This window comes from Salinactinospora qingdaonensis (assembly GCF_039539445.1).
Lineage (GTDB): Bacteria > Actinomycetota > Actinomycetes > Streptosporangiales > Streptosporangiaceae > Salinactinospora > Salinactinospora qingdaonensis.
In genome coordinates this window covers 1-100,570 of record NZ_BAABDD010000018.1, presented here as the reverse complement: position 1 = coordinate 100,570, position 100,570 = coordinate 1, and the positions used below count along the sequence as shown (strand labels likewise).

The following is a 100,570-nucleotide window of genomic DNA, read 5'->3' as shown; positions in this document are numbered from 1 at the left end:
GGGGGGCGGATTCCTGTGGGGACGTGGCGCTAGGGCACCCGCCCTAGGCGCAGCTTGCCCTTAGCAGGGGGGCGGATTCCTGTGGGGACGTGGCGCTAGGGCACCCGCCCTAGGCGCAGCTTGCCCTCAGCAGGGGGGCGGATTCCTGTGGGGACGTGGCGCTAGGGCACCCGCCCTAGGCGCAGCTTGCCCTCAGCAGGGGGGCGGATTCCTGTGGGGACGTGGCGCTAGGGCACCCGCCCTAGGCGCAGCTTGCCCTTAGCAGCCGGGCGGATTCCTATGGAGACGTGGCGCTAGGGCACCCGCCCCAAGCACACCCCACCCTTAGCAGCCGGGCGGATTCCTATGGAGACGTGGCGCTAGGGCACCCGCCCCAAGCACACCCCACCCTCAGCAGCCGGGCGGATTCCTATGGAGACGTGGCGCTAGGACACCCACCCTAGGCGCAGCTTGCCCTTAGCAGCCGGGCGGATTCCTGTGGGGCCGCGGCGCTAGGACACCCACCCCAAGCACAGCCCACCCCTGGCTGCTGAGATCGCGAAGCGATCGAGGCACGAGCGACGGGAAACACCATACGTCTCCCCCAACCCAAACCCACACAGCGCCGAAGACCCCACTGGAGTAAGGCTGCTCCCCACTGTCACACCAACGCGGCCAGCTCGCCGAAACGCTCCCCCGCCCGCAGGGATGGCCCCACCACACCCCACGTGGTGGGACCGACCGAATGATGCTCCCCGCGCGTGCGGGGATATTCCGGCTCCTGTCCCGATAACGGGGTCACCGGAGGCGCCCACGGGAGGTGTCCCCGCGGCCCAAGCCGGTCAGGTTGAGCAGCGCGGCAGCCAGCGCCCACTCGGATTTCTTGAATTGATTGTTGTTCACGTGTCGCCCCTCCCGATAATGCCAGGGGACTGGTGAATCCACGTTGCCACAAAGAGCACTGAAATAGGGGCAGGTATGAGCTAAGTTCGATTTCATAAAAGGCTGTCAAGGTTTCGGTTGCCTCGTTCGAGGTGCAAATAGCGCAAGAAATGTGTTATAGAATGACGTTCAGTTGTCGATGAGGGTTTTCCTTTGTTGTTGCACGTCAAGGCTGTATTTGGCGGAGAAGGGTGGGGTCGTCATGACGCTGGAATTCCCCGTCGCCATCGGGTGCGGCCCGATACTCCTTGCCGGATGCGGTCAGCGAAAAGTTGGCATCTCCACGAGCGGCGCTTTTCCCGCGCTGAGGATGTGGTGTGACATAGTCCGCGCGCGACCCGTAGGGGAGTTCAGGATCGAGGGGCGGGCCATCCGGCGGGGCTGGCGGCCGGCATGATCTGGCCAGTGACCGCGCCGAAGCCGATGCGGGAGCCCGCGGGACCGGGAGCGGTTGCGGTGATGGTGACCTCGTCGCCGTCGGCGAGGAAACCGCGCGTGGTGCCATCGGGCAGTTCGACGGGTTCGGCGCCGTTCCAGCTCAGTTCGGCCAGCGAACCGCGCTGGTCGCGATCGGGTCCGCTGACGGCGCCCGAAGCGTACAGGTCACCGGTGCCAATCGAGGCGCCGTTGCCGGTCAGGTGCGCCAGCAGTTGCGATGGTGTCCAGTACATAGCAGCGAACGGTGGCCGCGAGAGCACGTGCCCGTTGAGCCGTATCTCCAACTCCAGGTCCAGGCCCCATTCCTCGGTATCGCGCAGGTAGTCCAGGGGGTGCGGGTCGCGTGGTGGCGCGGCCACCCGGGCCTGCTCCAGCGCCTCCAAGGGGACGACCCACGGCGACACCGACGTGGCGAACGACGTGCCCAAGAATGGCCCGAGCGGCACGCGCTCCCACTCCTGGATGTCTCGCGCCGCCCAGTCGTTGACTAGACACACGCCGAATACGTGCTCGCGGAAATCCTCGATCGGCACCCGGCGACCCGGGTGGGAGCCGGTTCCCACCACGAAGCCCACTTCGGCCTCGAAGTCGAGCCGGCGCGACGGCCCGAAACTGGGCTCGGTCTCGTCGGGCGCCTTGCGCTGCCCCTGCGGTCGGGTCACCGGCGTCCCAGAGACCACCACGGTGCCGGAGCGGCTGTAGTAGCCCATGGGCAGATGCCGCCAGTTCGCCGGTAGCGGCTCGGCGTCGGGAAGCAGCATGCGCCCCATGGTGCGGGCGTGGTGTTCGCTGGCGTCGAAGTTGACGTAGTCGGCCACCGTGAACGGCAGGCGCAGGCGCACCCGCGACAGCTCGAACAGTGCCGGCTCTACCGTGGCGCGGTGCCGCTCGTCGGTGAGGAGGTCGCTCAGCCGCGCTCGTACCTCCCGCCACCGGGTCGGTCCCTGCGCCATGAACACGTTCAACGACGGCTGGGCGAAGACGGGATCATCCAGCGTGGCGGCCAGGTCCAGGACCGCGTCCCCGATGCGCACCCCCGCGCGGGGATTGTTCCCGTCGACCGAGAACACCCCGTAGGGCAGGTTCGCGACCCCGAATGGCGAGTCGGGCGGCAGGTTTAGCCAGGTCATTGGGGTCTCCCTCCCGCGGCGGTACCGAGTGGCCCCAGCGCTGTCAGGCCGGCTACCGGGCCAGTGTTACCGCAGGTAGCTAGCGACGGGAACGAGGCGCGCAGCGCTTTTACCTGTTGTGTGCCCATCTCGCCGGTTCCGGCCACAGCGGAGCGCCCGGCCGGTAGCGGGGAGTTTCGTGTCGACGCTGTGCGTTGAAGCTATTGCTGGTAACGGGAGCGGCGCGGGCAGCGGAGCTCTCGGCGGGGCCGGCGTCCGGTTTGGTCGGCATGATCGAGGCGAGGGGTATCCGCGCGGCGATTCTCGTCGCGATCAAAACACCCCGAGCTGTCCCCAGCCACCACCGGCCCTTGCCGACCCTGGCCTGCCGCCGTCGTGTCCGCCCGGCAAGGGCGCGGTGGTCAGGCCGCGGACGGTCGGTCGCGAGGGCGGCGCCGCGCCGGCGGGAGGGGGACCGGGTCGGCGCCTTCGACGATCGTGTTGGAGATCGTGCCGATACCCTCCACGGTCATGGTCACGGTGTCGCCAGGGCGCAGCGGGGGCGGGTCCTGCCGGCCGCGCACGCCCCACAGCTCGGCCAGGCAACCGCCGTTGCCGCACGTGCCAGACCCCAGTACGTCGCCGGGGCGCACCTGGGTGCCGCGGGAGGCGTAGGCCACCAGCTCCTCGAAGGGCCAGCCCATGTTGGACAGCAGGTCGCGGCCGATCTCCTCGCCGTTGACGGCCACGGTCATGCCCAGGCGTAGGAACCCGTCGCCGTCGCGGTAGGGCTCCAGTTCGTCGGCGGTGACCAGCCAGGGGCCCAGCGTGGTGGCGAAGTCCTTGCCCTTGGCCGGCCCGAGGCTGACCTTCATCTCGGCGCTTTGCAGGTCGCGGGCAGACCAGTCGTTGAGGATGGTGTAGCCCACGATGTGCGTGCGGGCCTGCTCGGGCGTGAGGTCACCGCCGGTGGCGCCGATGACGGCGGCCACCTCCAGTTCGAAGTCCAGCACGTGGCAGCCGGGCGGGACCGCGATGTCGGCGCCGGGGCCGGTGACGGCGTAGGGGTTGGTGAAGTAGAAGGCCGGCGCGGCGTACCAGGCGTCGGGGACCCCGGAGGTGCCGTCGACGCTCTTGCGCACGCCTTCGACGTGCTCCTCGAAGGCGACGAAGTCGCGCACGGTGGGCGGTTGCAGCGGGGCGAGCAGCTCCACCTCGGCCAGAGACGGCCCGGCCGGGCCGTCCAGGGAGTTCCAGCCGTCGGTGTACAGTTCACCCGCACGCAGCAGAGTGAGCGGGTCGGCCGACAGCGGGTGCAGGGCGTCGCCGGAGACGACCCCGCTGTGGCGCTCACCGTCGTGCCGGAAAGTCGCGAAGCGCATGCGTCGGTCCTGATCGTTGGGGTGGGAACAGAAGGAGGGCCGGCCGCCGCCCGTCGACGGCGGCCGGGCGGGGCCGATCAGACCGGCGGCGCGACGAAGACACCGCGGTCGGGGTCGTTGAAGGACTCCTTGGCGACGAACTCGTCCATCGGGTTGGCGGTGCCCCACTGGTCGGTGACCTCGGGCTGGGAGAAGTCGTAGACGTGGGGGTGCCAGGAGTCCTCGTCGAGCAGCTCCAGCTCGGTGGTGTACTCCATGGTGTTGCCGTGGGGGTCGAGGAAGTAGGAGAAGGTGTTGTCACCGGCCAGGTGGCGCCCCGGCCCCCAGATCTTGCGTACCCCCGAACGCAGCAGCCGCCCGGTGCCGCGCATGTACTCGTCGATGCCGCGCATCTCGAAGGAGATGTGGTGCAGCGACGGGTGGGGCGCCTTGGCGATGGCCAGGCTGTGGTGCTGCGGGTTGCAGCGCATGAAGTGCATGACCTCGCCCATGTGCGGCGAGCTGAGCGTGTCCGACAGCGCGAAGTCCAGGTGCTGCTCGTACCACTGTTGAGTGCGGGTGATGTCGGTGGAGTTGAGCACCACGTGCGACAACCGCACCGGCACGGCTTCGCGCTCCTCCAGCTTGCGGTGTTGGCGCACGGCCACGTCGCTGGAGACCTCCACGGTGCGCCCGTCGATGTCGAAGAAGCGGAAGCCGTAGCCGCCGCCGGGGGTGTCGATCGGGCCGGGCTCCCTGACGATCTCCACGCCCGCGCCGATCAGCCGCGCGGCCAGCGCGTCCACGTCGGCCGGGGTCTCGGCGCCGAACGAGACCAGGTCGATGCGCTTCTCATCGGAGCGGCGCAGCCGCACGATGTACTGTTCCGGCGAGCCTTCGGCGGCCAGGAACGAGATGCCGCTGTCGTTGGCGACCTCGGTCAGCCCCCACGTGCTGGTGAAGAACTGGTGTTGCTTGTCGTAGTCGGGTACCGCCAGCGCCACGTGGCGCAGGTGGGTGATCAGACGCTCAGGCATGGTGATCCTCCGTGTCGTCCGTCGGGTTGAGAGCGAACAGCGTCGCGGCGTTGTCGCCCCGAATGGCGCGGGTCGCGGGTTCGGGGAGCTCGGCCAGTTCCAGGTGCGCCACGGGAGAGTCCACTCCCATGTCGAAGGGGTGGTCCGAGCCCAGCACCACACGGTCGGCGCCCACCGCCGCCACCAGCGCGCGCAGCGCTTCGGGCGTGTGCACCAGCGAGTCGAACCACAGGCGGCGCAGGTAGGAGCTGGGCGGGGCGGCGCAGCCGTGGACGTCGGGGCGCACCCGCCAGCCGTGGTCGGAGCGGCCCAGGTAGGTCGGTAGGTAGCCGCCGCCGTGGGCGGCCACCAGCCGCAGGCCGGGGTGGCGGTCCAGTACGCCCGAGAAGATCAGGTGCGACAGCGCCACCGCGTTCTCCACCGGCTGGCCCACGATGTTGCTCAGGTACCACCGGTCCAGCCGCTCGTCCAGGCTGCACCCGAACGGGTGGAGGAAGACGACCGCCTCCAGTTCGGTGGCGCGTTTCCACAGCGGGTCCAGCCGCCGGTCGGACAGCTCGACGGTGCCCTGTCCCCGCGCTGCCGGGGCGTGGGAGGAGAGTTCCACGCCGGCCAGCCCGCACTCCAGCACGGCGTGTTCGAGCGCGGCCACCGCCAGCTCGGGGTGGTGCAGCGGCACCAACCCCAGCCCGCGGAGCTGATCGGGGGCCTTCGCGCAGTGCTCGGCCACCCCCTCGTTGGCGGTGCGGTAGACCTGTCGTGCCAGCTCCGGCGGGGTCCAGTAGTGGTAGTGCGACGGCGAGGGGCTGACGATCTGGATGTCCACCCCGGTGGCGGCCATGTCGGCCAGCCGGCTGTCCACCCGGGTCAGCCGCTCCCACCGGGAGCTGATCATCTCCCCACTGACCCGCAGCGCCGCCTCGCCATTGCGGCGCGCCTCCAGCTCCCGGTGGGCCGCCAACCCCGGCTCGTCCGCCACCAGCTCCTCCACCTGCGGCAGTAGCACGTGGGCGTGGACGTCGATCGTCGGTGCCTGCTGTCTCATACGTCTCCTCATCAGGCGGGCTCGGCCAGCATCGCCAGGGTCCGCCCCATCAGCCCGGGCGGGTCGGCGTCGGGGCTGGGGCGCAGCAGCCACTCGCCGAGCTGCACGGAGGCTTCGACAACAGTGCGGGCACGCTCGTAGCGGCGGTCCATGAAGGCGCCGAACAGCTCGTCGTCGACGGTGTCGCGCGCCAGCAACAGTTCGGCGAGCACGGCGGCGTCCTCGAAGCCCATCGCCGCGCCCTGGGCCAGAGTGGGAGGGCAGGCGTGGGCGGCGTCGCCGATCAGCACCACGCGCCCCCGGTTCCAGGGGCGATCCACCAGCAGCGACTCGAACCAGGTGTAGTTGACGGCCTCGTCCGCGCCGATGTGGTCACGGATCTCGCGCCACACCCCGCCGTAGTTGCCGGCCAACTCCCGCATGGTCGCGCGACGCTGGTCGGCTGACAGCCCCGACCGGTCGGTGGCGTCCTCGACGAGGTAGGCGTACATGGTGTCGGGGCCGGTGGGGCAGTAGCCGGCGATGTAGCAGGCACCGCCGTAGATCAGGTCGGTGCGCTCGACGCTCTCGGGGCGGCGGGTGTGGACCCGCCAGATCCCCATGCCGGTCGGCGTGGGCTGGTCGCTCACCCCGATCATCGAGCGCACTGTCGAGCGCACGCCGTCGGCACCCACCACCAGGTCGTACTCGCCCGCGGTGCCGTCGTTGAAGCTCACCCCGACCTGCTCGTCGCCGGGCCGCAGAGCGGTGACGGTCGTGCCGGTGCGCAGCCGCGCCCCCGCGCCGGTGGCGGCCCCGGTGAGGATCTCCCGCAGCCGGGGCCGGCTCATACCGAGTGTGGCGGGCAGGTCGGGCCCGCCGGTGCGCACATCCTCCAGCTCCACGATCAGCTCGCCCTCGGGCGTGCGCATGCCGAGTGTGTCGAAGGCGAAACCGGAGGCGCGTACCTCGTCCCACACGCCGACCTCGCGCAGCACCCGCAGCGCGTTGCCCTGCACGGTGATGCCCGAGCCGCGGGCGGAGGCGACGTCTTCGATCTCCACGACGTCCACGCCGACGCCGGCGCGGGCCAGCAGCGTGGCCAGCGAGCAGCCCACCGGGCCGCCGCCCACGACCAGAACAGAGTCAACAGATGGCATTTCCGTGCTCCTTCACACGACGGCGATGGGGTTGACCGGTGAGCCGACAGCTCCGGTGATCGGCAGTGGTGCGGCCACGAGTTGGAAGTCGTAGCGGCCGTGGCGGGCGCAGTCGGCGGCGAGGGCGTCGAGATCCCACATCTCGCCGATGAACAGGCCCATGTTGGGGATGGCGACCTGGTGCAACGGTTGGAAGGCGCCGTCGAACTCGTTGGGGCGCACCTCGAATCCCCAGGTGTCGGTGGCGATCGCGGCGATCTCGGCCGCGTGTAGCCAGCCGGCCGTGGTGAACGACAACCCCGGTGCCGCTCCGCCGGCGTAGTCGCCCCAGCCGTCGCGGCGCACCCGGGTGAGCTGGCCGGTGCGCACACACACGATGTCACCACGCTCCACGTCGACCCCGTGCGCTTGGGCGGTGGCGCTCAGATGCTCGGTGGTGATGGCGAACCCGTCGGGCAGTTCGCCGTCCCGGCCGATCGCGCGGCCCACATCGAGCAGTACGCCTCGGCTCACGATGGCCGCCGCCGCGGTCTCGATACCGGTGATCAGGTCGCCCTCGCTGGTGACCACCGTCTGAGCGGCGCGGCCGTTCCACGCCTTGCCGTGGTCGAAGATGTGGCCCAGCCCGTCCCACTGCGTGGAGCACTGCAACGGCATGGCGATGACGTCGTCGGCGCCGCCGATGCCGTGGGGGAAGCCTTGGTTGCCCAGGGCGGCGTCCACACCGGTGTCGAGCATGGTGTGGACCGGGTTGGTGCGGCGCCGCCACCCTTTCTGCGGGCCGTTGGCATCGAAGCGCTGCGACAGCGAGAACGTGGCGCCGCGGCGCACCAAAGCGGCGGCTTCGACACGTTTGGCGGCGTCGATGAAGTTGAGGGTGCCCAGCGTGTCGTGCTCGCCCCAGCGGCCCCAGTTGGAGTACTTCGCCGCGGCTTCGGCGATGGCCGCCTCGGGGGCGGTGGGGTCGAGTTCGCTCACCGCTGCTCCTCGGCGACGCAGCGGTTGGTCTGGGTGCCCAGGCCCGTGATGGTGCTCGCCATGACGTCGCCGGGGTGCAGCAGCCGTCCCCAGGCCATGCCGTTGCCGGCGGGGCTGCCGGTCAGCACCAGATCGCCCGGTTGTAGGGGGACGGTCTGCGAGGCCGCCGAGACCAGGCGGGCCACGTCGAAGATCATGTCCTTGGTGGACTCGTCCTGCATGACCTGGCCGTTGAGGGTGAGGCGCACACGCAGGTCCATGGGGTCGGTCACGCATGCCGCCGGCACCAGGTAAGGGCCCAGCGGCAGGAACGTCGGCGCGTTCTTCGAGCGCAGCCAGTCGGTGCCGATCTCGGGCATGTCGCGGCGGAACACCAGGTCGCGAGTGGTGATGTCGTTGGCGATGGTGTAGCCGGCCACGTGGTCGAGCGCCCGGTCCCGGGAGACGCGGAAAGCCGGGCGGCCGATGACCGCGGCCAGCTCCAGTTCCCAGTCGTGCTTGTCGCTGTAGCCGGGGAGCACGACGTCGTCGTAGGGGCCGCATACCGCCGAGGGCAGGCCGGCGAACAGGTAGGGTTCGCCTTCGGCGGCGCGGCGGTCCATCATCGCCGCCGCTTCGGTGCGCACCTCCTCTTCGCTGCGCTCGTCGCCGGGCTCGCGGTGGGCCGCGACCAGGTCGATGACGTGGGTGCGGTAGTTCGCGCCCGACTGCACCACCTGCCCCGGCCGTAGCGGCGCCAGGGTCGTGAGCTCGGAGCGGTCGCGCCAGTCCAGGTCAGCGCGGCGCGCCAGGTCCGCCAGGAGGGGAAGCACCTCGTCCCAGCGTTGCAGCAGCTTCGCCACGTCGCCGGCGCGTTCTCCCAGCAGAGCCGGGGACAGCTCCACCACCTGGTCGCCGCTGACCAGTCCAGTGAAGGTGTCGGCGCCGGCGGCAAAGGTCCCCAGCGCGAACCACTGGGGACAGGGCGCGGATGGACTCGCCACGGATCGCCTCCGAGTGATGCGGAATCAATGGATGCCCTCCACTCTGTAGGGTGCGTCACAATAAGGGAAATAGATATGTAACATGAGAGAAATTTGCCCGGTAAATAGGGGTGGCTTATGAACCTCGCGAACCTCGACCTCAACCTGCTGGTCGCGCTGCACGCTCTGCTGCAAGAACACAACGTGACCCGCGCCGCCGAGCGGGTCGGCCTGAGCCAACCCGCGATGAGCGCCGCCCTGGCGCGGCTGCGGCGCCACTTCGACGACGACCTGCTCGTCAGGTCCGGCAACCGGTTCGAGTTGAGCACCCTGGGGCGGGAGCTGAGTACGCAGACCGATATGGCCTGTCACGTGGTCGAGCGGGTGTTCTCCGCCCAAGCCGGGTTCGACCCGGCCACCTCCCAGCGCGAGTTCACCATCATGACCTCCGACTACCCCATGGCGGTGCTCAGCCGGCCGCTCACCACGGCCCTGCGTGAGCAGGCCCCGGGCGTGCGGCTGCGGTTCCCCCGGATCAACACCCTGGCCGTACACGACATCGACACCACGCTGCGCTCCATCGACGGGGTGCTGCTGCCCCACGGCTTCATCACCGACCAGCCCGCCGTGGACCTCTACACCGACCGTTGGGTCTGCGTGGCCGCCGAGGATCACCCCTCGATCGGGGAGCGCCTGACCATGGACGATGTGCGCCGGCTGCCGTGGGTGGTCACCTACCAGCGCCCCACCTCCTACGCTCCGGCCGCCGAGCAGTTGGACATACTCGACATCGAGCCCCACATCGAGTTCACGGTCGAGGGCTTCCTCGCGGTCCCGCTGCTCGTGGCCGGGACCGACCGCATCGCCCTCCTCCAGGAACGGCTGGCCCGCCGGCTGCTGCCGTTGGGAGGATTCCGCATCCTGGAGTGCCCCTTCCAGCCCACTCCACTCGTTGAAGCCATGTGGTGGCACCCCACCCACCGCCACGACCCCGGCCACACCTGGCTACGCGGCTTTTTGGCCGAGGTCGGCAAGCAGGCCGACGGTGAGGCCCCGCTAACCGACGCGCATTAACACCGCACCCGCATCCGGCGAGCCCTCCGTGCCAAGCGTCCGTTTCCCCACGGCCAGTGGGAGCTGCCACATTGACGGTGGAGGGGCCTCCGGCGCGGAAGGCGCGAACCGCGCCCCCGCGCGGCTTCGGCAGCGGCCCCGGATCGAGTTGCGCCAGCGCGACAGGCAGCGGGAGGAACGGGTGACGCTACGCATCGAAGTCGACGTCGACCGCTGCGAGGCCCACGCCGACTGTGAACAGGTCGCGCCCGAGCTGTACCAGCTCGACGACGCCGGAGAGCTGCACCTGCAACTCGAGGACGAAGTGCCCCCGGAACTGGCCGGTCCAGCCGAGGCCGGTGCCCGCGCGTGCCCCGTCGCGGCCCTGAGAGTGGTCGGCTCGGAGCAGGCTGTCGAACGGTCGGAGTGAAGGCTGCCGGGGCCGCGAGGTTTTCGTACAGCAGGGTGGAAAGGTGGCGCCGTTCGCTCGTGCCTCGATCGCTGCGCGATCTCGGCAGCCTGAGGGGCACGGGGGTGGGGGTGGGGTGAGGCGTTGCAGGCGGCTATCGGGGGAGGGGACACGGCTATGGCCCGGGACCCGACAGCGGGTCCCCCTCCCGAACCCAGCGCCAGACCGCAACACCCCCGCCGTACATAGTTTGCTTCTAGTACTGCAACGACAGGTCACCGATAGCAGCTCTGTGACCTGCGGTCTCGTAGTGGTAGGAAAGCTGGCCGCAGAGGCTTCGCATTGCATTGACCTGCGGTTCCGTGAAAGTCGCTCCTGAACTTGTCGTTGCAGTGTTGGTGGGGAGGGGGTGGTGGTGTTGCGGTGTGGGGCCTCTGCCGTGCGTGGTTTGTTCTTGGTGGAAAGGGGCGGGTTCCTGGGGGGCATGTCTCCCGTACACAACCCGCCCCCTGGTTGCCGAGATCGCGAAGCGATCGAGGCACGAGCGGTGGGAAACACTACGTGGCCCCTCAACCCCGCTCCGCACCGCGCCGCAACCCCCGAAGATGGCCGCTAATCCAGCAGCAGCACACTCAGGGGAGCACGCAGCGCCGGCGGCTCACCGGAGATGGTGTGGACCTCCCCGTCGGCGATGATCCGGTAGATCGGCAGGTCGGCGCCGACCTCGCCACCCGTCTCGGCGACCGTTGCGATATCGGCCACCGCCTCCCGCACCCGTGTCGCCTCGTCCACGGTCAGGTCGGCCGTGTCGTAGTCGGCCACCGTGGTCACCTCGCCAGTGATACCGCCGCCCCGTTCGATGCGCACCCGCACGTCTGCCTCCCATCTGTCGCGCGCAAGCACCGTCGCTGGCCATGGTGGGCCGGTGTGACGGCCCACCGCCTGTGGTCACTGGGTGAAAGAACGGCTGATCCGCCTGCGCTCCTCAGCGAGGATGTCGGCGTCCTCCAGCGAGCCGTTCGCCGCTAACTGTTGCCCACCAAGCATCTGGAACTCCGGTAGTTGCATCGTGCCGCAGCACGCGGAGCGGTCCTGGGCGGCCTGTAGGCTCGGCGAGTTCTCGTCGGAGACGGCGACCTCGGTGACATCGGGTGTCGCACTGTCGCCGGTGTAGTCGGGGTCGTGCAGCCGCGCGCGGATTCGGCCCGACAGCAGGTCGTCCATCGGTGTCGGAGAGGTCACGACCTCCCGGACAGCGAAGCGGTTACGGATGAAGGTGCGGTAGATCGGCGGATCGCCCCGCTCCTGCGAGAGGCGCAGCATCTCGTTGACGACGTCGGTGTAGTCGGCGTTGAACTCCGGTGCCCGTTTCAGGGCCCCCAACAGCAGCGAGCACAGTTGGCTCGCCACCTCCATGAGAACCAGTGTCGGCCCCGTGCGCTCCTGGCGCCGCTTGTACTCGAAGGTGAACACGTCGGCGAGCACGTCATAGACCGCCCCCGTGAACACTTGCGAGATCGCGTGGACCTCGTTTCCGACCTCGCTGAGCCGTAGGTCGTTGTCGGCGTTGCGCAGCCCGAACTGCTTTCCCAGAGCCGTGCCGAACTCCTCGCCCACCCACGACAGGAACGAGGTCGCGTGCAGATCGCACTTCGTGCGCGCCACCAGCGCCTCCACCTGGTCAGCTTGGGAGAGCACGAGGAAGACAGCGCACAGGTCACCGAAGGATTCGTGGAGCCCACCGGTCTGCGGCGGGCTCTCGGCCGCCAGCCACCCGGGCTTCAGACCGTCAAGGAGGGCGTGCCCCGCCTCGTGGGCGACGATGTCCAGCGAGCGGCAGGCCATGACCTCCGAGGTCGCCTCCTCCGGTGTGAAGTGCAGGAACTTCAACGCTCGGGCGGTACGGGAGTAGTAGGCGTTGGCACCTTCCCCGGCCCGCGGGAAGACCGTGATGGGGTCGGGGTTGCCGTTGGTGTTCCACGCGAAGGGCACCGGCTCGCCGTTGAGCCGTTCCAGCATGGTCAGCGTCTCGCGGACCACGCCGAAGGTGTGCGCGCAGTCGAACCTGGCCGTGTTGGGTGGGAAGAGGAAGTCGCCGTTGGAGTCGCGGGTCACCGGCGTCACCCCGTCCAACCGGGTGGTGACACGCACGTCAGTCGGGCCGTTCAGCACCACCGACGGGACGAAGATCGAGCGGATGCCCAACTCCCGGACCAGGGGGTCCTGCTTGTAGATCAACATCCGCGGCCCTACGGGCAGCGAGCTCGGCTGGGGCAGCGGCCGGGTCGGTTCCTGCGCGCGGGCCTGCTGCGGGATCAGTTGCGCCAGCCGGTGCACGGTCGGGGCGGGGACCTCGGTCGCCGCGGCCTCCCGCGTCTCGGGAATGATCGCCGTGGTGTGGTGGGTAGTCATGGCACACCCTGCCTTTCCGCGCTCCCAGAGCCCGCCGGCGACCGGGTCAGTGGCCGTTACCTCCGTGGTCGGCGCGTCGCACGTCGCTCGGGAGCGCTGCCGTCCCCACCATTCCGCGGGGGAGGGTCGGTGAGGGGCGGCTCGTAACCGTTTGTCGCAGTAGTCGCACCTACCCTGCCCGCCCCTGCCGACGCGCCGCTTCGCCGTCGGAAAAGGATTTTTAACCGTGGTATCCGCGGGGACGCGGTCGGGGTCAGCCCCTCTCGCGCCCGGCGCGTCGGGCGCCGGCCGCGCCCCGTCGACCGCGAGTCGCATACGTTGGGTCTCTCCCATTCCAGCGGCCCCGGGCCCCACTCCAGTCCACGGTCAGCCGTGGCCCCGGTCTGACGTGAGGCCGGCACCGAACCGGCGAGCGGGAAAAACTTCCGGTCGGCGTCGGTGACCGAGGTCTCCTCGGCGCTTCTATGTATGTCCGTCCGGCGGGCGGAGGCCATGAGGGAGGGGTGGGAGCCAACGGTCATCCGATGTTTCGGCGCCATTTTTCCCCGCGCCACCAGGTCTGTTGGGCACCGACAGCGCACACTTGCGCGCCATGTGGACTCTTGCCCGCTGGCACGCGGCCGGCGGGCCGTCATAAGCACGGGGCAGACCTTGGCGACGTTGGCGGATGTCGCGGCTGGACTTCCCGTGGCCCCGCCGTGGCCGCGTGCCGGCGAAAGCGCGGCGGGAAGTCGCGCGTTATTTACGATTCTCGCTCGTCCTTTGACCGTCCCCTTCGCTTTGCCCGATTCTGCCCAACCGAGGAGGTATTGAGATCCTTCTGACTAGGAGCGCTGTTCCCCGGAGCCCTGAGGAATCACTCCTTTTGAGATGATACGGACGATCTCTCGAAGCTCCGCTTGGAGTGGAAACCTTTCCGCTGGGTTTCGTGACCATCGGTAGAGGGTTCCCAGATAGGCGTCACGTAGCAGGTTTCCCACGCGCTCGGGGTCCACATCTGAGGTGATCTCCCCTTTCTGCTGACCCGTCTTGAATATCTCTGCGAATATCTCGCCGGCATAGGGCTCCTCTAGTATCGGGCGTCCCGCCTTCACCCACGCCTTACCCAGCTTGAGCCAGTAGATTCTACGGCTGGAGCGGGTCGTGGGGGCCGCACTGTTCGTCCGCACCACGCGCGGTGTCCGACTGACCGAAGCGGGGCGTACCTTTCTCAACGGCATCGAGAACATCCCCAGCCAGCTCCGTTCAGCCGTCTCGCCACAGCGACACCGCCTTCCGCCACCTGGGAAGTGGGCGTGTGCTACGACGCGCCAACTGAAGCGTTGACCTGGGGCGAGACGGGCGTGCGGGCCCATTGGTCGCACGGCCGGCGTGAGCAGGCGCCTCCCCGGCTGCAACTGTGCCCAACGCCCTCACGGAGACAGTTGGAGTTGCTTCGCCACGGAGAGCTCAACCTTGCCGTCGTCAGGCTCCCGGCGGAGCAGGGTGCCATGGTTGCCGCCACCGTGTGGGACGAGCCTCTGGGAATCTTGCTGCGCAGCCAGCACACTCTCGCCGGCCTGGAGACGCTGACGTGGGAGGACCTTGTCGAACAGCCTCTGCTCTGGTGCGAGGCCAGGCAGGCGCCGGCCACCGCTTCGTCCCGCATCCTTGCTATCCCCGACGCGATCGCCGGTTCCCCTCCGCTGGGGCAACAGTCCCGGGGAACCGGTCGCTGTGCGCCGACCACGTTCCCCTCGAGGCCGCTGCTCTCCCGCCATCCGGCGTATGACCGGGAAACGCGCTACCCAACCTGGCGACCAGATCGGATAGCGTCCCTTCCTTCTCGCAAGGGTCTCGGCGGTCACCTTCACCCCGTTCGCCGCACCTGGCTCGTTTCCGCGATAGGTTCGGGGCCTCAGCCGTGTTCGGAGATCCGCCGGTAGCCGGCGAGCACGAACGCTCCACCCAGGAGGGCGAGTAGCAACATGACCGTCCCGAAGATGGTGGTGCCCGTCGCCAAGCCGACCGCGTCGCTGAGGTAGCCCGCGGCCACGGGCAGCGTCCCAGCCATGACATAGCCCCCGACGTTGAGGCCGGCGTTGGCCTCGGCCCGCCGCCGGGCGGGAACGTTGGCGCTCAACAGCGACAGTCCCCCGAGTTGGCCCATGCCTTGGCCGGAGCCGGCCAGCAGCGCGGCGAGGACGAGCAGTGGCACCGACGTGGTGTGCATCGCCAGCATGAGCGTGACCATGCTGGCGACCGTACTCATGGCACCGCCGAGCAGGATGCTACGCACCCCTAGCCGCTGCACCGCGAACTGCATTCCTGTAGCCGCCGCGAACATCACGAAGGCCGTCGCGCCCGCGACGATTCGGCTGTCGCTACCGAGTTGCCCGGCCAGAACCGAAGGGCCAAGCGAGAGCACGAATGAGGTCGCGGTGATTCCCGGTGCGAAGACCACGATGCCGAGCATGAGATGGATTCGGTTAGCGGGCGGCACCGAGGGCACGCGCACCCACGAGCCCGCGCCGCGGGTGGCCTCGGCGCTGCCGCGCCGCGCCGGCAGCCACATGACCACGAGGAAGGCCGCCGCCAACAGGACGATCTCGACCATGAAGATCGTGACCTTCGGCCCGGGAAGCGTCTCTGAAAGCACGCCCGCCAGCAAGGGCCCCAGTCCCGCTCCCAGCACCATCGCCGTTGAGGCCAACAGCGAGGCCAGCCGGGTGCGCGAAGCGCCTCCCACATCGGTCACCGCGGCCATACCGGCCGAAACGATAGCGCCGACGGCGACGCCGCTCAGGAAACGCGCTACCACCAACGCGAGGACCGATGAGGCCGTGGCGAAGATCAGACATGCTATGAGCGCCAGCGTCAGCGCCGGTAACAGCACAGGCTTGCGCCCGAGTCGGTCCGAGGCCACCCCCGCCGCGAGCAGCGCCGCGAGCAGGCCGGCGATGTAACTGGTGAAGATCACCGTGAGGGTTCCGTCGGAGAACCCGATCTCCCGCTGCCAGAGTACGTACAACGGGGTGGCGGTGTTGGAGAGGATGAACACCGCTGTCACCGGCCATGCCGCTAACCACACCTTCCATCGCGGCGGGGCGGTGTCCTCCGCGGCGGCCGTCGGTGCCTGCGTCTCGTTTCTCGACAGTGATCGCGTCTGTGCCATTGCGAGTCCTCTCGACAACCCTGTACGAGTAAATTCGAACTGCTACATAGTACGATGATAGTCGTACTGTGTGGATGTCAAGCGAGGAGTGACACCGATGCAACAGCGCGTTGCGGCATCCCCCTCGGCTCCCCAGCAGGAGTCGGCGGAGGATCTCCCCGAGCCACTGCCCGAGCCGGCACCAGAGGAGATGCGGCTGGAGGTGGTCATGGCCGCGCTGAGTGATCCGCTGCGGCTGGAGATCGTGCGGAGGCTCTTGCTGGAGTCAGAAGCTTTCGATCACACCTGTGGCTGGTTCGGATTCGATCGACCGAAGTCTTCCCTCACCCATCACTTCCGTGCACTGCGCGAGGCCGGCCTGATCCGGCAGCGCCAATACGGGCTCGAACGACGTAGCCAGGTCCGGGTTCACGACCTCAACGCCCGTTTTCCCGGCCTGCTCGACCTTGTCGCTGCCTCGCCTTCCCAGGACCTATGAGGCGGCAACGATTCTCTACAGGCAAAGCAAGCCCTGGCTTCGGGCGGGTGTGGCCGCGACGACCGCGCCCGCCTCGCGCCCTTGGCTGACGTACCGTTTGACTTGTTCCTCGTCGCCGAAAGACAGGGCGATTACCGGCGGAGCGTAGCCGAGAACCTGCTCCCACAGGCCAGGGCGCTGGTCGAAGGTGAACATGACACACCCCGCGCCCCACACACCGCCACCGGCCGCCGCCTTCGCTACGTGCTCGTCGATGAAACGCTCGTCGCCGTAACTGACGCCGACCAGCCCCAACCCGCCCGCGGCGGTCACGGCTGAGGTGAGCTCGCTGCCCGACACCGAGCCCATCGGAGCGCAGACCACGGGATGGTCGATTCCTAGCAGTTCGGTCAGCCTCGTATTGATCACGTGTTTCCCCACTATTCGATCCGTTGGATGTGAAGAAAGAATCTCGATGGCGCTTTTCGGGGGTCTCTGGCTGAGCCCCTGTAGTGGCTATAGAATTCTTCGTCTCACCCGATTTGCTCGTTCGGCGTCGTCGCCGTCGAATCCAGATCCTAGGAAAGTGGGGGTGGGTCGTCTAAGACTAAAAAGACGTAGCTGTTATCGGATGCTGCCTATGGCCGGTTCTTTCGCCGCGAGGGAAGTCACAAGAACGGTTTTCGACTATGGGCCGCGCCCCGGCGGTGTCGAGGATGGGAGATGGCGCTGCCGTCGCGGAGTGCAGATAGCGGCTGCCCTGCTCGGCGAGAGCCCGCGCCGCCTTACCGTGGCCGGTTTGAGGGGGTGGGGGCTCACCGCTGCCCCGAACAGCCGGGCGGCCGGCCGGGGCAAGCCCCGGCCGGCCTTTCCCGGCTCCCACCGACCGTCCACGGGCGGCCCCGGGGCCAGTCCCGGGAACCGCCCACCGGTGGGCTCTCCCCCAACCGGGGAAGTTCTCGCTACACCCGTCATCTGGGCGCGGTCGCCGCGCTTGTTCCTTGCCGTCCTCTGGGACACCCGGGCCGCGCCCCGCCGGGGCCTCAGTCGGACGGGGAAGGGCCGCCACCGTCGGTGGCGGCGGGGGGCTCGCCGTCCGCCGCGGGCGGCGCATCCTCGGCGGGGGGAGCGGCGGGCGCGACTGAGGGCGCCGGTTCTGTCGCCGTCGACACGCCGGGGACCCCGTAGCGCTCGCGCAGCCGTTGGGCCAGCTCCGGCTGCCGGCCCTTCTCCAGCAGGCGAGCGAGCCGGTCAACAGCCATCTCCCGCTCGCTGCCGTCGTCTCCGGCCACCGCGTCGATGAAGGCGGGCAAGTGCAGCAGTGGCTCCGCTTCCTCTGCTTCCTCTGCCGTGTCGGCCCGTTGGGCCACCCCCTCGGGTGCGACACCGTTGCCGCTATGGCCGTTCACCGAGAGGGCACCGGCACGAGCGAGCCTCCCCTCGCCGTCGCTCACGTCGGGCACGACCGCCTCGGACCACCGTTCGTGGCGGTGTCCGAGCTCGCCGGCCAGTTCACGGTAGAGCCATGGCACCTCGGTGCCGTTGGCCGCGGCCGACAATCGCGACAATGTGGCGATGTGCCCGAGGGTCTCTTCGATGCGCTCCGGGTCCCGCGCGAGCCACCACACCACCGCCCGCCCCGGGCTGGCGAGCACGTCGTTTTTCAGGTAGGCGCGCCGGTTGCGTTCGATCTCGCGCTGCTGGTTGCGGATCTCCTCGTCTTTGCGCATGTCACGGAGTTGGCGCAACCGTTGAGTGTCCTCGTCGTCCAGCTCCAGGCAGATCTCCTCGGCCCAGACCTCCAGGGCGCCCTCCTCGTGCCACATCACCTGCCCCACCTCGGCGGCGATCTGGTGGCGCGCGATTTCGTAGTCTTCGGGCAACTCCGAGAGCGCCAGCGTTCCCGCCCGCTCCAGGACCAAGCTGGTGGCCATCCCCTCGGCGCCGGTCTCCATGGAGCCGCGCGGGCGCCAGTACACCATCGCCGAGAACAGGAAGTCGTAGTCTTCATGGGCGCTGGGGAGCGCGACCCGGGAGAGCTGCCTGCCCTGGCGCGGCAGTGACACGGGTGGCTGTGCAGCCTCCTCGTCGGGGACCTCCGGCGTCACGACTCTTCTCTCCACGGGGTTCGCTGGGGGCGCGCTCACCCCGCCCAGCCGTACCAGGTGGAAGATCAGCCCTGCGAGCACCACCAGGGCCGGCCCCCATAGCAGCGTCCACCACCCGATCAGCAGTGCCATAGCCGCGAGCGCCAGCGCGGCGGTCACCGCTATCCCCGTCCACGCGAGCCTTTCCTTCGTCATTGCGCGGCCTCTTCCGCCGTGTCCGTCCGATGCGTCGTGTCGAAGGTGAATCCTTGACTGTGGTCGACCCGGTCGGTGAGCAGCTCCGCGGCCCGGCGCCGAGGGAACTGTTCCCGCGGGTTGGGGGCCTCCAGGGCCCAGCGGCGTGCCGCGGTGTAGAGCCGAGCGCAGCACCCGGCCTCAGCGGCGGCTTGCACCATCGGGTCGAGCATGGCGGCCGACCACCGGGGGTTCGCGGCGGAGGATTCCAGCCAGCGCCGGGCGTAGCGGCCGGCCTGTGCTGGGTCGGCCGCCATCACCGCAACCATGGCCGAGGTCAGGAGGTGGTGCGCCGGCTGTGTGGAGGACACCCGGTCCCCCACGCCGGCTATCGGCAGCCCGGGATCGGTGACCCGCCATAGCAGCTCGGTGTCGGCGTCGTGGATGCGCCGTGCCTGCCGGTGCCGCCGTGCCAGCCGGTAGGCCAGGATGCGCAGCAGTACCCCGCGCAACTCCGCGTCGCCACCCGCCAGTTCCATGATCACCCGCTTGGCCTCGTTCGCGATCGATGCGCGCGGGTGGCGCGCCAGGTGGCGCAGCCGGACGAACGCCTGGTCCGGGTAGGTCTCGGCGAGGAACTCGCGGCAGACGACGATCAGTACCTCGGCCAGAGGCGTCGACAGTCCCGGCTCCAGCGCCCACTCCCGAATCCTGGCGCGGGTGGGGTGGTCGGCGTACTCGTCGTCGAGTAGGCGCCCCAGGAGCTGGAGCGCCTGCCGCGGGGCGAAGGGGGCCTCTCCCATCTGCCCGCCTTGGCGGGTCCAGCGCTCCACCATCGCGAACAGCTCCTCGGTGGAGCCGCACCGTAGGTGCTGGTCGGCGAGGCGGTCGGTAATCAGCCCTCGCTCTGCCTCGGAAAGCTCGTGGTGGCGCAGGCAAGCGTCGATCCATTCCTCGAAGCGGCCCCGCAGCCCGGGAAAGTCGTCCCAGAAGCGGTTGCGCATCGCCGCGCCGTAGTTCAGCTTCCGAAACCTCGTCCGCCGTCCCTCCAACGGCACATCCAGTTCCTGGAGCTGGCAGGAGAACCGCTGCCGTTCCAGCTCAGGGAGGTCGTCCTCAGGGGTGGCGACCCGAGGTAGCAGTTCCTCGGCGGCGTAAAACACCCGGTCGGCGGAGCAGCCCTCGAACATGGCCGCTGCGAGCAGCACGGCGCGCTGCCGGCTGGTGCCACACCGGTCGATCTGCCCGGCCACTGATTCGTCCCAGTCTTGCAGCGCGGATCGGGCTTCCTGTAGCCAGTCATGGAACTCTCCTCTCCCCCCATCCCGCTCTCGGGCGTGGTTGATGAGACTGGCCAGGTGGGCGGCTTCCCGCACGTCGGCCGAGCACAGCCACTGCTGCGTCTCCTGTTCTGCCATGACCGTGTCGGCGGGGGTGATCCCCAGGTCAGCCAGGTGCCGCCACAGCACCTCCCTGCCCTCCGGCCGCTGGATATGGGCGACGAGCGAGTCGAATCTGCCCTGTAACGCCCTTTCTTCATCGGGGGAGACCAGCACGACGAGATAGGCGCCGCGGGCGGCTACGCTCGCCCGGTAGGAGCTCAGCTCCCCCTGCAACTCCCGCAGCGGGTAGCCACCGTCGGTCGCTGCGTCCAGCAGCAGCAACTCGGCCGGGTGAATTCTGGTCTCGTCGAGGTAGGGGGCCTCTTCCTGATCGGGCAGCTCGCGGATCTCGCGGCCGACACCTGTGGGGTCGCCCACCACTCCCAGCAGTTGGGTCGCGGTGCCGCGCCGGCCACTGCCCGGCTCGCCGCACAGGAACAGGATTCCGGTCTTCGCCAGCTTCTGGCGCGCCCCGTCGTAGCCCCCCGGGCGTGCGAAGCGGCGCCTGATCTGCGCCACCTCGTCTGCCGGTATCCGCCCGTTACCGTGCCGGGCGCCCACCTGAGTCCGCAACCGCCCATCCAGGTAGCTGCGTAGCTCCTCGAAGTCGAACGTGGCGTTGATCTGCGTGCCGGGGCCCGTGTTCATTGGCCCTCCAGGGGCCGTGGCGACCGTCCCGGCACCGCCCGTCACGGAACCCACCCCTGTCCCGCGCCGTTGGGTGTCGGTCTCGTGAGTCATCACGGCTGCTACTCGCTCTCCTCGGAGGCAGGCTCGGCGCCACTGGTCGTGGTGGCGCTGCCGCCGTTGGCCTGAGTGGCGTCGCCGCTGTTGTTGAACTGTGTGCCGCTGCCGCTGTTCACCGGTGCCTTGGGATCGGTGATCACCGTGCCGACGTCGCCCTCCAGCTTGCCGATACCGGTGTACTCGGTGGACTCCACGTTGTCGCCGATGTGCACGCCATCGGTGATCGTGCCCCCTTGGACCACCCCCTTTGCATTGTGACCGACCCTGTTGACCACACTCGGCGGGTCCGTGGTGTTGGAGGACGGTGCCACCGGGGCCTTGTCCCCGGAGACCGGGGAGTGGGCGACGGGCTCCCCGACGGATTTGCCGGGGACGGCCGTCTCCTGGCCGCCGTTCCCGCTTTCCACGCCGGTAGGGGTGCTGTTAGCCGACGGTTGCGGGATGTAGATGTAGGCTTCGGCCGCGTACTCCTTCTCCGGTATTTGCACGTCGACGGGGGAGAAGCGGCGCTCGTTGAGCCCGACGAACCCGCCGAGGATGGCGTCCTCGTAGACCCGCCGGGAGATGATCGCGGCCAGCAGGGTGATGTCGGGGTCGGAGTGGCTCAGCCCGGCGCGCACCGGTTTGGAGTCCAACAGGCGGTGGGTGTCGTTCATCGCTCGACCGATGCCGTCGCTGGTGGCCTCGCCTCCGCTGTCGGGCAACGGCCCCAGTTCGATACTTGCTCGCAACCGCAGTCGCAACTGCCGATCCTGGGAAGCCAGCGCCGGCTGAGCCTCCTCCAGCACTTCCTGTAGGTACCCCAGCAGCGGATGGACCAGGAAAGGCAGGTACTCCGGAGCCACCCCGATCACATAGCCGTCGCCGGTGCTCTGCGGAAAGCTCGCGTCGTGCCACAGCTCCGCCAGGTCACTACGCCGAAACGCCTCTTCCAATACGGTGAGCATCGTTCCGCTGAGGAGTTGCTGGTGGAGTGAGGACGTTCGGGTGTACTTCTCGGTGTCCACCGCCATAACAGCCCGGTACGGCGGCATGAGGGAGCTAGTGCGTAGTGGGCGAAATACGTCGGTCATACTGTGATCTCTCCTGATAGGGGACAGGGGTAGTTCGAGCGCGTACCCCCGACTCTCACAGGGGCCTTCGGTCCGCTGTGGCCGAAAGTGAACACAACGGGGCAGTTTTGCCGAGATCCCCTTCATTCCGTGCCCGCGGCCAGTTGCCTGAGCCGGTCCACGTCGAGGATGGAGATGTACTGCCTGCCGGTTCGGACGACGTTGAGCGACCGCAGCTTGGTGAACCCCGTGGCCATCGCCGTGCGTGACAGGCCCACCGACTTTCCCAGCTCTTCTTGGGACAGCCCGAGCCTGAGCATGGCCCCTCGCCTGCCGTTCTCCCCGCTGGGGAAGGTCGCGGAATCGATATCGCCGCCCACGAGATCGACGAGCCGCAGCAGGGTCGCGGCGAGCCGCTGCCCGGAGGGCAACGCCATCATCTCCGCGCGCAGCGAATCGCTCTCGCTCTGCCGCGACACCACGTGCTGCCACAGCACGCCCTCCAGGCCCATGCTCCGTGCCAGCAGCCGAAACTGTTCGCTGGTGAGCACGCGGGTCAGGCACGGACCCCCCAAAGCGGTCACCGTCGCTGTCCGCGACAGCCCTGACAGGGCCGCCAACTCTCCGAGCGACTCCCCGGGGCCGCGCACCGCCAGCAGCACCTCAGCGCCGTCGGGGTGCACCATGGAAACTTTGACGGTGCCCTCCACGAGGAGGAATACCGTCCTGTCACGGTCGCCTTGGTGGATGATCATTTCACCGTCGCTGTACTTTCGTGTGCTCCCGCTTTTGAGGAACTGCGACCACTGCTCATCCGACAGCAGGCCGCCGAAACCCTGTCTGCCCAACACATGCCTCCAACGTTTCGGTCACCGAAGGAAAGTTCCGTAACCACGTGGACAAGTCGACACCACGGGATACGTCACTAGGACCCGCCAACTGGGTGCGGATTGTGCTTTTTTGCCAGGATGCGGTACCGGTTCCGGTTACTTTGGCTGTCACCGGGACTTATCAGACGACCGTGGGCAAAGTGGTGGTTCCATCGGTGACCCGGCGGGGTGTGGTCTCATGGCGATGTCCGCTGCGGCATACGTGAATTCAGTGGATCTTGTTTCTTGTCCGGGGGGTTGGTGGTCCTGTTGATTATTGTTTCTTTTGTCCTTTTTGTGGGGTCTTATGTGTGTTGAACGTGCCCATGGCAGGCCAATGGTTGACAAGTTGGCACGCTGGCACGGGCGTGGCTAAGGTCGCTGCTCTCGCATGAATCCGCGCACTATGACGGCCAGCGGGGCGGGAGGGTTCCAGTGTTACTGGGAACCAATCAGTTGTTCGGCCGTAAAGAGGCGGCCGGCTTTGCCGAAGAATCCATGCGACGGACCTGGGAAGATGGTGAGCGATTCCCGACCCTGATCTTTCAGGGCAGGCGGGGAAGCGGGAAGACGATGCTCCTCGACGCCCTGGCCGAAGATTTCAAGCAAGGCACCCCTTACGCCCACATCGACCTCCTGGACCACGAAAGAAACCATGGGGCGTACGTGACGGGCGTGCTTTCTGAGATTTCTTTTCAGTTCAGGAAGGCGCGTTACAACTTCCTCGGGATGCTGAAGTTTTCCCGGTTGGCCACCGGCCGCGCGGTGCAGCAGGTCCACCTCGGCGAAGTTGAACCCGACCACGCGGAAAGGGTGATCAGGGAACAGTTGAAGCTCCAGGCCAAAGGTCAGCAGATCCAGTAGATCCTGCGCTCCACGGTCGCCTACGCGCTGCCCGGGCCGCTCAACAGCATCACCAGGCCAATGTCCACCAACGTTTGCGAGCTGCTGACCCGCATGGGGCCTGAGATCAGCCCCGACCGCGCCACGCGGGCCGGACCGCTCCACGAGAGCACCGGCGGACACCCCCAGCCGACCCGCATCAGGGGCGCGGCCCTCGTTGGAACCTCCTCAAGCATGCACGCCCTCACCCCCGAGCAGCAGTAGGGTGCGGGCGGGCCGGCTCCGCGGCGGCAGCGGTCGCTCCGTCCGGTCACCGGTGGGGTGAGGGGCCCTCGGTGGCGGCCGGCGGGCCAGTCGACTCGCGGATGACGAGCCGGCCCGGTTGGCGGATGACGCCGTGGAGCTGGTCGCCGTTTAACACGCCGAAGAGGTGCTCCACCGCCGTGGCGCCGAGCTGCTGGAGGTTCAAATCCACCGTCGTCAGCGGCGGCCGGCACTCGGCGGCGAAGACCTCCCAGTTGTCGTAGCCCACGATCGCCACATCCTCGGGCACCCGCCGCCCCAGATCACGCAGGCCCTCGACGACACCGGTCGCGATCTGGTCGCTGCCGCAAAAGATCGCGTCGACATCGGGGGCGCGGCCGAGCAGGATACTGGCCGCCTGGCGCCCCCAGCGCTGTGACCAGTCGCCGTAAAGCGGGGCGCCGCCGGCCAGGGGCAACCCCTGCTCCTCCAGGATGGCCTGTAGGCCCGAGGCCCGGTCGCGTGCGGCTCGGTAGGTCTGCTCCCCGGTGATGTGGCCGACGCGGCGCCGGCCCAGTGAGACGAGGTGCTCGCCCGCCAGACGGGCGCCGCCTTCGTCGTCGGCCAGGAACGACAGGTCGTCGGGGGCGTCGGACTCGCCGTAGACGTAGGCCACCGGTACCGGGATCTCGCTGGTCAGGGAGGGGCGGATGTCGTTTCTGTCGCCGAGGATGATGAGCCCGTCGACCTGCCGGGCCACGAGGGTGCTGATGTAGTGGCGGCGCCGGATCGCGTCGCCCCGAGCGTCGCACAGCAGCACCGACATCTGCTCGTTCCCCAGCGCGTTCTCCACTCCCAGCAGGATCGGGATGGCAAACCGCCCCCCGAGCTCGTCGGTGATCAACCCGATCATCCGGGTGCGCCCCGAGGTGAGCCCGCGGGCGAGCGCATTGGGCTGGAACGCCAACTCCTCGGCGGCCTTCAGGACGCGCCTGCGGGTGGCGGGGGCGACCTCGCCGCGCGAGTTGAGCGCTTTCGAGGCGGTCGCCGATGACACACCGGCGAGCTGGGCGACGTCACCGAGGGTGGCCGAAGAGGAACGCTTTCTATTCACCGAAAACCTTTCGAGTCTTTTCCGGCTCCTCAGATGGCCCAAGGGTTCCAGGGTGAGCTGGACGAGCCGCCCCAAGGGTGGTCTCTCGACCTTAACCGATTTCGGTTTTTCATTGACATGAGGGAAAGCTACTGCTTGGCTTTACGAAAGCGGTTTCGTTATGTGGGGCGAATCACAACCGTGGCCCCAAGGCAAACGAGTCCACGAGGGGAGCGGGAGCGATGGCGCGCAGGGGCAGAAGCACGCGAACACGGTGGTCCGCAGCCACGGCGGCTCTCCCCGCTGTGCCCCCGGCCTCGACGGCGGGGCTGCCACCTTCCCCCGCATGATCTGCTTCCTGCTGCCGCAACGGCACTACGTCGGTGGCGTCACCTCCGGTGCCCGCAAGGGATGACCACCGTAGCCGCGACCAGCGCCGCACATCCACCGCCGAATGCGAAGGATTCTATGACCGAGTCCATTGCGCAGGCCGAGGCCACCTCCTCGCCGCTGCCCGACCCCACCGGCGGTCGGCCGGTTACCCCCACCCGCCGGACTCTGCGCCCCCTCGGATTGGGGGAAGTGCGCGTCACTGGTGGCTTCTGGGGGCGACGCCAGCGGGTCAACGGCGACGCGACACTCCAGCACTGCCGCCACTGGATGGACCACCTCGGCTGGACCACCAACTTCACCGACCCCGCCGGGCCGGGTTCCGCGCAACGACGCGGCCGGGAGTTCTCCGACTCCGAGGTCTACAAGATGCTTGAAGCGATGGCCTGGGAAACCGGCCGCTCCACCGAGTTCGCGCAGCGGTGGAACAGCCACATCGACGAACTGACCGCCGCCATCGCGAACGCGCAGGCCCCCGACGGCTACGTCAACACCGCCTTCGGCGGCCATGGCCGGCGCCCCCGCTACACCGACCTCAACTTCGGCCATGAGCTGTACTGCACCGGCCACCTGATCCAGGCCGCCGTCGCCCGCGCCCGTACCTATGGCCCCGACCCGCTGCTCGACGTCGCCCGCCGCGCCGCCGACCACGTCTGCGCCACCTTCGGCCCCCACGGGATACAGAGCGTGGGAGGCCACCCCGAGATCGAGCCCGCCCTGGTCGAGTTGGCCCGCCTCACCGGAGAGCAGCGTTACCTCGACCAGGCCGCGCTTTTCGTCGAGCGCCGCGGCCATCGCCGACTGCCCGAGCACGAGGCGGGGTGGCCCTACTTCCAAGACGACATCCCTGTGCGCCACGCCAACGTGTTGCGCGGCCACGCCGTGCGCGCCCTCTACCTGTCCTGCGGTGCCGTGGACACCGCCGTCGAGACCGGCGACACCGAACTGCTGGAGGCGGTGGCCGCCCAGTACGAGCGCACTCTCGCCCGCCGTACCTACATCACCGGCGGGATGGGCTCCCACCACGCCGGCGAGTCCTTCGGCGACGACTTCGTGCTCCCCGCCGACCGCGCCTACTCCGAGACGTGCGCGGGCGTGGCCTCGATGATGCTGGCCTGGCGGCTGCTGCTGGCCACCGGCGAACCCCGCTATGCCGATGCCATCGAGCGTGTGCTCTACAACGTCATCGCCACCTCCGTGGCCGACGACGGCACATCGTTCTTTTACGCCAACACCTTGCACCAGCGTGTGCCCACCGAACCCGTCGCCCCCGACAAGGAGTCGCTGCGCTTTGGCGGTGGGTCGCGCGCGCCCTGGTTCGAGGTTTCCTGCTGCCTGCCCAACGTGGCCCGAACCCTGGCCTCCCTGGGCGGTTACCTGGTCACCGCCGACGCCGAGGGTGTGCAGCTCCACCAGTACACCGACGCCGAGGTGCGCACCCGGCTCGACGACGGCCGCCCCGTGGGCCTACAGGTCCGCACCGACTACCCCGAGACCGGCACCATCGTCATCCGCGTCACCGAGACCGGCGACGGGCCGTGGAGCCTCACACTGCGCGTGCCCGAGTGGGTCTCCGGGGCGGTGCTCAGCGGCGCCGTGGGGCGGCGTTCCGTGGAGCCCGGCACGGTGGTGGTGCGCCGCGCGTTCACCGTCGGTGAGGAGCTGCGGCTGGAGCTGCCCATGTCGCCCCGGTGGACCTTCCCCGATCCGCGTATCGACGCGGTGCGCGGTTGTGTCGCCGTCGAACGGGGGCCCCTCGTGCTGTGCGCCGAATCCACCGACCAAGACGGTGCCCCGGACGCCGTTGACCTGGACAGTCTGCGGATAGACACCGGCGTTCGCCCCCGCGACGCCGCCAGCGGAGCCACCGTCTCCGGCCGGTTCCAACCCCCGGCCGGAGACGGCCTGCCCTACTACCCCAGCCAACCCCCCAGAGGGGAGGCTCACCCCCAGTCCATCCGCCTCGTGCCCTACTACCGCTGGGCACGGCGCGGACCATCGACGATGCGGGTCTGGTTGCCCAAGGACGACTGAGCCGGCCGACCCGCCCCCGCGGGGCGTGCGCGCGAGCGCGGCGCCTGGTCCACGGTGTCGTATCCGGCCCCCAGCGATTGGGGGCAGTTCGGGGCGACGGTGTCGACGCCGGTGGACCTCAACGCGGGCTACAACGTCATCTGCTTGGTCAAGGGGGCTCCGTACTTCTCCGGTGCCACCGGCTACGCCGAGTTGGACTACATCGAACTGAACCGAGCCCACGCCCTCGAATCGCGGTGAGCATCCCCGGCCCGCCACGCAGGAGGGGAGCCGCGTATCCGGGGGTGGTGGTCAGGCCACGACCGGCCTTGCCCACCACCCCTCGTCCTGTCACTCGTGCTCCTCGGAGTCCTCGTCGGCGGAGGGCTCCGAGGAGCGTTTGGGCGGGCGCCCCCGGCGGGGGAGGGTGCCCGTGCCGCGGGGCATGCGGCCGGATTCGTCCAGGGCACGGCGGAGCAGGAACTCAATCTGAGCGTTGGTGCTGCGCAGTTCGTCGCCGGCCCATCGGGCGAGCGCGTCGTGTACGGCGGGATCGAGCCGTAGCAGGACCTTCTTCCGCTCGGCCAAGGTGAAAGCGCCCTTCCGCTACTGGTAGAGCGTCCCGGTGTTGACGACCGGGTTGGCGGGCCGGTCCGAGCACAGCACCACCAGCAGGTTGCTGACCATGCTGGCCTTGCGCTCCTCGTCCAACTCCACGACCTCCTCCTCGGAGAGCCGCTGTAGGGCCAGGTCGACCATGCCCACCGCTCCCGACACGATCTCGCGGCGGGCGGCGACCACCGCGCTGGCCTGCTGGCGTTGCAGCATCGCCTGCGCGATCTCCTGGGCGTAGGCCAGGTGGGTGAAGCGGGCCTCGACGATGCGCACTCCCGCCGAGGCCACCCGCTCGGTGATCTCGGCCGACAGTTGCTCGGTGATCTTTTCGGCGTTGTCGCGCAGCGACAGCACGTCGGAGTCGTGGGAGTCGTAGGGGTAGCGGTTGGCGATGTGGCGCACCCCGGCCTCGGTTTGGGTGGACACGAACTGCACGAAGTCGTCGACCTCGAAGACGGCCCGCGCAGTGTCGGCCACGTGCCAGACCACGACGGCGGCGATGTCGATCGGGTTGCCGTCCGCGTCGTTGACCTTCATCACCGAGGTCTCGTGGTTGCGGATGCGGGTGGAGACCGCGGTGCGCGTGGTCAGCGGGAGCACCCAGCGCAACCCGTCCTGGCGGACGGTGCCGATGTAGCGCCCGAGGAACTGCACCACGCGGGCCTCGTTGGGGGCGACGATGGTCAGGCCGTGGAACGCGATGCCGGCGGCCAGGGCGATCACCACGCCGAGAACGATCAACACGATCCCGCCCTCATCGGCGGCGGCATAGATCACCAGCGCCACGCCGGCCACGAAGCTCGCGAGGGCGGCCAGGGCGAAGGCGAAGCCCGGCATGCCGAAGGCGCGGTGCTCGCGGTACTGGGGCTCGGGCATCTCGACGCCCGTTCCCGTAGGGTTCGTCGTTTCCATGGGGCTCTCCTTGTGACCGTGCTGGCGTCCACGCTACTTGATGACATGAGCATAGCATTGTGATATCACTTTTTTAGGACAACCTCTGGGAGTGAACATGCCGACACCATTGGCAGACCAAGCAGGGGCGGGCGGACAAGTGCGGTTGCGGCCACCGCGCAACCGGGTCGACCGCCGCGCCATCGCGTACTGGACCTCGCGTGGCCTCCTCGTCTCGGCCGTCGCAGTGACGGTTCCCGCCGTCGCCGCGGTCGTGGTGGGGGGCCTAACGCCCACCTCCGGCTGGGCCGACTGGCTGTGGGGGCTCGCCGCCCTGGTGGCCCTGCCGGCGCTCGCCGTCACCCTGGTCATGCCGCAGTGGCGCTACCGGGTCCACCGCTGGGAGACCACCGACGACGCCGTCTACACCCTGGCCGGCTGGCTCTGGCAGGAGTGGCGGGTGGCCCCCATGTCGCGCATCCAGACCGTCGACACCCAGCGGGGGCCACTACAGCGACTGTTCGGGCTGTCGACCGTCACGGTCACCACCGCCTCCGCCGCCGGTGCGCTGAGCATCGACGGTTTGGACGCCGAGCGGGCCGCTGCTGTGGCCGAGCGGCTCACCGAGGTAACCCAGGCGACGGAGGGAGACGCGACATGACGGGCCTCGACATTGAGGAAATCCAGGACACGCGGTGGCACCGGCTCAGCCCGCTCACCATCGGGGCGGGCGCCATCGCCGTCGTGGCGCTGATCGGGCTGCCCGCCCTGGCCGCCGCCGTCATCCTCGCTCTCGTCGGGCTGTTGCTGTGGGCGGTCCTCACTCCGCTCGCCGCGGCTTTGCTGAGCGTTGCGCTCGTCGGCACCGCCGTACTGCGCTACCGTCGCACCCACTACCGGGTGACCGGGGAGCGCATGGAGATGCGCTCCGGCCTGCTCTCCCGCACCCACCTTTCCCTGCCACGAGAGCGTATCCGCAGCGTCGACCTTGCCACGCCCGTGTGGGCGCGCCCGCTCGGACTGTGCCAAGTGACCGTAGGAACCGGGCAGAGCAGCCACTCCCACAGCGACGAGTTGAAACTCGCCTACGTCTCCGCCGCCGACGGCGACCGGCTCCGCCGCGACCTGCTCGCGCGCGCCGCGCCCTCACCCCAAGCCCCGACCGCGCAACGGCAGGCGCGCCGCAATGCCTCCCCAGTGCTGGCCGAGATGCGTCCCGCCTGGTTCGGCTACGGGTTCGCCGCGCAAGGCCCGGCGGCGGTCGCCTACCCCATGGTCGTGGGCGGGACCGCCTCGTTCAGCGAACTCCTCTTCCAGTGGGCGCTGCGCCTCTACCTCCCGACGGGGCAGGCCCCCGGTATAGGCGCAGTAGTGGCGATCGTCCTCACTCTCGCCGCTGGTTCGGTCGTGGTCGGTGCGGTTGTGGCCATGGTGCTGCATATCGAAGCCTGGTCCAACTACCGGCTCACCCGCGAACCCGACGGAACGCTGCGAGTCACGCGCGGGCTGCTTAACCTGTCCTCGGTGTCGATCGAGGAGCGGCGGCTCCGCGGGGTACGGTTGTGCACCCCGCTGCCGCTGCGCTGGTTCGGTGCCGCCACCGTCGCCGCCATCGCTTCGGGGCTCGGCCAGGAGGGCGGCAAGAATTCAGGACTGGTGCCCAAGCGCTCGCTGTCGCCGGACGTGCCCCGCGAGGAGGCCGAACGTATCGCCGGCCGGGCCCTGCCCGGAGCCGCTTTCGGCACCCTGACCGCTCACCCCAGCGCCGCTCTGCGCCGTCGGCTCGTGCGCGCCGGCGTGGCGGTCGTGGGCCTGGCCGGGGCGACGGTGGCACTCGTGCTACTCACCTCCGCCCATTCCCGCCTGCCCGAGGTGCCGCTGTGGAGCGCGGCCGTGGTCTTCGTGCTCAGCGCGCCGATCGCCGCGCTGTACGCCTGGGGAAGTTACCGGGGTCTGGGTCATGGCCTGTCCGAGCGTCACCTCTACCTGCGCCGCGGCATGCTGGCCCGCTCGACGGCGGTGCTCAACCGCGACGCGGTCATCGGCTGGACGATCAGGCGCTCACCGCTGCAACGCCGCGCCGGGCTCGCCACGATCGGCGCGACCATCGCCGCCGACGAGGGAGTGTGCCACGCCGTCGACGCCGCCACCGGTCAGGGGTTGGCGCTGGCCGAAGAAGCCGTCCCCGGCCTGCTTACCCCCTTCCTGGAACGCGACTGACCGGGGTGTGTTTTGAGCGGTGGGGCGGCGCGGGAGCAGCGGGCCGGTCCGCCAAGGAAAGTGGCGTTTGGCTGGTTGAACGGGATCTCGGCTCGGTGCCGCCGAAAACGGGCCCACGTGTCCCCCCGGGGGCTTTGGTGCGCGGGAAGCGTGTGGGGTGTCCCCGCCGCTCGTGCCTCGATCGCTTCGCGATCTCAGCAGCCCAGGGTGGGCTGTCCCCGAGGTGAGGCCAACACCATGACAGGGCAGACAGGGCTCAACGCCTTCCGGCGCGCCCTCAGCCACCCCGCCGCCGAGACGCCGCGCCGTCGCCGTATCCTCCACAACAGCAGCGCCCTTTGAGGCTGCCGAGATCGCGAAGCGATCGAGGCACGAGTGAACAGTGTCCTTTCCAGTCGGAGCGCCTCCCGGTCCCTATCTGCGATCCACCCACCTCATCCCGGCGTGATACCCCCATAGAAGCCCCCCTTGGCGGGCGCTCCGCGCGGCCGGAGCGCCGTGCCGAGCCGGGGCGGTGTGGTCCCTCATAGCGGCTCACCGGCGATCGACGCCTTCGCGGGACACTTTATTTCGGTGGTGCCGTCGAGTCGCGGACCACCAGCCGGGTCGCGAGTTGGACGTGCTGGGAGTCGGGCCGTTCCCCGCGGGCGAGTTGCACGACGGTGCGCAGGGCGACGCGCCCCATGTCGTGCAGGGGCTGGTGGACGGTGGTCAGCGGCGGGTCGGTCCACAGCGCGCTGTAGGTGTCGTCGAAGCCGACGACGCTGAGCTCGGCCGGCACCGACAGTCCGCGGGCCCGCGCGGCTTGCAGCACCCCCAGGGCGACGAGGTCGCTGCCGGCGAAGATCGCGGTCGGTGGGTCGTCGCGGTCGAGGAGGGTGTGCGTCATCCGCTGCCCGGCCTCGGGGTGGAAAGAGTCGTAGAGGGTGAGCGCCGGGTCGATTTCGACTCCGGCGGTCTCCAGGGCCTCCCGGTAGCCGTGCAGCCGTTCCCGGGCCGGTACCGACTGTTCCGGCCCGCCGGCGTAGCCGATCCTGCGGTGCCCCAGTGACAGCAGGTGCTCGGTGGCCTGGACCCCGCCCGCCCAGTTGGTAGCGCCCACGCTGACCAGGTTCTCGTCGAGGGGGTTGAGGGGGTCGACCACGGCCAGGCTCAACCCCAGCTTCGTGCAGGTGGCGATCTCTTCGGCCGTCAACTCTGAGGTGACCACGAGCAGACCGGCGCGACCGCGGGCGCTGAGATCCTCGATCCAGTCGACCCCGACCGACCCGCGCCGGTCAGGGGCCTCCGAGGCGAAGGAGCTGGTGATCACCTCGATACCGAGGTTTTTGGCCCCGGCCAGCACGCCGTCCAGGACATAGATCGAGTAGGGGTTGACCAGGCTGTCGAACAGGGCTTGGAACATCCCGGTCGGTGCCGGAGCGCGGGGCCCGGTGGTGGGGGAGTAGTCGACGGTGCGCATGGCTGCCCGCACGCGGTCCCGGGTCTCGTCCGAGACGCCGGGCCGCCCGTTGAGGACTTTTGACACCGTCGCTTTGGAGACCCCCGCAGTCGTCGCGACCGCCCCGAGAGTCGCCCGTGAGCTGGCCGTCCGCGCCATCGCTTCCCCTCCGGCAGATGATTCTGCAACGTCACGATACACGAGTGGCAAGAAAAAGTTTCGTCCTCATGGCCTTATTGACATCCCTGTTGAGCGGGCTTAGGTTGCAATTTGTTTAGTAAACAGAAAGAAACTTTTTCGTTCTCTGGTGGTGAACCGTGCGATGAGGGCGAAGCTGACACCCCCACGGCGCGGCATCCGTGCCGTGGGGACCTCTGCTCAGGCATCGCACGCAGCTCATGTGGCGGTTCCACGCCCGGCGGCAGTGCTGACCATGCTTGCGCGGGGGGCGCTGACCGGGGAGCGGAAGAGGGGCCGGGCCATCTTCGACTCCTGGAACCAGGCCCACCCAGATCGGGAGATCGCAGTCGAGTGGGACGCCGACGACGCCTACACGGAGAAGGTCCGGCATCGCGGTCGGCTTTCCGTCAGTAACCCCACGACCCCACCTCTAAGGAGCATTCATGACCGAGTCCGCCCAGTGGCGCGACCCGTCGCTGCCCGTGGACGACCGTGTCGAAGCACTGCTGGCCGCCATGACCCTGGAGGAGAAGCTGGCCCAGCTCGGCAGTTTCTGGCCCCGCCCCCAGGGCGAGGAACAGGGCGACGGCGGAGAGGTCGCGCCGATGGAGAGCGCGTTTCAGGACAGCACGGGGCCGTTCGAGAAACAGGCGAGCAACGGTCTGGGGCAGCTCACCCGCATCTTCGGTACCGAGCCGGTCACCCCCGCCGAGGGCGTCCGGCGGCTGCGCGACCACCAGCGCTACCTGACCGACAACACCCGGCTGGGCGTCCCCGCCATCGCCCACGAGGAGTGCCTGACCGGGTTCACCACCTTCGGCGCCACCGTCTATCCTGCCGCGATCGCCTGGGGGGCGACCTTCGACTCCGCACTCGTCCAGCGTATGGCCGCCACCATCGGCCGTGACATGGCCGCTGTGGGCGTCCACCAAGGGCTGTCCCCCGTGATGGACGTGGTTCGCGACTACCGCTGGGGCCGGGTCGAGGAGACCCTCGGAGAGGACCCCTACCTGGTCGCCACCCTCGGCACCGCCTATGTCCGGGGATTGCAGGGCAGCGGGATCGTCGCCACCCTCAAGCACTTCGCCGGGTACTCGGCATCCCGGGCGGGGCGCAACCACGCGCCGGTTCCCATCGGCCCTCGGGAGTTCGCCGACGTCATCCTCCCACCCTTCGAGATGGCGGTGCGCGAGGGCGGTGTCGGGTCGGTGATGAACTCCTACTCCGACATCGACGGGGTACCCGCCATCAACCACGGGCTGTTGACCGAGGTTCTGCGCGAGAAATGGGGGTTCACCGGAACCGTCGTCTCCGACTACTGGGCTGTGGCCTTCCTCGACCTGATGCACCGCGTCTCACCGTCGCGCGCCGCCTCCGGGGCGCTCGCGCTGCGGGCCGGTGTCGACGTCGAACTCCCGGCGAGCAACGCCTACGAAAAGGTCGACGAGCTGGTGCTGTCCGGGGAGCTGCCAGTGGAGCTGGTGGATCGCTCCGTGCGGCGGGTGCTACGCCAAAAGATCGAGCTCGGTCTGCTCGACCCCGAGTGGCGGGCCGTGCCCGAGACCACCGGGGACGGAGCCGAGGTCGACCTTGACCCGGCCAGTAGCCGGACGCTGGCCCGCGAGGTCGCGGAGAAGTCGGTGATCTTGCTGGACAACCCCGGCGGGCTACCGCTCGCGTCCCAAACGTCGCAGGTCGCGCTGATCGGGCCGTGCGGCGACGATCCGCGGACGTTCCTCGGCTGCTACTCGTTTCCCAACCACGTCCTCTCGCGCTACGAGGACCGCGGCACCGGCGTGCGCGTCGATTCGCTGCTGACCGCGCTCAAGGCCGAGCTGCCGCAGACGCATGTCGAGCACGCGCTCGGCGTGCCCGTCCTCGAACCCGACCGCTCCGGCATCCCGGCGGCCGTCGAGGCGGCCCGGCGAGCCGATGTGGCCGTCGTGGCCGTCGGGGATCTGGCGAGCCTGTTCGGGCGCGGCACCTCGGGGGAGGGCTGCGACGCCGTCGACCTGTCGCTGCCGGGCGCACAGGCCGACCTCGTCGAGGCGGTACTGGCCACCGGTACACCGGTGGTTCTCGTGGTCGTCTCCGGCCGCCCCTACGCGCTGGGCGCGTTCGCCGGACGGTGCGCCGCCGTCGTACAGGCGTTCCTCCCCGGAGAGGAGGGCGGGGCCGCGATCGCCGGTGTACTGTCGGGGCGGATCAACCCCAGCGGTCACCTGCCTGTGGGCGTGCCGCGTCACCACGGTGGCCAACCGGGCACCTACCTCTCGGCACCGTTGGGCCGCCATAGCGACGGGATCTCCAACCTGGACCCCTCACCGCTGTACCCCTTCGGGCACGGGCGCTCCTACACGACGTTCGCCTACGAGGATCTAACGCTCAGCGAGGACCGGATCGCCCCGGACGGCCGGCTCCACATCGAGGTGACCGTGCGCAACACGGGCGAGCGTGACGGCGACGACGTGGTGCAGCTCTACCTGTCGGACGAGGTCTGTCAGGTGACCCGCCCCGTGCGCGAACTGGTCGGCTACGCGCGGGTCTCGCTGCCGGCCAAAGCGGCGTGCCGGGTGCGTTTCCAGGTGCACGCCGACCGGACCTCGTTCACCGGTATGGACCTGCGCCGCGTTGTGGAGCCGGGAACCTTCACGGTGGCCGTCGGCCATTCCAGCGAGGAGCTGCCATTGACCGCTACCTTCCAGATCACCGGGGAACCCCGGAGCATCGAGGGTGCGCGCGTGATGTCCACTCCCGTGGAGATCGCCACCGCCGACTCCTGACCCTCGGGAACTGGCGGGAGAGACCGCCGGGGCGCGGGCCGATCCGCCCGGCGCCGCGGCAGGTGAGCACCCCCGCCAGTGTGGGCAGTGGGGGTGGGAAGCGCTGCTCACCAGTGGTGGGAGCCTCGGCACCCCACCGGTGTCCCCTCCGAGTCCCGCTGGGAGCAGGTCGCAGCACAGAGGAGGCCGGCCAATGACCGATTACGGCAACGATCTGCTCTTCGGGGTGTTCATCACGCCCGCTGCCGAACCTGTGACCCACGCGGTCGACCTCGCGGTCGTGGCCGACAGGGTCGGCTTGGATCTGGTGACGTTCCAGGACCATCCCTACCAGCCGAGGTTCCACGACACCTGGACCCTGCTGTCCTATTGCGCGGCGCGTACCGAACGGGTCCACCTCAGCGGTAACGTGCTCAACCTGCCCCTGCGTCAGCCGGCCGTGCTGGCGCGCAGCGCGGCCAGTCTGGATCGGCTCACCGGCGGTCGGATCGAGATGGGGCTCGGAGCCGGCGGGTTCTGGGACGCCATCGAGGCCATGGGCGGCCCTCGCTTGACGCCGGGGCAGCGCGTGACCGCGCTCGAAGAGGCGATCGAGGTCATCCGCCAGATCTGGGCGGCCGACCAGCGCGGCGGAGCCCGGGTCAACGGCACCCACCACCGGCTCGACGGCGCGAAACGGGGCCCCGCACCGGCCCACGACATCGGGATCTGGCTCGGCGCCTACAAGCCGAAGATGCTGCGGCTGACTGGACAGGTGGCTGACGGCTGGCTGCCCACCCTTAGCTACCTGCCCGGTGGAGTGGGTGACCTCGCGCAGATGAACGCCCACATCGACGAGGCCGCCGCCGCGGCGGGCCGGGCTCCGGCGCAGGTACGCCGGCTCCTCAACATCTCCGGCGAGTTCCACCGCGTGGGGCGCTCGCTGTTTCACGGACCGCCCCAGCAGTGGGTCGAAGAGTTGGCCGGCCTCACCCGCACCTATGGCATCACCGCCTTCCTCCTCGCCGCCGATGACGCCACCCCGATCGAACGCTTCGCGGCCGAGGTCGCCCCCGCGACCCGCGAACTCGTCACCGCCGAGCGTGCCGCCGCCCCAGAGTGACGAAGCGCCGGCCGACAGCCAGGAGCAGCCCGAGCCCCGCGGAAACGCCGTTGCGTCCCCGCCTTCCGGGAAGGTCGCGGAGCACCGGGAAGGACGCTCCGGGGGCTTCTGCGCGGTTGCCATGAAAGAACGTTCGTTCTAAGTTGGCCTGGTGGTCCGTATGCCTCAGGAACATGTCGACGCGCGCCGGCGTCAGATTTTGGACGCCGCACGGCGCTGCTTCGTCGGCAACGGCTTCCACGCCACATCTATGCAGGATGTTCTCGCTGAGGCCGGGATGTCAGCGGGGGCGGTCTACCGCTACTTCAAGGGCAAGGACGACATCATCGCGGCCATCGCCACAGAGGCGCTCACCGAGGTCGCCGCGGCTTTCGAGGCCCATGACACCGCACAGCCGCCCGACCTGGAGGCCATCGTCGACTTGGTGTTGCAGGTCGAGCAGCCTCCCCTGGCCAGCTCGCGCGAATCGGCCCGCCTGCTGGTTCAGGTGTGGTCGGAGGTGCTGCGCTCTCCCGAGGTGGCCGCGCAGCTCGACGGGATCATGGCGCAGGTTCGTGAGGTGGTCGGTGGCCTCGTGGCGCGCCACCAGCAGCGCGGAGTGCTCCCCGCCGACATCGCGCCCGAGCGCGTGGCCGACGTTCTGATCGCCCTCGTCGACGGGTTCATGGTGCAGCGGGCGGTCCACGGTCACGCCGATCCGGCGGCGTTTCGCGACGGGCTCCGGGCCCTCATGTCGGCGACCGGTTGACTGTCTCTGACAGAACGAACATTCGTTCTTGACTCGGTGGGGCGACCGTGGTGCCATCGAGAGAATGAATGTTCGTTCTGTCGCGGTGCGTGTAGCCGTGACTCCGCGAACGCACTCGTGGCCCCCTGCCCGCGCAGTCGTGAGCCCATTGGGGCGCAGCGGAGCGGCGTGAGTGTCGGGCCCGCGCACCCCCAGCGAACAAGGAGGAAGATCAGCCCATGACCACCAACGCAGATGTCCCCGAAGGACTCAACGGCGTCGGCGCCACCGCCTTGGGGGTGGCCGCCCTGCGCGCGCAGGAGAGCCGCCGCCCCGACCGGCTCTTCGACGACCCCTACGCGCAGCACTTCCTCGACGCCGTCGACCCGGCCACCTCTCCCTGGGCCGTCGCGGAAACGCCCGGCGACGTCGACTTCCTGCGCTTAACGGCCGAGCAGGTCGCCCTGCGTACCCGTTTCCTCGACCAGGCGCTGCTGCACGCGGCCCAGGACGGGTGCGATCAGGTCGTCCTGCTGGCCTGCGGTGTGGACACCCGCGCGTTCCGACTTCCCTGGCCGACCGGGGTCCGGGTCTTCGAGGTCGACTTCGCCGACGTGCTGGCCTTCCGCGACACCGTGCTCACCCAGCACGGCGCCACCTCGACCTGCCAGCGGGTCGAGGTCGCCGCCGACCTGCGCGAGGACTGGCCCCGCACGCTCATCGAGGCCGGCCTCGACCCGACCCGCCCCACCGCATGGCTGGCCGAAGGCATCCTCTACGCCCTCCCACCCGAGGCGACCGACCTCCTTCTTGAGCGCGTCACCGCCGCCTCCGCGCCCGGCAGCGTCCTGGCTCTGGACCACGTGGAGGACTCCGAGCTGCTGCGCACCACCCGGGCCGAGATCTCCGCCGAGCTCCTCGACCTGTGGCAGGGCGGACCGGCCGAGGCTCTCGACACCTGGCTCGCCCGCTATGGTTGGCGCCCCAGCGTCCACGACGCCACCGAGGTCGCCGCTCACTACCAGCGTCCGACACCGGCGGCCTTCGCTCCCGAGCGCGCCGACACCGGCCACGCCTGGCTGGCCACCGCCGAGCTCCCCTAGCCCCGCGCGGGGCGCCGTCTTCGCCCGCGCCCCGCATTCACGCGCACCGGAGACGGCGTGGACAAGACCGGTGTCCGTCCGCTGGGGCGAGCCCACACCCGGCGTGGAGGTGCCGGTCGGTTGGACACGGGACGATCCGCCGTACCTGGGGTTTCTGACCTCGCCGGCGCGAACCCTTCCCGAGCTGCGCGATCCGGCCGAGAGGTTTGCCAACTGGGAGTTGGGTTCGCGCTACAGGCTGCGTGAGACCAAGCGCGGGGTGCTGACCATGACCTGCCATCCCCAGGTGATCGGCCGCGGGCACCGGTGGCTCCGGTTGGAGGAGTGGCTGGACCGGCTCGTGGACGGCGACGTCGCGTTCACCCCCGTCGCTGCGGTGGCCGCCATGGCGGCGCGAGGTGAGCGCCTTGGCGGGGCCGCCGGGGGCGTGCGGCGGGGGGCTTTGGCCTGCGGAGAGCGTGCGGGGTTTCCCGCCGCTCGTGCCTCGATCGCTTCGCGATCTCGGCAGCCTGGGGTGGGCGCCACTGTAGGTCGGTTGAGGTTGGGGGTGGGTGTTGTGGTGGGTGGGTTGTGGGCAGTCTGGGGTGGGTGTCGCTGTAGGTCGGTTGAGGTTGGGGGATGAGTACCGCAACGGACAGCCTGAGGCTGGGGTGGGGCGGGCTGGGGTGCTGGGGCTCAACGCCTTCTGGGGCGCCCTTTGCCACCGATCCCACAGAGACCGCCGGCCCACCGCTGTATTCCCCGCCATAGCACCACACCCTCCACGACAGCGACCCCCATGCGGCAGCAATGTTTTGGAGCGCAGGGACCTTGGGGGAAGGGCGAGGTTGGGGCGGGGCGATGTCGTGTGCGGCAGCGACAGTGCCTCACCCCGGCAGCCGCCCGCGTCGTTTCTACTCGTCCGCAGCCATAGCGTCCCCTTGAGGCTGCTGAGATCGCGAAGCGATCGAGGCGCGAGCGGACACTGAGTTCTCCGAGCCGGGCAAACGCCAGGCCCCTATCCGCCACGACTACCAAGGCCACGCGACGAGCAACGCACGAGCCACCCCACCCCGCTTGACCTCCCCTAGAAGCCCCCGAGTCGCTCGCTGAGATCGGGCGGGCCGCGGCGCCTCGTCGGCGAGCCAGGTCGCGGCCCGGCTCTACCGCGCTCGCCGCCAGGCCGGGCTGGAGCGTGTCAGCGGCGTAGGCTCGGGCTGTTCGCCGCTAGCGGCGCGGCGCCGTCGCCGGCACGGTAGGGGAGAGCGGTGGTAGGGGAAGCACTGGGGGTCTCCGTGGTCGCGTTCAGCACCGGCGTCGACGACGTGGCGTGGCCGGCGCGGGTGGGCTGTTCGGGGCAGTGCCCTATGGCCGTCCCAGGGTGCTTTCCCGCCGGATGAGGGCGAATCCCGGCCGGACGTGGCGCGGGGCGGCCTCTTTTTCCTCCTCGGCGCCGTCCAACCGGCTCAGCAGCGCGTCGACGGCCGCTTCGGCGATGGCCTGCTTGTGGGGGGCGATCGTGGTCAGGGTCGCCGAGCAGTACCGGCCATCCTCTATGTTGTCGAACCCGACCACGGCGACATCCTCGGGCACGCGCAGCCCCCGCTCGGCCAGGGTGCGCATGGCGCCGATGGCGACGACGTCGTTGTAGCAGAAGACCGCGTCGGGGGCGGCCCCCGAGTCCAGCAGCCGTGCCATCCCCTGTGCGCCGTCTTCCCGTCCGTAGCCGTCGGTGGTGGCGACCAGGTCGTCCCCGCCCCCGGCCGCCGTCTCCGACATCACCTCGCGCCAGCCGCGCAGTCGCAGGTGGGCGGGTTGACGCGATCGGCCCTGCCGGGCGCCGATGAAGGCCACGCGCTCGCGCCCCAGGTCGAGCAGGTGCTGGGTGGCGGTGCGCGCGGCGGCGACGTTGTCGATGGCAATGTGGTCGTGGGGGGCCTCGTACTCGCGTTCCCCCAGCAGGACCAGCGGTGCGTCGTGGCCGCGGGCGAGGAGGTCCTCGTTTTCCAGCTCGATCGGGCTGAGGATGAGCCCGTCGATCAGCCGTGCCCGGAACCCTTGCGCGAACAGGATCTCCTGGTCGCGACGCCCGTTGGTGGGGTCGAGCAGGACGATGTAATCCAGGCCGGCCGCGTAGTTGATCACGGCGTTGGCGAGTTCGGCGAAGTAGGGGTTGCCCAGTTCGGGCAGTGCTAACGCGATGATCCCGGTTCGGCCCTTGCGCAGGTGGCGTGCCGTGAGGTTGGGACGGTACCCCAGTTCGTCGATGACCTGCTGCACCCGCTGCCGGGTGGCTGGGGTGACGTGCCGGTAGCCGTTGACGACGTTAGAAACCGTCTTGACCGAGACGCCCGCGCGCTTGGCGACGTCTTTCAGGCTGATGACCACAGCGCTCCCTTCGCACACACGCCCTGCCCCGCTTACCTGGCGCGGTCCGCTTGGCAGCGGGCGGTGCCCACGGAGCGGGTCCGGAAGCGCCGTGGTGGTGGGGGAAGACGTTTACCAACGTATGGGCCAGCAGGGTCCTCGGCGTGCTCGACGGTGTTCGGTGCCCGGAATCGATGCTGACTTTTACATCGTTATACATCACTGATGGTCGCTTCGCATACCAGGTTCGCTCATTCGATCTTGATTGGAGATGCTGTGTAGTGCTGAATCGCGGAAGTCAACCGATCTTCAATCGAGGACTAGACAGGCACGTGTGACTGTGGTCTCATCATGGAGAAACCGGATTTCCTACGTTGTAAAAGACGTACGGAACACCCCCGCGGCTTGTCACTCCGGCCGCGTGACTCATGACCCCCATGATCCGGAGGCTTCAGGTGAGACGCTTCCCCGTCTATCTCGATCCCCCCTCGCATCCTCCTCGCCGCTTCGGCGGCATGCGCACCCGCTCCCTTCTGGCTAGGGCGACAGCCGCGGCCACCGCCCTTGTCCTGCCGCTTACGGTCGTCACCACGGCCCAGGCCCAGGAGTGGAGCCCCCAAGAACCTCCGCTGGAGACCCCCTGGACCGATGACGTATCGCCGAGCAACGCGCTACCGGAGTACCCGCGTCCGCAGTTGGTGCGCGACGAATGGCAGAACCTCAACGGCACGTGGGAGTGGGCGCCGGCCCAAGAGGGCGATGAGCCGCCCTTCGGCCGCCCCCTCGATCGCGAAATCCTCGTCCCCTACCCGGTGGAGTCCGCTCTTTCCGGGATTGTCGAGGACACCGACCGGATGTGGTACCGCCGTACCTTCACCGTCCCCGACTCCTGGGACGACCGCCACGTCAAGCTCCACTTCGACGCCGTGGACTGGGAAGCCGATGTCTGGGTCAACGGCACCAAGATGGGCGACCACCGCGGCGGCTACGACCGCTTCTCCTTCGACATGACCGACGCCCTGCAAGAGGGCGAGAACGAGATCGTGGTCGGCGTCCACGATCCCACCGACTCCGGCCAGCAAGCCGTGGGCAAACAGCGCAACAACCCTGGCGGCATCTTCTACACCTCCTACTCCGGCATCTGGCAGACGGTGTGGATGGAGCCGGTCGATCCCGCCAACATCACGAAGCTGGACCTGACCCCCGACGTGGCCGGCGAACACCTCGACGCCGTCGTCCACGCCGTGCGCGACGGCGGAACCACCGCCCGGGTCACCGTCCGCGACGGCGACACCGTGGTCGGCACTGCCACCGGCGAGCCCGAGTCCACGATCGAGGTGCCGGTGCCCGATCCTCACCTGTGGTCACCCGATGACCCCTTCCTCTACGACGTCGAGGTCACCCTCGAACGCGGCGACAAGAACAAGGTCCGCGACCGGGTCGAGAGCTACGCCGGCATGCGCTCCATCGACACCGAGATGGTCGACGGCGTGCTGCGCCCCGTGCTCAACGGCGAGTACGTGTTCCAGATGGGCGCTCTGGACCAGGGGTACTGGCCCGACGGCATCTCCACCGCGCCCACCGACGAAGCGCTGAAGTTCGACATCCAGGCGCAGAAGGACCTGGGCTTCAACACCATCCGCAAGCACGTCAAGGTCGAGCCCGACCGTTGGTACTACTGGGCCGACCGCCTGGGCATGCTCGTCTGGCAGGACATGCCCTCCATGGCCCATAGCCCCGACGAGGCCGCCCAGGAGCAGTACGAGCACGAGCTGGCCGAGATGATCGACCAGCACCACAACTTCCCCTCCATCACCCACTGGATTCCCTTCAACGAGGGCTGGGGCCAATACGACGGGGCGCGCATCACCGACGAGGTCGCCGACATGGACCCCTCGCGGCTGGTCACCGGCGCCTCGGGCTGGTTCGACACCGGCAACGGCGACGCCGTCGACTCTCACATCTACGTCGGCCCCGGCGACCCCACCCCCGCCTCCGACGAGCGGATCTCGATCCTCGGCGAGTACGGCGGCCTCGGGCTGCGCTTCGAGGAGCACGAATGGAGCCCGGGCAACGGGTTCGGCTACGAGATGGTCTCCGACAGCGAGTCCCTGACCACGCGCTATGTCGGCCTGACCGCCGGTGTGCAGCGCCTGGAGCGCACCAACGGGCTCTCCGCCGCCATCTACACCGAGATCACCGACGTCGAGAATGAGCTCAACGGGATGTGGACCTATGACCGCCAGCGGCTCAAGATCGACCTTGAGCGGGTCAAGGCCGCCCACGAGGACCTGATCGCCGGCCGACCGGTCAGCGGATCGGTCGAGCTGCCCGTGGACGAGCTGCGCTCCCTGCGGGTCACCACCCCTGGCTACACCGAACGCTACATCCGCCACCAGGACTCCCTGGGCTTCACCGAGGTCGTCGACGACGACAGCTCGGAGCTGCTCAAGGAGGACGCCACCTGGCGGATCGTCCCCGGCCTGGCCGACGACCAGTGCTACTCGCTGGAATCGCTGAACTACCCCGGCGAGTACCTGCGTCACCGCGACTCCCGCGTCCGGCGCGAAGCCTCCGACGGCTCGGAGCTGTTCCACCAAGACGCCACCTGGTGCGCAGTGCCCGGCCTGGCCGGCTCCGGAGTCTCCTTCCGCTCCTACAACTTCCCCGACCAGTACCTGCGCCACTACGCCGCCGAACTCTGGCTCGCCGGCGTCGGCGGCCCCGAGGCCTACGAAACCTCGGAGTCCTTCAACGAGGACGTGACCTGGGCCCTGGAGGACCCCTGGGCCTGACCGTCACTTGACGGGCCGCCCGCCGCCCCTTCCCGACAGCGGGCGGCCCCGCCCCACAACGCCGCCGGTGCCCGCCGGCACCGGCGGCCCCCAGCCCGGGCAGACCGCCTGCGGCCCCGAGCGGACCTCGATCCGCCCCCGACCCCACGAGTCCCCGATACCCCGATTTTCGTCTATCGGCGGCCACCCGGCGAACCTCGCCAACCGCGCGGCTTGCTGAACGGCTCGCACACCCTTCTTTGGTGGAGGCTGAACATGGCAATTGATCTCTTCGACCGCGCCGGGCGCTCCCCCCGACGCACGGCAACGGTCTTCACCGCGGTCACCTGTACGGCGCTGACCCTGTTGGCCACGTCCTGCGCGCGGGGGGAGGACGACGTCGCCTCCGAGCAGCCGTCTGGCGACACCGAGGCGCAGGCCCAGGTGCTCGACGACGCCGCGGGCAGTGACGAGACCTGCAACATCGAGCAGTTCGGCATGGAGGGATTCGACCTGTCGGAAATGAAGGTCGGCTTCTCGCAGTCTGAGGCGGAATCCAACCCCTTCCGCATCACCGAGACCGCCTCCATCGAAGACGAGGCCGAGAAACGCGGCATCGAGCTGATCACCGCCAACGCCCAATCGGAGTTCTCCCAGCAGATCAGCGACGTCCAAGGGCTGATGTCGCAGGGCGCCGAACTGTTGATCATCGCCCCGCTCAACTCCGACGGCTGGGAGCCCGTCCTCGCCGAGGCCGAGCGCAAGCAGGTGCCCATCGTCACCATCGACCGCCAGATCAACGGCACCCCCTGCGAGGACTACGTCACCTTCATCGGCTCCGACTTCGTCGAGCAGGGCCGGCGCGCCGCCGACCAGATGATCGAGGCGCTCGACGGCGAAGGCAAAGTCGCCATCCTGCTGGGCACCCCCGGCAACAACGTCACGACCGAACGCACCAAGGGCTTCAAGGACCGTGTCGCGGAGAAGGCGCCCGACATCGAGTTGGTCTTCGAGCAGACCGGCGAGTTCACCCGCGAAGGGGGCCAGTCGGTCACCGAGCAGCTCATCCAGTCCGAGCCCGACATCGACGGCGTCTACGCCGAGAACGACGAGATGGGCATCGGCGCGGTCACCGCGCTGCGCGGAGCGGGCAAGGAGCCCGGCGACGTCAAGATCGTCACGATCGACGGGACCGAGACGGCGGTACAGAACATCATCGACGGCTGGATCTACGCGGTCATCGAGTCCAACCCCCGCTTCGGCCCGCTGGCCTTCGACGCCCACGAGGCCTTCGGCAAGGGCGAGGACGTCCCGGTCGAACTGATCATCTCCGACCGCGAGTACACCGCCGAGAACGCCGAAGAAGAACTGCCCAATGCCTACTAGCCCGCAGGGGCCATCGGCAGTGGCGGGACCGGCCGGGCCGTACCACCCGGCCGGTCCCGCCGGTCCGGCTGGATCGCTCCGGCGCCACCGCGTGGGAGCGACAGACAACAGGAAGGAACAGTGGCGATGACCGCTACCGCAGCGCAGGGCGGGGCCGACGAGGCTGCCTCCATCCTGCGGACCCGCGGACTCACCAAGCGGTTCCCCGGCGTGCTCGCGCTCGACGAGGTCGACTTCGAGCTCTCTCACGGCGAGGTGCACGCCTTGGTCGGCGAGAACGGCGCGGGTAAGTCGACGCTGATCAAGGTCCTCACCGGGGTCTACGCCCCCGACGGTGGGCAGGTGCGCTACCAGGGCGAGGACGTGCGCTTCGACACTCCGCTGCGCGCCCAACAGGCCGGGATCTCCACCATCTACCAGGAAGTCAACCTGATCCCGCTGCTCAGCGTGGCGCGCAACCTGTTCCTGGGGCGCGAACCGCGACGCTTCGGGCTCATCGACTTCCCTCGCATGCACCGCGAGGCGGCCACGATCCTGCGCGACTATGGAGTCGAGGTCGACGTGACCCGGCCGTTGCAGGGCCTGTCCATGGGAGCTCGGCAGATGGTGGCCCTGGCGCGCGCCGTCATGGCCGAGGCCCGGGTCGTGATCATGGACGAGCCCACCTCTTCCCTGGAGCCGCGCGAGGTCGAGACTCTGTTCTCGGTGATCGACACCCTACGCGAGCGCAAAATCACCGTGGTCTACGTCAGCCACCGGCTGGACGAGCTGTACCGGATCTGCGACCGCGTCACCGTGCTGCGCGAAGGCCGCGTGGTGCACACCGGCGCAATGGCCGACCTGGAGCGACTGCGACTGATCTCGCTGATGCTCGGCCGGGACATGGAACAGATCGAACGCCAGGGCTCCACCACCTTCGGTGGCCCGCACCAAGCGCGCGCCGAGGAGCCGGTGCTGGTCGCTGACGACCTCAACGCCCGCCAGCAGCTCCACGGCGTCTCCCTGGCGATCCACCCGGGTGAGGTGCTCGGACTGGGTGGGTTGTTGGGGTCGGGCCGTACCGAGACCGCCCGGGCCATCGCCGGCGCGCTGCCCCTGGAGTCCGGCCGGATCACGGTCGCCGGAGTGCCGCTGCGGCGCCGCTCCACGGCGGCGGCGATCCGCGCGGGCATCAGCATGCTGCCCGAGGACCGCAAGAGCGAGGGCATCATCCCCGAACTTTCGGTGCGCGAGAACATCGCGCTCGCGGCGATGCCGCGCATGTCGCGTTTCGGGCTGGTCTCCGAGCGCCGCATCGACCGCGTCGTCGACGTCTTCGTCAGACGCCTCCGCATCAAGGCGGCCGGAACCCGACAGAAGGTCGCCGAACTCTCCGGCGGCAACCAGCAGAAGGTCCTACTCGCCCGCTGGCTGGCGCTCAACCCCACGGTGTTACTGCTCGACGAGCCCACCCGCGGCATCGACGTCGGCGCCAAGGCCGAGGTGCAGCGCTTGGTCGACGAGCTGGCCGCCGAAGGGCTGGGAGTCATGCTCATCTCCTCAGACGTGGAGGAGTTGATCGAGGGCGCCGACCGCGTGGTGGTGCTCAAAGACGGCGCCGTCGTGGGGGAGCTCACCGGCGACGAGGTCAGCGAGGGCGGGTTGATGTCGGCCATCGCCGACGCCGGCGCCGACATCGACCCACCCGAGGCCGGCGCCGCCGAGACCAGCCCCGCGACGCTTCCCCCTACCGGCACCGCCGCGACATCAGCCGACGGCACCGTCACAACCGGCGAAGACACCGCCGACACCCGGGCCACAGCGGGCGCGGGCAAGGGCCCCGCGCGAGAGGAGGGCCGGTGACTGCGCTCGATATACCCCGGTTGCGCATCGACCGCGAACGGATCATCCCCTGGCTCCAGGAGTACGGCGTCTACATCGGCGTCGCGGCGCTCTTGGTCTTCAACATCGTCTTCACGCCGCACTTTCTGTCACTGGAGAACTTCCGTACCCAAGCCGTGCAGGTCACTCCGGTGCTGATCCTCTCGTTGGGGATGGCGCTGGTGATCGCCACCGGCGGTATCGACCTGTCGGTGGGCTCGGTGATGGCACTGGCCGCGGCCATGATCTCGCTGTATCTGGGCTATGGCCCGGTGGTGGCCATCCTGGTCGCCCTGGTCGCCGGTGCGGCGGCCGGCGCGGTCAACGGCGCCTTGGTGGCCTTCGCCGGGGTCCAAGCGATCGTGGCGACGCTGGCGATGATGATCGGTGGGCGCGGCCTGTCGCTGGTGCTGCTGCCCCAATTGGAGGGAATCCGCAACCCCGGCATCCGCGAACTGGGCGCCGGCTCCGTCCTGGGGGTGCCCTACCTGGTTTGGATCTCCGTGGCGCTCATCGCGCTGGTGGTCTTCATCGTGCGGCGCACCACCTTCGGCCGCCAGATCGTGGCCATTGGCGGTAACCGCCGTGCCAGCGAGCTGTCCGGCCTGCCGGTGCAGCGCACCCTGCTGGCGGTCTACGTGTTGTGCGGGCTGTTCGCGGCCATCGCCGGCGTGCTGGCCACGGCGCGGCTCCAGGCCAGCGACCCCAACTCCCTTGGCGTGCTCATCGAGCTGTCGGCGATCACGGCCGTGGTGGTCGGCGGCACCCCGTTGCAGGGCGGCCGGGTGCGGGTCGCCGGCACAGTAGCCGGAGCGGTGCTGATGCAGTTGCTCGTCTCGACTCTGATCAAGCACGACCTGCCGCCGTCGTGGACGCAGATCGCCCAGACCGTGGTGATCATCGCGGCCGTCTACGTAGCGAGGGAGCGGGGGAAGAAATGACCACGGGGAAAAGCACGGCGGTGGTCGAGCTCGGCGCTGTGGGACCGGACGGCGACACCGGGCGGCAACCGCCCGCCGGCAACGGCGAGCGCGGCGGAGTCGCCACGGAGTTCGTTCAGCGCCACGGCGCCTTAGTAGTGCTGCTGATCGTCCTGGCCGTCGCGTCACTGACGCTCGACAGCTTCTTCAGCCTGGGCAACCTCAACCACATCGCGGTCGGCGCGGCCTTCCCCGCGATCATCGCGCTGGGGATGACGTTCGTGATCATCACCGGCGGTATCGACCTGTCGGTGGGCACTGTGTTCGCCCTGGCCGGGGTGCTGGCCGCGTGGGCGTCGCAGTTCGGCAGCCTGGCGGCGCTCGCGCTCCCGCTCGTGGTGTGCGGGCTGATCGGCATGCTCAACGGCGTGCTCATCGCCCGCGCGCGACTGGCGCCCTTCATCGTCACCCTGGCGACCATGCTCGGCGCATGGGGGCTCATGCTCGCCGTCTCCGACGAGGGCACCGAGACCTACGTGGTACCCGACGGGCTGCTCCTCACTCCGATAGTGCAGGACCGCATAGCCGGCATCGGCTACCCGGTGTTCCTGGTGATCGTCCTTTTCACCATCGGCGGGCTGATGCTGCGCCGCACCGGGTGGGGCCAGAACCTCTACGCGGTCGGCGGCAACGAGGACGCGGCGGCGCTGCTGGGGGTGCCAGTGGCGCGCACCAAGATCACCGCCTACACCCTCTCCGGCCTGTGCGCCGGTCTGGCCGGTGCCCTCAACGCGGTGTGGCTGGGCTCGGGGGTGACCATCTTCGGCATCGGCATCGAACTGGACGCGATCTCGGCCGTGGTCATCGGCGGCACGCTGTTGGCCGGCGGCTACGGCTTCGTGTCCGGGTCGCTGGTGGGCGTGCTCCTGCTCAACGTCATCCAGAACATCATCAACGCGATCGGCAGCCTCAGCTCCGCCTACCAACAGGTGGTCAGCGGCTCGTTTCTGATCCTGGTGGTCCTCGCGCAGAACTACCTGAGCAGGCGCCGCAAGCAGGTCTGACGTGCGTCGCTGAGCGGGACAAGGAACGCGCGGAAGGAAACGTGGCCTCCGCGGACTCTCGCGGAGCGTGGCCTTTCGCGCGTTCCGTCGTATTCGCTTCCGTCACAGAAAGTACGAACCGCATTCCCCTCTGTTATAGTCATTACACAGTGTTTTTATTTTCTACTTAGAGTCGTGTTGTTTCGTGGGTGGTGTTTGGGGGGTGAATTCCTTGGGTTCGTGAATGTCCAGATGGTTGTTGAGAATAAAACGAGGTATTAATAATTTTGCAATTTGTGCGGAGTACGTATGGAGCTTGCGGGAAGAATCTCTGTCTTGTGTCTAGAGGGGCGCCATGCAAGATCGTATTCTCACGCTGATCGTGGGGGTCGTCGAAGACCTCAATAAGCGCAGGAGCGAGAAGATCCCGACCGGGAACATGCTCGAGGTCGGCCTGTACGGCGACACCGGAGTTTTCGACTCGATGCAGTTGGTGGGCTTCTTGACCCAGGTGGAAGAGGCCATCGAGGATGAATTCGATGTCGAGATATCGCTGACCTCAGAAAAAGCCGTGTCGAGGCGGGTAAGCCCCTTCAGCCGTGTCAGCAAGCTCATCGAGTTCATCGAAGAAGAGCTGGAATTGGCCGGCGTCGAAACCGGCCGTGACACCGTTGCCGAGTCGGCTTAGTAGAGGACGGGCAGATGTCGGTTTCGGTACGCAAGGCCGGTGCGGACGACCTGTATCCGGTTTATGAGCTGCTGCGCAACTCGACCCTCAACTCCGCGCCCCTGCCGTTCGAGGCACGCAAGCGGATGTTTCGCCCCGTGTGGGGAGGCGATGAAGGCTACTACGGCTACGTCATGGAGGCGGAAGGCGAAGTCGTCGGCTTCCTCGGCACGCTCTTCACAGAACGCGAGATCAACGGCACGCGACACAAGTTCTGCGAGATACATAGCTGGTACGTGCGCGACGATTATCGCAACGAGAGCATCAAGCTCTTCCTGCCCGTCATGTCCCTGCGCAAGGTCACGCTGCTCAACTACACGCCGACCCAGACGGTCTACGACATCAGCAAGAAGTTCGGGTGGAACGATCTGGAGACACAACTGCTGATGTTCCTCCCGATCCCCACGCCGCGCAGTCTGGGCGCGGGTGTGCGGGTGGAGACCCGCAAGCACGCGATCGTCCAGTACCTCGACGAGACCGACAAGCAGATCTTTCTGGACCACGACGACGTCCCATGCAGCCACTTCCTGGTCCGGGAGAACAACGGCACCGGCTACTCCTACATCATCCTCAAGAAGATGTGGCTGAGCCGCCTTCGGCCCTTCGGCCGGATCATCTACGCCAGCGACAAGCGGATGCTGCTCAACCACATCGACTATCTGAAAATGCTCTGGTGCCTGCGGCTCGGGCTGACCTGCGTGGTCATCGATCGCGATGAGGTCGAGGCCGAGCCCAAACCGGCCTTCAGCAAGGTGATCGACCGTGATGTTCCGTCGCTGTACCTTTCCAAGAACCTCAAACCGGCTGACATCAAGCCTCCGCTCTACACCCTGCCCCTGCTGATCGGCTATCGACTGCACTGACCTATGAACACCCTCCTCATTACGGGCACCCGAACGGGAGTGGGCAAGGCGCTGGCGGAACACTTTCTCGACCGGGGCGACCGCGTCGTGGGGTGCAGTAGGAAGTCGTCAACCATCGACCACGCCAACTACAGCCACCACGAAGCCGACCTCACCGAGCCCACAGCCGTAAAAGCCATGTTCCGCGAGATCAGGCGGGAACACGGGCACCTGGACACCCTCGTGAACAACGCCGGCACGTCGAACATGAACCACTTCATGACCACGCCGGAAACGGTCGCCCGCGAGATCTTCGACATCAACTTCTTCGCCGTACTGAACTGCTGCCGGGAAGCCGCCAAGCTGCTACAGAAGAGTGAGGAGCCCGCCCCCTCGATCCTGAACGTGTCGACCGTGGCCGTGCCCTGGGCACTGGAGGGGCAGTTGGCCTACTCCGCCAGCAAGAGCGCGGTCGAACAGTTGACCCGCGTCATGAGCAAGGAACTAGCCGGCTTCAGTATCCGGGTCAACGGCATCGGCCTGCCGCCGGTGCGCACGGTTCTCACCCGGACCCTGCCCACGGAGATGGTCGACGACCTGATCGGGCGGCAGGCGATCAAACGCATGTGCACGATGGCGGACATCGTCGGCCCCGTCGAATTCCTGGTCTCCCGGGCCTCCGGCTTCGTCACCGGCGAGACGCTATTCCTGGGTGGTGTTAACTGAATGCGAAGCGAACTCGTCACCAGGCTCGCGGAGCTGGGGACGCTCACCGCCGTCGTCGATCGCGGCGCCTCCCACACCTACACCGACCTGGCGGCGGGGGTTGAGCACGTGGGCGAGACCCTGCGCGAGCACCAGGTGCGCCCGCACGACGTCGTCGTCCTCAACGCCGACTTCTCCTTCCTGTCGATCGCCACGCTGCTCGCGCTCTACATCAACCGCAACGTGGTCATCCCCGTGGTTACTCTCAACGAGGCCACGCACACCACGATCATGGAGTCCTGCGGCCCCACCCACACCATTCGGGTCGACGGGGACCTCACCATCGAAGAGGTGGCGGGAGCCTCCGGCGCTGGGGCCGGCACCTACGACCGCCTCGTCGAGGCCGGCGCCGCCGGGCTCGTCCTGCTCAGCAGCGGCAGCACCGGCGCCCCCAAGGCGATCCTGCACAACCTCGACTCCATCGTCGAGGAGAAGCTGGGGGCACACACGCGGGTGGGGCGAAAGCCCCCCAACATCCTCATGTTCTTGCTGTTCGACCACATCGGCGGGATCAACTCCCTGCTCGGCGCCTTGCGAGTCGGCGGAGCGGCCATCGTGCCCAGCCAGCGGACCCCCGACGAGATCTGCGCCCTGATCGAGCAGTACGGAATCCGGCTGCTGCCCACCAGCCCAACCTTTTTGAACCTGCTGATGATCGGTGACTACCACCGCAAGTACGACCTCACCAGCCTGCGTCTGATCACCTACGGCACCGAGCCCATGCCCGAAGAGCTGCTCAAGCGTGTCAACGCGGCCTTCCCCCGGGTCAAACTGCTCCAGACCTTCGGCACCAGCGAGACCGGCATCTCCACGACCACGAGTGAGTCGTCGAGCAGCACCTACTTCAAGATCGCCGACGAGAACGTCCAGTACCGCATCGTCGACGGTGAACTCCAGCTCAAGAGCAACACCCAGTTCATGGGCTACCTCAACTATCCCAGTGACTCGCTCACCGAGGATTCCTGGTTTCGCACCGGAGATCTCGTCGAGGAGAAAGCCGACGGCTACATCCAGATCCGGGGCCGCGCCAAGGAGATCATCAACGTCGGCGGGGAGAAGGTGCTCCCGCTGGAGTTGGAGTCCATCCTGATCGCCAGTCCCCTCATCGAGGACTGCGTGGTCTACGGCAAAGCGAACTCCATCACCGGCCAGTCGGTGTGCGTGGACATCAAACCCACGACCGACATGACCCGGCCCGAGGCCCGCAAGCACGTCACCGAGTTCCTGACGGGCAAGGTCGACCAGTTCAAGATCCCCGCCAAGGTCAACATCGTCGACGCGGTGACGGTCTCCGAACGGTTCAAGAAGAGGAGGAGCCAACCGTGAAGGAGCTCGTCATCATCGGGGCCGGCAAGTTCGCGCTTGAGGTCACCCGCTACATCGACGACATCACCGCCGCCGGTGAGGAGCAGTACCGTATCGCCGGCTATCTGCCCGTGCCCGAGGAGTCCACACACGCGCCGGCCGACCTGTGCCTCGCGCCGGAGGAGTTCCCTCCCAAGGCCGGGACCCGTGTGGTGCTGGCCCTCTCAGACACCGGCCACCGGCGCGCGATGATCGACGACCTCATCGACAAGCACGCTCTGATCGCCGAGAACATCGTTCATCCCAGCGCCATGGTCGAACCCGCTGCGCTGCAAGGCGCAGGCATCATCATCGGCCCGCGCAACTACGTCGGCGTGAACGTGACCCTGGGCAGCCACACGGTCGTGAACTACCACTGCACCATCGGGCACCACTCGCGTCTGGGAGCGAACAACTTCCTCGCTCCCAACTTCAACTGCGGAAACAGCATCACGGTCGGTGACGACAATTTCTTCGGTCTGAGCTGCACGATCGCGCCGGAGGTGGTCATCGGCGACGACTGCCGATTCCAGGCCGGGATCAGCTTGTTCGACAACGCCGACAGCGGGTTCTCCTACCTGTCGCCGAGCCGTATCAAGTCCATTAAGTCATCCTGAGGAGAGCAAGAGTGAAGCAATCGAAGGTTGCCATCATCGGTGGCGGACCCGCAGGATGCGTGGCGGCGTTGGCGCTGCACAAGCTCGGGCACGAGGTCGAGCTCTACGAGCGGGAACACTTCCCCCGCTACCGGGTCGGCGAGTCGTTCCTGCCGGGCACCTTGTCGATCCTGTACCGCCTCGGGCTCCAGGACAAGATCGACGCCGCCGGCTTCGTGAAGAAACCCTCCGCCACGTTTCTGTGGGGCCAGGACCAAGCTCCCTGGACCTTCTCCTTCTCGACGCCCCTGAGCGAGCCCTGGGTCTTTGACCACGCCATCCAGGTCGATCGCAAGGAGTTCGACACGCTGCTGCTCAACGAGGTCAAGGAGCGCGGCATCGCCGTGTCCGAGGGAACCCCCGTCACCGACGCCGACGTCTCCGCCCCCGACCGGGTCACGCTGACCGTGCGCCGCGACGACGGCCCCCAGCAGGTCGAGAGTGATTTCGTGATCGACGCCGGCGGCTCCAGCAGCCTGCTGGCGCGCCAGCTCAAGGTCCGCCGCTACGACGAGTTCTACAAGAACTTCGCCATCTGGTCCTACTTCAAACGCGCTGACCCCTTTGCAAACGACCTCAAGGGCACCACCTACTCCATCACCTTCGAGGACGGCTGGGTCTGGATGATCCCGCTCAAAGGTGACATCTACAGCGTCGGGCTGGTCGTCGACCGCTCCAAGGCCAGCGAGGTCAAGGAGCTGGGACCCGAGCGTTTCTACCGCGAGACCCTCGCCAAGGCCACCCGGGCCATGGAACTCCTGGGCGACGCGGAGATGGTCGACGAGGTGCGCATCGTCCACGACTGGTCCTATGACTCCGAGCTGTTCTCCGACGGCCGGTTCTTCCTGTGCGGCGACTCCGCCTGCTTCACCGACCCCCTGTTTTCCCAGGGCGTCCACCTCGCCACCCAGTCGGCCGTCTCGGCAGCCGCCGCCATCGACCGCGCCAGCCAGCACGAGGACGAGCTCGAAGCGGTCCATCAGTGGTACAACCGCACCTACCGCGACACCTACGAGCAGTACCACGAGTTCCTAGCCTCGTTCTACACGTTCGCCTCCTTCACCGAGCCCGAGTCGCAGTTCTGGCTCAACCGCCGGATCAGCGAGTCCGACGACGAGCGGCTGGAGCGACAGCAGTGGTTCAACCGGCTGGTCGAGAAGGAGCGCGACAGTTCCTCCTTCTCGGTCGCTGACTTCCGCGACCGTGCCTCCACGATGATCGCCATCGGCCGGCACCAGCGCATGGAACTCAGCGACGAGTTCTCCGACGACGAGCTGAACACCGCCCGGGTGCGCTGGATCAGTGGGCTCACCAAGCAGCTCAACCGCATCAAGAAACTGCGGTGGAACGGCGAGGAGGTGCGCCTCAAGCCCCACTACAAGGTCGAGCCGCTCAGCTTCCGACTGGAGCCCCACCAGGTGCTGGCCAACGAGGACGGGGTGGACATGGTCAAGTACCCGGTGGAGGAGGAGCACCGAGAGATCTTCCAGAGCCTGCTCAAGGAGGACGTCAGCTACAAGTCCCTGGTGGGCTGGCTGGGCGAGGCCGGAAAACAGGACGTGGGCTCCCAGATTGTCGTTCGCCTCATGGAGGCCGGTCTGCTGACCGGCTACGACAAGAACGACGAGCGTGTCTTCATCCAGGACCGCCTGCGCTTTGACGGCGTGGGCGTCGAATACGAGGTGTGACCATGGAAACGACAGCGACCTATGTGTTCCTCGCCGGCATTGGCAACTCCGAGGCCCACCACTGGCAGTACCTGTGGTACCAGCGCACGGCAGGCGGCGTCTGGGTCGAGCACGAGTCCTGGGACAGCCCCGACCGTGACCGGTGGGTCAAAGACCTCGACGACGCACTCGCCGCCGTCACCGGCCCCAAACTCCTCGTCGCCCACAGTCTGGGCTGTTCGGTGGTGGCTGAATGGGCCCGCGACCACACCGATACCGCCATCACCGGGGCGTTCCTGGTCGCGATGCCCGACGTGCACGGCCCCAACTTCCCGGCTGCGGCGCAGGGGTTCGGTGCCCCGCCCCAGGAGCGGCTGCCCTTCCCCACGGTCGTGGTGGCCAGTGAGAACGACCCCTATGGCTCCCTGGAGCACTCCGAGGCAGCGGCTCGGCAGATGGGCGCTCAACTGGTCAACGTCGGCCGCCGAGGCCACATCAACGCCGAGTCCGACCTGGGCGCCTGGGACGAGGGCTGGTCCATCTTCACCGACCATTTCGTGCGCTGAGCCGGCGACTGGAGGAACGGCGTGCCGTACTCGGAGACCACGAGCGACGCTGCCGCGCCGCCAGCCCAGGGGCGCCCGAAAGCGAGCACCGCCCACGCGAGCCGGAGGGAAGCCGATATGGAAGCTGTCCACGCTGAGCAGGTCGACCCCGGCGTAACGTTTCAGCACTGGAACGTCGAACTGCACAAGCCGGACCTGTTGATCTGGTCGGACCGGCGCCGGGTGCTGGCGGTCCTTGAGGACCGTAGATCAGACGGCTGGGTCATCTGCACCGTCGCCGACCCGCGCATGCTTGCCGACATCGCCGACGGCGGCCGGCTCGCCATGGTCTTCCGAGCCGACTGGCCCCAGGTCAGGAAGGGAACAAGGGTTCCGCTGTTCACCACGGACTATTCCGTGGACCGCAGCCGCGGAGTCGTCCTGGCCCGGTTCGTCGACTCCCAACTGGAGGCGGGCGACTACCTGCTGCCCGAACCGCTCACGGCGAGTCTACGCAGCAGCGTGCTCTTCCAGCGGGTGCAGCGCGTCAGCGTGGTTCGGCTCTCGCCCTACCACGGTGCGTTCGTGACCCAGGACCCGGGCCGCTGCCTGGTGCCGGGAATGGTCGTCACCGTCGAGTCCTGGCTGCCGTGGCTGGGACGCCTGCGACTGCGTGCGCAGTTGACCGCCTATCGCGAGGAGCCCGGCGGGGTGCGGTTCGCCTTCCGCATCGTCGACCGAAGATCGAGACAGTTCTGCGCGATCGCTCTGGCCGGCACCGTCGAAGGGTTCGACTTCGCCGCACTCGCGTCCTGCGGCGTCAAACCGTCGCGGATGACCGGCTACCTCACGGTCCAGACGGTCTCCGACGACGCGACGTTTCGCCAGGCACTCGGCATGCGCCTGGCCGGTAACCGCAGCTTCGGCCGCCTCTCCGAAGTGACGGACTGCACGGAGGTCGCCGACCACCTCGACCCGCACTCGGTCAACTTCATGTGCCTGTTGGGCAACAAAGTGCTGGGGACGGGACGGGTCGTGGTCAACGCCGGGGATCGCGCCCTGAGCGAGATCGAGGCTGAGACGACCGGGCTGCCGGTCCACATCTGGCGGGGCGGGTTCGTGGAGGTGTCGCGACTGGCGATCCACCCCGACGCCCGGGGGGCCGGGGTCGTCGTCGCCCTCTTCCGCGAAGTGGCGCGCATGGTCTTCAACCTCGACTGCCGTTACCTCGTCCTCGACTCCATCGAAAAGCTCGCCCCCAGCTACGAGAAGATCGGCGCCAAACGGCTGCCCCTCACCAAGACCCACCCCTACAGCGCCGAGCCCGTGCAGGTCATGGCTATCGACCTGTGCGAGCAGTTGGGGCGCGTCGACCGGCGCTGGCTCTACTGGCAGTACGTTTTCGGACCGCCGCTCAAGCACCACGCCGCCACCAGCTCGCTACAGCGGCTCACCAGGTTCGTCCGCGGCAGCGGTCGCCTCGTCTTCTGGATCAAGCGCAGGCTGGGTCGGCTGCCGTGACGTTTCCACCCCCGCAGAGCCCTCGGGAAACTCCAGTAAGGAATGGGCACCTGTGACCGCTGAACGCAACCCCTGGTCGGCCCTGACAGCGTTGGTCGTCGGCTATTTCATGGTCGTGTTGGACATGACGATCGTCGCCGTGGCCAACCCGGTGATCATGGAGAGCCTGAACACCGGCGTCTCGCAGGTCGTATGGGCCACCAGCGCCTACCTCCTCACCTTCGCGGCCCTACTGCTGCCGGCCGGTCGGCTCGGCGACTACCTTGGCCCTCGCAGCGTCTACCTGTGGGGCCTGGCGCTGTTCACGCTGGCGTCGTTGGGGTGCGGACTGGCCGACTCGGTGACGGTGCTCATCGCGGCCCGCGCCGTCCAAGGCGTGGGGGCCGCTATGGTCACCCCGCAGACGATGGCGATGATCACCCGGATCTTTCCCCCGGAGCGGCGCAGCGCCGCCATGAGCCTGTGGGGTGGTGTCGCCGGGCTGGCCAACCTCGTCGGGCCGCTGCTGGGAGGCGTCCTGGCCGATCAGGTCGGCTGGGAGTGGATCTTCTTCAGCAACGTTCCGGTCGGCGCCGCCGGCCTGATCCTGGCCATCCGGTTCGTGCCCGTGCTCACCAGCCACACATCTGAGAGACGGCGCAGGTTCGACATCCCCGGCGTCGTGCTCAGCTTCACCGGCATGTTCCTGCTGGTGTTCGGTATTCAAGAAGGCGGCAACCGCGGCTGGGAGGCGTGGCTGGGGTGGATGATCGCCGCCGGAGTGGCGGTCCTGGTCGTCTTCACCGTCTACCAGGGGCGCACCACCCGCGAGCCGTTGCTGCCACTGAGTATCTTCAGGGACCGCAACTTCGCGCTGTCCAGCGTCGCCGTCGCCGCAGCCGCCGCCGCGGTGGCCGCGATCATGGTCCCGCTGTACTTCTACCTGGAGCAGGTCCGCTCCCTGTCGGGGGTTGGCGCCGGGCTCCTGCTGGCCCCGATGGCGATCCTGGCCATGCTGTTCGTCCCCGTCGTCGGCATGTTCGGCGACCGGCTCCACCCCCGGTTGATCCCGGTCGCCGGCTTCACGCTGTTCGCGGCCACACTCATGGGCTTCGCCACGCTCATGACCCCCGATTCGCCGATCCCGGTGTTCCTGGTGGGCGCAGCCCTCGCCGGTATCGCCAACGCCTGTCTCTGGCCCTCGCTGGCGGTGACCGCGACCCTGAATCTCCCCCTGCACCAGGCCGGTGCCGGCGCAGGGGCTTACAACACGATGCGCCAGGTCGGGTCGGTGCTGGGCAGCGCCGCGATCGCCGCCGTCGTGGCCAGCCGTATGGCCGTCCACGACCTGGGCGGCGAGCGGGCCGCGGCCGAGGGAGTCGCGGCGGGCGAGGTGCCCGAGTCGGCCATGGCCGCCTTCGGCGCCGCGTTGAGCGAGTCGATGTACCTGCCAGTGGCGCTGCTGGTCCTCGGCGCCGTTACGGCCGCGTTCATCATCCGCCGCGCCACCGACGCTGCCCCCGCCCCCGCGCCCGCCCCGGCTCCGCCCAAGCAACAGGCCGAGGATTAGGTTTTGTTTTTCGAACGGCTGGAGTGTGGAGCTGTGGGGAGGGTTTTCGTTTGCTCGTGCCTCGATCGAGGCACGAGCGATGGTGGACACCTCAGGTGAGGGGGGCCACTGTGCCGGGCGTTACGCACCGGGAAAACGGCGGGGTCAACGGCGGCCGAGTTCGTCGGCGAGTAGGTCCAGCCCCATGGGTCCTAGCTCCAGCGCCAACCGGTGGAACTCTCGGGCGTCGAAGGCGGCGCCTTTGGCGCGGCGCTGGGCGTCGCGGGCCCGCAGCCACACCCGTTCGCCCACCTTGTAGGCCAGGGCCTGGCCGGGGCGCCCCAAGTAACGGTCGATCTCGAAAGAAAGCGTGGCGTCGTCCTCGGGCAGCCGGCTACGCAGAAACTCCAGCCCCAGCTCCCGGTTCCACCGCTGTCCCTCGTAGAAGCCGGTGCCGCGCGGGATCTCCAGCTCCAGGTGCATCCCGATGTCGAGCACGACGCGGGCCGCGCGCAACTGCTGACCGGAGGCGAGCATGCCGAGGCGGTGCGCGGGCTGCTGGTAGTAGCCGAGTTCGTCCATGAGTCGTTCGGCGTAGAGTCCCCACCCCTCGGCGTGGCCGGGGTGCAGCTCAGCGGCGACCCGCTGGAAATGGTTGAGGGTGTGGCTGAGGACGGTGCCCCCCAGTTGCAGGTGGTGGCCGGGGACCCCCTCGTGGTACATGATCGCTGGAACCGTCCAGGTGGGAATCGTGGCGTCCGGATCGGGAACGGTCCACCACACCTGGCCGGGGCGGGACAGGTCCTCGGCCGGCGCCAGGTAGGAGATGCCGCCGGTGGTCGCGGCGGGAACACGGCACTCGACACGGCGCAGCGCGGCGGGGATGGTGAAGTGTGTCCCGTCGAGGTCGTCGATAGCCTGCTCAGCCAGCTCCTGCAAGTAGCCACGGAAGGCATCGGCGCCGTGGATCTGGTGGGCGGGGTCGGCGTCCAGGGCGGCGAACACGGCCACCAGCGGTTCGCCCGGTGCGATCTCCGCCGCCAGCTCGCGCATCTGCGTCTCGATGTGCGCCAGTTCCTCCCAGCCCCAAGCGTAGGTCTCGGCCAGGTCGAGGGTGGTGCCGAGGTGGTTACGCACCTCCAGCGTGTAGCGGTCGCGGCCCACGGCGTCGCGCTCGGGGGCGTGCGGCGCCAGGTCGCGGTCGAGGAAGGCGGCGAAGTCGCGCAGCGCCCGCCCGGCGGCCTGCGCGGCCTGTTCCAACTGCCGCTCCAGCGCGCCGCCGGGGTAGCGCTCGGCGAGTGCCACGACGTAGCCGGCGCTCTCCTCGCACTGCGTCACGGCACCGGCCACCTGTCGGCGCGCTGCCACCCGGCCGTCGCGGCGCGCCGCGGTCAGCCCCTCCTGCAACCGCGCCAGCGCGGCGGGGAAGCCGTCCAGCCGGGACGCCACGTCGGGCCAGCGGGTCTGCTCGCCTTGATCGAGCAGTTCGACAGCCTGGTGCAGTCGCTGCAACGGCCCGTCGAGGATGTTGAGGTCGGCCTCGGCGATCCCGGCGTCAAGCAGCGCCACGTCGACCTCTAGCCGCTCCCGTAGCACCCGCGCGGCGACCCGCTCCCCCTCTCCGGCGACCGGGGTGGCCGCCAAAGCAGCGAGCGTGCGGCGGGCCAGGTCGCCGCGAGCCGCCCACCCGTGGGGGCTGTAGTCGGTCAGTTCGGCCTCCTGGCCGGCGATCCCCATCATCGTGGCCTGGCAGGGGTCCAACTTCGCGAACTCCGCGACGTAGTCCGCCGCGAGATCGGCAAGCACCGTCATGTGCACCTCGCCCAACCGCCGGCTGACCGGCCTCGCTCGTATTTCACCCGCGTGTGCGCTGCGCCGGTGCCCGCCCGCAAGTACCGGCGTCTTCCGAGAAAGCGCGGGGCTCAGCCCGCGCGCGTGCCCACGCGCAACGTCCCCGTTTGCACCTGTACGCCATAAGTGCGCTCAGCCCACACGCAGCCGCAGTGCCCGCTGCGCGTGGTCGAGCGCACGGCGGCACTCCGGGGCCTGCGGCGCCACCGCGGTCGCCAACGCGATCCGGCCGTCGATGAGGCCCTTGCGCGGCGGGGAAACCACGTCGCCCCGCTCCACGAGCGGCAGCGCCAGGTCGATCTCCGGCGGCAGCGCGCTTTGGTCGAACTCCACCGACTCGATCAGGGTGTCGTTCTCGGGCGGGTAGCAGAACCGCACGCCGGCCACCGAGGTCGCCGAGGCGGCGGTCGCCGGCTCCTCGCCGCAGGCCACGGCCGCCGCGGCCAGCCCAGGGTCGATGCCGGAGGCTCGCATGCCCAGGTAGGGGATCATGTCGCCCCCCAGCCGGCCGTTGACCTCGATCAGCTTGGGGCCCTGCGCGGTCAGGCGCAGTTCGGCGTGGGTCCAGCCGTCGGTGTAGCCCAGAGCCGCGTGGATCGCCTCCAGCGCCCCCAGCAGCTCGGGGTCGCCCAGCAGCGGGTCGGCGTGGCTGACCAGGTGCCCGGTCTCCTCGAAGAACGGCGGGAAGCCGACGTCCTTGCGGCCCAGAAACAGCGGCTTCACCCGGCCGCGGTACACCACCGAGTCGACACTGATCTCGGGTGCGTCCAGGTACTCCTCGACCAGGACCCCCTGCTCGTAGTCCGGTGTGTCGGTGACCACGACGTCCCGGCTGACGGCGAAATGGTCGGCCAGCTCCGCGGCGTCGTGGACCAGGGTGACGCCCTGGCTTCCCCCGGCGGCGCGCGGCTTGACCACCACCGGGTAGCCGAGCTTGTCCGCGGCGGTCATCGCCTCTTCCGCGGTGCCGACCAGCATGAAGGCCGGCTGGGCAAGCCCCTCGGCGGCCAGTGTCGTGCGGGTCTGGAACTTGTCGCGGCAGCGCCACACGGCCTCGGCCCGAGTGCCGGGCAGCCCCAGCTCCTCGGCGACCAGCGCCGCCTGCACGATATGCTCCTCGTGCCAGCTCATGACCCCGGTGACCCGCTGCTGCGCCGCGATCTGCCGGGCCGCGGCCACGACGTTCTCGGCACCCGTGTCGCGCACCACGGTCGCACCGGCCACGTACTCCAGCTCCCACGTGGGCTCGACGCTGTGGATCAGGTGGACGCGGTAGCGGGTGCAGATCGAGCGCAGCAGGTACTCGCGGTAGCGCCGGAGCCCGGTGGTGATGAGCAGCAGCAGCGGCTTGTGGTCAGGTTGTGCCATGGGGACCCCTTCGGTCTACCGGGAGGGACGGGGCGAGCCGGCGGGCTCAGGTCGGAGCCGGTGCGGGTTCCACCCGCACCGACGCGAACAGGTCGGTGAGGAACCGCTCCAGGACGGGCGCCGGTGCCGGCCCGAGCACCCCCGCGAGGGGAACGTCGGTGTCGGCGTAGGTGATGGTCTCTTTGATCGGCTCGTCGGGGGCGCGCTGTACCCAGCGCCGTACGATCGGATCGTCGCGAAAGTCCGCCACGCCGTCGACCCGGCAGTACGTGGCGCCGAGGGTGTGGCCCGGGACGACGAACCAGCCGAAGCGTTCATGGGGGGCGGGCACCCGCGCCGAAGGGAGCGCCCCCTCACCGTCCAATAGCAGGCGAACCTGGGCGGAGGGGAGGTGCACGCCTGTGGCCAGCTCGAAGCTGTCGACCACGTCGGCGCCGCCGAACCGCGCCCCGACCTCCATGAAGACCAGACCCTCGGTGGTCTCGATACCTTCGAGGTGGAAAGGGCCGTCGGTGATCCCCACCGCGCGCAGGCAGTCCCGGGTCCAGCCGACCACCTCCGGGGAGGTGTCGATCTGCATCGAGCCCATGGGACGGCCCTCGGCATAGCCCAGGCAGGTGCCGACATAGCGGCTGGCCTGGACGGTGACCAGCTCCCCACCCACGACGAGACCGTCGACGTGGATGATCGGCCCCTCGACGAACTCCTCGATCTCGAAGCCTTCGCGATCGGTCGCGTGCTCCTGGCCGCCCATCGCCTCCAGCGCCTCGGCCACGGTCGAGAACGTACGGACCCCCTCGCTGGAGGCGCCGGCCAGCGGTTTGAGAACGGTCGCCCCCTTCCACGCGACCGAGTCGGCGCCCTCGGTGAACGCCTCGGGCAGCGGGGCGAAACGCGGTGCCCGCAGCCCCGCCCGCGCCACCGCGGACTTCATCACGACCTTGTCCCGCGCGGGCAGCACGTCTTTTTCGTGGTCACCGGGGACCCCGAGCGCTTCGCGCACCCGTGCCGCCGGCAGCAGGTCGTACTCCGACAGCGCGATCACCCGGTCCGGTTTCGGCAGGCCGCGCACGGCGTCGAGCACCTCAGCGGCCGTGTCGCCGGTGCCGGGGCGCTCGATCCGGCGGGCCGGGACGTCGGCGGGCAGCGTGGCCATACGTTCGCCCACGCTCACGTAGGTGACGCTGTGCTCGTCATGGTCGATGTTCTCGGCGTAGTGAACGAACGAGTCCGGAACACGGTGCAGGACAAGGATGTGCAATTGAGTCCCTCGGCCAACCGAAATATTGTTTCCAGAATATTACATTCTTGATAAAGTCAAACTTCTCTTTATAATAAATCTCGCGAGTCATGTCGAGCAATATTTTTCATTTTCGGTATGACGGAATCGATGCCTGTGGTCGGTTGACCTCGCCAATCCCAAGTCACGCCTGCCGGGCCATTCGACGCGCGCAGCCGGCACTGGCCCGAGGCGAGCACAACGCGAGCGGTCCCGCCCCGCCGATCCGGGCTCCATGGCCGCTAGTTCTTCTCGGCAGCCCTGCGCAGAAGCGACAACGCCTCCTCCTCTGCGCCCTTGAGCTCGTGGCAGGCGGATGCCATATAGCCGGAATCGACCATCCCCGTCACCTTGCCCAGGAGCAGATGGTTGCGCACATCGCCGGCCCGCTCCACGATGCGGCCGATGCCGGCGTGCGTATCGGGGGCGCCGAGGGCGTGCCGGACGTATTCCAGCAGGCAACTCCGCGCACCCTGGTAGATCGAGAAAGCGTCGTGCAGCAGCGAAATGGCGGTTTCCGTCGCGATCCAGGGGCACGTGAGAATGTCGCCGATCTCCGACAGCAGCGTGTAGCTGTCGTGGTGGGTGTCGAGCAGCGTGGCGAACGCCATCGCGGTTTCGTGGTGGGCCTGCTGAGCGTCGAAATCCTTGGTCGTGAAATACCTGACCCTGCGCCGCTGGTTGTTGTCGAAACTGGCGGCGACCACCTCTTCGGGATAGCGGTACCAGCACAGCACGCTCGCCGGGTTGTCGTCGACGAGCGACCACTCGCCGGCGTCGTAGTCCCGCAGCGTGACGGTGTGAACCAGGTGCTCGTTGCGGTACTCGGGGCAGTGCGGCAGGTAGAAGACGTCGATCACCAAGACCACGTAGCCCTCCCGGTGCACGGTGTCCAGCACCAGAGAGCGGGCCTCGGCGTAGGTGTCGACAGGCACGTCCTCGGCGACGAGGCCGATCCTCGCCAGATCCTCCGGGGCGAAGAAGTCGCTTTCGAAGTCGTACTTGGGCCGCTGCCGCTTGATGATCTGGTCAAGAATGTCGTCGGTGCTGACCAGGCAGCGGTGGAACAACTGGTACACGCTGGGGACCCGCTCGGCCAGCGCCACCATGGACTGCCGCTGGTAGCAGTTCAGGAATAACCGGTTGTACAGCTCCCGGTCATAGGGGTACACCATCTCCGTCACGTGCTACCTCCTCTGTCGATCTCCTGCGCCCTGATCGGGACGGTTCGGGCGCTACAGCACCTTGGTCATGAAGACGCTGTTGGGGTCCTCTGTGTAATCGGCGAAGGGTGAGCAGTAGGTGAAGCCGAACTTCTGGTAGAGCCGACGGGCGGGCTCGAAGAACTCGAACGACCCGGTCTCCAGGCTCAGCCTGGAGTAGCCCGCCTTCCTGGCCTCGGAGATGATGTGTGTCAGCAAGTGGGAGGCGATCCCGCTGCGCTTGTGCGCGGGAGCGGTGCGCATCGACTTGATCTCGGCGTGCTCGGCGTCCAGCCGCTTCAGCGCGCCACAGCCCAGCACGGTCTGGCCGTCCACGACCGTCCAGAACGTGACCTCGGGCTTGCGCAACCCTTCGAGGTCGAGCGCGTGCTTGCTCTCCAGCGGGGTCACGGCCCGCATCTCCTCGACGTGCTCCTCAAGGAAGTTGATGATCTCGGGGCCGAGCAAGTCGTCGACGATAATCTTCATTCGTACTCCCTGGTGTTGTGGATGTGCGACGGTCGCCGCCTCCGGTGCCGGGCCGTCACGGTCGCCTGAGTCGTGGCCCCGGTGCCCTCGTCGAGATGTCAGGTTCCCACGAGCAGCCCGCACGCGAAGAAGCCCGGAGCCGACGCCTGGGCCAGATAGGTTTCCCCCGAACGGATTCCGACCGTGGTGTGGTAGTCGACCAGGTTGATCACCCAGTCACCGTTGCCGCAGTGGCCGTAGCTGGCCAGGGGCTCGGCGAAGTGCAGTTGGTCGCGGTGGACACCGGTGATCGTGGCGTTGAACAGCGTCACGGGCCGGTACAGGTTGGTCGGAAAGACCTTCGTGACCCCTGCCAGTTCCTCGCCGCTGTCCCGGAACACCTTGGTGAAAGCCCCTTGGGCCGCCTGCTGTCGCGACAGGAACGAGTCGCGGCCGAGCAGCCCCTCGTGGTCGACGTTGACCGCGGTGGACACCAGCCGCAGCGGGCCGCTGCCGCCTCTGCTCACCACGCACCCCGTCACCGCGTCGCTGAACAGCGCGAACGACCTGACCCGGTCGTCGTCACGCGGGGTGACGTCCAGCGTGAGGACGACGACGTCGCTCACGTCCTCGTCGGCGAACAGGTCACAGGCGTAGCGCAGGGCCGCCAACGAGCTACAGCACTGCTGGAAGGAGAGGACCGTGGGCACGCAGTTGGTTAGGTCGGCCGCCTCCAGGATGCGCACGGCGAAGTCACGGCCGAGGAACTCCAGGCAGGCATCGCTGGTGGCAAAGATGACGTGGTCGATGGCGCCGGCGGGGGCCCCGTGCTCGTCCAGCAGCCGCCGCACGCAGTCGAGGACGTAGGTTTCCACCGGGCCCGACATCGTGCGGAAGCTGCCACAGCCCATGGTCGCGAATTCCACGTCGGCCGACTGGGCTTGCCACAGCGCGTCGAAGTCGGCGATGTCGGCCGGCTTACGCTCCAGGTCGCCGAAAGCGCAGGCGAAGGGGCCGAGGCTGATGCTGTCGTAAGGTGCGCTCATGCTTCTTCCGAGTTTTTCCGAGGACGACAACGACCGGGGGCACCGCGGGGCGCTGGGCCCCGCGACGACACGCCCGCTGGCGCCTGGCGGTCAGGTCGACGCCTGTTCGAGGCTGAGCTGGTCGATCTCTCGGAGGACGGAGACGATGCCTTCGAGGTCGTTGAGCCGGGAGACCCACTCCGGTTTGAGTGAGACGCTGTCATTGGCGTGCTCTTTGATGTAGTTCATGAGCAGCATGATCATGTTCAGCGAGCTGATGCCCAGTTCCTCCCGGGTGTGGGCCTGGACTACCTCCTCGTGGGTCAGGTGGCTCGTCATCTGCTGCGTCCGCAGAAAGTCGGAGAACTTGCTCAGGTACTCGTCGGTCTCGGGCACGGTTGGCTCCAGTTGAGAGGCGAGAATCGGCAGTGGGGGAAGCGGCGGCGTTCGGTGGCGGGCGCTCAGTCAGTGTCGAGATCGACCTTTTTGAACTCGAACCCGTTGAGGTTGCGCTCGTGGATGCGGTTATAGCCGTATTTGTCCTCACCGGAGACGAGGACGGTCCCGAAATAGTCGAGGTTGATGGTGTCGCCGAACTCGGTGAGACTGTCGACGTTCTCGTAGACCTTCACCGAGGGGGAGACGTAGCGCGAGGCGTACCCCAGCCGGGTGGTGTCGCTGACGTTGGGCAGCGAACCGTGGATGCACTTGGCCAGGAAGATCACGAATTGGCCGGGCTGCATGACCATCTCGACGATCTCTTCCTTGTCGGGGTCCCAGTCCTTGTCGAGTTTCAACTCCGAGTAGTCGTAGCCGAAGAAGTCGTGGGACTTGCTCTCCACGTTGCGTTCCAGGGGCTTGGTCTCGTCGTAGTACCACTTCTTGTGGCTGCCCGGGATGAAGCGCAGACACCCGTGCTCCCGGTCCGCCGGCGAGAAAGCGGTCCAGACGGTCAACTCCTGGGTGGGGTACCGGCTCTCCTCGGTGTATTGCAGCGAAGGGGTGGCCGACGTGGTCGTCTCGCCCACCACGAACGCCTCGACCTGGTGCCAGCCCGTACCGGCCTCGCCCGGCTCCTTCTTGAAGATGTTGGACTTCCAGCACAGGATGTCGTCGCCGATCAGGCTGCGCAGTTTGTGGACGATCTCGGGGCGGCTGATGTGCTCCGAAAGCGTGTTGCAGTCCAGGTGCCGGTCGTAGTTGATGATCGTGGAGTCGTGCGGCTTGTTCTGCGACATGACCATCTCGATCATGGCCTGGTTCCACAGCAGTGGCGCCTCGTCGGCGGAATACAGATCGAACGGTCCCACGAAACCGTTCTCTTGGAAAAAATTGACCTGCTCCTCCGTTAGTCCCAGCGAATTCTTCTCAGTCATTGGGTCACCTTTCACGAGTAAAAAACTGTGATCGACGTGGTTCGGTTCGGCCGTCTTGTCTCCCGGTCAGCCCGCTGCCGACGGGGAGGGCGACGTTTTCTTTTCCAGCAGGCGTTTCGCGTTTTTGAAGAAGAACAGGTCGCGCTCGGCCTCCGACATGGTCTCGGGAAACGCCTCTTCCTCCAGCAGTCTGTTGACGAAATCCGACTGGTGTCCCTGGAGACGGAAGACCGGCCAATCCGTCCCGAAAAGGATCTTGTGGTTGATCCCGCGGCGAAACAGCGCGTTCAACCCCGCGACCTCCACCGCCTCGTAGCCGCTGACGTCGATGTAGACGTTGGGGCGGTTGTTGCACAACATCGCGCACTCGTCGGGGTAGTGCACGCTCCCGTGCGCGAGCACGAAGTCGACGCCGGGAAAGTCCCGGGCCGGTTTGTCGACATAGATCGGTAGCGCCAGCTCGAAGTCCAGCACCGGCGAGGTGGCGCCGATGTGCGACAGCACCGGCAGCGAGTACTGCGAGCAGATCTCGTAGTAGGGGTAGAGCAGCTTGTCGGACAGCCGGTAGCCGCACGGGGGGTAGAGCTTCATCCCGTCGAAGCCGTAGTCGACGATCGCCTTCTCGAACAGCGACACACCGGCCTCGCCCCAGCGGGGGTCCACGCCGACGAACACCTTGAATCTGCCGGGGTGGCGATCGACGACGAGCTTGTGGTGCTCGATCAGCTCTTCGATGCTGTGCGTGCTGTCGCGCAGGGCGTAGGTGAAGTCGGGGACCAGCAGGACCGCCTCGTCGATCCCGGCGTCGTCCATCTCCTTGACCAGGTGGTCACACAGCGGGTCCCGCAGCGTGCCCGCGTGCATCTTGGCGACCTTGTCCTTGGTCACCGGCATCCCTTTGCTCTGGAGCGCCACCGTCATGTTGTCGACGACCCCGCTTTGAAACGAGCCGGGAAAGCACATCTCCGATGCGATATGGCAGTGAAAGTCGATGATCCTCGTCATGTCTGCCTCATTTCGAACCGCTCAGTTCTCTCGGACGATCTTGATGATGTCGGAGACGTACTCGGCGTTGATGAATTGGTCCACATGGCTGAACGCATCGACGCCCACCTGCTCCTCCAGGACGAAGGCGATGCTCATGAGGCCGAGCGAGTCGACCCCCAGGTCCGTCTGTAGATTCATCTCGGGAGTGACGCCGCCTTTTGCCGCGGATTTCGAGATGACGCCTTTGATGATCTGACAGATCGCTTCGTCGGTGACTGCTTGCTCGCTCATCGGTCCGCCCGGTCTTTCGTGGAGAAGATTTTTCGCGTGACCGCGTCCCTGTCAATCTTGAAATTTCTCGTGAGCAGGCCCTCGTCGACGGTCAGCTCCGTCTCCGGCCTGAATACGACCTTCGAGATCCGGTGCGAGGGCTCCCGCTGTCGGTTCAGCTCCTTGACGTAGGAGTCCACTTCACTCCTGCGCTCCTCGGATTCTGCGTCGTCGAGCCAGACGACGCAGGCCAGCAGCCCGTCGGGCCCCGAGGGGGCGACCATCGCCCGCGTCACCCGGCACCCCGTGGTGACCTCGTGCTCCAGCTCCTCGGGGCTGATCTTCACCCCGCTGCGCGTGATGATGACGTTCTTCTTGCGCCCCGCCAGGCGTAGGAAACCCGCGCGGTCGAAACGGCCGATGTCGCCGGTGGCCACTTTGCCGCCGGGCAGAAAGACCGAGTCCTGGCCCTGCTCCGCACCGAAGGTGTAGCCCAACGCCTGGTGGTGCGGGCTGGCGACCACGATCTCGCCGTCCTCGGCGATGTCGACCGCGATCCCCTCGACCGGGCGGCCCGCGGTCGCGACCCGGTAACGCTCGGGCAGGTTGAACGCGATCCACCCGCTCTCGGTGGTGCCGTAGACCTCGAACAGCGGTGCGCCCAGCCGGTGGAACACTTTCACCAGCCCCGGCGGGACCGGCGCGGAACCGGTGAACATCAGCCGCACGCGCGAGCCGTACATCCCCGTCCACTTCTTGCCCAGCCTTGCCCGCGCCCGCCGGCTGATCCGCCCCGGAGCCACGGCGTGCAGCAGCGCCGCCGCGTAGTAGGGGAGCTTGTCGCGCCAGCCCGCTGCCCTCACGCGGTTGTAGACCACTTCGAAGAAGGAGGGCGGCCCGAGGATGATCGTGGGTTCGAGGACCTTGAGTTTTTGGAACATGCGCTCGGGCGCCACCACGGTGACATCGAGGCCGAACCAGATCGCCAGGTAGGTCAGGTAGCGCTGCTGGAAGTTCGAGAACGGCATGACGATCAACATGTCGTCGTCTTCGGTGACCTGCCATGCCGCTGCCGACACCCGGATCGTGTTCTCGACCCCCGCCTTCGACAGCAGCAGCCCCTTCCTGCTCCCCGACGTCCCCGAGGAGAAGGCGATGGAGAACACGTCCGCGGGCAGCGACGGGCACTCCTCGCACGTGTGCCGCCGTTTGTGGAGCTTCAGCGGCCGGTCCCCGATGCGGGCCACCGCTGAAGCCGACTCGACGTCGGCGGGCCCCGTTCCGGTGACCAGCAGCGCCGAGAGGTGATACGTCGCGACCAGCTCCGCCAGTTGCGCCGCGGATGGCCGTCCCTCGGCGGGCAGCGCCACGGACACGCATTCCAGACCGAGCAGGGCAAGGTCGGCCACGACCCATTCATAGGAGTTCGGCCCCAGCACCCCCACGAGATCCCCAGCCCCGAGGCCGCAGTCGGCCAGCTCCGACATGACCCCGACTACATCGGCGCGCAGGTCGGCGTAGCTCTTGGTGACCAGGCTCCCGTCGAGAGCCAGGAAGCGCAGCCGGCTGTTCGGGGCCGCTGCCAACTTGGTGTGCAAACTGGTGATGGACAACAGTGATCCTTGGCCACGTTCTGAAGAGGACGGCGCTGTCCGTCTTCCCTTGAGGGGTGGGTGGAGGGGCCACGGTCGAACCGGCCGTGGCGACCGGGCTCACCGCCCGGCCCGCTGCTCGCGCGGCGGGCCACGCAGTGAGGACGAAGACAGCAGCGCGTGCCGCAGCCGGGTCAGCCCTTCGCGCATCGTCGTCGCTTCGTGGACCAGCGCGACGCGCACGTGGCCGGCACCCGGATTGGTACCGTCGTCGGTTTCGGCAGCCAGGTAACGCCCGGGCATGACGCGGACCCCCTGGTCGCGCCACAACCCGACGGCGGTCTCCTCGTCGTCGGCCACCGGTAGCCACAGGAAGAAGCCGGCCTCGGCCCTGCGGTAGCCGTAAACCCCGCCCAGTGTCGCGTCCGCGAGCTGCCAGTTCCGAGCCAACGCGGCCCTGAGTCCCTCGATGTGGTCGTCGTCGTCCCACAGTCGGGCGGCGACGGTGGTGACCGGCAGCGGCGTCGATACGCCGCACGAGCGGTTATAGGCGGCGTAAGCGGCCACGGTGGCCGGGTCGCCGGCGACGAATCCACTGCGCAGCCCCGGCATCGCCGAACGCTTCGACAGCGAGTGGACGACGAGGAAACGCCCCGGAGCCCCCTGCTCCTCGGCCACGAGGGAGAGGTACCCCGGCGGGGTGCGCCGCAGCGCCAGGTCGGTGTAGACCTCATCGACGATGAGGAGCGCGCCGGCCGCCGCGGCGATCTCGGCGACCTTGCCCATGGCGGCGGCCGGGAGGATGTCGCCGCGCGGGTTGCCCGGCGTGCACAGGATGATCGCGGCGGCCCGGCCGCCCGCCGCTTCCACCGCAGCCGCGATGGGCGCCACGCCGTCGGGGGTGTCGAGGGTGTAGTAGACCGGCCGCGCGCCGGCCGCCGCGGCGGCGGTGCGGTAGGTGGGGTAGAACGGGTTGGGCATGATCACCGCGGGCGCGCCGGCGTCGCGCTCGCGGGCGGCCAGCGCGATGGCCACCGCCAGCGCCTGCTTGGCGCCCGGGGTCGGCTCGGTCGCGATCGGCAGGTCGTGCGGGCTGTGCCGCCCGGTGAAGCGGCGCTGGAGCCAGCCGCTGTAGGCGGCCCGCAACTCGGCCGTGCCGCCCAGGGGCGGGTAGCGGGTCCAGCCGTCGACGTCGGCCAGCGGCGTGACATCGACAGCGGGCGGGGCCATCCGGGACTCTCCCAAGTGCAGCTCGATCGCGGCGCGCCCCTCAGGCGCGGCGACGCCGTCGAGCAGGCCACGCAACCGGGTGAAGGCACTGCGGGTCTCGTCCATCGCCGTCAGTCCCGCACCATGTCGTTGAGTGCGGTCTTGCCCCGGGTGCGCTCGTCGGCGTACTTCACGATCACCGCGGCGTAGACCGAGATCTCCGGACGCTGGGGGTCGACCCGCGCGCCGGCGGTCACCACGGCGTTCTCCGGCACCTCCCCGCGGATGACCTCTCCCGAGGCCCGGTCGACGATCGGTGTGGAACGGCTGAGGTAGACCCCCATGCCGATGACGGCTCCGCGCCGCACCCGGACCCCTTCGGCGATTTCGCTCCTGGCGCCGACGAACACCTCGTCCTCGACGATCACCGGGTCGTCGCCGATCGGTTCGAGCACCCCGCCCAACCCCGCGCCTCCGGAGATGTGGCAGCGCTCGCCGACTTGGGCGCAGGAACCGACCGTGGCCCACGTGTCGATCATCGTGCCGGCACCCACATAGGCACCGGTGTTGACGAAGCAGGGCATCAGGACGGCTCCCGGCGCCACGTGCGCCCCCTGCCGGACCACCGCGCCCGGCACCACCCGAACGCCGGACTTGTGGAAGTCGGCCGCCGACCATCCCTCGAACTTCAGCGGTATCCGGTCGAAGCTCTTGGGACGGCCCGCGCCGGATTCGGCGACCACGTTGGGGCGGGTCCGAAAGGACAGCAGGATCAGCTTCTTGACGAAGGTGTCCACGGCCCAACCCCCCGCCGTGGGATGGGCCGCACGCAGCTCACCACGGTCGAGCGCGGCCATCCCGACCTCGATGGTCGGGCTCAGGCGCATAAGGTCCGACTCGGTCAGTTCGGCCCGCCGCTCGAAGGCGTCTTCGACCAGCGCCCTGATTTCCATGCTCATCACCTTGGTTGTCGTGGCTCGTCGGGAAGGAGGTGGCTCAGCCGTCGTTCAGCACCGACGTCGGCTGCCATCGCACCGTCGCCAGGTAGTCGTCGCAGTTTTCGGCGCGCCGGATCTCCACGACCTCGCCGTCGGAGGTCAGGAGTAACTCGGCCGGCCGCAGCCGTCCGTTGTAGGTGAAGCCCATCGCGTGCCCGTGCGCGCCGGTGTCGTGCAGCAGCGCGATGTCGCCCTCGCGGGGGTCGGGCAGGGTCCGGTCGATCGCGAATTTGTCCATGTTTTCGCAGAGCGCGCCGACCACGTCGACCTCGACCTCGGGGCGGTCGGCCGCGAAGGGCAGGCTCAGGTGGTGGTAGGCGCCGTAGAGGCCGGGACGCATGAGCGCCGACATCGAGGCGTCGAGCCCGACGATCTCGCGGCCCTTGTGGCTGCGGTTGATGACGCTGCTGACCAGCACGCCGTGGGGTCCGGTGACGTAGCGCCCGCACTCCATCAGGATGCGCGGCGGCGCATCCGGGAAGCACTCCCGGCGCTTGGCCAGGATCGCCTCGGCGTAGGCACCGAAGTCCAGCGGCTTGTCATCGGGACGGTAGGGGATGCCCAACCCGCCGCCCACGTTGACGTAGTCCATGTCTAGCCCCGTCGTGTCGGCGACATGCGCCGCCATCTCGACGACGTCGGTGGCCGCCCGGCTCGCCCGGTCGACGTCCAGCTCGTTGGCGCACGTCATGCCGTGCAGGCCGAAGCGTCTCGCTCCGCGGCGGTAGGCCTCCCGGTAGGCGTCGACGAGCTCCGGCACGGGTACGCCGAATTTCGTGTGCTCGGCGTCGCCCATGATGTGCGACCCCGCCGCCAGGCCGTGCGGCGAGACCCGGAAGGCGACCGTCTCCGGCAGGGTCTCGACCCGGTCGAAGAACGAGCGGTCGTCGAAGGTGACGAGAGCGCCGGTCGCACGGGCGAGCCGGTACTCCGACATCGCGGTGTTGTTGGAGGTGAAGACCACGTTCTCGCCTGCCGCGCCGACACGGTCGGCCAGCTCCAGCTCGACCGCCGAGGCGCAGTCGAGCCCGCTGCCCTCCTCCAACAGCAGCGACAGGACGGCGGGGGTGGGCAGCGCCTTGACGGCGAAGTACTGCCGGAAGGGCTCGCCCCGGAACGCCGCCATCATGGCGCGGTAGGTCGCACGGATGCCGCGCGCGTCGTAGATGTGAAACGGCGTGCCGTAACTGGCGACGATGTCCTGGAGCACGGGCAGCAGCCGCTGGGCGAACCCATCCGATATCGGCAACTCTCCCCCTCTTCTCTACAGCGGGTTCCCGGCAAGGTGGCTAGGGCACGCGGGCGACGCAGACGGTGCGGTTGCGCATCCCGCTGATGGGACGCAGGTACGGGAAGTAGTAGCTCTCCATGGGCACAAACCCCCACGAGGTCAGACGTTGCGCCACGTAGTCCTTGGCGAGGAACCAGAAGTCCTCGACACGTTCGTGGGGGGCGAAGGGGGCTTGCTGGTCCCGAGGCGCGTCGTTGGAGATCACTAGGTGCGCCCCCGACTTCAGCTCCAGGCTCCGCAGCTTGTTCAGGGCCGGCTCGATCTCCTCCTCGACGTTGAACAGGTGACCGAAGAACCCGTCGGCGTAGATCACGTCGGCCCCGGCGAGGTCGGCGGGCAGCAGCGCGTAGTAGTCGGCGGTGAAGGCATCGACCCCCTTCTTGCGGGTGAGTTCGATGGCCTCCTCGTTGCAGTCGATGGCGCGCACCCGCCGGTCAAGACCGGCCAGGTCGCCTTCCACGAAACCGTTGCCGCAGCCCAGCGAGAAGATGTCGGCTCCGGCAGGCGACAGTGACAGGAGCTTGAGCACCATGTGCGAGCGGTACTCGGGGACGTAGGTGGAAGGGGTGATGGAGTCGTTGAACGCTCCGCCCTTCTCCCAAATGTCGTAGATACTCGCTTCGACCTGTCCCATGGAGCGCCGCGAGGTGTAGAAATCGTGGACACGGTCCAAGTTCTGTTTCGTCTTCACCATGCTCAACTTCGGTCAGGCAGCGTGGCTGGCGGGGGTGTAAAGGTGGTCTTGGGTGTACTCGACGGATGTGAAGGGGCGCCGGCGCAGTTCGTCGACCAGCGGCTGTAGCGGCTCGGGGGTGGCCGGGCCATAGGAGCGGTGGAGCGCGGCGGCCGGCTCTCCCCGCCCGGCGAGCAGGGCGTCGGCCAGGACCCGCGCCAGCGAGCGCAGTCCGGCCAGGACGGTCTGGGCCTCGCCGACCAGCCGAACTCCGTTGTCGCGCTCCAGCGCGAGGGCCCCCACCTGCACGAAGTAGGACAGTTGCAGGAACATGCCGTCGCTGTCGGGGAAGTGGCCAAGGCCGCGGTCGGTGTAGCGCAGGCACTCCGCCAGGTAGTAGGCGACGACGTCTTCGGGGGCGATGCCGAAGCGTTGCGCCCACACGTCGGCCAGGATCAGGATGCCGAAGACGTCGGCCGTGACCTCCTGGAGGACCACCGACGCCCACCGGTTGATCTCGTTGAGCTCCTTGAAGTTCGTGGCGGGGCGGTGGACGAAATGGCCCAGCTCGTGGCTGAGCACCCCCAGGGTGGGGATGGCGGCGAAGCGCTTGTCGGCCGGATCGAAGCCGGTGTCCAGCGCCACGAACCGGTCGGCCAGCGGCGCCGAGACGGTGTCCAGCAGCGCCCGGTGGGTGTTGCCGAAGTAGTAGGTCTTTTTGAAGGGTGAGTGCTTCACGCCCTCGTCTTCGGGCAGAAAGTAGGCGATGTGCTTGGGGTGGAGGTCGCCTTCCCCCGCCATGTAGAACAGTTGCGCCGCCCCGAACACCGGCAGGTCGCCCAGACGCAGGTCGGCGTGGAGGCTGCGCAGGTAGTTCTCGACCTCCTCGCGCTCGTTGAGGGCCGCGTTGACCATGTCCTGGCGCCACTGGTCGCGCCGGCAGGCGAAGGCGGTGGGCAGCCCTTTGACCTGCTTGCCGTACCAGGTCGAGATCTGGCCGACGACGATGGTGTGCTCTTCTTCCAGCTTGCCCAGCTCTTGCAGGATGTCGTCGGTGTAGCCGTCCTCGATGGCGCTCGCCCGCAAGGTGATCGCTCGACGGTCGGCTTCGCTGGGCAGGTGCTCACCGATGTCGCGCATCACTTTGGCGACAGGCTCTGGGGTGTTGAGGCGCCGCCGGACGCGCAGCCCGTTCTCCTTGACATCTCGCCACTCCGCCTCGATCACCGACTTCAGCTCGGCGAGGCCGCGCAGGAACCCCTCGCCCAAAGCGGGGGTGGTGCCGGCGAGAGGAAGGCAGGAGATCTCGTATCTGTCGTCGGGGGGCCAGAAGGCGCTGCGGTGGTCGCGGTACGAGCCCGCCTTGCTGAGGTTGCGTTCGTAGTCGAAACGGTCGGCTGTGAGCTGTTCAGACATTTGCATTTCCCATCTCGAAAAAGCTCTACCGGTAAGTCAGCGGGTCGTGGTCCTCCCGCTTTTACGAGGCGGGACCGGAAAGGTCTGGGAGTTTCTACGAGCTGTTCGACTGGAGGTGGGTGAATGATTTTCAGGGAGTGAAACGAGTGAGTGCGGTTGTACGGACCGAACCGGTAGGGGAATTCTCATTTCGAGTGTCAGTCCGTCGTAGTCACCGGCTCAGGGCTTTTCTGTCAGTTATGGGAGTGCTGCCATTGATCCTCCACGATCATCGCGGCCCCTTTTTCGCCGATCATGAGGCTCGCCGCGTTGGTGTTTCCCGAGACGATGGTGGGCATGACGGACGCGTCGACGACCCGCAGGCCGCGGACGCCGTGGACGCGCAGCCGCTGGTCGACCACGGCCATGGAGTCCTCGCCCATCCGGCACGTGCCTGCGGGGTGGTAGGAGGTGTCGCCGCGGGCGCGGGCGTAGGCCAGCAGCTCCTCGTCGGAGCGCACCTTTTCGCCGGGGGACAGCTCGAATGCCCGGTAGTCGCTGAGACTGGGAGCCTCGACGATGCGGCGCGCGATGCGGATTCCCGCCAGCAGCCTGGCCTGATCGGCCTCGGACTCCAGGAACCTCGGACGGATCGCGGGAGCTTGGAACGGGTCCCGCGAGCGGATGTGCACGCAACCGCGCGACTCCGGCCGCAGCGGGTACACACCCAGCGTCATCCCGGGGGCGGTGTCGAGCCGCCTGCTCGCCCCCTCGCCATAGCTGGCCGGCGCGAAGTGGAACTGCACGTCGGGCCGTGTTTCACGGTCGCTGGAGCGCACGAAGCCGTACCCCAGCGCGATGGGCAGACTGAGCAGTCCGCGGCGGGTGCGGAGATACCGAGTGATCTCCCGGGCCAACCCCATCCCGCGGGAACGCTCGTTGAAAGTGATCGGCCGGCGCACCCGCCATTTCAACCGCGCCGCGAAGTGGTCGCGGAAGTTCTCGCCGACGCCGTCGAGGGCGTGCACCACCGAGACCCCGGCCTCGCGCAGCACCGCGGGCGAGCCGACGCCGGACAGTTCCAGCAGTTGGGGCGATTGCACCGTCCCGGCGCTGAGGATCACCTCACGGCCGCAGGCCGCCTCGTGGTCGGCTCCGCGGTGCCGGTAGCTCACCCCGACACAGCGGGTCCCCTCAAAGCGGAGCCGGGTCACGTGGGCGTTGGTGACGAGGGTGAGGTTGGGCCGGCGCCTGGCCTGCTTGAGATAGGTGCCGGCCGCCGAGGAGCGCCGCCCGGAGTCGTGGTTGACCTGGTAGTAGCCGAAGCCTTCCTGGTCACCGGAGTTGTAGTCGGGGTTTTCCCGGTAGCCGCTCTGGACCGCGGCGGTGAGAAAGGCGTCGCACAGCTCGTCGTGCTCGCGGGGCGGCCCCACCGAGATCAGCCCGTCGCGACCGCGGTTGTGGCCACCGGTCTCGGGGGCGCGCTCCATGCTCTGGAAGTAGGGCAGCACCTCCTCCCACGACCAGTTGGGGTTGCCCATCCGCGCCCAGTCGTCGTAGTCCTCGCGCTGTCCCCGCACGAAGATCATGCCGTTGATCGCGTTGGACCCGCCGAGCAACCGCCCCCGCGGGATGCTGACCCTGCGGCCGTTGATGGTGGGGTCGGCCTCGGCCGTGAAGCACCAGTCGTACTTGGGGTTGCCCATCAGCACCGTCTCGGCGGCGGGGATGGACAGCAGCGGACTGCGGCGCTCACTGCCCGCCTCCAGCACCAGCACGCTGACCGAGGGGTCCTCGCTGAGCCTTCCTGCCAGCACGCACCCCGCGGCACCGGCGCCGACGATGATGTAGTCGTGGGTCTGCGGCGTCGGGCGGGTCACGACAGGCCCTCGGGGCCGAAGGGGGGCTGCTGGCCCGAGATGGTGGTCCGATGCATCAGCCTGCGGTGGTTTTCCTGGTCGTAGGGTGTCGCCCGGTGCATCGCGCTGCGGTTGTCCCACAGGACGATGTCGCCGACCTGCCATTTGTGGCGGTAGGTGAAGCGCGGCTGGACGGAGAACTCTTGCAGGAAGGTCACCAGCGGGGCGCTCTCCTCCTCCGGCATGCCCTCGATGCGCCAGGGGACGTTACCGCCGGCGTAGAGCGCCTTGCGCCCGCTCACCTCGTGGACCCGCACCAGCGGTTGCGGAACGTCGATCCATTCGGCGCGTTCCTCGGGGGTCGGAGCCGGCCGGTCGGGGTAGTTGTAGGGGCGGGACTGCACTCGGCTGATCACGACCTTGAGGTCGTCGATGCGCTCCTTGACGGCCTCGGGCAGGGCCTCGTAGGCGGCGAACATGTTGGCGTACCACGTGTCGCCCCCGGTGGGGGGCACTTCGCGGGCGTAGAGCATGGAGCCGGCGGGGGGTTGGGTGAGGTAGTGACCGTCGGTGTGCCAAACCCGGCCGCTGTAGGGGGAACCGATCGGTTTACCGTCCCGGGTGATATTCGACAGGATGAGAATTTCCGGGTGATCGTTCTCGCTGAACTGCGAGCGCGTGTAGGTGAATACCTCACCGAAGCGTTTGGTGAATGCGACGTGCTGCTCGGGCGTCATATTCTGGCCACGGATCAGCAGCAACGTCGTGTCGATCCACGCCTGGTATATCCGCTCGAAGTCCCGATCCGAGAGGTCATCGGTGACGTCGATACCGCGCACTTCTGTTCCGATGGTTTCGGTAATAGGTACCAGCTCAAGCATGAAGGCGTCCCCTTGGCTTGCCTACAATGTGTCAGGTGCTTTTGGTGGGATCAGCGCACAGATACCTGGTATTCGTCGACCCAGTTGTGCATCTCGACGAGTTGGATCAGTAGTCCCGCCTGGTTGGACCCGCCGGGTAGCTCCGAATTCAGCTCGTTGGCGCTGATCCGGCGAATCAGTTCGTTGAACCGTTCTGTGTCGAACATCCACGCCAGGCGGGATTGGCTGTCATTGACGATCCATGAGGCCTGGCGGATGAGCATCCGGTCGTATTCCGAATGCTGTACGTGCGGGTAGGCGCTCTTCTTGCGTTGCAGCGTGGCCTGGGGGAGCACGTCGGCCATGGCGGCCTTCAACAGTCCCTTCACGCCACCGGTGCATTTGAGCTGCCATGGCACGTTCCACACGTACTCCAGCAGCCGGTGGTCGCAGAAGGGGACGCGCACGTCAAGGCCGAGCGCCATGCTCATGCGCTCCTTGCGATCGAGGATCACCGACAGCGGTCCGGCCAGGCCGAGGAAGAACACCTCCCGCATCCGGGCGTTCTCGGCGTCCTCGCCGGGGAGCCGTGGCACTCTGGCGAGCAGTTGCGCGTACCGCTCGCGTTCGTCCTCCTCCGGTTTGACCAGGGCCGTCAGTTCCGGGGAGAGGAAGTCGACGAGCTTGGGGCCGTCGCCGAGCCAGGGGAAACGGTTGCGCTGGAGCACCTCCGGCTTGAAGAAGTAGGGATACCCCCCGAAGACCTCGTCGGCGGCCTCGCCGGTCAGGGCGACCGTGCAGTCGCGCCGCATGCGCTGGAAGAGCAGGTACATCGATGCGTCGAACTGTCCCCAGCCGGGGAGGTCGCGGGCGCGGCGGGTCTCGGGAATGACCTCCAGGAGGTCGTGCGTGGTGGCGCTGAGCGTGGTGTGGCGGGTCCCGAGGAACTCGGCGGCTGCGGAGGCGTAGGGGGCGTCCACGTCGGGGCGCAGTTCGGTGGCGACGAAGGGTTCCGCGTCGTTTTCGAACCGCACGCAGTAGGTCGCCAGGTCGCTGTCGGGGGCGCGGTGTCCGAGAGCCTGCATCGCCAGTGCCGCGACCGAGGTCGAGTCGATGCCGCCCGAGAGCATCGCCCCCATGGGGGCGGCCGTGCTGAGCTGGCGGCCGATGATCTCTTCCAGCAGCTCTCGCACGTGGCGAGCGGTCTTTTCAAAGGAGTGGGGGTGGGGGTGGCTGGTCAGCTCCCAGTAGCGTCGGTGGGACAGGCCCGCCTGTGAGTAGGTGAGGACATGTGCGGGTGGCACTTCGTGCAGTCCGGCCAAAGGCGTCTCACCGGGCATGGCCAGTCGGGGCTGTAGCACGATGGGCAGTGCGTGCAGGTCCAGCCGTGCCTCGAAGTGCGGGTTGGCCATGATCGCCTTGGGCTCGGAGCCGAAGAGGAGCCCGCCGGGGTAGGCGAAGTAGTAGAGCGGCTTGACGCCCAGCCGGTCGCGCGCCAGGAACAGTTGCCGTGTCCTGCCGTCCCAGATGGCGAACGCGAAGCCGCCGTGGACGCGGTCGAGCAGGTCGGTCCCCCAGAGCAGGAAAGCGTGCAGCAGAAGTTCGGTGTCGGTGCCGTTCCTGACGATGCCACCGGCGCTTTCGATGTCGCGTCTGAGTTCGTCGGCATTGTCGAACCGTCCGATGTGAGTGGCGGTCACCGGTCCCGCGTTCGTCTCCACACACAGGGGCTGCTCGTGGGCGGGCACGCCCGAGGTCGCCAGCTCCCGGTGGCCCAGCGCCGCGTGGGGGGAGAGCCAGGTGCCCTTGCCGTCGGGACCGCGGTTGCGCATCCTCTCCGTCATCGCATGGACAACGTCGCCGTGTCGGCTGAGGTCGCGCTGGAGATCGATCCACCCCACCAGGCCACTCACCTGAGTACCTCCCAGTATCTCGTGCTTCGTCTTGTCCTTCTTGGCTCGCCGCGCCGCTGCGGACAGTCAAAACGCCACAGAACAGAAAACGAACCGGGGGGAGCTGGAAGATGGGTAGAAAGAATGGTCCCAGCTTTTGTTTATTCTCGGAAAGCGGGATGCCTTTAGATTTTTCGAATGTGGTGTTGATTCGCCTTGTCGGTCAAGGCGTGTCGTGTGATATTCCCCCGAATGGCGCTTCGTTGTGAATCTTATTATTTTGGGAATATCGACCGCAAAGTGATGTACATCACACTACATTGTCTTGTGGTGCGGGCGTAACAAAGGTTGCAGCGGCGATGTGGTGGGATTTTCCGTCGTGTGCTGGGTGGGGTTCATTTTGAGTGCCAAGTGGCAGGCATCGATATTTTACCTTTTAGAAACATTCTGCTCCGCAGGTGCCCGGTGATATGCAGTGTTTTCTGGAAGATACGCAGAGTGGAGATGTGAGGGTGCGGTGCAACACGGGTGAAACATAGCTTTTCGCTGGTCAGCGTTTGGGTGGCGCGGGTTGTGGTGCAAGGGGAGAATAGTCCCAGTTCGCAGTGCTCTTGAGGGGGAAGGTTTCCGGTTTTGTGATCGTTTCAAGTAACCTCGCTGTTGCTTGGAAGAAATATTCATGGAAAGAGTGGCCCGAAAAGCACACCGAATCTGTGGCTCACTCAGGCGCTGTGCCGAGACCGGCACGGCCGCACCCCGCGCGCCCGGGAAGCAAGAGGCCGCTTCCCTGCAAAGGTGGAGGATGGCACCATAAGTGACCACGTGGAGCTTTTCGCGGTAGTCCGGTGGAGATCTCCTCACCTGCCACCGGGAGCGCCGCATCTCCGCCAAGGAGGTGCATTCCTCCTGTTTTCGGTTCGCGGGCCTGCCTTCCTCTGGACGTGGTGCGCCGCCGGGAGCATTCCGCTCAGCCCGCTTCTTAGCTGCGACACAAAGGGACGAGAGTCAAGTGCAGACATTGCTGATGGTCGGGGTAGGCAAGTCGGGACGGCCGTACCTGGATGCCGCGCGGCGGCTCGGTGTGCGGGTGCACGCGGTCGAGGTCGCCGAGCGTGCGGCCACGATCGAAGAAGCGGCGAACGAGGTCACTGTGTGTCGTGGCGGCTCCGACGAACTGTGGGCCGAGGCCGCGATCACGGCTGCGCGCGCCTGCCAGCCAGACGGGGTGCTCGCCTTCAGCGAGCCCCATGTCATGGCCGCAGCGCTCGTCGCCGACGAGTTCGGCCTGCCCGGCCCGTCACTGCGTGCGGCCACGCTCTCCCGTAACAAGGCACTGCAACGGGCGCGATTCGGCGCTTCCGGTATCGGCCAACCCGAATATCTCGTGACGGAGCGGATCGCTGACGCCGCCGAATGGGCTGAGCCCCGAATGCCGGTCGTCCTCAAACCGCTGTCCTCGGCCGGCAGCGATGGAGTCGAACTCGTCGCGGACATGGCGGCCTACCGCGAGGCGGCTCGCCGTAGGGACGGCGAGGGGCGGCTGCTGGTCGAACGGGCGGTGGAGGGGCCCGAGTACAGTTGGGAGGCGCTGGTCTGCGACGGGAACGTGTGGTGCGCCAACCTCACGGAGAAGGAGACCACGGGACCGCCGGATTTCGTCGAGGTCGCCCACTGGGCCCCGGCCGATACCGGCGACACCCCTCACGCCGTCGCCGCCGACCTGGGCCCAGCCGTCCTTGAAGCGATCGGCATGCGCACCGGCATCGTCCATCTAGAGTTCAAACTCACCCCCAGCGGGCCGGCCGTGATGGAGATCGCGGTACGTACGCCGGGGGATTGCCTCATGGATCTGCTCGGGTTGGCCTACGGTGTGGACTGGTTCGAGATGGCTATCCGGGCGGCGCTGGGCTGGGAACTACCGGAACCGCCGAAGGCTCCGGTCCGGTTCGCCGCGAGCTACCTCCCCTCGGCGCCGGCGGGGACGGTCGTCGCCGTCGAGGGGCTCGACGACGTTCTCGCCCAGCCCTGCGTGGTGAGCGCAAACGTAACCGTTGCGCCGGGGCAGCAAGTCTCCCCGGCGCGGTCGTCGGGCGAACGCGCCGGGGAAGTGGTGCTGGCAGCCGAGAATCCGGGGGAGTTGGCCGTCGACCTCGAACAGGTCCGCCGGTTGCTCGCCGTGGTCACCCGCCCCGCCGACCCGCCGGGGTGACGGCGGCAGCGGGCCATCGCTGCCCGTGCCGGGCGACCGGCTATTGCGCGCGTGGTTCCCGCTTGGCGCCAATTCCCACGAAACACATGACCGCGGCCTCCTCGCCGCGATTGTGCCAGGCGTGGCGGGTGCCCTGCTGGACGACGCATGTCCCCGGGGTCAGCAGGACCTCCTTACCGTTGTCCAACTCCAGATACAGCTCGCCGGTCAGGCAGATGGCGTAGTCGAGGGTGTCGGTGGTGTGCATGCCGGGGTGGTCGGGCTCGTCGACCTCCAGCAGTCCGGGGAGCTTGTGCGCGGCTTCCGCGTCGAGTTCGGCCGGATCGCCCACCGGCTCGGGTGTGCTGGACTCCGGCTCGTAGCGCGCCAGCAGGAATCGAGTGCCGCCCGGGCCGGCGAAGAACGGAAGGGTCGTCGGCTGTTGAGGGGTGGAGCCGACGGTCGGGATCTCCTCCTGGGTGCCCCACAGCAGGTAGAACGCCAGCCCCGGCGCGGCACCGACGGTGACGGGGTCGAGTTGGGTGTCGCTGAGGAACACAGAGGTGCCGTCTGGCTCATGGCCGGTGACGACGAGGCGGGGTTCGAAAGCCACGGTGGTCTCCTTGTGGTGTCACTGCCGGTGGCCGAGGGGCTGGCCGAGGGAGAGGACGAATCCGGGGAAGGGGATGGGAAGCAGCACGGCACCCAGCCGGCAAAAACGGAAGCGGTTGCCTCGTAGGGGCACGCACGGTTAGGCGGACACGGTACAGCCAGGTGTCAGCCCTTCGGAATACAGGTATGAGCAATCTGACATCGGGGTATCCGCAGCCGTCTCTCTCCGGCGGCGGCCTCACTCGCGCGCCGTCGCCTCCGCCGCGCGCTCCTCGCTGAGTTCGGAGATGTCGCGCAGCCGGACGATGCGCGAGCGCAACATCGGCAGGACGACCAAGATGGCCGCCACAGCGCCGATCACCAGCGCGGTGTGCAGCCCCAGCAGACCGCCGAGATAACCACCGACCGGCCCCCCGACGGCGGCCACCCCGTGCATGAGCATGCGCATTGCCGCGTTCATTCTGGCCATGAGCGCTGTGGGGGTGACCGTCTGCCGGACGCTGATGCTGATGACGTTTCCCACGCCCATTCCGAAACCGGTGAGGAAGTGGGCCGCGATGACCATGACCAGGATCTGCGCGTAGGGACCGCCGGCGAGTGGGATCAGAATCCAGGCGGAGAACGCGAGCAGCATGCTCGCTCCGTAGACCTTTCCGAGCCCGAACCGGCGGCTGGCCGGGTTGGCCACTGTCGCGCCGAGCAGCCCGCCGACGCCGCCGAAACCCAGCACGATTCCGATCTCGTCGGCACCGAGAGAGAGTTCCCGTACCGCATAGACCAGGAAAACCGTGTCGACGAATGTCGTGAAAAAGTTGTAGCAGCACCCGAGGAGGGCGAGGACACGCAATTTCCGGTCGCTGAAAACCCAGCGGATTCCCTCACCAGCCTCTTTCATGACATTGCGCTTTTCCGGGCGGCGCGGCGGCACGACCTCCTTCGCCCGAATCAGCAGCAGGGAGGCGATCGAGACGAGGCAGGAGACCGCGTTGACGGCGAGAGCGAGCGGTGCGGAGAGCAGGTGGACCAGGATGCCGCCCAGGCCCGGCCCGCCGATTTCCGCCGCCGAGGAGGTGGCCCCCAATCTGCCGTTGGCCGCGAGAAGATTGCGCTCCTTGACCAGGGTCGGAACGTACGACAGCCAGCAGACGTCGAACATCACCGCGCCGAGACCAACGACAAAGGTGATGACGTAGAGCAGGCCGAGATTGAGCAGGTCGGCAAGGGCGAGCAGGGGGACGAAGCCGAGCATGACGGCACGCACCGCGTTCGCGCCGATCATTAACGGGCGCCGCCTCCGACCGTCGGCGATCACCCCGAACAACAGCGAGAACAACAGGTAGGGCAACATCTGCATGAATCGCAGCAGCCCCACCTCCCCGCTGTCGCTGTCGAGGACCAGTACAGCGATGAGCGGAAGCGCGAGAAGCGTCACCTGCGCACCGAAGAGCGATATGGTCTCGCCCGCCCAGAACTTCAGAAAGTCGCCGTTGCGCCATAATTCGCCGAAACGGGAGTGCCCTGCACTTCTCATTCCACTCCTCCGCAAGTCAAACCCGCGAGGCCGTGCTTCACAGCGCTTCTGGAGGTCGCCGAGACAATGAGCTATGGCGTCGAAACGCGTGGCGAACCGTCAAAGACTCGGGCCAGACGACAGCGTCGAAACCGAATTCGGGGGTATTGGGGGTGTTTTCGGACGTCGCGGGCAGAAAGCGGCATCGTTGCCGGGTGGCGGGCTGTCTCGCGCCGGCAACACGAGCCGATCGCGCCCCCGTGCTGCGGTGGCTGCTGGCGCGAGTCCGCTCAGGCGCTGGAGTCTTGACGAAGTGGCGCTGGGAGCGGTGTCGCTGTGCCTGCATAGTACCGCCGGCCCCCGTCCCTCGGCGCGCACTGCCGCCGGCGGCGGCGAGGATCTTCTCACAGCGGCGGGGTGGCTGACCGTGCGAGCCGCGGCCTCGGCGACTCGGTCGCTCTCAGCGCAGCGGGCACCGACCGCCCTCAACCGTGTCTATCCGCGTGGTGGGCCGCTCGTGTCCCCGTCGCCACCCTCACGGGGCAGTGGTCGCCGGCTCGCGCTCTAGGGTGTTGTTTTTTGAAAAGGGTGGTGGGCGCACGCGGGTGAGTGGTCCGGCGTCGTGGGCGTGGCTGGGGTGGAAGGGTGGATGGTGGGCGCACGCGGGTGACTGCCTCCGCGGGCTGCCGAGATCGCGCAGCGATCGAGGCACGAGCGAACGGGGAACACTGCCCACGGCCCCTACCCCAGCCGTTGAAAAACAACAACCTAGCCGCGGGTTGACCGCGGCGTGATCGTCTGCTCGACCCAGGAGCGCAGCGCCTGCTTGGGCACCGCTCCCACCTGCCGCGAGACCTCACGGCCCGACCGCAACAGCACCAGTGTGGGAATGGAGCGCGCCGCGAAACGCCCGGCCACGCCCTGCGCGGTGTCGACGTTGACCTTGACGAGCTTGAGGCGTCCCGCCAGCTCGGCAGCGATCTCCTCCAATGCGGGGCTGACCTGTCGGCATGGTCCGCACCACGGCGCCCACAGGTCCACGAGCACATAGGGGGAGGCGTTGTCGGCGACCTCGGTGAAGTCACTGTCGCCGGCTTCCACCACCCATGGCAGGGGGGTGTGGCACGCCCCGCAGCGCGGTGTTCCCCGGCCGTCCCTGGGGACCCGGTTCTTGCGCCCGCAGTGCGGGCAACTCCGCAGTGCGGTGCTTGCAGCGCTCATCGGCACCCCCTTTTTCCCGGTGCCCCTATGGCCGGCCTCAAGCCGTCGCCTTTGGCGACACCCTGCCGCCGGGCAGTCAGCTTGCCCGACGCCTTGCCGACCACTGTAACGCTTTAGTCGCTACAGGTTGAGGGCCAGCGGCCGGAGGAGGGAGTGCTGGGGCGGCAAAGAAGCGGGAACTGTCGGGCACAGCGCTGGCTGATCACGCGAAATCGCAGGTTGGTGGCGTGACTGTGCGTCCGGGAAGCGAGGGCGCGGTAGCCGCGGGGTGGACGTGCTGCCAGGCATCACGCGCCAGGCCTCTCCCGCTCGCTCGGTACGGGACCATGCCATGGTCAAGCCCTCTGGTGACAACTGTGTTACTACCGCATGACGCGCGAGATTGCCGAACAAGGGTGTTACCAGCGGGAATGGCGCTGGTAAGGGGGTTTCTGAGCTGCGAATTCCCGCTGTCCTCTTGACGGAAACCGCTTTCCCTTTACATTTGATCACACCGTTCGATGCGCGTTGCCGGGTGTACCTGCTGCGCTGATCGATCCCCCATATCCCGAGATCGAGAACCGGGAGGCCCCTTTGCGGCCAATTAAAACGATTCAATATAAATTGCGTGTCACCCTCCGGACGCTGACCGCCGGTGGGTGCGCCCTCGCCCTCGCCGCCACCGGAGCAGTGGCGGCCCACGCCACTCCCTTCGGCCACGGCCAAGGCGGTCACGGTGGTCACGGCGAGGACGTCCAACTGGAAGACCTGGACCGCGGGCTGGTCGCCGTCTCCACCGAAGAGGGCGTCTTCCTGAGCTGGCGGCTGCTGGGACACGAGGTCAACGCCGCGACTCCCAACGGCCTGACCTCGCCGTCCTTCCGCGTCTACCGCGACGGCCGCCGCATCGCCACCGTCACCGACAGCACCAACTACCTCGACACCGAGGGCTTTGCCGACGCCGAGTACCGCGTCGTCACCCGCGGACCCCGGTGGGCCGGCGAGTCGGTCGCGGTCTGGCCGCAGGGCCACTACGACCTGCCGCTGCAAAAGCCTGAGGGCGGGGTTACGCCGGTCGGTGAAGAGTACACCTACACCGCCAACGACATGAGCGTCGGCGACGTCACCGGCGATGGCCACTACGAGTACATCGTCAAGTGGGACCCGGACAACTCCAAGGACGTCTCCCAGGTCGGCTACACCGGCAACACCTACATCGACACCTACACCCGCGACGGCACACTGCTGCACCGCATCGACCTGGGCGTCAACATCCGCTCCGGTGCGCACTACACCCAGTTCCTCGTCTACGACTTCGACGGCGACGGCCGCTCGGAGCTGATGTTCAAGACTGCACCCGGCACCACGACCATCAGCTACGACGACGGCGAGGTGGCCTCCGAGGACTACATCACCCTCCCGGAGGAGGATGTCGCGGCGGGCTACTCCCACAGCGACGACTACCGCATGAGTGCCGACGACTACTACGACCACGTCGTCGGCATGTTCCAGAGCTGGCACGAGCACCCCGAGGTCGTGGCCGGGAACTGGCCGGCCACCCTGGAGGAGGCCTTCGGCATCGAGCCGGCCTACGACTACCCGCTCTCCCGTGAGGACGCCGAAGCGCTGGCCGACTACTTCATGGACACCTACGCCCCTAACCGCAGCAGCCGCAACCAACTGCGCGAGTTCGAGGGTTTCGTCCTCACCGGACCGGAGTATCTGACCGTGTTCGACGGTGAGAGCGGCACCGAGTTGGATACCGTCGACTACCGGCCGCCGCGCGGCGACGACGGCCTTATGTGGGGCGACTACGCGATGTCGCGCATCGAGCCGGGCAACCGCGTGGACCGGTTCCTCTCGGGGGTGGCCTACCTGGATGGCACAAACCCTTCGGCGGTGTTCGCCCGCGGCTACTACACGCGCTCCACCATGGCGGCCTACCGCTGGGACGGCGAGAACCTCACCGAAGAGTGGTTCGTCGACAGCGGGCACGCGCCGATGTCCAACCCGTTCAACGACGCTCCGCACGGCGTCGAAGGTACCGATCCCGAGTTCGGCACCCTGACCACCCAGGGCAACCACCAGATGAGTTCCGCCGACGTCGACGACGACGGCAAGCAGGAGATCGTCTACGGTGCGGCCACCATCGACGATGATGGCTCGCTACTGTACTCCTCCTACGCCACCGGCCACCCCGACAGCGCGGTCCCCGGCGAGCGGGTCAAGCTGGGCCACGGCGACGCCCTGCACGTCGGCGACTTCGACCCTAACCGGGAGGGGACGGAGATCTGGGGCGTCCACGAGGGTGGCCCCTACGCGCCCTACGGGTTCGCGATGCGCGACGGCGCCACCGGTGAGGTCCTCTTCGGCGAGTACACCGGCGTCGACACCGGGCGCGGCATGGTCGGCGACATCGACCCCAGCGTGCCCGGCCTGGAGGCGTGGTCGTCGATGCCACCCGGTCAGGAGATCGACGCGGGCCTGTGGACGGCTGACGGCGAGTTCCTGGGCCGCGACAACGTGCCCGGCACGAACATGAGCATCCGCTGGTCGGCGGATATGACCACGCAGATCATCAACGGGCGGCAGGCCCCCACCGTCGACGACTGGCAGGACGGCACGCTGCTCACCGCCGAGGGCACCCTGACCAACAACGGGACCAAGGGCAACCCGTCCCTGGTCGCTGACGTGTTCGGCGACTGGCGCGAGGAGCTGCTGCTGCGCACAGAGGATTCGGAGGCGATCCGGATCTACACCTCCACCGAGGTGACCGGGCACAAGCTCTACACCCTCATGCACGACCCGCAGTACCGGGTCGGTATCGCCGGGCAGCAGACCTCCTACAACCAGCCGACCTATCCGAGCTTCTACCTGGCTTCAGACATCGACTGGTCGCAGGTGCCCGTGCCCGAGGCCGACTACGCCGGCCACTAACACGATGATTGGCTAGATTCTTCCGTAGCTGTGTAGGTGGCAGGGCGGAGAGTTCGCGCAGGAAAGGCCCCCGACCGGATAGGCCGACTACGGGGCGGAGGAACACGGCTACGGTGCCGGGGCTCGATGGCCCCGGCACCGTAGCTCCGGTTCCTCGCCAAACGACCAACCCGAGGGGCGGCCGTCTGCCAACTGGCAATCCGTGAGTTGTGAAGGTAGGCGCCCGCGCGTCGCTCACGGAGATGCGGTGCCGGAGACGATTCCGCATCGGGCGGTCGGCCTCAGCTACCAGATGCGGTGTTTTGCTTTGGGAGCACGAGCCGGCGTTTCACCTTGGCCAAGGCGCCGGCCGATGATGAGAGACCGGCGTAGCCGGCTGCACCGTGGTCGACGCCGCACCAGATCGAAGAGGCCGGCCGGTAGGCTACGAGGGCTTACTGGCCCATCGGGCCGAGTACCGCGTCCCGCATCAGGCCAGAAGGCCCTTCGCCGGTTCGGCCGATAGACAGGCGTGCTCGTCTCTCATCGGTCTCTCCGAACGGCGGAGCTACCCGGCTAGCACCGCTCGTTCCGCGACGAAGGTTACAGCCTGGTCGAAGCCACCCAGGCGCATGGCTTCCCTTACCTGCTCGTTGGCGCCATCGACGATGATCTCCACATCCGGGGCCACATGCTGCTGAGCGAAGGCCAGGCAACGCACCCCGCCGGGAGTCATCGACTCCAACTCGTCGATGCGAAGCACCAGTTGACGTAGCGGCTGCTGTACTGCCTGATCCACGAGAGAGCGCAGCACAGGAAGACTCGCATCATCGAGGGAGCCGGCCAGGTGCAGGGTAGCCGTGGAACCAGTGAATCCAAGGAAGGCTTCAAAATTCATGGTGTGTGTCCCCTTTCTGCGGGATGCGCAACGAGTGCGACAGTGGAGTGCCCGGTAAGTCGTAGGGGGACCGACGTGTCCACCAGCGGCTCGCTCCCGACAGCGTGCGCGTCGCTGCCATCAGGTGCCCCTGTGTCGGCGAACAGGTGCCAGTGGGTGCCGGCAGGGGCGGAAGGCGGGTGGATCTCGGTAGGCGCGGACCGGGCGTTGGCCGCGATGAAGACAGTGTCCGATGGGCCCGCCGGGAGTTGCTGATGGAACAAAGGGGCGAGCAGACCGGACTCTGGTGACCAGTCTGGTTCCCAGGGGCGCCTGCCATGCCAGCTCACCGGCGGGTAGGGCCAGCCCTCGGGAGTCTCACCGCTGGTGGGGGTCCGGCGGCGCAGGACCGGGTGGGCCCGCCGGAACCCTAGGCAGCGCTGGACAAAGCGCAGCAGCCCCCTGTTCTGCTCGGCGAGGTCCCAATCGATCCAGCTTATGGCGTTGTCCTGGCCGTAGGCGTTGTTGTTACCCCACTGGGTGCGGCCGAACTCGTCACCGGCGAGAAGCATGGGGACGCCGTTGCTGAACAGGAGCAAAAGGAGCGCGTTGCGGACCTGTTGGCGGCGTAGCCGCAGAACCGTTGGGTCGTCGCTGGGGCCCTCCGCACCGCAGTTCCAACTGTCGTTGACTGCGATGCCGTCCTCCCCGTTCTCCCCGTTGTCGTCGTTGTGCGGTCGGTCGTAGCTGGCCCAGTCGGCAAGGGTGAAGCCGTCGTGGCAGGCGATGTAGTTCACTGAGGCGGTGGGGCCCCGGTCAGGGTAGAGATCGGGGGAGCCTACCAGCCGAGCGGCGGCGTCGTTGGCGGCGCCAGAACGGCCGATGAGGAAGCGCCTGAGAGCGTCGCGGTAGCGGCCGTTCCATTCCATCCAGCGCTTGTAGGAAGGGAAGCTTCCCACCTGGTCCAGCCCCGTGGCATCGGTTGCCTCAGCGATGAGTTTGCAGTCGGCGAGTACGGGGTCGTGGGCGATGGCCTCCAGCAGCGGTGGGTTATCCATCAGTTCTCCGGTGCTGTCACGCGCCAGAATGGGCGCCATGTCGAACCGGAAGCCATCGATGTGGAATTCACTGGCCCAGTAGCGCAGGCAGTCGAGGATGAAAGATCGGGTCAGGGGATGATTGGCGTTGACAGTATTACCGGTGGCGGTGAGATTGCGGTATTGGCCCTCCGGAGTGAGGAGATAGTAGGCGTCGTTGTCGAGGCCGCGGAACGAAAGGGTGGGCCCGCGGTGGTCGCCCTCCGCTGTGTGGTTGAAGACGACGTCGAGGATCACCTCGATCCCGGCATTGTGCAGGGCACGGACGATTTCCTTGAGTTCCCGGGCGGCGGAGGAGCCGACGGCGTAAGCTGCCTTCGGTGCAAAGAAGCTGACGGTGTTGTAACCCCAGAAGTTCAGTAGCGGAGCACCCGTCATTGGTGACGTGTAGGTGTTGTCGGTCTCATCGAACTCGAAGACGGGCAGCAGTTCGACGCAGTTGACACCCAGTCGGTTGAGGTAGGGGATCTTCTCCCGGAGGCCGGCGAAAGTGCCGGGAGCCACCGTTTCCGAGGAGGAATCGCGGGTGAACCCCCGCACGTGTAGCTCGTAGATGACGAGGTCCTCAGTGGGTATCCGGGGACGTGGTGTGTCGCCCCAGTCGAAATCCGCTGCGAGGACGGCCGAACGGTACCGTGGACGGTGCCCCCACGGTCCGGTTCCCGCAAGCGCCTTGGCGTAGGGGTCCAGCAGTATGGGGGGGACGGTAGAGCCGTCGTGGTCGGTGCGGACGCGGTAGCCGTAATGGGTTCTCTCCGGTGCGAGGCCAAATACCCGCATGGTATGCACGTTGCCGACCCGGTATTCCTCTGGGAACGGGAGTTCCTCCACTACGGAGCCATCGTCAGGGTCCAACAACACCAGGGATAGGCGTGCCCCTGGGGCCGCCGCCACAGCGAAGCTCATCCCGCCCGGTACGGCGTGTGCGCCCAGCCGTGTCGGTTCTCCCGGAGCCGTCCGTAGCGTCGGGGCCAAAGGAGCGGTATCGCGCGCTGGGGTCTTGGTCATCGTCGGGTCTCCGATGGACGTAGTCGGGCGCGTACCGTCATGGGGTTGTCACTATGGGGGAGACGTATGCTCAGCGACTCCGCGTCAAAGTCGGTGTAACGGCTGCCGTCAATAGTCACCTGGTCCAGCGCTACCCGTCCCCTCGGCAGTACGTCGGGGGCAACGCGCAGCGTCTGGTCGGGAAACGTGGCGTCGCTTCTGGGGCGAAACCACAGGTCCATCGGTTCGGCACGCAGCAGGAGCCTGGTGTAAACCTCGGCGAGGTAGCACAGCTCCGCCTTGTGGTACATGCTCATCGCGTGACTGCCCTTGAGCCGCTCGTCGCCGATGAGGTAGGGCAGTCCTTCGGCGAGCACCGTGAAGTAAACTCCTCCCTCGTCGTGGTCGAGGAAGAATGCGTTGTAGAAGGCCGCAGACTCGCGTGCCTGCTTGTGATAGTCGGAGTTGCCGGTTTGGCCGGCCAAGATGAGATAGGCGAGGATGGCTTGCTCCTGCTGCCACCAGGTCTTGCGGTCGTGCCAGACAAAGTCGTGCCGTCCGTCGGTTGCGACGCGCTGCATTAGGTCGTACCAGCCGCCCCGCTGTGGGTCCCGACCGTGAGCGGGCATTGTGTCTGCGATGCGCTCGGCCAGCGCCCGGTATTCGTTTTTAGGGGTCAGGGCGTTCATCCGCGTCAGGTTCCAAGCGATCTTCAGGTTGTGCCCAACGACCGCACGGTCCTGTTGCCATCCCCATGAGCGATCGGGGGTCCAGTCGCCGTGGAAGCGCTCGTAAACGAACGGGCTAGCCTCAGGGCTTCGATCGGGCATATGCGCGACGATCATGTCGAAGGTGTGTTCCAGCATCCGCCGGTAGCGCTCCTCGCCAGTGGCCAGGTAGAGGTTGAACAGGTAGGCGGGAGCGTGATCCCCCACGGAGTTCCAGTTTTTGCGCGACCGGTTGGGGCCCAGATAGTCGTGGTGTGGTGAGAGCGTGACCGGATCGATGTGGGAGTAGTAGCCTCCGAGCTTGGGGTCGGCGAAGAAGCGTTCGAAGAGGCGTACTGTGCCCTCAACGTCGGCCTTGATCTGAGGGTCGCCGGTGAGCCGGTAGGTCTGGGTGAGGCCGACGAGTGCATAGATCTGCTCATAGGCGGGGATGGCACGGTAGTCGTCGCCGAACTCCGAGGCGAACAGTTTGTGCTCGTGTGTACCGGAGACGTCGATCCCGTGGTACCAGTAGACAACCTCTTCGGTGGGGTCGGCGAAACGCATATGGTCGTGGAGGTAGCGCGAGCCGCGTTCGGCGACCTCTAGAAAGTCCTCATCCCCTGTCAGCATGTAGGCGGTCGCCATGCCGTAAACCATCCGGGAGATTGTGTCGGTCTCCTGCACATGACGCTGAGTCTTCTCTCCGCTGCCGCCGATCTCGGTGCGGTACTTCCCGAAGTCCGCCGGTGCGGTGCCAAACTGTGACCTGCGGTAGAAGCGGGCTAGGGCATAGAGCTGATCTACCCACCAGCCGGGTTCTTCGTAGGGAGGCGATGAAGGGGACTCGCTGACGAAAACCAGTCGGCTCGCCTGGTAGCGCAGTCCTTCCGCCTCCGGGTAGACGGGGCCATAGCTGAAGATCAGTGCTCCCGGGACGAGTAGATCGTACAGTCGTCCGGTGACGTCGTTGTAGGGATCGCTAAGGTTGCGCAGGAGCTGTCCCGACGTGGTGTCGGTTAGGCGGAGGGTGAGGACACGGTCGTCGAAGGTCCGCAGCCGCACCTGGTTGCCGACGCGCTCCAGCACATAGCCGGCGGCTGCATCGGAAAAGGTGAAGTCCAGAGCATCCGGCGCCGCGCGTCTTCCATCGGCTTTGGGATTAGTGGGTGTTCCGGTCATGCCGCCACCTGCTCAGATGCCTTGAGCGTATCGATCACAGTTCGTGCCATGAGGTGGCAGTGGCCGGCAGTACGGGTGGTGACCAGGTCGGAGTCGACGACTACGTCCTGGTCCCGATAGTGGGCACCCATGTTGCTGACGTCGCCGACCAGGTTGTTGTGGCAAGTGACCGGCCGGCCGCGGATCAGTTCCGGCGCAGTGGAGAGCAGCATCAGGCCGTGGCAGGAGAACGCCTTCACCAATCGCGGTATGCGGAAGGCGCGACGCATGAGGTCCACCGCCGGGGCGGGGCGGTCAAGATCCTCGGTGTAACGCAGCCGGTCTGCGACCATGCCGGAGGGCACAATCAGCGCTGAAAGCCGTGACAGTCCGTCGTAGCCCAGGTCCTCCAGGTCACCGTCAACGGTGAGTGGTGCGCGCTGCTCATAGCCGGCAAAGGTGAGCGAAGGCTGGCCCCATAGCCTGGTGAGGAGGACCACCTCGGCGCCCTCTTCGGAGAAGCGTCGCTGATAGTAGGAGATTTCCTCCTCAACGAAATCACCTTCTACGAGGACCCCGATCCGCTTTCCGGTCAGAGGGCCAGGCAGGGAAATCACGGAATTCTCCATTACTTGGAAACCTCGCATCCTGGTTGGAGGTGCCGGGGCGGCATGCCGCCCCGGCACCCGGCCGGCTGAGAGCCGGCCGGTGTTTCTTGGGGAAGGGGGTCAGGCGTCCAGTTCGGCAGAGCCGGGCATAGGGGTGAGATCGTCAACGGTGTAGGTGCGGATACGGGGCGTCCCGTCCTGTAGGACCACTGACCAGGTCTGTGTGGCGTCGAAACCGAGCCACTCGCTGTTGGGGGCGGGAGCGTTCCACACCTTCGTCTGCCAGTTCACGACGACGCGGACCTCGGCGTGAACGGGGGAGAGCATACGTACATCCACGGAGGTGATCTCGTGGATCTCATCGAAGAACTTGTTGGTTACCGCCTGGTACCAGGAGCGGAAACCGTCGATGCCGCGGAGAGTTCCTTCGGGAAAGTTCATCACCAGGCCATCGCTGGCCAGGAACGAGATGAGTTTCTCTTCGGGGTCGTGCCGGTCCAGCGCCTCGTACCATTCCTTGACGAGAAGCCGTACGCTCTGCTCGTCCAAGCTGGCCTCGGTCATGGTCATGGAAAGGTGCTCCTTTCGGGGGTGAGAATCGTTAGGCGGTCATCAGATCGACCAGGAAAGGCCCCTCGTGCGAGAGGAGCTCCGTCACAGCGGAGTCCACCTGCTCCGGTTTCTCCACCCGCGTCGCGGGGACGCCCAGGGAGCGCGCCAACGCGGTGAAGTCAATGTCGGGACGAGAGAGGTCGAAAGCCTCGGGATGGACGTGTGGTGTGATCCCCAGCTCGCTCCAGTACTGTTCGATGTTGTCGTCGAGAAGCTGGTAGCGGCGGTTGTTGCAGACGACGAGCTTGGCCGCTATTCCATACCGAGCCGCGGTCCACAGCGCTTGGATGGTGTACATACTGCCGCCGTCGCCGGTGAAGCCGATAACCTCCAGTTCAGGGTGTGCCAGCTTGATGCCCAAAGCTCCAGGGATTCCGACGCCCAGTGAGCCGCCCCGTGTTTGGAAGTACCGGCCGGGAACGCGAGGCGGTAGGTAGCGGGTGAGTGTTCCCGAAGCAGTCAGTGCCTCGTCGAACACCGCCAGCTCTGCTGGGGCGCGCTGGGCTAGCCGTGCGGCGAACAGCTCCGGGACACTCTCTGGTTCGGACGCCTCCCCGACGTGGGACGCCTCCATCTGGGAGGCGGTGGGCCCGATCGGCGTCGTGCTGGGTCTGCGTCGGTCGATCTCCTGGGAGATAGCTGTCAGCGTCAGATGTGGATCAGCGACGATCCCCAGGTCGACGGGGAGGTTCTTGGCGATCTCATAGCTGTCGAGGTCGACATGTACGATCTTGGCGTCGTCGCGGAAAGGGTTGCCCAATTCGGGGAAGACCTCGGGGAAGACGTAGCTTCCCACGATGAGCACCGCGTCGCTTTCGGAGACGATGCCGCTGCTGACCGCCCCGAACATGTGCCCCGTCTGACCGCGATAGAGCGGATGCGTGGTGTCGACGTTGACCTCGGAGGAGTTCACCCCCCAGATCGGGGCGTCGAGCCGTTCGGCCAGAGCGGTCAATTGCTGCTGTGCCCCGCTGACGGATACCCCGTCTCCCATCAGGACCAGCGGTTGCTCTCCGCTGAGCAGCAGGTCGGCAGCCGTTGCGATCACGGACGGCTCGGGTGTTACCCGAGTCGAAGGGATCGTGGTGGGGATAGCGGGCTCGGTGGTGACCTGGTCGAGTACGTCCGCCGGCAGGACGACCAGCACCGGCCCCATGGGCGGCGTCATAGCCATCTTGACAGCTCGCCGCACGACCCGCAGCACTGAGGAAGGGTCCAGTACCCGTGTAGCGTATTTGGTCACGGGTTCGGCCATACCGACCAGGTCGGCAGCCATCTGGGCGTCCAACGCATCGTAGCGGACCCCGGCCTCGCCGACCAGGACCACCAGGGGTGAGCCTCCACGCTTGGCCTGGTAGAGCATCCCGATGCCGTTGCCCAGTCCAACCCCACTGTGCAGTTGGACCAAGCCGGGTTGCTGTGTGGAGCGGGCATAGCCATCCGCCATACCCACGGCCACGCTTTCGTGCAGGGTGAGCACGTAGTCCAGCGGGGAGTTGTCGACAAGGTCGATAAATCCCTGCTCGACGGTACCGGGGTTGCCGAACATGTGGGTGATGCCGTCGGCGGTGAGCTGCTCGTAGAGAGCGGCTTTGCCTGGCCTGGCTCGCATATGTCCTCCTAACCAGACGGGCCGGTCACCAGCCATAGCGGCGTAGGCCGTTCTCCAACACCTCGATGAGCAGCTCGCCGGAGAGGGTCGAGTCAGGGGTGGACCTGGCGGTTACGAACGGATAGTCGACGATGACCGAAAGCTCCTTGCCGACATTGCCGTGGAATCCGCCATCGGGGCCTACGGCGTCGCGCAGGATGTACTCCAGCGGGTACGGAGGCGGGCCCATGTTGAAGTCCACGCCGAGGAAACCGGTCCCGTCCTTGTAGTCGTACTCCTTCGGGTGACCAGTCACATGCTTGCCCCACAGCAGGCTGGCGCGGGTCTCCAGGTCCCGAGCGAAGGCAAGAGGGGCGACCCCATAGCACTCGCCCAGGATCGGTTTATCCGCGGCGATGAAGGCCATGATCAATTCGTGCAGTCGCTCGTTGTTGGCTAGGTCCACGATCGGACCGCTACCTCCGACGATGACGAGCGCGTCGAAGCTGGAGAGGACGCCTTCCAGCGCCTCTTCAAGTCGACGGTTGTAGTCCTCTAGTTCACGTAGATGGTTCAGCGCGCTGTAGTACGGGCGCTCGGGAATGAGCTCCATGAGGCTAAGCGGGTTGTCTAGCCGGCTGGATTCGTCCAATTCGGTCGCGCGGCGTGCCATGTCGGCAGTGGTGACCGAGCGTCCCAGGGGAGCGTCGATGTAGTCGGGGTCCAGGCTCGGCGGGAGCGCGTGGGCACGCTTGCCAGTGGGGGTCATGAATGTGGTGCGGTAGCCCCTGGCGTCGAATTTTTCCAGGGGACCGACAAGTTCTTCTCCCCAGTAGCCGTACTCAGACAGGACCATGAGGATTCGTTTGGACATGGAATTCTCCAAGAGCTGATCAATTGGTGACCTGTGCATTCACGAAAGCGGTTCCGCTGCTTTCGTGGCTGCCGCTTCGTGGCGGCTAGAAATGATTCAACCCGCTCTGCCGAAGCCTTGGCAAGAACCCGCCTGAGAGCGATGCTTACTTATCCAACTCCCTTTAGTCGTAGTGCTCCGTGTCACCGAAGCGGTTCCAGTTTCCTCCGTATCGGTTCGCTCACCTGATGTTCGATGCCCACAGCAGCTCGATCGATCAATGTTGCTTATCGATCGATTCGTTTCAGGCACTTGTCCTTGAGTTGAATTCTGCTGATTATGGGGGCGGTCTTGAAGTGTGAAGTGCTGCTCTTGTGTGTCTTCCTCCCGTGCGAGCTGTCGCAGTGGATGCGGAATTGGTCAAAAAACCGTTTCCTGGGTGGTGTGCGCAGCATTTTTCCTGTTGAGGCCAGTCATCAATGTCTCTCGTCGCAGGAGTCCCGTGTTCGTGGAAGACAGATTTTTCCCTTGGGTTGGAAAAATCCACACGGTGAGCAAGGAAAAGGCGTGCGAAAAGGTGGGTCCATGAGTGGACGCTTGATGATCGACGACATCTCCCCCCTGGTCAGTGGAGGACGATATCCGGCCAAGGCCGTAGTGGGAGAACAAGTTCCCGTTCACGCGACGATATGGCGCGAAGGCCACGAGGCGCTGGCCGCAGAGGTGGAATTGGCAGATCGGTCCCGTGCCCCTCGCAGTGCTGTGCCAATGGAACTGGCCGACGTCGGAACCGACCGCTGGCGGGCTGTCGTAACTCCTGACGAACCGGGAATGTGGGAGTTTCGGATCAGGGCTTGGAGTGATCCGTGGACCAGTTGGCGGACCTCGGTCACAGCCAAGCTCGCCGTAAGTGTCGATGCGCCTGCCCTCGCCAACGATCTCGAAAGCGGCGCATTGCTCATCGACAGGCAGGCCGATCGATCCAGCAGCCGTGACGATCGCGACCTGCTGCGACGGGCAGCCGCTGCGCTGCGTGACACCAACCTGCCCCTGTCTGAGCGGGTGAAGCCAGCCCTCGGTGCGGAGGTTGCCCGAGTCGTTGCCGCTGCTCCACCGCGCGAGCTGGTGGTCTCAAGCAATCCCCACCGGATCTGGGTCGACCGGCCGCGCGCACTGTTCGGATCGTGGTACGAGTTCTTCCCTCGTTCGACGGGGGGACGGGACGAGCACGGCCGGGCCGTCCACGGAACATTCGCCACAGCGGAGCGGGAGTTGGGGCGGATCGCCGACATGGGATTCGACGTGGTCTACCTGCCCCCGATCCACCCCATCGGTACGGTCAACCGCAAGGGCCGCAACAATGCGCTGACCGCCGAACCTAACGATGTCGGCTCGCCTTGGGCCATTGGTTCCAGCGAGGGCGGCCATGACGCTGTCCACCCCGAGTTGGGCGATATCACCGACTTTGACGCCTTCGTCACTGAGGTTCGCCGCCTCGATATGGAGGTCGCTCTCGATCTCGCCCTGCAATGCGCTCCCGATCACCCCTGGGTACGGCATCACCCAGAATGGTTCACCACGCGGCCCGACGGCAGCATCGCCTTCGCTGAGAACCCGCCGAAGACCTACGAAGACATCTATCCGCTCAACTTCGACAACGACCCAGAAGGGCTCTACGCCGAGATCCTGCGGGTTGTCACTTTCTGGATCGAGCACGGGGTGCGGATCTTCCGGGTGGATAACCCCCACACCAAGCCCCCCGACTTCTGGCACCGGCTCATCTGGCAGGTCAAGGAGACCTATCCCGAAGTGCTCTTCCTGGCCGAAGCGTTCACCCGGCCAGCCATCCTCAACGGCCTGGCCAAACTCGGCTTTACCCAGTCCTACACCTACTTCACCTGGCGCACCACCAAACGGGAACTCACCGAGTACCTCACGGAACTTGTCGATTCAGCGGACTGGCTGCGCCCCAACCTCTTTGTCAACACTCCCGACATCCTGCACCGCGTCCTACAGGAAGGCGGGCCGCACATGTTCGCGGTGCGTGCTGCCCTAGCGGCAACCCTCTCACCTACATGGGGGGTCTACTCCGGCTTTGAACTGTTTGAGCGGCAGCCCCTGCGTCCAGGAAGCGAAGAATATCTCGACTCCGAAAAGTACGAATTGCGTCCCCGAGACTACTCCGGAGCCCTACGCCGGGGAGAGTCCCTCCAGCCGTGGATCACCGAGCTCAACCGGCTCCGTCGTGCCCATCCGGCGCTGCGCAACCTGCGCACTCTGCGTTTCCACGACGTAACCGACGAGGCGCTCATCGCCTACTCCAAGACCGATCCCGGCACCGGGGACCACGTGCTGTGCGTCGTTGATCTGGCCCCGATCAGTCCCCGAGAAGCGGAGGTGCGGCTGGACACCGCCGCACTCGGCCTGGACGACGGTGCCCAGGTCACAGCGCTCGACGAGATCTATGGGGGCGTGGTCGAACTGTCAGCCACCAGCACGGTCACGATCGACCCCAAGCGGTCGGTCGCGCGCGTCTTCGCGTGGAGGTCGCATTGAGTACCCGTGTCACCAGCGGAAATATCGTCGAGCCTCAAGCGGCCGACTTCCCCGATGCTCGCCCGGTGGGGGTGGAGCCCGAGTGGTTCAAATATGCGATCTTCTACGAGGTCCTGGTCCGTGCCTTTTACGACAGTAACGACGACGGTTCCGGAGACATCCAGGGATTGATCAACAAGCTGGACTATCTGGAATGGCTGGGGGTCGACTGCTTATGGCTTCCCCCCTTCTACTCCTCCCCACTGCGCGACGGCGGTTACGACATCAGCGACTATCGGGAGCTCCTCTCTGAATTCGGCACCATCGAAGACTTCGTCGAACTCATCGACGCCGCCCATGCGCGTGGCATTCGGATCATCATCGACCTGGTCATGAACCACACGAGCGACCAACACCCATGGTTCATCGAATCCCGCGAGAACCCCGACGGCCCCTATGGCGACTTCTACGTGTGGTCCGACACCACGAACCGCTACTCCGACGCCCGAGTGATCTTCGTCGACACCGAGCACTCCAACTGGGCCTACGACGAGGTGCGCGGCCAGTACTACTGGCACCGCTTCTTCTCCCACCAACCCGACCTCAACTATGAGAACCCGCGGGTACAGGACGCCATGCTGGATGTGCTGCGGTTCTGGCTGGACCTGGGCATCGACGGTTTCCGCATGGACGCGGTGCCCTACCTCTACGAGCGCGAGGGCACCAGTTGCGAAAACCTCAAAGAGACCCACGAGTTCCTCAAGCGGATTCGTAAGATCGTCGACGACGAGTACCCCGGCCGCCTTCTACTGGCCGAGGCCAACCAGTGGCCGGCTCATGCGGTGGAGTACTTCGGAGATCCCACCACCGGCGGCGACGAGTGCCACATGGCCTTCCATTTTCCGCTCATGCCGCGTCTCTTCATGGCAGTACGCAGAGAGAGCCGGTTCCCGATCACCGAGATCCTGGCCCAGACTCCCAGCATCCCCTCTGGGGCGCAGTGGGGCATTTTCCTGCGTAACCACGACGAGTTGACGTTGGAGATGGTCACCGATGAGGAGCGGGACTACATGTACGCCGAGTACGCCAAGGACCCGCGGATGCGCGCCAACGTGGGCATCCGTAGACGGCTGGCCCCGCTGCTGG

Annotated in this window: 84 protein-coding genes; 34 read left to right on the top strand and 50 right to left on the bottom strand. The window is 67.4% G+C overall.

Annotated elements, in window-relative coordinates; translation table 11 throughout:
- Positions 1 to 1,271: 1,271 nt before the first annotated feature.
- The 7 genes from fahA to ABD848_RS17580 all read right to left on the bottom strand — a co-directional run bounded on the left by fahA (position 1,272) and on the right by ABD848_RS17580 (position 9,011).
- A complete protein-coding gene (fahA, locus tag ABD848_RS17610) occupies positions 1,272 to 2,489 on the bottom strand; it encodes a fumarylacetoacetase (RefSeq protein ID WP_344973351.1) in 1,218 nt (405 codons plus the stop codon).
- 401 nt (positions 2,490 to 2,890) lie between these two features.
- Positions 2,891 to 3,850, bottom strand: coding sequence for a fumarylacetoacetate hydrolase family protein (locus ABD848_RS17605; protein ID WP_344973348.1), 960 nt, complete (start codon positions 3,848 to 3,850; stop codon positions 2,891 to 2,893).
- A gap of 77 nt (positions 3,851 to 3,927) precedes the next feature.
- Positions 3,928 to 4,866: a VOC family protein gene (locus ABD848_RS17600; RefSeq protein WP_344973346.1), complete on the bottom strand. Its 939-nt coding sequence runs from the start codon at positions 4,864 to 4,866 to the stop codon at positions 3,928 to 3,930.
- Complete coding sequence (locus tag ABD848_RS17595) at positions 4,859 to 5,911, bottom strand: amidohydrolase family protein (RefSeq protein WP_344973343.1); 1,053 nt, start codon at positions 5,909 to 5,911, stop codon at positions 4,859 to 4,861. The genes ABD848_RS17600 and ABD848_RS17595 overlap by 8 nt, the downstream gene beginning before the upstream one ends.
- 11 nt (positions 5,912 to 5,922) lie before the next feature.
- Positions 5,923 to 7,050: an FAD-dependent monooxygenase gene (locus ABD848_RS17590; protein ID WP_344973340.1), complete on the bottom strand. Its 1,128-nt coding sequence runs from the start codon at positions 7,048 to 7,050 to the stop codon at positions 5,923 to 5,925.
- A gap of 12 nt (positions 7,051 to 7,062) precedes the next feature.
- Positions 7,063 to 8,028, bottom strand: a complete 966-nt coding sequence (locus ABD848_RS17585) for a cyclase family protein (protein ID WP_344973337.1) — start codon at positions 8,026 to 8,028, stop codon at positions 7,063 to 7,065.
- Positions 8,025 to 9,011, bottom strand: a complete 987-nt coding sequence (locus ABD848_RS17580; RefSeq protein WP_344973334.1) for a fumarylacetoacetate hydrolase family protein — start codon at positions 9,009 to 9,011, stop codon at positions 8,025 to 8,027. Before ABD848_RS17580 ends, ABD848_RS17585 begins: the two co-directional genes overlap by 4 nt.
- A gap of 117 nt (positions 9,012 to 9,128) precedes the next feature.
- Between ABD848_RS17580 and ABD848_RS17575 the strand changes: the two genes are divergently transcribed.
- Complete coding sequence (locus ABD848_RS17575) at positions 9,129 to 10,064, top strand: LysR family transcriptional regulator (RefSeq protein WP_344973332.1); 936 nt, start codon at positions 9,129 to 9,131, stop codon at positions 10,062 to 10,064.
- A gap of 181 nt (positions 10,065 to 10,245) precedes the next feature.
- A complete protein-coding gene (locus ABD848_RS17570) occupies positions 10,246 to 10,473 on the top strand; it encodes a ferredoxin (protein ID WP_344973330.1) in 228 nt (75 codons plus the stop codon).
- A gap of 591 nt (positions 10,474 to 11,064) precedes the next feature.
- Here the strand turns inward: ABD848_RS17570 and ABD848_RS17565 are convergent.
- From ABD848_RS17565 to ABD848_RS25055, 3 genes are all read right to left on the bottom strand, one after another.
- Complete coding sequence (locus tag ABD848_RS17565) at positions 11,065 to 11,325, bottom strand: hypothetical protein (protein WP_344973328.1); 261 nt, start codon at positions 11,323 to 11,325, stop codon at positions 11,065 to 11,067.
- A gap of 75 nt (positions 11,326 to 11,400) precedes the next feature.
- Positions 11,401 to 12,864, bottom strand: a complete 1,464-nt coding sequence (locus ABD848_RS17560) for a gluzincin family metallopeptidase (RefSeq protein WP_344973326.1) — start codon at positions 12,862 to 12,864, stop codon at positions 11,401 to 11,403.
- 824 nt (positions 12,865 to 13,688) lie between these two features.
- Positions 13,689 to 14,084, bottom strand: a complete 396-nt coding sequence (locus ABD848_RS25055; protein WP_425567592.1) for a hypothetical protein — start codon at positions 14,082 to 14,084, stop codon at positions 13,689 to 13,691.
- Here ABD848_RS25055 and ABD848_RS17555 point away from each other — a divergent pair.
- Together ABD848_RS17555 and ABD848_RS25050 are read left to right on the top strand one after the other, a co-directional pair.
- Positions 13,987 to 14,190: a LysR family transcriptional regulator gene (locus ABD848_RS17555; RefSeq protein ID WP_344973359.1), complete on the top strand. Its 204-nt coding sequence runs from the start codon at positions 13,987 to 13,989 to the stop codon at positions 14,188 to 14,190. The genes ABD848_RS25055 and ABD848_RS17555 overlap by 98 nt on opposite strands.
- Positions 14,154 to 14,789 (top strand): LysR substrate-binding domain-containing protein, encoded by a 636-nt coding sequence (locus ABD848_RS25050; RefSeq protein ID WP_425567591.1) that lies wholly within the window; start codon positions 14,154 to 14,156, stop codon positions 14,787 to 14,789. The genes ABD848_RS17555 and ABD848_RS25050 overlap by 37 nt, the downstream gene beginning before the upstream one ends.
- On the opposite strand, the gene ABD848_RS17550 is transcribed toward ABD848_RS25050, so the two are convergent.
- On the bottom strand, positions 14,762 to 16,018 hold the full coding sequence (locus ABD848_RS17550) for an MFS transporter (protein ID WP_344973324.1): 1,257 nt from the start codon (positions 16,016 to 16,018) through the stop codon (positions 14,762 to 14,764). The genes ABD848_RS25050 and ABD848_RS17550 overlap by 28 nt on opposite strands.
- Before the next feature lie 97 nt (positions 16,019 to 16,115).
- Between ABD848_RS17550 and ABD848_RS17545 the strand changes: the two genes are divergently transcribed.
- Positions 16,116 to 16,496 (top strand): ArsR/SmtB family transcription factor, encoded by a 381-nt coding sequence (locus ABD848_RS17545; protein WP_344973322.1) that lies wholly within the window; start codon positions 16,116 to 16,118, stop codon positions 16,494 to 16,496.
- A 15-nt stretch (positions 16,497 to 16,511) separates the two neighbouring features.
- Here ABD848_RS17545 and ABD848_RS17540 read toward each other — a convergent pair whose 3' ends face one another.
- From ABD848_RS17540 to ABD848_RS17520, 5 genes are all read right to left on the bottom strand, one after another.
- Positions 16,512 to 16,904: a nitronate monooxygenase gene (locus ABD848_RS17540; RefSeq protein ID WP_344973320.1), complete on the bottom strand. Its 393-nt coding sequence runs from the start codon at positions 16,902 to 16,904 to the stop codon at positions 16,512 to 16,514.
- Positions 16,905 to 17,518: 614 nt separating this feature from the next.
- A complete protein-coding gene (locus ABD848_RS17535) occupies positions 17,519 to 18,778 on the bottom strand; it encodes a hypothetical protein (protein WP_344973318.1) in 1,260 nt (419 codons plus the stop codon).
- Entirely contained in the window at positions 18,775 to 20,787 is a 2,013-nt protein-coding gene (locus ABD848_RS17530; RefSeq protein WP_344973316.1) for a hypothetical protein, read from the bottom strand. The genes ABD848_RS17535 and ABD848_RS17530 overlap by 4 nt, the downstream gene beginning before the upstream one ends.
- Before the next feature lie 101 nt (positions 20,788 to 20,888).
- On the bottom strand, positions 20,889 to 21,959 hold the full coding sequence (locus ABD848_RS17525; RefSeq protein WP_344973314.1) for a hypothetical protein: 1,071 nt from the start codon (positions 21,957 to 21,959) through the stop codon (positions 20,889 to 20,891).
- A 122-nt stretch (positions 21,960 to 22,081) separates the two neighbouring features.
- Positions 22,082 to 22,789 (bottom strand): Crp/Fnr family transcriptional regulator, encoded by a 708-nt coding sequence (locus ABD848_RS17520; RefSeq protein WP_344973312.1) that lies wholly within the window; start codon positions 22,787 to 22,789, stop codon positions 22,082 to 22,084.
- 453 nt (positions 22,790 to 23,242) lie between these two features.
- On the opposite strand from ABD848_RS17520, the gene ABD848_RS17515 reads away from it, so the two are divergent.
- Both ABD848_RS17515 and ABD848_RS17510 read left to right on the top strand, forming a co-directional pair.
- Positions 23,243 to 23,671 carry a hypothetical protein gene (locus tag ABD848_RS17515; protein ID WP_344973310.1) on the top strand — a complete coding sequence of 143 codons (429 nt, stop codon included), beginning with the start codon at positions 23,243 to 23,245 and terminating at the stop codon, positions 23,669 to 23,671.
- Positions 23,672 to 23,731: 60 nt separating this feature from the next.
- On the top strand, positions 23,732 to 23,914 hold the full coding sequence (locus tag ABD848_RS17510; protein ID WP_344973308.1) for a hypothetical protein: 183 nt from the start codon (positions 23,732 to 23,734) through the stop codon (positions 23,912 to 23,914).
- A gap of 46 nt (positions 23,915 to 23,960) precedes the next feature.
- Here the strand turns inward: ABD848_RS17510 and ABD848_RS17505 are convergent, their stop codons facing one another.
- Entirely contained in the window at positions 23,961 to 25,007 is a 1,047-nt protein-coding gene (locus ABD848_RS17505) for a LacI family DNA-binding transcriptional regulator (protein WP_344973306.1), read from the bottom strand.
- A 253-nt stretch (positions 25,008 to 25,260) separates the two neighbouring features.
- On the opposite strand from ABD848_RS17505, the gene ABD848_RS17500 reads away from it, so the two are divergent.
- The 3 genes from ABD848_RS17500 to ABD848_RS17490 all read left to right on the top strand — a co-directional run bounded on the left by ABD848_RS17500 (position 25,261) and on the right by ABD848_RS17490 (position 27,650).
- Complete coding sequence (locus ABD848_RS17500) at positions 25,261 to 25,401, top strand: hypothetical protein (RefSeq protein ID WP_344973304.1); 141 nt, start codon at positions 25,261 to 25,263, stop codon at positions 25,399 to 25,401.
- Positions 25,402 to 25,454: 53 nt separating this feature from the next.
- On the top strand, positions 25,455 to 27,410 hold the full coding sequence (locus ABD848_RS17495) for a glycoside hydrolase family 127 protein (protein WP_344973302.1): 1,956 nt from the start codon (positions 25,455 to 25,457) through the stop codon (positions 27,408 to 27,410).
- 111 nt (positions 27,411 to 27,521) lie between these two features.
- Positions 27,522 to 27,650 carry a hypothetical protein gene (locus ABD848_RS17490; RefSeq protein WP_344973300.1) on the top strand — a complete coding sequence of 43 codons (129 nt, stop codon included), beginning with the start codon at positions 27,522 to 27,524 and terminating at the stop codon, positions 27,648 to 27,650.
- A gap of 90 nt (positions 27,651 to 27,740) precedes the next feature.
- Here ABD848_RS17490 and ABD848_RS17485 read toward each other — a convergent pair whose 3' ends face one another.
- Both ABD848_RS17485 and ABD848_RS17480 read right to left on the bottom strand, forming a co-directional pair.
- The gene (locus tag ABD848_RS17485) at positions 27,741 to 27,977 is read right to left on the bottom strand and encodes a type II toxin-antitoxin system antitoxin (protein WP_344973298.1); all 237 of its coding nucleotides are present in this window, start codon (positions 27,975 to 27,977) and stop codon (positions 27,741 to 27,743) included.
- A gap of 18 nt (positions 27,978 to 27,995) precedes the next feature.
- On the bottom strand, positions 27,996 to 28,916 hold the full coding sequence (locus ABD848_RS17480) for an SPFH domain-containing protein (protein WP_344973295.1): 921 nt from the start codon (positions 28,914 to 28,916) through the stop codon (positions 27,996 to 27,998).
- Between the two features lie 97 nt (positions 28,917 to 29,013).
- Here ABD848_RS17480 and ABD848_RS17475 point away from each other — a divergent pair, with 97 nt between their 5' ends.
- Both ABD848_RS17475 and ABD848_RS17470 read left to right on the top strand, forming a co-directional pair.
- The gene (locus ABD848_RS17475) at positions 29,014 to 29,556 is read left to right on the top strand and encodes a PH domain-containing protein (RefSeq protein WP_344973293.1); all 543 of its coding nucleotides are present in this window, start codon (positions 29,014 to 29,016) and stop codon (positions 29,554 to 29,556) included.
- Entirely contained in the window at positions 29,553 to 31,115 is a 1,563-nt protein-coding gene (locus ABD848_RS17470) for a PH domain-containing protein (RefSeq protein WP_344973290.1), read from the top strand. Before ABD848_RS17475 ends, ABD848_RS17470 begins: the two co-directional genes overlap by 4 nt.
- Positions 31,116 to 31,680: 565 nt before the next feature.
- Here the strand turns inward: ABD848_RS17470 and ABD848_RS17465 are convergent.
- Positions 31,681 to 32,715, bottom strand: coding sequence for a LacI family DNA-binding transcriptional regulator (locus tag ABD848_RS17465; RefSeq protein ID WP_344973288.1), 1,035 nt, complete (start codon positions 32,713 to 32,715; stop codon positions 31,681 to 31,683).
- A 464-nt stretch (positions 32,716 to 33,179) separates the two neighbouring features.
- Between ABD848_RS17465 and ABD848_RS17460 the strand changes: the two genes are divergently transcribed.
- From ABD848_RS17460 to ABD848_RS17445, 4 genes are all read left to right on the top strand, one after another.
- Positions 33,180 to 35,519, top strand: coding sequence for a glycoside hydrolase family 3 N-terminal domain-containing protein (locus tag ABD848_RS17460; protein ID WP_344973285.1), 2,340 nt, complete (start codon positions 33,180 to 33,182; stop codon positions 35,517 to 35,519).
- 193 nt (positions 35,520 to 35,712) lie between these two features.
- Entirely contained in the window at positions 35,713 to 36,621 is a 909-nt protein-coding gene (locus tag ABD848_RS17455) for an LLM class flavin-dependent oxidoreductase (RefSeq protein WP_344973283.1), read from the top strand.
- Between the two features lie 160 nt (positions 36,622 to 36,781).
- Positions 36,782 to 37,369: a TetR/AcrR family transcriptional regulator gene (locus ABD848_RS17450; RefSeq protein WP_344973281.1), complete on the top strand. Its 588-nt coding sequence runs from the start codon at positions 36,782 to 36,784 to the stop codon at positions 37,367 to 37,369.
- 218 nt (positions 37,370 to 37,587) lie between these two features.
- Positions 37,588 to 38,451 carry an SAM-dependent methyltransferase gene (locus ABD848_RS17445; protein WP_344973279.1) on the top strand — a complete coding sequence of 288 codons (864 nt, stop codon included), beginning with the start codon at positions 37,588 to 37,590 and terminating at the stop codon, positions 38,449 to 38,451.
- A gap of 1,344 nt (positions 38,452 to 39,795) precedes the next feature.
- Here ABD848_RS17445 and ABD848_RS17440 read toward each other — a convergent pair.
- Positions 39,796 to 40,818: a LacI family DNA-binding transcriptional regulator gene (locus ABD848_RS17440; protein WP_344973276.1), complete on the bottom strand. Its 1,023-nt coding sequence runs from the start codon at positions 40,816 to 40,818 to the stop codon at positions 39,796 to 39,798.
- A gap of 434 nt (positions 40,819 to 41,252) precedes the next feature.
- On the opposite strand from ABD848_RS17440, the gene ABD848_RS17435 reads away from it, so the two are divergent.
- The 14 genes from ABD848_RS17435 to ABD848_RS17370 all read left to right on the top strand — a co-directional run bounded on the left by ABD848_RS17435 (position 41,253) and on the right by ABD848_RS17370 (position 58,396).
- On the top strand, positions 41,253 to 43,592 hold the full coding sequence (locus ABD848_RS17435) for an AbfB domain-containing protein (protein WP_344973272.1): 2,340 nt from the start codon (positions 41,253 to 41,255) through the stop codon (positions 43,590 to 43,592).
- A gap of 255 nt (positions 43,593 to 43,847) precedes the next feature.
- Positions 43,848 to 44,957, top strand: coding sequence for an ABC transporter substrate-binding protein (locus ABD848_RS17430; protein ID WP_344973270.1), 1,110 nt, complete (start codon positions 43,848 to 43,850; stop codon positions 44,955 to 44,957).
- 126 nt (positions 44,958 to 45,083) lie between these two features.
- A complete protein-coding gene (locus ABD848_RS17425; RefSeq protein ID WP_344973268.1) occupies positions 45,084 to 46,799 on the top strand; it encodes a sugar ABC transporter ATP-binding protein in 1,716 nt (571 codons plus the stop codon).
- Positions 46,796 to 47,758, top strand: coding sequence for an ABC transporter permease (locus tag ABD848_RS17420; RefSeq protein WP_344973265.1), 963 nt, complete (start codon positions 46,796 to 46,798; stop codon positions 47,756 to 47,758). The genes ABD848_RS17425 and ABD848_RS17420 overlap by 4 nt, the downstream gene beginning before the upstream one ends.
- Entirely contained in the window at positions 47,755 to 48,801 is a 1,047-nt protein-coding gene (locus ABD848_RS17415; protein WP_344973263.1) for an ABC transporter permease, read from the top strand. The genes ABD848_RS17420 and ABD848_RS17415 overlap by 4 nt, the downstream gene beginning before the upstream one ends.
- 334 nt (positions 48,802 to 49,135) lie before the next feature.
- Positions 49,136 to 49,468 carry a hypothetical protein gene (locus ABD848_RS17410; RefSeq protein ID WP_344973261.1) on the top strand — a complete coding sequence of 111 codons (333 nt, stop codon included), beginning with the start codon at positions 49,136 to 49,138 and terminating at the stop codon, positions 49,466 to 49,468.
- A gap of 14 nt (positions 49,469 to 49,482) precedes the next feature.
- Positions 49,483 to 50,370, top strand: coding sequence for a GNAT family N-acetyltransferase (locus ABD848_RS17405; protein WP_344973259.1), 888 nt, complete (start codon positions 49,483 to 49,485; stop codon positions 50,368 to 50,370).
- A gap of 3 nt (positions 50,371 to 50,373) precedes the next feature.
- Complete coding sequence (locus ABD848_RS17400; RefSeq protein WP_344973256.1) at positions 50,374 to 51,075, top strand: SDR family NAD(P)-dependent oxidoreductase; 702 nt, start codon at positions 50,374 to 50,376, stop codon at positions 51,073 to 51,075.
- Positions 51,076 to 52,440 carry an ANL family adenylate-forming protein gene (locus ABD848_RS17395; protein WP_344973254.1) on the top strand — a complete coding sequence of 455 codons (1,365 nt, stop codon included), beginning with the start codon at positions 51,076 to 51,078 and terminating at the stop codon, positions 52,438 to 52,440.
- Complete coding sequence (locus ABD848_RS17390; RefSeq protein ID WP_344973252.1) at positions 52,437 to 53,075, top strand: LbetaH domain-containing protein; 639 nt, start codon at positions 52,437 to 52,439, stop codon at positions 53,073 to 53,075. Before ABD848_RS17395 ends, ABD848_RS17390 begins: the two co-directional genes overlap by 4 nt.
- 11 nt (positions 53,076 to 53,086) lie before the next feature.
- Positions 53,087 to 54,802: a chloramphenicol-biosynthetic FADH2-dependent halogenase CmlS gene (cmlS, locus tag ABD848_RS17385; RefSeq protein WP_344973250.1), complete on the top strand. Its 1,716-nt coding sequence runs from the start codon at positions 53,087 to 53,089 to the stop codon at positions 54,800 to 54,802.
- A 2-nt stretch (positions 54,803 to 54,804) separates the two neighbouring features.
- Complete coding sequence (locus ABD848_RS17380) at positions 54,805 to 55,347, top strand: RBBP9/YdeN family alpha/beta hydrolase (protein WP_344973248.1); 543 nt, start codon at positions 54,805 to 54,807, stop codon at positions 55,345 to 55,347.
- 117 nt (positions 55,348 to 55,464) lie between these two features.
- Positions 55,465 to 56,847 (top strand): GNAT family N-acetyltransferase, encoded by a 1,383-nt coding sequence (locus ABD848_RS17375; protein ID WP_344973246.1) that lies wholly within the window; start codon positions 55,465 to 55,467, stop codon positions 56,845 to 56,847.
- Positions 56,848 to 56,899: 52 nt separating this feature from the next.
- Positions 56,900 to 58,396 (top strand): DHA2 family efflux MFS transporter permease subunit, encoded by a 1,497-nt coding sequence (locus tag ABD848_RS17370; RefSeq protein ID WP_344973244.1) that lies wholly within the window; start codon positions 56,900 to 56,902, stop codon positions 58,394 to 58,396.
- A gap of 144 nt (positions 58,397 to 58,540) precedes the next feature.
- Here ABD848_RS17370 and ABD848_RS17365 read toward each other — a convergent pair whose 3' ends face one another.
- From ABD848_RS17365 to asnB, 19 genes are all read right to left on the bottom strand, one after another.
- Positions 58,541 to 60,187, bottom strand: a complete 1,647-nt coding sequence (locus ABD848_RS17365) for a DUF885 domain-containing protein (RefSeq protein WP_344973242.1) — start codon at positions 60,185 to 60,187, stop codon at positions 58,541 to 58,543.
- Between the two features lie 171 nt (positions 60,188 to 60,358).
- Entirely contained in the window at positions 60,359 to 61,594 is a 1,236-nt protein-coding gene (locus ABD848_RS17360; RefSeq protein ID WP_344973240.1) for an ATP-grasp domain-containing protein, read from the bottom strand.
- Between the two features lie 46 nt (positions 61,595 to 61,640).
- The gene (locus ABD848_RS17355; RefSeq protein ID WP_344973238.1) at positions 61,641 to 62,855 is read right to left on the bottom strand and encodes an ATP-grasp domain-containing protein; all 1,215 of its coding nucleotides are present in this window, start codon (positions 62,853 to 62,855) and stop codon (positions 61,641 to 61,643) included.
- Positions 62,856 to 63,115: 260 nt separating this feature from the next.
- Positions 63,116 to 64,057, bottom strand: a complete 942-nt coding sequence (locus tag ABD848_RS17350) for a hypothetical protein (protein WP_344973236.1) — start codon at positions 64,055 to 64,057, stop codon at positions 63,116 to 63,118.
- 51 nt (positions 64,058 to 64,108) lie between these two features.
- The gene (locus ABD848_RS17345; RefSeq protein WP_344973234.1) at positions 64,109 to 64,564 is read right to left on the bottom strand and encodes a GNAT family N-acetyltransferase; all 456 of its coding nucleotides are present in this window, start codon (positions 64,562 to 64,564) and stop codon (positions 64,109 to 64,111) included.
- A gap of 98 nt (positions 64,565 to 64,662) precedes the next feature.
- Positions 64,663 to 65,589, bottom strand: a complete 927-nt coding sequence (locus tag ABD848_RS17340) for a beta-ketoacyl-[acyl-carrier-protein] synthase family protein (protein ID WP_344973232.1) — start codon at positions 65,587 to 65,589, stop codon at positions 64,663 to 64,665.
- A 90-nt stretch (positions 65,590 to 65,679) separates the two neighbouring features.
- A complete protein-coding gene (locus tag ABD848_RS17335) occupies positions 65,680 to 65,964 on the bottom strand; it encodes a hypothetical protein (protein ID WP_344973230.1) in 285 nt (94 codons plus the stop codon).
- A 65-nt stretch (positions 65,965 to 66,029) separates the two neighbouring features.
- Positions 66,030 to 66,944 (bottom strand): chlorinating enzyme, encoded by a 915-nt coding sequence (locus ABD848_RS17330; protein WP_344973228.1) that lies wholly within the window; start codon positions 66,942 to 66,944, stop codon positions 66,030 to 66,032.
- 66 nt (positions 66,945 to 67,010) lie between these two features.
- Entirely contained in the window at positions 67,011 to 67,949 is a 939-nt protein-coding gene (locus ABD848_RS17325; protein ID WP_344973226.1) for an amidohydrolase family protein, read from the bottom strand.
- Positions 67,950 to 67,970: 21 nt separating this feature from the next.
- Entirely contained in the window at positions 67,971 to 68,222 is a 252-nt protein-coding gene (locus ABD848_RS17320) for an acyl carrier protein (protein ID WP_344973224.1), read from the bottom strand.
- On the bottom strand, positions 68,219 to 69,814 hold the full coding sequence (locus ABD848_RS17315) for an AMP-binding protein (protein ID WP_344973222.1): 1,596 nt from the start codon (positions 69,812 to 69,814) through the stop codon (positions 68,219 to 68,221). Before ABD848_RS17315 ends, ABD848_RS17320 begins: the two co-directional genes overlap by 4 nt.
- A 99-nt stretch (positions 69,815 to 69,913) precedes the next feature.
- On the bottom strand, positions 69,914 to 71,128 hold the full coding sequence (locus tag ABD848_RS17310) for an aminotransferase class I/II-fold pyridoxal phosphate-dependent enzyme (RefSeq protein ID WP_344973220.1): 1,215 nt from the start codon (positions 71,126 to 71,128) through the stop codon (positions 69,914 to 69,916).
- 5 nt (positions 71,129 to 71,133) lie between these two features.
- Positions 71,134 to 71,955 carry a 2,3,4,5-tetrahydropyridine-2,6-dicarboxylate N-succinyltransferase gene (locus tag ABD848_RS17305; protein WP_344973218.1) on the bottom strand — a complete coding sequence of 274 codons (822 nt, stop codon included), beginning with the start codon at positions 71,953 to 71,955 and terminating at the stop codon, positions 71,134 to 71,136.
- Between the two features lie 43 nt (positions 71,956 to 71,998).
- Positions 71,999 to 73,249 carry a diaminopimelate decarboxylase gene (locus tag ABD848_RS17300; protein WP_344973216.1) on the bottom strand — a complete coding sequence of 417 codons (1,251 nt, stop codon included), beginning with the start codon at positions 73,247 to 73,249 and terminating at the stop codon, positions 71,999 to 72,001.
- Positions 73,250 to 73,289: 40 nt separating this feature from the next.
- A complete protein-coding gene (locus ABD848_RS17295) occupies positions 73,290 to 73,985 on the bottom strand; it encodes a class I SAM-dependent methyltransferase (RefSeq protein ID WP_344973214.1) in 696 nt (231 codons plus the stop codon).
- 12 nt (positions 73,986 to 73,997) lie between these two features.
- Entirely contained in the window at positions 73,998 to 75,380 is a 1,383-nt protein-coding gene (locus ABD848_RS17290) for a hypothetical protein (RefSeq protein ID WP_344973212.1), read from the bottom strand.
- 233 nt (positions 75,381 to 75,613) lie between these two features.
- Positions 75,614 to 77,239 (bottom strand): GMC family oxidoreductase, encoded by a 1,626-nt coding sequence (locus tag ABD848_RS17285; RefSeq protein ID WP_344973210.1) that lies wholly within the window; start codon positions 77,237 to 77,239, stop codon positions 75,614 to 75,616.
- The gene (locus ABD848_RS17280; protein ID WP_344973208.1) at positions 77,236 to 78,099 is read right to left on the bottom strand and encodes a TauD/TfdA dioxygenase family protein; all 864 of its coding nucleotides are present in this window, start codon (positions 78,097 to 78,099) and stop codon (positions 77,236 to 77,238) included. Before ABD848_RS17280 ends, ABD848_RS17285 begins: the two co-directional genes overlap by 4 nt.
- A gap of 50 nt (positions 78,100 to 78,149) precedes the next feature.
- Entirely contained in the window at positions 78,150 to 79,991 is a 1,842-nt protein-coding gene (asnB, locus tag ABD848_RS17275; protein WP_344973206.1) for an asparagine synthase (glutamine-hydrolyzing), read from the bottom strand.
- Between the two features lie 988 nt (positions 79,992 to 80,979).
- Between asnB and ABD848_RS17270 the strand changes: the two genes are divergently transcribed.
- Positions 80,980 to 82,179 (top strand): ATP-grasp domain-containing protein, encoded by a 1,200-nt coding sequence (locus ABD848_RS17270; RefSeq protein WP_344973204.1) that lies wholly within the window; start codon positions 80,980 to 80,982, stop codon positions 82,177 to 82,179.
- A gap of 40 nt (positions 82,180 to 82,219) precedes the next feature.
- On the opposite strand, the gene ABD848_RS17265 is transcribed toward ABD848_RS17270, so the two are convergent.
- The 3 genes from ABD848_RS17265 to trxA all read right to left on the bottom strand — a co-directional run bounded on the left by ABD848_RS17265 (position 82,220) and on the right by trxA (position 85,501).
- On the bottom strand, positions 82,220 to 82,771 hold the full coding sequence (locus ABD848_RS17265; protein WP_344973202.1) for a cupin domain-containing protein: 552 nt from the start codon (positions 82,769 to 82,771) through the stop codon (positions 82,220 to 82,222).
- Between the two features lie 237 nt (positions 82,772 to 83,008).
- Positions 83,009 to 84,301: an MFS transporter gene (locus tag ABD848_RS17260; RefSeq protein WP_344973200.1), complete on the bottom strand. Its 1,293-nt coding sequence runs from the start codon at positions 84,299 to 84,301 to the stop codon at positions 83,009 to 83,011.
- Positions 84,302 to 85,048: 747 nt separating this feature from the next.
- Positions 85,049 to 85,501, bottom strand: coding sequence for a thioredoxin (trxA, locus tag ABD848_RS17255; RefSeq protein ID WP_344973198.1), 453 nt, complete (start codon positions 85,499 to 85,501; stop codon positions 85,049 to 85,051).
- A 603-nt stretch (positions 85,502 to 86,104) separates the two neighbouring features.
- On the opposite strand from trxA, the gene ABD848_RS17250 reads away from it, so the two are divergent.
- Positions 86,105 to 88,417: a rhamnogalacturonan lyase gene (locus ABD848_RS17250; protein WP_425567589.1), complete on the top strand. Its 2,313-nt coding sequence runs from the start codon at positions 86,105 to 86,107 to the stop codon at positions 88,415 to 88,417.
- 547 nt (positions 88,418 to 88,964) lie between these two features.
- Here the strand turns inward: ABD848_RS17250 and ABD848_RS17245 are convergent.
- From ABD848_RS17245 to ABD848_RS17215, 7 genes are all read right to left on the bottom strand, one after another.
- Positions 88,965 to 89,294 (bottom strand): STAS domain-containing protein, encoded by a 330-nt coding sequence (locus tag ABD848_RS17245; RefSeq protein WP_344973196.1) that lies wholly within the window; start codon positions 89,292 to 89,294, stop codon positions 88,965 to 88,967.
- Positions 89,291 to 91,378 carry a glycogen debranching protein gene (locus ABD848_RS17240; protein ID WP_344973194.1) on the bottom strand — a complete coding sequence of 696 codons (2,088 nt, stop codon included), beginning with the start codon at positions 91,376 to 91,378 and terminating at the stop codon, positions 89,291 to 89,293. Before ABD848_RS17240 ends, ABD848_RS17245 begins: the two co-directional genes overlap by 4 nt.
- Positions 91,375 to 93,246, bottom strand: coding sequence for an AGE family epimerase/isomerase (locus ABD848_RS17235; protein WP_344973192.1), 1,872 nt, complete (start codon positions 93,244 to 93,246; stop codon positions 91,375 to 91,377). Before ABD848_RS17235 ends, ABD848_RS17240 begins: the two co-directional genes overlap by 4 nt.
- Positions 93,243 to 93,854 carry a DJ-1/PfpI family protein gene (locus tag ABD848_RS17230; RefSeq protein ID WP_344973190.1) on the bottom strand — a complete coding sequence of 204 codons (612 nt, stop codon included), beginning with the start codon at positions 93,852 to 93,854 and terminating at the stop codon, positions 93,243 to 93,245. The genes ABD848_RS17235 and ABD848_RS17230 overlap by 4 nt, the downstream gene beginning before the upstream one ends.
- A 99-nt stretch (positions 93,855 to 93,953) precedes the next feature.
- Entirely contained in the window at positions 93,954 to 94,403 is a 450-nt protein-coding gene (locus tag ABD848_RS17225) for a YybH family protein (protein WP_344973188.1), read from the bottom strand.
- A gap of 31 nt (positions 94,404 to 94,434) precedes the next feature.
- Complete coding sequence (locus ABD848_RS17220) at positions 94,435 to 96,057, bottom strand: thiamine pyrophosphate-binding protein (protein WP_344973185.1); 1,623 nt, start codon at positions 96,055 to 96,057, stop codon at positions 94,435 to 94,437.
- A gap of 25 nt (positions 96,058 to 96,082) precedes the next feature.
- Positions 96,083 to 96,910, bottom strand: a complete 828-nt coding sequence (locus ABD848_RS17215; RefSeq protein ID WP_344973182.1) for a type 1 glutamine amidotransferase domain-containing protein — start codon at positions 96,908 to 96,910, stop codon at positions 96,083 to 96,085.
- A 564-nt stretch (positions 96,911 to 97,474) separates the two neighbouring features.
- Here ABD848_RS17215 and ABD848_RS17210 point away from each other — a divergent pair.
- Together ABD848_RS17210 and ABD848_RS17205 are read left to right on the top strand one after the other, a co-directional pair.
- Positions 97,475 to 99,445 carry an alpha-1,4-glucan--maltose-1-phosphate maltosyltransferase gene (locus ABD848_RS17210; protein WP_344973180.1) on the top strand — a complete coding sequence of 657 codons (1,971 nt, stop codon included), beginning with the start codon at positions 97,475 to 97,477 and terminating at the stop codon, positions 99,443 to 99,445.
- Positions 99,446 to 99,468: 23 nt separating this feature from the next.
- Positions 99,469 to 100,570, top strand: a 1,102-nt coding sequence (locus ABD848_RS17205; RefSeq protein ID WP_344973353.1) for an alpha-amylase family glycosyl hydrolase, incomplete at its 3' end; no start/stop codon positions are given.

Coding starts and splice junctions, on each gene's coding strand:
- fahA (WP_344973351.1), bottom strand. CDS start 2,489: ATGACCTGGCTAAACCTGCCGCCCGACTCGCCATTCGGGGTCGCGAAC.
- ABD848_RS17605 (WP_344973348.1), bottom strand. CDS start 3,850: ATGCGCTTCGCGACTTTCCGGCACGACGGTGAGCGCCACAGCGGGGTC.
- ABD848_RS17600 (WP_344973346.1), bottom strand. CDS start 4,866: ATGCCTGAGCGTCTGATCACCCACCTGCGCCACGTGGCGCTGGCGGTA.
- ABD848_RS17595 (WP_344973343.1), bottom strand. CDS start 5,911: ATGAGACAGCAGGCACCGACGATCGACGTCCACGCCCACGTGCTACTG.
- ABD848_RS17590 (WP_344973340.1), bottom strand. CDS start 7,050: ATGCCATCTGTTGACTCTGTTCTGGTCGTGGGCGGCGGCCCGGTGGGC.
- ABD848_RS17575 (WP_344973332.1), top strand. CDS start 9,129: ATGAACCTCGCGAACCTCGACCTCAACCTGCTGGTCGCGCTGCACGCT.
- ABD848_RS17560 (WP_344973326.1), bottom strand. CDS start 12,864: ATGACTACCCACCACACCACGGCGATCATTCCCGAGACGCGGGAGGCC.
- ABD848_RS25055 (WP_425567592.1), bottom strand. CDS start 14,084: ATGCCGTTGAGAAAGGTACGCCCCGCTTCGGTCAGTCGGACACCGCGC.
- ABD848_RS17550 (WP_344973324.1), bottom strand. CDS start 16,018: ATGGCACAGACGCGATCACTGTCGAGAAACGAGACGCAGGCACCGACG.
- ABD848_RS17545 (WP_344973322.1), top strand. CDS start 16,116: ATGCAACAGCGCGTTGCGGCATCCCCCTCGGCTCCCCAGCAGGAGTCG.
- ABD848_RS17535 (WP_344973318.1), bottom strand. CDS start 18,778: ATGACGAAGGAAAGGCTCGCGTGGACGGGGATAGCGGTGACCGCCGCG.
- ABD848_RS17530 (WP_344973316.1), bottom strand. CDS start 20,787: ATGAACACGGGCCCCGGCACGCAGATCAACGCCACGTTCGACTTCGAG.
- ABD848_RS17525 (WP_344973314.1), bottom strand. CDS start 21,959: ATGACCGACGTATTTCGCCCACTACGCACTAGCTCCCTCATGCCGCCG.
- ABD848_RS17510 (WP_344973308.1), top strand. CDS start 23,732: ATGTCCACCAACGTTTGCGAGCTGCTGACCCGCATGGGGCCTGAGATC.
- ABD848_RS17495 (WP_344973302.1), top strand. CDS start 25,455: ATGACCGAGTCCATTGCGCAGGCCGAGGCCACCTCCTCGCCGCTGCCC.
- ABD848_RS17480 (WP_344973295.1), bottom strand. CDS start 28,916: ATGGAAACGACGAACCCTACGGGAACGGGCGTCGAGATGCCCGAGCCC.
- ABD848_RS17475 (WP_344973293.1), top strand. CDS start 29,014: ATGCCGACACCATTGGCAGACCAAGCAGGGGCGGGCGGACAAGTGCGG.
- ABD848_RS17470 (WP_344973290.1), top strand. CDS start 29,553: ATGACGGGCCTCGACATTGAGGAAATCCAGGACACGCGGTGGCACCGG.
- ABD848_RS17465 (WP_344973288.1), bottom strand. CDS start 32,715: ATGGCGCGGACGGCCAGCTCACGGGCGACTCTCGGGGCGGTCGCGACG.
- ABD848_RS17460 (WP_344973285.1), top strand. CDS start 33,180: ATGACCGAGTCCGCCCAGTGGCGCGACCCGTCGCTGCCCGTGGACGAC.
- ABD848_RS17455 (WP_344973283.1), top strand. CDS start 35,713: ATGACCGATTACGGCAACGATCTGCTCTTCGGGGTGTTCATCACGCCC.
- ABD848_RS17450 (WP_344973281.1), top strand. CDS start 36,782: ATGCCTCAGGAACATGTCGACGCGCGCCGGCGTCAGATTTTGGACGCC.
- ABD848_RS17445 (WP_344973279.1), top strand. CDS start 37,588: ATGACCACCAACGCAGATGTCCCCGAAGGACTCAACGGCGTCGGCGCC.
- ABD848_RS17430 (WP_344973270.1), top strand. CDS start 43,848: ATGGCAATTGATCTCTTCGACCGCGCCGGGCGCTCCCCCCGACGCACG.
- ABD848_RS17425 (WP_344973268.1), top strand. CDS start 45,084: ATGACCGCTACCGCAGCGCAGGGCGGGGCCGACGAGGCTGCCTCCATC.
- ABD848_RS17415 (WP_344973263.1), top strand. CDS start 47,755: ATGACCACGGGGAAAAGCACGGCGGTGGTCGAGCTCGGCGCTGTGGGA.
- ABD848_RS17410 (WP_344973261.1), top strand. CDS start 49,136: ATGCAAGATCGTATTCTCACGCTGATCGTGGGGGTCGTCGAAGACCTC.
- ABD848_RS17405 (WP_344973259.1), top strand. CDS start 49,483: ATGTCGGTTTCGGTACGCAAGGCCGGTGCGGACGACCTGTATCCGGTT.
- ABD848_RS17400 (WP_344973256.1), top strand. CDS start 50,374: ATGAACACCCTCCTCATTACGGGCACCCGAACGGGAGTGGGCAAGGCG.
- ABD848_RS17395 (WP_344973254.1), top strand. CDS start 51,076: ATGCGAAGCGAACTCGTCACCAGGCTCGCGGAGCTGGGGACGCTCACC.
- ABD848_RS17380 (WP_344973248.1), top strand. CDS start 54,805: ATGGAAACGACAGCGACCTATGTGTTCCTCGCCGGCATTGGCAACTCC.
- ABD848_RS17375 (WP_344973246.1), top strand. CDS start 55,465: ATGGAAGCTGTCCACGCTGAGCAGGTCGACCCCGGCGTAACGTTTCAG.
- ABD848_RS17365 (WP_344973242.1), bottom strand. CDS start 60,187: ATGACGGTGCTTGCCGATCTCGCGGCGGACTACGTCGCGGAGTTCGCG.
- ABD848_RS17360 (WP_344973240.1), bottom strand. CDS start 61,594: ATGGCACAACCTGACCACAAGCCGCTGCTGCTGCTCATCACCACCGGG.
- ABD848_RS17345 (WP_344973234.1), bottom strand. CDS start 64,564: ATGAAGATTATCGTCGACGACTTGCTCGGCCCCGAGATCATCAACTTC.
- ABD848_RS17340 (WP_344973232.1), bottom strand. CDS start 65,589: ATGAGCGCACCTTACGACAGCATCAGCCTCGGCCCCTTCGCCTGCGCT.
- ABD848_RS17330 (WP_344973228.1), bottom strand. CDS start 66,944: ATGACTGAGAAGAATTCGCTGGGACTAACGGAGGAGCAGGTCAATTTT.
- ABD848_RS17325 (WP_344973226.1), bottom strand. CDS start 67,949: ATGACGAGGATCATCGACTTTCACTGCCATATCGCATCGGAGATGTGC.
- ABD848_RS17320 (WP_344973224.1), bottom strand. CDS start 68,222: ATGAGCGAGCAAGCAGTCACCGACGAAGCGATCTGTCAGATCATCAAA.
- ABD848_RS17310 (WP_344973220.1), bottom strand. CDS start 71,128: ATGGACGAGACCCGCAGTGCCTTCACCCGGTTGCGTGGCCTGCTCGAC.
- ABD848_RS17305 (WP_344973218.1), bottom strand. CDS start 71,955: ATGGAAATCAGGGCGCTGGTCGAAGACGCCTTCGAGCGGCGGGCCGAA.
- ABD848_RS17295 (WP_344973214.1), bottom strand. CDS start 73,985: ATGGTGAAGACGAAACAGAACTTGGACCGTGTCCACGATTTCTACACC.
- ABD848_RS17290 (WP_344973212.1), bottom strand. CDS start 75,380: ATGTCTGAACAGCTCACAGCCGACCGTTTCGACTACGAACGCAACCTC.
- ABD848_RS17280 (WP_344973208.1), bottom strand. CDS start 78,099: ATGCTTGAGCTGGTACCTATTACCGAAACCATCGGAACAGAAGTGCGC.
- ABD848_RS17260 (WP_344973200.1), bottom strand. CDS start 84,301: ATGAGAAGTGCAGGGCACTCCCGTTTCGGCGAATTATGGCGCAACGGC.
- trxA (WP_344973198.1), bottom strand. CDS start 85,501: ATGAGCGCTGCAAGCACCGCACTGCGGAGTTGCCCGCACTGCGGGCGC.
- ABD848_RS17245 (WP_344973196.1), bottom strand. CDS start 89,294: ATGAATTTTGAAGCCTTCCTTGGATTCACTGGTTCCACGGCTACCCTG.
- ABD848_RS17240 (WP_344973194.1), bottom strand. CDS start 91,378: ATGACCAAGACCCCAGCGCGCGATACCGCTCCTTTGGCCCCGACGCTA.
- ABD848_RS17235 (WP_344973192.1), bottom strand. CDS start 93,246: ATGACCGGAACACCCACTAATCCCAAAGCCGATGGAAGACGCGCGGCG.
- ABD848_RS17230 (WP_344973190.1), bottom strand. CDS start 93,854: ATGGAGAATTCCGTGATTTCCCTGCCTGGCCCTCTGACCGGAAAGCGG.
- ABD848_RS17225 (WP_344973188.1), bottom strand. CDS start 94,403: ATGACCATGACCGAGGCCAGCTTGGACGAGCAGAGCGTACGGCTTCTC.
- ABD848_RS17220 (WP_344973185.1), bottom strand. CDS start 96,057: ATGCGAGCCAGGCCAGGCAAAGCCGCTCTCTACGAGCAGCTCACCGCC.
- ABD848_RS17215 (WP_344973182.1), bottom strand. CDS start 96,910: ATGTCCAAACGAATCCTCATGGTCCTGTCTGAGTACGGCTACTGGGGA.
- ABD848_RS17210 (WP_344973180.1), top strand. CDS start 97,475: ATGAGTGGACGCTTGATGATCGACGACATCTCCCCCCTGGTCAGTGGA.